Below are 114,099 nucleotides of genomic sequence, written 5' to 3'. Positions count from 1 at the left end.
CGGCTCACCGCGATGGTCGCGCTCGCCATGGCCGTCGCGGTGGTCGCGACGTTCTCGGCCGCGTGGTTCCTGACCCGGGCCAACCTCTACCAGCAGTTCGACGCCCAGCTGCAGACCTACGCGCAGGTCGCCGCGAAGGCCGCGGACCCGGCGGAAGCGCTGGCCACCCTGCGCGCGGTGCAGCAGGACAAGCCGGGCCCGAGCTCCGGCCGGGCCGAGGCGATGGCGGTCGAGTTCGTGGACGCGGACGGGGCGAGCGTCGGCGTGGCGGGCGCGCCGCCGTTTCCGACCGGCCCGCAGGCCCGGTTCGTCGCGGCCGGGGACGCGGCGCTCGGCTTCGACGTCGAACGCATCGGCGGCGACCGCTACCGGGTGCGCAGCGTGCCGCGGCCCGGCGGGGGAGCAGTGCTGGTCGCGCGCAATTCCGAAGACCTGGAAGGAACTCTCGCCGAACTCGGCGGGTGGCTGACCCTGGCCGGGCTGGTCGGCGTCGCCGGTGCGGCGCTGGCCGGGCGCGCGATCGCCAAGACCGCGCTGCGTCCGGTCGCCGCGCTGACGGTCGCCGCCGAAGACGTCGCCAGGACTCAGGAACTCGCCGCCGGCATCACCGTGGCGGGCAAGGACGAACTGGCCCGGCTGGCCGACGCGTTCAACGAGATGCTCGGCGCGCTCCGCCTCTCGCGCGACGAGCAGCGGCGGCTCGTCCAGGACGCCGGGCACGAGCTGCGGACCCCGTTGACCAGCCTGCGCAACAACATCGAGCTGCTGATCCACGCCGAGGGCCAGGACCGGGCACTGCCGCCGGAGGACCGGACCCGGCTGCTCGCGGACCTCGACGTCCAGTCGGTCGAACTCACCACTCTGGTCGGCGAGCTGGTGGACCTGTCCACCGGCGAGCGGGAGCCGGAACCGGTGGACCGGGTCGACCTCGCGGACGTGCTCGCCGCCGCCGCGGACCGGGTCCGGGCCCGGTCGCCGCAGGTGGAGTTCGCCGTGACGCTGGCAAGCGCCGAGGTGAAGGGCCGGGCCGGGGCGCTGGAACGGGCGGTGCTGAACGTGCTCGACAACGCCGCGAAGTGGAGCCCGCCGGGCGGGACGGTCCGGGCGGCGGTGCTGCCGGAGATCCCGGCGATCGTCGTGTCGGACCAGGGGCCGGGCATCGCCGAGGTCGACCTGCCGCACGTGTTCGAGCGGTTTTACCGGGCCGAGGCGGCGCGGTCGAAGCCGGGGTCCGGGCTGGGGTTGGCGATCGTGGAGCAGGTGGTCGGCCAGCACGGCGGGACGGTCCGCGCCGGATCCGCCGACGGCGGGGGAGCGCGGTTCGAGCTGGCGTTCCCGGCCGCGGGCGCGTGATCGGGCCAGTCGGGCGGACCCGGTCGCGGGGCGACGGCTGAGCGGAATGCGACATCCCGTCCGAACCGGCCGGATCCGCCCGGCCAGGCGTCGCTGAAGAACTCGCCGCGCCGGGCGAATCCGTCGCGGATTCTCCCGTCCGATACCGATATCGGCGGGTTCCGCCCCCGCGTCCGAACCCCGCCGAGCGCTTCTTAACCGAACCCCGGGGAATTCTCATCAGCTTCTCATCCGGCCCGCCCACCGTGGGGCAGGTGACCGGAAGCCTTGTCAGCGCCACTCCCGCGAAGCGGCTCGCCTGGTGGGCGATCGGCCTCACCACGGCCGCGCTTTCGCTGATCGGCACGCTGTCGTTCGCCTTCGACCCGACCGTCGACCCGTTCCGCGACCCGGTCAGCGACTACGCCCTGCACCGGGTCGCCCGGGTCTGGTTCGCCCTGGCCGTGCTCCTGGTGCTGGCCGCCGGGGTACTGCTTGTCGCGGCCGCCCGGGCCACGTCCCTGCCCGCCGGGCGCACCACCATCGTCCTTTTCGGACTGTGGGGCGTCGCGCTGGTGATCGAGCTGGTGTTCCAGGGAAACGCGGCGGTGGGCGAATCGACCTTTCACGGCACTGTCCACCGGATCGGCGGCGCTGTCCTTTTCGGCGCGTTGCCGCTGGCTTGCGCGTCGCTGGGGCAGCGGCTGAGCGCCAAGCCGCACTGGGCGAGGACCGCGCGCCGCCTCACCGGTTGCGCGATCGCGGGCCTGGTCACCGCCGCCGGTTTCGGCGCCGCCCAGTTCGTCACGGCATTGCCTGCCGGATTGCTGGAACGCGTCGCGCTCACCGCGGAACTGGTCATCCTGATCACCGGCGCCCGCGCGATCGGAAGGGCGGGCCGATGACCCTCGTCGCGATCGCGCTGGCGGTGCTCGCCGCGTGTTTCTTCGCCGCCGCCGTCCGCTTTCAGCACCGATCGGTCGAAACCGCCGACGGGACCGGTTTGCGCGTCGTCGGCGCCGTCCTGCGCAACCCGATCTGGCTCGGCGGCACCAGTCTCGCCGTTCTGGGCAGCACGCTGCACCTGATCGCGCTTTCGCTGGCGCCACTGGCGGTTGTCCAGCCGATCGGCGTGCTCAGCCTGGTGTTGACCGTCGGCTTCCGAAACCCGGACCGTTCCAGCCGGGCAGTCGCCGCGACCGTCGCGGTATGCGCGGGAGTCGGCGGATTCGTCCTGCTCTCCGCCACGTCCGTCGGAGTCGCCGCTATCCCCAGCGTCGCCAGCGTCCAACCGGCGCTGCTGGCCGGAGCGTGCGCGGCCGTCGGGGCATGGTTTGTCCGCGGCCGTGCGAAATGCCTGGCCCAAGCCGCCGCCGCGGCAGTCCTTTTCGGACTCGGCTCCGCCACGATGCGCGTCGCTGCCCTGCATTTTGTCCACGGGACTCCCGGGACGGGCGCGGTAGTGGCCGCCGAAGCCGGACTGCTCCTGCTGACCGGCGGCTGGCTGATGCACCGCGCTTACGCCAGCGGTCCCGCCGCGGTCGCTGTCGCGGCGACAACTGTCGTGGACCCGTTCACCGCAATCCTCGCCAGCGCACTGCTGTTCGGCGAGCGACCAGTCGCCTCGCCCGTCGCCGCCACTGTCCAAATCGGACTGGCCGCCGTCGCCATCGCCGGCGTCGTCATGCTGGCCTACGCGAAACCGTCACCTCGAACTGTTCAGGAGCGTCCCATGCCGCATTCCCGGTTGCGTATCGTCATCGGCGCCGACACCTTCCCTCCCGATGTGAACGGTGCCGCGCACTTCGCCGAACGCCTGGCCCGCGGGTTGAGCGCCCGCGGCCACGAGGTCCACATCCTCACCCCGCAGCGCGCCGAGGTCCCCGATCCGGACGCGGGCTACCCGCTCCATTACGTGCCGTCCCACCGCACGCCCTTCCATCCGACGTTCCGCTTCAGCACCCCGCGCCGCGCCCGTCGCACCGCCGCCGAACTGCTGGACGACCTCCGCCCCGACGTCGTCCACGTTCAGTCGCACTTCTCGGTCGGCCGCGGTCTGCTGGCCGCTGCCGAAGAACGCGGCGTCCCCGCCGTCGCGACAAACCACTTCATGCCGGAAAACCTGCTCGGCTTCGTATCGCTGCCCGAACCGGTGACGTCGGCGCTGACCCGCTGGGCCTGGCGAGACTTCGTCCGGGTCTTCCGCCGCGCCGGGGTCGTCACCACGCCGACCCCGCGCGCCGCGCAACTGCTGGAGGAAAAGGGTTTCCCCGGCCCGGTCGCAGTGGTCTCGTGCGGAATCGACCTGGGCCACTACGCCCCGGTCGACCCCGCGCCCGCCGATCCCGTCCGCGTCCTGTTCGTCGGCCGCCTGGACGCGGAGAAGAACGTGGACGACCTCCTCCGGGCCCTGCCGAAAGTCCCGACCCTGCACGCGACCCTCGTCGGCGACGGTTCGTGCCGGACGGAACTGGAACACCTCGCCGCGCGCCTGGACGTCGCGGACCGGGTGACGTTCCGCGGTTTCGTGCCGGACGCCGAACTGGTGCGCGCGTACCGGACCAGCCACCTCTTCTGCATGCCGGGCACCGCCGAACTGCAAAGCCTGGCGACGATGGAAGCGATGGCCGCCGGTCTCCCGGTGCTCGCCGCCGACGCGATGGCCCTGCCCCACCTGGTGACCCCGGGCCGGACCGGGTGGCTCTACCCGCCCGGCGAGACGGAGGTGCTGGGGGAGCGCCTGCTGGAACTGACCGCCGATCCCGCCCTGCGCGCGAGAATGGGCCGAGCCGGTCAGGAAGCCGTGGCCAGGCACGGAATAGCGCGGACCTTGGACGCCTACGAGGATCTCTACCGGGCCGCGACTGGGGCGCTTCCGCACACCCCGGTGACCGGCCAGGCAGCGTAGCCCAGCCCGGCGGCGACCTCTCCGCCTACGTTCCCTTGATCTGTTTCAGCAGGCGCTTGCGGTGGTGTAACACGGGTTGTGCCCGGTGCGAGCAGCCCTCAACCGGCCAGGGGAGCTGCGCGCTGAACTACTTGACCGAGACCGAGGTGCTGTGCGGCGTCGCGGAAATCGGTGTCGGCGAGTATGCGGAATCGTTTACGCATTGGTGCTCACCGCCCGTCAGCGGGAACCGAACGGGGAAGGCCGACATGGCTGACCGCGTCGCCGTCACCGGCGCGGCCGACTGAACGGCAGCTGGAGTCGGAAAGAGGAAAATTAAGGTGTGGCGGCCTGGAAACCGCCCCCCGGACCTTTAAGTCCGGGGGGCGGTTTTGGCCATGGCGGAGCTAAGGGATGCCAGTCTTGGCACCAGCGTCGTCGGCGCGCACCTTCACCGCCCGGCCCCGCTCCACCGCGCCATTTCGCGGATCCTCAGCCGCGAAAGGTCAGGAGCACAGGACGAACTCGGCGACGTCGAGGCCGAGCTGGCGGCCGGCGTCGTGGTCGAGCCGGGTGTGCACGCCCGCGGGGATGCGGCTCAACCCCGCTTCGTCGGCCGCGTCCTGGAACGTGTCGAATCGCCGGACCACGTTCGGCAGCGCCTCGGACGTGACCTCCAGCGCCCAGCTCGGCCCGTACTCCTCGCTCAGGACCCGCGCGCCCGCCTGCGCGACGACGCTGTGCGCGCCGGGGTACGCCGGATCCGCCGGGGTGGTGGCGAGGCTCGACCAGTCCGGGATCCCGTCCGTCGCCGGGTTTCCGTCGTCGGCGGCGAGGCGGACCGCGGTGATCGGCCGCCAGATCCGGTAGTGGTATTTCGCTTCGTAGAACGCGATCACGGCGTCGGCGAAGGTCAGGTTCAGCTGTGCGAACACCCGGGCCGCGTCGATCAGGCCGCTGCGCGAACCGGCGACGACCGACTGCGTGATCTCGTTCCAGTAGTTCCAGATCGGCGCCGCCCAGAACCGCGCCTGCACGGTCTGGTCCGCGGTGCGGGTGGTGCTCGTGTCCCGGCCCGTCGCGGCGACCTCGTTCAGTGCTCTCGCGTACCGGGCGCTCTCCAGCGCGGGGTACGGACCGGGCCGGAACTGCCCGGCCTGGTCGAGCACGAACGGCGTCACCGCGGGCCAGTGGGTGAACACCGCGGGCGCGAACGCGGGCGGCGTCGGCCGGTACTCCCCGGGGGCCGTGCCCGGCGCCAGCACCGGCGGGACCGCCGCGGAGCCGTCATTCGCGCGGAGGCCGAGCAGCAACCGGGCCACCAGCCGCCCGGCTCGCACTCCGCGGTCGCGCGCGTCCGGCGGAATGCCGGCCAGCTGCCCGGTCAGCAGGGTCGCCAGTTCCGCGGACCGGGAGGGGTAGAGCGCGGCCAGGACGTCGTGCGCGGCCTGCGCTGCCGCCGCTTCCGGGGCCGCGTGGCCCCGGACCTCGAGCGTGAACAGGTACGGATGCCCGCTGTCGGCCGTCGCGACGACGGCGTCGTGCATCGCCGCGTGCAGCAGCGCGAAGCTGCGCGTCGGGTGAACGGTCGCAGGCTGAAGGCCGGGCGTGCGCACGATCGCCAGCAGCTCGCGGTTCCAGGCGAGGACGACGTCCGCGCCGCCCGGCCGGATCGGCGTCGCCGCGGCGGCGGGCCTCGGCAGGCCGGTGGTGGCGAGGACGGCGGCGGCGGCCCCGCCGGTGACGAGCAGTTGCCGGCGTGACATCGATGCGGTCATTTCGCTCCTCGGGTCGTCGGAAACTCCGCTTACGGATACGGTCTCCGGTTACGGCGTAACCCCGGTTCGTATCCCTCTGGTGGTGGGAGAAAACCGGTGGGGAGAAGGCGGGCGGTGCCGGTGGCACAGCGGTTCCGGCGCAGACGCGCCGAACAGGACGAAGCGGGCGCGGCGCCCCGCGCGCGGCTGCACGCGGTCGGCGCGGACGTCTACCCGGACTGGGAGGCGGTCTACCGCGACAACGTCGACCGCGTGTTCCGGCTGATGTTCTCGAAGGTCGGCAACCGGCCCGACGCGGAGGACCTCACCACGGAGGTCTTCCTGACGGCGTTGCGGCCGCTGCGGGTCTCGGCGAGCGTGGGCGAGGTCCGGGCGTACCTGCTGGCCACCGCGCGGACGGTGCTGGCTGGGCATTGGCGGCGCACGCTCGGCCGGGAGATCACCGCACTGGACGAGGAACGCGACATCGCCGCGTTCGAAGCGGACACCGTGGACCCGGGCGTGCTCGCCCGCGCCGAGGCGATCCTCGCGCAGCTGCCCGAGCGCTACGGCCGGATCCTGCGCCTGCGGTTCCTGCAGGCCTGCTCGTTGAAGGAGGCGGCGGCCGAGCTGGGCACCACTGTCGGCAACGCGAAAGTCCTGCAGCACCGCGCGTTGCGCCAGGCGGCCCAGCTGGCGGAAGGGATGGAGACGTGAGCACGCGAGGCGTCCGCCGGTTCGTCAAGGACCTCCTGCGCCGGCGCCGGCCGCGCCCGTTCGAGGCCGGCCCCGGCGACGAGGCCGAGCTGCGGACCGCGGTGCTGCTGCGCGCCGCGCGGCCCGGCGGTGCGGCGGCGAGCGAGGAGTTCGTCGCCGCGCTGCACCGCCGGCTCGCCCAGGAGCTGCGCGAACCCGCGCCTGTGCGGGGCGGCAACCGCCGCCGGTTCATCCAGGTGTCCTCGGCCGCTGCGGCGGCGGCCGCCGCGGGCGCGGGCGTCGAGTACCTGGTGACCTCAGGGGCCGAACCGGCCGCCGCGCCCCCGGAAGAGAAGACCCTGCGGCCCGAGAACGGCCAGTGGCGAGCTGTTGTCGCGGCCCAGGACCTGCCCGAAGGCGGCGTGCTGCCGTTCGACTTCGGGGCCGTCGCCGGGTTTGTGCAGCGCTCCGGCGGGCAGGTGCGCGCGGTTTCGGCGACGTGCACGCACCTCGGCTGCCGGCTGAACCTGGACGCGCCGGCTCGGCGGCTGAACTGCCCGTGCCACCGGACGTCGTTCGCCGTCGACGGCGCGGTCCTCACGCACCAGCTGCCGGTGACCCCGCCGCCGTTGCCGCACCTGGTGGTGCGCGAGTCCGGCGGCGTCGTCGAGGTCCTGGTGCCGGGGGAGGGAGCGTAACCCCCGCACGTATCCCTGGTATGAGGAAATCCGTTGGGGTGAAACACTTCCTGCTCATCACCGCGGCCGCGCTGGCGTTGACGGCCTGCGCCGCGTCGCCTCCAGCCGCGTCGCCTCCCGCCGCGCCGATGGCGTCGATGCCCGGGATGCCGGGGATGCCCGGGATGACGCCGCCGCCGTCGCCGACCGCGACCGCCAGTTCGACGGCGAATGCCGTGGGCATCAAGGACTTCGCGTTCGCGCCCGCCGCGACGACGGTGAAGAAGGGCACCACCGTCACTTGGACCAATCAGGACCAGGACGCGCACACGGTCACCAGCACGGGATCCGGTGGCCCGCTGCGGTCGCCGACCCTCCAAACTGGACAGTCCTATCAGTACACTTTCAGCAAGCCGGGCACGTTCGAGTACCTGTGCACCATCCACCCGTTCATGACGGCGACCGTGACGGTGACGCCGTGACCGAAGACGAGCACAGCCCGGAAGGGATGACCCGGCGCCAGCTCCTGCGGCACACGGCGTGGTTCGGCGCGGCCGTGGCGCTGACGGTCACCGGCGGCGAGGTGATCAGCCGGATCGCCGCGCCGGGAGACGCCGCCGCGGTCGACGACCCGAACGCGTTGCGGTTCGTCCAGGTCAGCGACAGCCACCTCGGCTTCACCGGACCCGCCAACACGGCCGTCGAGTCGTCGTTTTCCGAGGCCATCACGCAGATCAACGCGCTCGGGTACCGCCCGGACTTCGTCATGCACACCGGCGACCTGACCCACCTGTCGACGGCCGCCCAGTTCGACCAGGTCAAGCAGATGATGAGCACTCTCGACACCGGGCACGTGTCCACGGTGCCCGGCGAGCACGACTCGATCGACGACGCCGGCCAGAAGTACCGCAAGGCGTTCGGCGCGGGCACGGCGGGCGACGGCTGGTACAGCTTCGACGTCAAGGGCGTCCACTTCATCGCGCTGGTCAACACGCTGAGCCTGGAAAAGCTCGGCCATCTGGGGCCGGATCAGCTGGAATTCGTGCGCAAGGACGTCGCGAAGCTCGGTTCGGACACACCGATCGTGGTGTTCAGCCACATCCCGCTGTTCGCGATGTACCCGACGTGGGGCTGGGGGACCGACGACGCGACCCAGGCGCTCTCGTACCTGCGGCGGTTCTCGTCGGTGACCTGCCTCAACGGGCACGTGCACCAGTTGTTCACGAAGACCGAAGGCAACATCACCTTCCACAGCGCGACAACCACCGCGTATCCGTTGCCTCAGCCGGGAACGCGGCCAGCGCCGACACCGGTGACACTGCCCGCGGGCAAGCTCAAGGACGCGCTCGGCATCCGCGAGGTGTCCTACCGCCCGGGCGGGCCGGGCCTGGCGGTGAAGGACGTGAAGCTGGCATGAATGTCGTCCTGCGCCTCGCGACGGCGGTGTGTCTCGCGGTGAGCGGCTATCTCCACGCGCGGCTGTACGTCGGCGGCTATCGCGTGATCCCGGTGATCGGGCCGTCGTTCCTCCTTCAGGCTTCCGCGGCGTTCGCGGTGGCCGTACTGGTGGCTCTGGGCGGCCCCTTCCTGCTGCGCCTGGCGGCGGCCGCGCTGGCGGCGGGTGCCTTGGCGGGCTTCGTGCTTTCGCGGACGACCGGGTTGTTCGGCTTTTCCGAACGGGGTTTCCAGCCCGCGCCGGAGGCTTTGCTGAGCGTCCTGACGGAAACCGCTGTGCTCGTCCTGGTCGCGGTCACGCTTTACCGGACGCGCCGATCCACGCGGACGGCCCACGCCTGAACTCCGGCGGCGCACCGCGAGCGGAAGGCCCGCGGTGCGCTTCGGACACCGTGCCGACCATGCCCCACACCCCGCGCGCGGCACCCGAACCCGAACCGCCGGACGACCTGTCGCCGGGCGAGGGCTGCCAGCGCTGCCGCTATGGGCTGTCCGCCTCCAGTACCAGCACCGTCATGTCCAGGAGTCTTTGGTAGTACTCGCGACCGTAGGCGTCCAGTTCGGGGATGACCCGGATGAGCTGCTGTTCGCATTCGGCGAGGATGTTCCATCTCCTGTCGTCCAGGAGACCTTGTCGCTGCAGCCAAGTGGAGATACAGCCGGATGAGTTCTCGTCAAGCATCACCGTGTCGACGGCTGCCACGTCGGTGCCTCGCCACCGGCGCGGGAACGGCGCCTTTCTGTGAGCCTCGAAAAGCGTCGTGACTGTCGCCAGCCGATCCGCGAGATCCAACGGCTTCCTCCTCCTGGGTCAACGACGCGAAATCAGCGAGCTGGTGGCTACCGCGTACGCGACAGCCGAATGCGGCTGCAAGTCAACAATAATGAGCACCTCGAATAGCGCGTGTCCGGCAGTCGAGGACGGACTATTCATCGGAGCCAGGTGGCGCAGTCGCGGTTGCAGCCATCGGCGTAGGGACCGGTGATCTCACCACGGTCGCACGCCCGCCTCGGCGGTCGACGTTCGTGCGGCCGAAAGGATGATCGCTGCCGGAACGCCCGGAAACGCCGTTAGGGTGGGCCAGATCATCGAACGGCAGTGCACTGGGGGGCGCAGATGACGGTGAACAGGCGTGGTTTCCTGGCCGGAGTAGCGGGAACGGCCGGCTCTGTGGGGCTCGGCGCGACCGGTCCGGTATCCGGCGCGCGGGCGGAATCCCTTGCCCGGCAACCCCTTGTGGTCCGGCAGGGGACGAACGTGGCGGCCCAGCTGTCGCCGGACGGCCGGACCGTCGCGATCGACCTGCTCGGCGTGCTGTGGCTGCTGCCGGCGCGGGGCGGAACGGCGAAACGGCTCACCGAGGACGTTTTCGACATCGGATTGCCGTCCTGGTCCCCGGACGGCACGGCGCTGGTGTTCCAGTCCTATCGCGAAGGCTCCTTCGACCTGTGGACGATCCGGGCCGACGGCAGCGGCCTCCGGCGGCTGACGAGCGGGCCGTTCGATCACCGCGAACCGGTCTTTTCCCCGGACGGCCGCGCCGTCGCCTACTCCTCCGACGAAGGCGGCAGTTACGGCATCCGGGTGCTGGACGTCGCCTCCGGGACCAGCCGGGTGATCACCGACAGCCCGGAGGAGGAGTACGAACCGGCCTGGTCGCCGGACGGGGCGAAACTCGCGTTCGTCGCGGGCGGGAAACGCGTCGACGTCGTCTCTGTCGCCGACGGCTCCCGTTCCACGCTGGTCAGCGAACCCGACGCGGTGCTGCACAGTCCGATGTGGACTCCGGACGGAAAGGACGTCGTCTACACCCGGGTCGTCGGCGGCCCGAGGCCGCAGCCGCCCGCCGCGGTGGAGCTGGCACGCGCCGGGAAACCGTTGTTCACCGGGGAGGACGTGTTCCCGTTCCGGGTTTCCTGGCTCAGCGACGACGAATACCTCTACACCGCCGACGGTGCGCTGCGGCGGCGGAAACTCAGCGGAGGCGCGGCGACGGACATCCCGTTCCGCGCGCCGGTCACCGTCGCCGAGGGGCCGCTGCACGCGCGTCCGCGGGATTTCACTTCCACCACCCCGAAACCCGTGGTCGGGATCGGCAGCCCGGTGCTGTCGCCGGACGGCAGCCAGGTCGTGTTCCGCGCGCTGAACGACCTGTACGTGATGGAGCTGGGCCGGTTGCCGCGCCCGCTGACCCGGGACGCGTGGTGGAAAAGCGACCCGGCGTTCTCGCCCGACGGAAGCAAGGTGGTCTACTCCACCGACCGCAGCGGCACGCTCGACCTGTGGATCCGTGATCTGAAAACCGGGCAGGACCGGCAGCTGACGAACCTGCCCGATCTGGCCGCGACGTCGAGCGCCTGGTCTCCGGACGGCTCGCGGATCGCGTTCCTCGACCAGAACGGCGCGCTGCACACCGTCGAAGTCGCGACCGGCGCCGTGCGGCAGATATTCACCGCGATCTTCGAGCCAGGCCGTCCGACCTGGTCTGCGGACGGCAAGGTCGTCGCACTCGCCGCGGTGAAGCCGTACTCGACGCGCTTCCGCGAGGGGCTGAACAAGATCCTGCTGGTGGACACCGAAACCGGCGCCGGCCGTTACGTGGACCCGATGCCGCAGCGGTCCATCCAGACCCGCGGCGACGACGGTCCGGTGTGGTCGCCGGACGGGCGGCGGATGGCGTTCGTGGCGGCCAGCGTGCTGTGGGTGGTCGACGTGCACCCGGACGGCACGCCCGCCGGCCCGTCGCGAGCGGTCACCGACGAGGTCACCGACGCGCCGAGCTGGAGCGGCGACTCGAAGACCCTGCTGTACCTGAACAACGGCCGGTTGCGGCTGATCGCGGCGGCCGGTGGCGAGCCGCGTACCGTGCCGACGCGCCTGACCTGGACCAACGCCCGCAACCGCGGCCGGGTGATCGTGCGCGCCGGGCGGATGTGGGACGGCACTTCGCACGCTTCGCGCACGGACGCTGACATCGTGGTGGACGGCGGCCGGATCGCCTCGGTGGAGCCGGCGGGCAGCGGACTGGACGGCGAGATCGTCGACGCGCGCGACGGCGTGGTGATCCCCGGGCTCGTCGACATGCACAACCACCGCCAGATGCAGGGGTACGGCTACGGCGACCGGCAGGGCAGGCTGTGGCTGTCGCTCGGGTTCACCACGACCCGATCGCCGGGCAGCCCGGCGTATCACATGGTGGAGGAGCGGGAGTCGATCCAGTCCGGCGCGCGGCTCGGGCCGCGGTACTTCGCCACCGGCGAGGCCATCGACGGCTCGCGCGTCTTCTACAACTTCATGCGGCCCACCTTCGACGAGCGGCAGCTGGAACTCGAGCTGGAGCGGGCCGGGAAACTGGATTACGACCTGCTCAAGGCCTACGTGCGGATCAGCCCGGACATGCAGCGCCGGGTGATCGAATGGGGTCACCAGCGGCGGCTGCCGGCGACCTCGCACTACCACTACCCGGCGCTCGCCTTCGGCAGCGACGGCATGGAGCACATGGGCGCCACCAGCCGGTTCGGCTATTCCCGCACGTACTCCCTGCTCGGCGCCGGATACGACGACGTCGTGGCCCTGTTCCTGCGCCGCGGCGCGGCGCGCACACCCACGCTGTTCGCCGCCACCGCGCTGTTCCGCGACGACGAAAGCCTGGTCACCGACCGGCGGGTGCGGACGCTGTATCCGGCGTGGGAGTACAAGTCGCTGCAGAAGACCGCCGAGACCTCGAAGACCGCCGACCAGACCGCGGCGCTGAACAGCCTGGCCCGCCAAGTCAAGGAGGCGGCGGCGATCCTGCGCGGCGGCGGCCGGATCGTCACCGGCACCGACTCGCCGATCGACCACACCGCGGTCAGCACCCACATGAACCTGCGCGCGATGGTCGCCTACGGCTTCACCCCGTACGAAGCGCTGATCACCGCGACGAGCATCCCGGGCGACGTCCTCGGCGAACCGCTGGGCCGCATCGCCCGGGGTTGCCACGCCGACCTGGTGGTCCTCGGCAGCGACCCGCTCGCCGATATCAAGGCCGCCGCCGACGTCCGCCAGGTCCTCGCGAGCGGGCGCGTGCACACCGTGGACGAGCTGCTCGCCCCGTTCGCGTCGGCCGGCTCAGCCGCGCCGGCCAGCGCGCGGCTGACACCGGTTCCGGATCATCCGGACAACGCGGCGTTCTGGTGGCACGACCCGCACTACGTAGCGAGCGCCCGCACGTCCTGCTGCACCGGCGATTAACCGGTTTTCGGCTTGGCCCCGGCGTTCGCGGTGCCGAGGCCAAGCCGCCGCCCGGCTCGCTAGGAGCGATCGAAGAGCGTGACCACGCTCTGCGGCGCCTCCCGGCCGAAGAAGTTCTCCAGGTTCTGTGCCGAGAGGCCGGCGACCTCGCCGCTGCGCGGAAACAGCCGGTCCTCGTAGGCGGCGAGCGCGCTCTCGACGTCGGGTTGCCCGGCCAGTTCGGCCGCCAGGTCCGCGCCGTCGTACATGGCGAGGTTCGCGCCCTCACCGGCAAAGGGGGACATCAGATGCGCGGCGTCGCCGATGAGCGTCACACCGGGTACCCGGTCCCACTTGACCCCGACGGGAAGGGCGTGGATGGGCCGGAGCCGCGGCTCCACGTCGCTTCCGGTGACGAACGCCGTGAGCAGCGGCGACCAGCCGGCGAACTCGGCGCCGACTTGACGCAGGCCCTCGGCCGGGTCGCCGAAGTCGATCGACTCCGCCCACTCCTCGGGCTTGTTCAGCGCCACGTAGCCGGCGACGCGCCCGTCGGCGTGGCGATGGGCGATGATGCCTTTGCCCGGCTCGACCGCCATCAGCGTGCCGCTGCCGATCGCCGCCACGCTCGCCCGGTGGTCCGGCCCGCCGGCGGCGAGGCCGATCTCGATGAAGCAGGTTCCGCTGTAGAGCGGCTTGGCGGGGGTGAGCAGCGGGCGCACCTTCGACCAGGCCCCGTCGGCGCCGACGACCAGTTCGGCGTGCGCGGCCGCCCCGGTCGCGAAGGCGAGGTCGTAGCCGCCCCCCGGACGGTGCCGAATCGACTCGAGTTTGTGCCCCCACTTGACGGTGCCGGGCGCGAGCGACTCGATGACCAGGTCCCGGAGTTCGCCGCGATCGACCTCCGGGCGCGCCGACCCGGGGTCCCCGGGCAGGTCGAACAGGACCGTGCCGGCGTGGTCGACCACGCGCTTGGCGTCCTCGCCCGGACGGACCAGGCCGAGGAACTCGTCGTACAGACCGGCCGCGCGGAGAGCGACTTGCCCGGTCTCCTCGTGAATGTCGAGCAAGCCGCCCTGCGCGCGGGCGGTCGCCGACGCCTCGGCCTCGTAGATCGTCGCGGCGACGCCGGTGACCTGAAGCACGCGGGCGAGCGTCAGGCCGCCCAGCCCCGCTCCGATGACGGCGACGGACTTCTGCATGGTGCGCTCCTCTGTCGAGCCGGCACGCGCCGGCAAGGGTGGTGTCCGAGAAGGGGCGGGAAGAACCCGATCTCGGCAAGGAGCCGCTGACCGAGCAGAAACGTCTGCGTCGATGTGTGCGCGATGTCCGACGGCTTGAACCGCGGAGCATCGTTTTTCGCGACACCGTCACCATAGCTCAGCATCCGGTGCCCGGCGACCGGACGGTCTGTCTCGTCGATTGCGTCCTGGGCGACCCGCGGGTCGAGCGAGGCGACGGGGCGGGGGTGGCGTCCGGTTAGCGTTGGCGACGGAGGAACAGGTTGAGCGCGGCGGATACGTTGGCGCGCACGAACTCTTCGGGTTCCGCGGCCAGCACTGCCCGGATCGGGTCGACGCTGTTTTCGGCTCCGGGCAGGTCGAACACGACGCAGCCCGCGGCGTTGCGGACGTCCCAGTCGTCGTCCTCGCGGGCGAGCCGGTGCAGCGCTTCCCGGCACCGGTCGACGAGGGCGGGTTCGGCGAAGTCCAGCAGCGGAATCGCCCGGACGGCCTCGACCCGGACCAGGTCGTCCTCGGCGGTGTCGTTCGCGGTCGACAGCAGGAACGGTTCGAGCACCGGCGAATCCCCTTTGCCGGGGACGAGCAGCCGCAGTGTCTGGAAACGGCCGTCGGCGGTCATCCGGCCGAAGCGGTCGACCAGTTCGCGGGCAGTCGGCTCGGCAGTCACGGTTCTGATGGTATCGAACGGCCGGACAGCGTCGCCGACTGTCTACTGTGTACCGACAGGAGCCGAGGCCGACGTCCGTCGCATCCCCCCCCATCGGGGTGTGACGACGGGCTGGAACGGCCTTCGACCGGTAGCTTCCTTGCACGGACTGTCCGTACGGGGAAAGCGGGGATCGGATGACGGGGTCGGAGTCAGCAGTGGTGGTCGGTGTCGACGGTTCCGCGGCCGCTCTGACAGCGGTGCGCTGGGCGGCACGGGTCGCGCGGGAACGTCATCGGAGTCTTCGCCTGGTCCATGCGTTGCCTGAGCTGCCGGTGTCCTTTCCCGCGGCCGAGCTGTCGTTCGAGCAGATGCAGGAAGCTGCCGGCGCGCGCGGCGCGCGAGTGCTGGCCGAAGCGGGCGACGCGGCTGCCCAGGCCGCGCCGGGCGTCGAGGCGGCGACCGCGGTGCGGGCCGAGGGGCCGGCGGAGGCGTTGCTGGCCGAGGCGGCCGGCGCGAGCATGATCGTGCTCGGCAGTCCGGGCCGGAGCACGGCGGGCCGCGTCTTGCTCGGGTCGGTGTCGGTCGCGCTGGCCGCGCACGCGCCGTGTCCGGTCGCGGTGATCCGGCCGCACGTCGGTGAGGACGAGGCCCCGGCCGAGGGGCCGGTCGTGCTGGGCGTCGACGGCACCCCCAAGGGCGAAGCGGCGATCGCGGCCGCGTTCGAAGAGGCGACCTGGCGGAACGCGCGGTTGGTGGCGGTGCACAGCTGGAGCGAGAAGTTCCTGGCCGAGGTCTTCGAAGAGGGCCGGCGGGGAATGGACCGCGCGGCAGTCGAGGAGCACGAGCACGAGCTGCTCGCGCAACGGCTGGCCGGCTGGCAGGAGAAGTACCCGGACGTCGTCGTCGAGCGGGTCGTGCGGGCGGGGCGCCCGGCCGAGGTGCTGCTCGATCTCGCCGACCGGGCGCAGTTGCTGGTCGTCGGCAGCCGAGGCCGGGGCGGGTTCAGCGGCCTGGCGCTGGGATCCACGAGCCAGGCGCTGATCTCGTACGCGCTGTGCCCGGTGCTGGTCGCCCGCGGCGGGACTCGCCCGGGGGAGTAGCGGGGCAGCGCACCGGCCGTAGTGGGCGAGGGCGGCGACGGGCTGGTTTCCCAGCCGAGAAGTTCGACTCCGGCAGGGCTGGGATCACCGCGCGTCCACCGTTGGTCCTTTGTGGACTATCAGTTCACGAATGCCGCCTTTGCTCGGGCGACGCCGCGGACCGCGTTCTCGCATCGCTGCCCGCTGATGGGGGCTCCGCCACGTCAGCGGGCAGGTTCGCGCGGCCGAGACGGTCCACCGGCACGTCGTAGGTCTCCGGTCCTGTCCAGACAGCAATGGCCGCGATGCCGATGCACACTCCGGTGAACGCCGCGACCGGGAGCCACCCGTACGGTCCCGGACGCTGGAGGAGCGCCCCGATGACCGGGGCGAACCCGACGAGGACAAGGCCGATCTGCTGCCCGATAGCCATCCCGGAATAGCGCACCGGGGTGGCGAACAGCTCCGCGAAGTAGACCGGATAGACGGCGCTCCAGAACGAATACAGCACCGACATGAACAGGAACGCGCCCAGCGAGATCAACACGAGGCTGCCGGTCGTGATGAACCAGAAGAACAAGAAGAGCGACAGGAGACTGCCGACGGCGCCGATCAGGAGCGTCGGTTTCCGGCCGATCCGGTCGGACAGCGACGCGGCGAGCGGCAGGACAGCGATCGACAACCCGAGCGTGACGGCGTTGACGATCAGCATCGGCGATTTGCCCACGCCGGCCGTCTCGCTGGCGTAGGACAGGCTGAAGAAGCTGAAGATCGTTTGCGAGGAGGCCATCAGGGTCATCAGGACAACCCGTAACACCGCCGTCGGCTGGGTGCGCAGGACTGCGAGGCCCGGAACGCGCACGACGGCGTCGGTCTCCTGCTGTTTCTCGAACTCCGGCGGTTCGTCGAGGCGGGTGCGGACCCAGTACGCGATCGCGAAGACCACGACCGAGGACAGGAACGGGATCCGCCAGCCCCAGGCGAGCATCTGAGCGTCGGGAAGCGCTGCGACAGGGATGAACACGAGCGTCGCGAGGAGCAAACCCGCCGAGCAGCCCGTCGAGGCCCAGCTGGTGAAGAAGGACCGATGGCGGTCCGGCGCGTGCTCCAGGGTCAGGGTCGTCGCGCCGGCCAGCTCGGCGCCGGCGGAGAAACCCTGTGCCAGCCGGGCCGTGACCAGCAAGATCGGCGCCAGAATCCCTACCGAGCCATACGTCGGCAGGAGTCCCACGGCGAACGACGAGGTGCCCATGATCGCGAGGGTGATCATCAGCACCCGCCGGCGTCCGATCCGATCGCCGAAGTGCGACATCACAATTCCGCCGACGGGCCGCGCGACGTAGGCGACCCCGAAGGTGGCGAAGGACAGGGCGAGACCGACGGCCGCATTGCCGGAGGGGAAGAACAGCCGGTCGAAGATGAGCGCTGCCGCGACGGCGTACAGGTAGAAGTCGTAGTACTCCAGCGTGCTCCCGAGAAACGCCGCTATCGCGGCTCGTCGGGCGGACGTTGTCGTGCGCGTTTCGTGGGCGGTGCGGGGCATCGTTGCTCCCTTGGTCCGACGGAATTCCTCGGGTGGCTGCGCTCAGCCTCGGTCGATCCGCTCGATCAGCGCGTACGTCAGCCGCCAGTGCGTGTTCCGGTCCCGCCAGGACGGCGGGCCGTCCGTCACCCGAGGTACGGGCAGGTTCGTCACGGCGGGGCTGTCCAGCTCGTACACCGCCGCGTACCGCGGCGCTGCGGACGAGGAGAACGCTTGGCACAGCTCGTAACGTGTCACGAAGCGGGACCGGAGAGCGCCCCGTGCCTCGCGAAGATGTGTCCGGTCGTAGAACGCGTTGAACGCCGTCAGCTCTTCCGCCCGGGTGCCCGGCGCCGGGTCCATCCCGATGAGCCGTACGCCCCGGCTGGTTCCGGCGTCGTCTCCGTAGGAAGCGAGCGATCGCCAGAGGAAGCGCCAGCGAACGTCGAAATCCCGCTCGCTCAACGGCATCGGGGTGAACGGCATGACGAATCCGGGGTCCGAGTTGACGGTGCGGTAACGGGCGGCCGCTTGCTCGTCCATCGTGTACCGCGCCAGCCACATCGGACCGCGATCGCCGCGCTCGTCTTGTTCGGTCAACCGGTACCGCGCGCACGAGAGCATTCCCGGGTAATAGGCCAGCACTTCGGGTACATGGACGGTCGAATAGAAGCGATCGAACTCGCGCAACGCGGAGCCCCCGACCGCTGGGGTGTCCACTCCGGCCCAGTACTCGAAACGACCGGCATCCGCTGGCGGCACTACAGGCTCTCGACCGTGAGGCGCTCCCGGGTCGGCGGTGCGGTCGGGTACCGCTCCAGGAGGTGCTGGATCGCGTGGTCTTCCTCTGGGAGCAGTGGCGTGTCGATAGCGTTCACCGCGGGTGCGAAGCCGTCGACGACGCGGGGACCGATGTTGAGTGCCGTCACCGCGGGCTGGGCCAGCGTCCATGCGTAGGCCAGAGAGCTGGGAGTACGGCCGAAGGCCCCGGCGATCGAGACGAACTCTTCGATCAGGTCGAAATTCTCTTCGGTCCAATACATGTCGGCGTAGCGGCGGCGGAAGCCCATCGTGTCCCGCAGCGAGTCGTCGTCGCGCGCATGGGTGCCCGCCAGCAGTTCTCCCGCCAGCGCGTTGAAGGCGAGCACGCTGACCCCGGCCGCGTCGGCGGCCGCCAGCTGCTCGCGCCGCGCGTCGCGCTCGAAGATGTTGTAGTGGATCTGTTGTGACTGGTAGGAAACGAGATTGTTGATCTCGCTGGCCCACAGCGCCCGGTAGAGTTGCCAGGCCGCGGTCTGCGAGCAGCCGACGTAGAGGATCTTGCCCTGGTGGACGAGGTCGTCCATCGCGTGCAGAGTTTCCTCCACCGGAGTCGACGGATCGAAGAAATGCGCGACGTAGACATCGATGTAGTCGGTTCCCAGCCGCTTCAGCGACGCCTCGACCGCGGAGACGAGGTGCTTGCGGGTGAGACCGCGCGACGTCGGCCCGATCCCGCGTTTCATGTAGAAGGCGTGGTCGACCTCGACCCGGCGAGGCGTCGCGTTCCAGTCCTGGATCGTGGTGGGCGTGTCCGCCGTGCCGACCCGATTGCCGGCCTTGATGAGCAGGTTCACCTCGTCGCGGCGCGGCCGGATCGCCTGCCCGAGCAGTTCTTCCGCCCGCCCGTTGTGGTAGGCGTCCGCCGAGTAGAACGTGTTGATCCCGGCGTCCCAGGCCGCGTCGACGAGACGCCGCGTCGACGTTTCGTCCTCGAACTCGCCGATGAACGTGCCGCCGAAGAATGCTTGCGAGACAAGGAGTCCCGTGTGGCCGAGCGTGCGGTACTGCATTGATCGCTCCTTATATCGGTGAGGGTGGTACTACGGTTGGCCGACGGGCCGGTCCGGAGGGGCCGGGTGGTAAACGTGTCCGCCGGACCCCGTCGTCGTCACCGTCCCCAGAGTGAGGATCGGCATGTGCACCGCCGTGACGACGGCGCCGAGCCGGGCCGCTCGATCGAAGAGCTCGAGCCGTGTGGCGAACGACGATTCCGGTTCCACGTCGTAGCTCTGCAGCCAGCGTGGATGCGTGAAGTGCGCGGTGTGGTGCACGATGTCGCCGAGCAGCATGGCGTGCGCGCCGGCGGAGCTCAGCAGCATCGCCGTGTGACCGGGGGTGTGGCCCGGTGACGGGATCAGCCGGACCCCGGGCGAGAGTTCGAACTCGTCGGCGTAGGTGCGCAGGACGCCTGCTGACTGGAGCGCGTCAAGATAGCGCCTGATCCGCGCGGGCTCGATGTTTCCCGCTGCCGACGCGGATCGCCAGTACTCCGCCTCCCGGTGGTGCAGCCAGACCTCGGCGGACTCGAAGGTCAGGCTTCCGTCCGGCTTGAGCAGGTGTCCGCAGTGGTCGAGGTGCAGATGGCTGATGACCACCCGGTCGACTTCGCCCGGAGCCACGCCGGCCTCTTCGAGCCGGTGCAGCAGGTTCCCGCCTTCGCGGATGCCGGGGAACATCGATCGGGCCAGCGGCCCTATCCCGCAGTCGAACATCGCCGTGGCGTCCGGTGTCTGGACCAAGAACCCGCCGAAGGTCACCGGAAAAGGCGTGTCGGGGGAGCCGGCCCCGACGACGGGCATCCAGCAGGCGGGATCGACGCCGTGGAACCAATTCGCCCGCGGCTCCACGACGACGCCGTCGCTGAGATGCGTGACGAGCGTGCGGCCGATGCGGAAGGACCCGCTCAGGAGCAGATCGTGAAGTGCTGTCTCGGACATGGTGACTCCGATGCTCGTCGAGGTCCGACCGGTCGAAACGGGAACGCCGCGGAATCAGCCGGGACGGTCGCCCGGCTTGAGAACGCTCAATCGCGGCGGATGCGGAGGGTGACGGGAAATCCCGGGTGGCAGGTGTGGTGAAGACTAGGCGCGCGACCGCAAAAGTGTCAACCAGCGAACTCTTGTTCGTATGGCGATACAAAGCGGAGGCGTCGGCCTCCGGTAGGATCCGCTGCCGTGACGGCTACGAGGAGCACGGGCGACGGTCAGGGTCCCAGTGATCAGTACGTTCAGTCGCTGGTGCGCGGGCTGAACGTGATCCGGGCGTTCGACGAGGACCACCCGGAGATGACGCTGAGCGAGATCGCCGCGGCGACGTCGCTGACGCGGGCGACCGCGCGTCGCTTCCTCTCGACCCTCGTCGAGGTCGGCTACATGAAGTCGCACGGTCGCTGGTACTCGCTCACGCCGCGTGTTCTCGAGCTGGGCTTCAGCTACCTCTCGTCGTTGAGCCTGCCCGAAGTCGCGCAGCCTTATCTCGAGCGGCTGTCCCAGGAAATCGACGAATCGAGCTCGGTCTCCGTGCTCGACGGGTCCGACATCGTGTACGTCGCGCGCGCCACGATTCGTCGTCGCATCATGAGCGTGACCATCAACATCGGCACCCGCCTTCCCGCGCACCTGACGGCGATGGGACGTGTCCTGTTGGCGGCGCAAGCCCCCGAAGACCTCAGCGACTACCTCAGGACACTTCCGTCCGACGCCCCGACCGAGCGGGCGATCACCGACCCGGCAGCGCTCCGTACTGAGCTGGATCTGGTGCGAGAGCAGGGATTCTCTCTCATCGACCAAGAGGTCCAGGAGGGATTGCGATCGATCGCGGTGCCGGTTTTCGGCCGCCGCCAGCATTCGGTGAGCCGCAACTCGGACACCCCGCCCCGGACCGTGATCGCAGCGGTCAACGTGTCCACGTCGGCGAGCTCATTGTCCAGGGCGGACATCGTGGACCGCTTCCTCGATCCGCTCCGGCGTACCTCGGCGGCGATAGCGGACGATCTTGAGGAGACGCGCCGCGGGCGGGGGTGAGAGAGATTCCCTGCCGGGTGTCCGGAACGGGCAATGTCATGTCCGGTAGGGGAAATCGCTTCTTGCCCGCCACGCTTGGCATTACGGGCACAGAACGCTCCTTCGCGATGTCCAGGACAAATGCGGGACGACGTCGCAGCTGGGCATGCGACGCGGTTCCGGCGCGTTTCGGCTGACCGGGTTGTCTGTGCCGCCCGGACGTCTATCTGCCCGAAGCGGCGTTGCTGGGCGTTGAACAGCTACATCCACGACGCGTTCTCGGAAGGCCAACGTGACGCGGCGACGCCGCTCATCTGTCAACGGGACAGCCACGTGGGGGGCGAAGAAATAGGAAGCCTGAACTTGTCAACTCACACTGCGAAGGTTAGACTTCTTATTATGGAAGCTCGTGACGCCGTGAACCGCTCGACCGCTGTCGCGCTGCGGCTGGCCCTGGGGTCGTTCAAGCGGCGCACGCGCGAGGCCGCCGCGCAGGGGGAGTTGACGACGCCGGAGCTGTCCGTGCTGGCACAGATCGATCGGGCCGCTCCGGTCGCGATCGCCGATCTCGCCCGGGCGCAGCAGATCACCCCGCAGTCGATGGGGGCGACCGTCGCGTCGCTGGAGAACCACGGGCTGGTGGCACGGGCCCCGGACCCCGAAGACCGGCGGCGGTCGCTGCTGACTGTCACCGCGGAGGGCGGCGACGTCCTGCATTCCAGTCGCGATGCGATATCCGATCGCATGGCGGCCGCGCTCGGCGAGTCGTTCACCGATGCCGAGGTCGCCGTCCTGGCGGCCGCTGCTCCGTTGCTGGAAAGGCTTTCCCAGCGCTTCTGACCTGAACCCGCGGTCGCTCCCGTGCCCGGCACGCGGGGCTGCTCGTCGCGCCCAATCGCACGTGAAGAAGGTTGCCGTGTCCTCGACCGAAGTGTCCCCGGTCCGGCCGGGTCGGAACGAGAATCCGTTCTCCTGGCGGTTCACCGCGCCGCTGTTCCTCGGTTCGGCCCTCAATCCGGTCAACAGTTCCCTGATCGCGACCGCGCTGCTGCCGATCGCCCGCGACGTGGGCATCCCGATCGGGCAGACCGCGGCGCTGGTCGCGGCCCTCTACCTGGCGAGCGCGATCGGCCAGCCCGCCGCGGGCAAGGCCGCCGAGGTGTTCGGGCCCCGGCGGGTGTTCGTGTCGGGCATCGTGCTGGTGATCGCCGGCGGCTTGTTCGGCGGGTTCGCGCAGAACCTGTGGATGCTGGTCCTGAGCCGGGTGGTGCTGGGACTGGGCACCTCCTGCGCCTACCCGACCGCGATGCTGCTGATCCAGCGCCGCGCGCGGGACGCCGGGATGGACAAGCCTCCGGGCGGGGTCCTCGGCGGGCTGATGATCGCGGGGATCGCGACCGCGTCGCTGGGGCTTCCCCTCGGCGGCGTCCTGGTGAACGCGCTTACCTGGCGGGCTGTCTTCTTCGTCAACGTGCCGGTCGCCGTGCTCGCGCTCGTCGCCGCGGCCGGGTGGATCGCGCCTGATCCCCGGCGCGAGCATCGGCTGACCGCGCGGGAGATCGCCTCGAAGCTGGACCTGTGCGGCATCGTCCTGTTCGTCGGGGCCATGTTGTCGCTGCTGGTATTCCTGTTCGGCCTGCCTTCCGCGCGCTGGTGGCTGCTCGCGTTGTCGGCCGCGCTGTGGGCGGTGCTGGCGTGGTGGGAACTGCGGGCGCGGACTCCGTTCGTGGACGTGCGGCTCCTGGCCGCCAAGCCCGGGCTCGCCAACACCTATCTGCGCTTCGGCTTGACCCAGTTGTGCGTGTACGTCGTGCTGTACGGCATCACCGAGTGGGTCGAAAGCGTCCGCGGCGTCAGCGAATCCGCGGCCGGGCTGCTCCTGCTGCCGATGACCCTGGTCTCGGGTCTGCTCATCGCGCCGCTGTCCCGGCGCGGCCTCGTCCGCGGACCGGTGCTCGCCGCCGCGGCCGCCTGCCTGCTCGGCTCGGCCGGTGTCCTACTGCTCACCGCCACCGCGTGGATCGGCCTGGTGGTCGCCCTGACCCTGGTCTTCGGGCTCGCCATCGGCTTTTCCACCGCGGGCAACCAGATCGCGCTCGCCGAGCACGCGCCCGCGGAGCAGCTCGGCACCGCGTCCGGTTTGCTGCGCACCTTCGGCTACGTCGGTTCCATCGGCGCCAGCGCCGTCACCGGCCTGGTCTTCCAGCACGACGTCACCGACGGCGGCGTCCATTTGATCGCCTGGATCATGACGGCCGCCAGCCTCGTCCTCGCCGCCCTCACACTCGGCGACCGCACCCTGCGGCGCTGACTTTCCCGTCAACCAAGGAGAAAACCATGCCCGTCACCACCATCGACCCCGTCACCGCGCTCGTGGTCGTCGATCTCCAGTCCGCGGCCACCGCCATGCCGACCGTGCACCCGTTCGACGGCGTCCTGGCCAACGCCGTCAAGCTGGCCGACGCGTTCCGCGCCAAACAGCTCCCCGTCGTGCTCGTCAACGTCGCCGGCGGCGCCCCGGGCCGCACCGAACACGGCTCCGGGGTCGCAGACCTTCCCGCCGGCTGGCAGGAACTGCTGCCGGACCTCGGCCGGCAGCCCGGCGACAAGACCGTCACCAAACACACCTGGGGCGCGTTCCACGGCACCGGCCTGGCCGAGCACCTCCGCGAACTCGGCGTCACCCAGGTCGTCGTGTGCGGGATCTCCACCGCGATCGGCGTCGAGTCGACCGCGCGGCAGGCCCACGAGCACGGATTCCACGTGACCCTGCCGGTCGACGCCATGACCGACCTGGACGTCTCGATGCACGACAACTCGGTCGCGAAGATCTTCCCCCGGCTCGGCGAAACCGGGACCACTGCGGAGATTCTCGCCCTCCTCGCTGCCTGAGGGCTCCGCCCCGTGCGCGCGGAGGTTCAGCGAGCATCGGTTTCCAGAGTCGCTTCGCGGATCGCTTCGGCCACGCGGGCGACGGGTTCCGGCATCGGCTGCGGGAGCCGGGCGAGCACGACCCGCCGGTTCTCCGACGGTCCGCCCCGGACGGGGAGGACGCGGACGCCGGGCGGGACGGTCGGGGCGAGCATGCGCGGCACTGTGGTGATGCCGCAGCCGGCCGCGACGAGCTGGAGTTTCGCCAGCCAGTCGCGGGCGGTGTGCGCGATCACCGGTCGTTCGGCGAGTCCCGGCCAGGCGCCCATCTGGAGTTCTTGCGCGGCACCGGCGATCCAGCGCTGGCCGTGCAGGTCCGCGACGTCGAGGTAGTCGCCGTGCGCGAGCGGATGGTTCTCCGGCACCGCGACGCACAGACTGCGTTCGGTGAGCACTTGCACTCGCAGCGGCGGAGTTTCGGTGTCCAGCGAACGGTACGGGGGAACGGACGCGAGCACGGCGAGGTCGATCGTGCCCGCCCGCAAGGCGCGCACCAGCGCCGGGCTGCTGCCTTCGCGGGAGGTCACGGTGATCGCCGGGTGCGTTTCGCGCAGCAGCGCCAGCGCGCGGGGGACGATGACGGCGCCGGCGGTGGCGAACCAGCCCAGCCGGACGTGGCCGGATTCCTCGGGCAGGCCGGCGAGTTCCCGGGCGGTGGCGTCGATCTGGTCGACGACGTCGGCGGCGCGGCGCAGCACGATCCGGCCCGCCGGGGTAAGCCGGACGCCGTCGTGGCGTCGTTCGAGCAGCGGCGCGCCCGCGGCCCGTTCGAGCGCGGCGATCTGCCGGGAAACCGCGGACTGGGTGTAGCCGAGAGCGGACGCCGCCGCGGTGAGCGTGCCCCGTTCGGCGACCTCGCGGAACACCCGGAGAGCGACCAGCGAAGCATCGGTGAAGGCCATGACAGTCACGCATACCATGGTTGAGGATATTTCGCTGCCTACATGACCAATAGCGGCTTAGCGTGGTGGGCATGACGTTGATGCACACACCGTTCGACTTCTCCAGCACAGCTGCCGAAGTCGTTGCGGGCATTGATCTTTCCGGCCGCCGCGCGATCGTGACCGGCGGTTCGTCCGGGCTCGGCGTCGAGACGGCGCGCGCCTTGGTTTCGGCCGGTGCGGAGGTTGTTCTGGCCGTCCGTGACACCGCTGCGGGCGAGCAGGCCGCGAAGGACGTCATCGAGACGACCGGCCGTGCCGCGGTGAGCGTCGCGCCGCTGGATCTGGCCGACCAGGCCTCGGTGGCGGCGTTCGTCGCGGCTTGGGAAGGACCGCTGCACCGCTCGCTCGTGGCCGAGGGCGCGCGCGTTGTGGCGGTCAGCTCCAGCGGGCATCAGCTCTCGCCGGTCGGCTTCGACGACGTGCACTTCGCGTTCCGCGCCTACGATCCATGGCTGGCCTATGGGCAGTCGAAGACCGCAAATCTCCAGCGACACACCGGCGGACGCGGCAGCGGGACGGTCGGGCCGGAGCTGATGAAGAAGCCTCAGCAGGGCGCTGCCACGTCGGTGCTGCTCGCGACGTCGCCGTTGCTCGACGGCATCGGCGGCCGGTATTTCGTGGACTGCAACGAAACCCCGACGATCGACCGGCGCGGCGAGGCCCCGCAGCTGCACGGCGTGGCGCGCTACGCCCTGGACCCGGACAGCGCGGAACGGCTGTGGACGTACTCTGAGAAGCTGGTGGCGGGAGCATGAAGATCGCAGTGGTGACCGGTGCGACGCAAGGACTCGGCCTGGCGCTGGTAGAAAGCCTCGCGCAGCGGATGAACCCCGAAGACACCGTCTACCTCACCGGCCGTGACTCCACCCGCGTCCAGCAGGCAGTCGAAACACTGCCCGCCGGCGGCGCGCGAGTGCGTGGCGAAGTCTTCGACGTCGCGGTCCCCGACGCGGCGGCACGGTTCGCCGAATTGCTCCGGGAGCGGCACGGCGGCGTCGACATCGTGTTCAACAACGCCGTGATGCGAGTCGGCCCTGACGACGATCCGCGCGCGATCGTCGACGAGTACACCCAGGTGAACAACTTCGGCACGACCCGGGTCCTGCGCGCGTTCGCCCCGCTGCTGCGCGACGACGCGCGGCTGATCGTGGTGGCCAGCAGTCTCGGCACCCTGCACCACCTGGCCCCGGTCCTGCACAGCCGGTTCGCTGAACTGTCCTCTTTGGACGCTGTGGACGAGCAGGTGGCAGCGTGGCGAGACGCGGTCCGGGACGGCAGCGCCCGCGCCGGTGCGTGGCCCGGGTTCGTCAACATCCCGTCGAAGATCGCCCAGGTCGCCGCGGTCCGCGCGCTGGCGTCCGCGCGCCGGGCCGAGGACCGGCGGCGCGGCATCCTGCTGGCCGCGGTCTGCCCGGGGATGATCAACACGCCGACGTCGGGGCTGTGGTGGGACGTGAGCACCGCGCCGAGCCCGGCGCAGGCGGCGGTCCCGCTGGCGGACCTGGCGCTGGGTCCGGTCGATCCGGCGCACTACGGGGAGCTGGTCCGGTTCGGCAAGGTGCTGCCGTGGTCTGTCGGCGGGGCCGTGCGGTAGCGAGCAGCTCGGACATCCGGCTGAACTGGGCAGGGAAATCCGCAGCGCACGACCGTCGTCGCCGGGCATGCGGACCCGATCGGTTCGGTGCTCGCTGCGGGCAAGGTCGACGGAAGCAGGCGACCGGGAACGAGACTGCCAAACGATCTCTTCCCGGTCGCCGTCGATCTGCCTACTGCTGCAGGGAATTCGCGGCGTCGCGGATCACGTCGAGGACGAAGTCCGGGCGCGAGAGCATCGGGACGTGGCTGCTGTCCACTTCGTGGGTCTTGGCGCCCATGCGCTTGGCGGCGGATCGTTCGAGTTCGGGGTTCACGGTGCGGTCGTTGGCGGCGACGATGAACCAGGAGGGCTTGGTGCGCCAGGCGGTGCCGGGAGCCTGCTGGGTGAACAGGTCGGAGACGGGCACGGCTCCGGTCGCGAGGACGAGCTTCTGTTCGGCTTCGGGGAGGTCGCCCGCGAAGTCCGCGATGCCGGAGGAGCGGAGCCATACGCGGTTGTCGGCGATCTCGACGTGGTCGAAGACGGGCGTGCGGCTGAACTGGTCCTGGTGTTGCTGCGAGGTTTCGTTTTCGTCGGGGGCGAGCGCGGCGATGTACACCAGTGCGCCGACGCGCTCGTGTGTGCCTGCCTTGGTGATCAGGGTTCCGCCGTAGGAATGGCCGACGAGAACGATCGGGCCGGGGACGCGGTTGAGCGTGAAGGTCACGCACGCGACGTCGCTTTCCAGCGAGTCGAGGCCGTGTTGCGAGGCGAGGACCTGGTGGCCTTCGGCTTGCAGCGCGGGGATGAGCTTGGCGAAGCAGGAGCCGTCGGCCCACAGTCCGTGGGCGAAGACGATGCTGGGCTTGGCTGCCATGATCTTTCCTTCCTGGCGAAGGTTCGAGAACGGCATTGGCCGGTCCTCAGCCGAGGTCGGCTCGGGCGGGTGATCGGCGGCTGAATGAGGAAACGGGGATTCCGGCGCCGCAGCGGTTTGCGGCCAAGTCCTGGACAGCGCGTTCTTCTGTCATCGCTCGTGGTCCTCTCCGGCACGGCTTGGCAGGATCGGTCGCAACAGGGGAGCGGAACCAAACCATGCTCGCGGAGCCGGACTGGCTTGTCCAGATCCGGTCGCCGCGATCGCGGACAAGACGGACCCGGTTCGCTGACCGGCTCAACCGGCGGGCAGGTACGGCATTCGGCGCACGCGGAGCGGATATCCGGCAGCGGTCGGCGGTGAATTGTCCGGAACGGGGTGCATCGTGCGATCGGCCACTCCGCCGGACGGCCGAAATCGATCCGCTGCCCCGGCAGCGGTGCTGTTCACTGATGCCGCCGTCCGCAATGTTCCACTTGATCGGGGCTTGGTGGTGCCGGGATGTACGAGATTCCGCCGACCGCGGCTATGCGGGAATGGGCGGTCGCGATCGACGGCGATCTCGCCGCGTTCCGATGCGCGTCGCGGAGCGAGCCGCTGGTTCTGCCGCGGATGTGGCCGGGGCGGGGGCTCGGGGTCCGCGACGCCGATGTCCGGGGCCTCGCGGCGGCGGTGTCCGAGGCGATGAAGACGCCTGGCTACTGGCTCGCACGCCGCCGAGCGGGTTGTCCGTGGGAGGAGCAGCCGTGGGGTGCGGCGCACCGGGACGCTGAGGAAGGGTTCGTCTATGTGCCCGGGCCGTGCGGCATTCCGGGCGACGCGGTCGGATATCGTCCCGCCTGCCGGTTTCCGGTGGCATTGCGGGATCTGCGAGGCCTCCGGATCCGGCTCGCGGCCTGCCTTCACGCGTGCGTGCCCGGTGGCGCCCGGTCGTGAACCGGGTCGACGGCAACCGTGGATCCGGCGGTCTTTCGCGGGGCGGCAACAGGTTGAGCAGACGGTTCACTCGTTGGGCTGAGCGCGCAGTCCACCATCGGCCATACTGCGGGACATGAGCCAGCCATGGCCGGTGCGAAGTGCTTGCTGTGTCCGGAATCTGGACGTCGACCGCCAACTGCCGTGCTGTTCGCGACACCCGGACGTGTCAGAGCCGGTGCCTGGCCGCCCGGAACACACTCAGCTCTGATGCCCCGGATCCGATCCGACGATTCGTTGCCGCAGCGCGTCTTCCTGTTGCGGGGAGCGCTCCCTCCTGCTCCGCCTTCGATTTCGCCAGCGGGTCGGGGCCGTAGAAGCCGATGGCTCCGCCGGTGCGCGTGGCGTCGATGACCTGGTTGATGGCGTAGGCGGGGTTCATCTCCTGCGCTTGGCACCGATCCCGTGGGCCTCGGATTCGACCATGGGCTCGCCGAGGATGACCTTGGTCTGGTCGGTCAGCGGCGCGGTCCTGGTAGTAGTCGCCGACGATGCTGCAGGACGCGCCCAGCAGGCGGGCCGCCGCCGCGCCGCAGCGGCCGACCGGGCCCGCGCCGGCGAGGTACACGGTCGAGCCGGGCTTGGCACCAGCCTCCATCGGGCCCGGCAGCTGCGGCAGCGCCCGCAGGCGACGTTGAACGGGACCGACACCAGGTCGCCCTCGGCGAGGAACTCGACGTCGGGACCGGCCTCGATCACCTCGCCGGTCATCTCGTGCCCCGTCACCATGCCCTTCGGCACCGGGAAGGACCCGCGGTAGACGTGCAGGTCGCTGTCGCAGATGGTGGTGGCGGCGATCCTGAGGACGACCCCGTGCGGGGCCTTCCGGCCGCTCGCCATGACGATCTCCTCTGCGGGTGGACGGAACGACGGGGACACGGACCGAATCGCGCACTCCGGTCCGTGTCCCGCGGCCATTCGCCTGCCCTGCTGGATGTTCCTCGACGGAAACCGGCGGGCAGGGTTCTCATCGGGCCGGGAACAGGACTGCCGCCGCGCGGGAGCAGCGGAGGAGAGTTCGGATGCGCGGGGCAGCGGTGAACCGGTAGGTGATCGCGACGTCCGGATACGAGGCCATCCACCCTGCCAGCTCGGCCACCACGGAACCGGCGAGGTCGGCCGCGCGGGGGAGATGCCACGTGCCGGCAGTGTGCAGGATCTTCAGATCTCCTCCGGCAGCGCGGGCGAGGTCGAAGGCAAGGGTCCACGCGTCGGTGCACACGCGCCGGGCACGCACCTCCACCGCCACCGGCCCGGCGGCGGGTCCCACGAAAGCGAGCGGCCGGTCGGCACCCCGCACAAGGGCTCGCCACGGAGCCTGGCTCCCTGCGGCCAGCACGATCAGCGAGGCGTCGAGTCCGGCCGCGCAAGCGAGCAGTTCGCCGACGCAGCCGGGCTCGACGCTGGACACGGTGTTCCCGGGCAGGCAAGCGATCGCCCGGTCGAGGCAACCGGGCGGGACCAAGGACGTGCTCGGCTGCATGGGTTCGAGCGTGACGGGCCACCAGGTCGTCGCGGCGACCACGAGGCGTGCGCCACGGCGGGCGGCCGCCGCGGCTGCCCACGACAGCGCGTGCTCCGCTGCCGGGGCACCGTCGAACGCGACGAGGACCGGTCCGTTCATTCCCGGGCCGGCCCCCGGTCGAGCAGCAGCGCGCGCCGGGCGGAACCGACGTGGTGGCGCATCGCCGCGGCCGCCGCCTCCGGGTTTCGGGTGACGATCGCCAGCAGGATCGCGCGGTGCTCGGTGAGGGAACCTGCTCGAGGGTGCTGCGCCGAGATGTTGCGATACTGGCGCATCACTAAGGGATAGAGCAGCGTGTCGTACGTCCGTGCCAGCGTCGCTTGGTGCGCGGCAGCTTTGACCTGCTGGTGGAACGCCCGGTTGCCCCTCGAATAGGCGGCCTGGTCGCTCTTTCCCTGCGCCGCTTCCATTCCCTCCAGCGTCGCGCGCAGTTCGGCGATTTCCAGGTCGGTCGCCCGTTCCGCGGCTTTGCCCGCCAGCGCCGCCTCCAGGGTTTCGCGGGCTTCGAGGATGTCCGCGGCCTCCGACAGGGTGAAGCTGCGCGTGCGGACCCCTCGGTTGGCCTCGCTGGTGACGTATCCCTCCTGCGCCAGCCGCACCAGCACCGAACGGATCGTGCCGCGGGAGACCTCGAACCTGGTGGTCAGATCCGCTTCCGTCAGCCGGGTGTTCGGCTCGTAGGCACCGGAGAGCAGCACGGTCCGCAGCTCCTCGTAGACCTGGCTGTAGCGCGTGGTGCGGCTGTCGCTGTCGACCATGCGGCGCCTAGCCCGGCAGTCCTGGATACAGCCGCCGCGCCGTGCCGCCGAAGATCTCCCGCTGTTCGGCCTCCGGGACTTCCCCGAGAACCTCGCGGGCGAGCGTGACGAGTTCGGGCAGGGATTGCTCCGCCGCGGGGAGATTCGAGCCCCACGCGATCCGCTGCGCGCCGAACGACGTCAGGACGGGGTCGAGAAACGCCGCCGCTTCCTTTCCGGCCGCGTGCAGGGGTTCGAGGTTGCGGTGGGTCAGCTTGAGGTGCAGGCCCGGGTGCACGGCCAGCTTCGCGACCGCCGAACCGGCGTCTCCCGGCGAGGCCGCGATGTCCGGGTAGCCGAGGTGGTCCAGCAAGACCTGGACCGAAGGGAATCGGTCCAGCAGTGCGTCCAGGTGCGCGGTCGCCGGGCCGAGCCGCATCTGCAGGCACACGGTCACGCCGAGTTCGGCGGCTTTTTCCCAGAACGGGAAGGTTTCCGGGGCGGCGAACCACTCGCCCTGAGTGGGAACAGTGCTGCCGCTGGTGAACAATCGCACGCCGGACAAGCCGCCGCTGGTGACCTTCTCAAGATGTTCGGCCGCGTCCGGTCGCAGCGGGTCCACGGTGCCGACCGCGAGGAACCGGTCCGGGCGCTGGGTGCGGCTGTCGAGGACGTAGGAGTTGTCGTAGCCGTACGCGGTCGTGGCTTGGACCAGCACTGCGTGCGCGATGCCCGCCTCGTCCATCCGCTGCGCCATCCCGTCGGCGGTGACCGGTCGGGTGGTGGCCCAGCCCGACTGCTTGCCGCCTAGCGGAGCGCGCGGATAGCGGGCGAGGTCGGCGGAGACGACGTGGCAATGGGTGTCGATGATGTCCATGAACAGCACCTTTCAGGCGTCCGGGTAGTCACCGTCGGCGAACAGATGCCGCGGTTCGGCGGGGAAGTCGGCGTCGAGCAGGCCCTGTGCCCGCGAGAACTCCACGAGCGCCCGCAGGCTCGCGTCGTTGGCGCCCAGGCCGTACGGGATCGGATCGGCGCCGAGCTGCCGGGCTTGCTTGCCCAGCCGGGGCAGTGCCGACCATTCCGGATCCGCTTCGACCTGGCGGCGCTTGCTCTCGGCGAAGGCGGCGTACAGCGCGGTCGGCAGGTCCGGGTCGCGTTCGACCAGCTCGCTGCGTACCGCGATCACCGAGTGCAGGGGGTAGATCCCGGTGCGCAGATGCCAATCCAGTGCGAGCACCTCGTGATCGGGGAACAGCGGATAAGGACCGTCCTCTGTGGACTCTGACGGTGCCGACCACCCGGCTCGCGGCGCACCGGCCCGGCCCGTGCCCGCGTTTCCGCTCAGCGCGGCGTCGATGTCCCCAGCGCGCAGCAGTTCGCTGAGCGACCGGCCGTCGGTGAGGTGCTCGACGTTCGACGGCGCGCGGCGCTCGATGTGGTCCTCGTCGTCGACGACCCAGGTCACCGAGCCGAGGTCGAGGCCGTATTCGTCGTGGAGGATCCCGCGCACCCAGACGCCGGTGGTGACGGTGTAGGCGCGCACGCCGATCCGGGTGCCCGCCAGATCGGCGGGGAAACGGATTCCGGACGCCGCGCCGCACTGCACGTCGGCGTGGTGGAAGCGGCGGTTGAGGAAGACCGGGATCGCGGTCAGCGCGACGCCTGCCTGCCGGGCCATCAGGTAGGAGGTGGGCGCGAGTTCGCACACGTCGAACTCGAGGTCGCGGATCATCCGGCGGTACGCGCCGATCACCGGCGTCACCTCGACCGGTTCCACCGCGTGACCGGGAATCTCGACGTCGCCGTTCAGCAGCGCGCGTCCGTGCGCGTAGTCCCCGAGGACCACCGAAAGCTTTTCCATGTCGTGCCTTTCCTTCCTGGGTTCAGCCGAGCCGCGACGCGGACACGCCCAGCGCTTCGCACGTCCGGTCCACGAGTTCGTCGAACGAGACGGCGCGGGGGAGCACCTGTTGCTCGAAGGCGTATCGGGCGACCTCGGTGACCGGTCCGCGCAGCCCCTCGAACCCGACGGGATTGAGTCCGGCCGGGCCGGTGCGCACTTGCGCGGCCAGCGCGTCGTAGATCGCGAGGACAGCCTTGGCGTCGGCCGCCGGATCGAATGCGACGACGTGGTTGATCGGGGCGAAACCCTTGCGCTCGGCCCACTTCTCGGCCACCGCCAGCGCGTCCGGGATCGCGGTGCGGATGCGGTCGTCAGACGGCAGTTCGTTGCCCATGATCCCGTAGTCGAGCTTGCCGTCGAGGAAGTCGGCGGGCAGTTTCGAGCCTTCGGGAGCCCGCTTCGTCCACGCCGGATCGGAGTACTCGGGCACGTGGCCGTCCTCGTAGGCGATCCAGTCCGCTTCGGACAGCTCGAGGCCGTAGTCGTCGGCGAGGAACCCGCGCAGCCACACGCCGGTGGTCTGGCTCCACGACCGCACGCCGACGGTTTTCCCGCGCACGGCGGCCAATCCGGGCTCGCCGAGCGTCACCAGGGTCTGGTGCTGGTGGCGGCCGAGCGCGGTGATCGGCAGCAGCGCCACCGGCTTGCCGTACGCGACCGCCTGCAGAAGCGTCACGATGGCCAGCTCGCACACGTCGGCCGCACCGTCGTTGACGAATGCTCGCGAGGCTTTGTGCACGGGACGGATGTCGAGCCGTTCGGAAGACACTCCGGAGACCTCGGCGGCTTCCAGCGCGGCGGCCGCGAGGTCGTCGCGGCCGAGCACGATCTTCATGTCGGGCTTCCTTTCCTGGTGAGGCACGCTCACACGTCCTCGCCGTACTGGATCCGGCGGTATGGCACGCTCAGCACGTCACGGGTGATCCGGACGTCGATCACGGTCGGCCGCGGTTCGCGGACGTATTCGCCCAGCGCGGCGCGAAGTTCCTCGACGTTGCGGACGGTCGCGCCGCCACCGCCCAGTGCCCGGGCTACCGCGCCCAGTTCGGGCGTCGGGATGACGGCGAGTGCGGGATCGAGTCCCTTGGCGCTCGCCTTGTGGTACTCGGCGCCGAGTCCTTCGTCGTTCATCACCACGACGAGCACCGGCAGCTCGTAGCGGCAGGCGGTCTCGAATTCGGGCAGGTGCATGAGGAAACTCGCGTCGCCCTCGACGACGAACACCGGTTCGCGCTTGGCGACCGCGGCGCCGATGGTCAGCAGCGGGGCTTGTCCGATTGCGCCGAACATCCCGTAGTTGGACGTGACCTCGCGCGAACGCTGGAACAGCATGGTGCCGAAGTCCGTCTGGTGCCCGCTGCCGAGCACGAGGCCGATCTCGCCGGGCAGTTCGGCGTCGATGACCGCGATCGCCTCGCGCGGGTCGAGGAGGCCGGGTTCGCGGCGGTATTCGGCCGGGTCCACGAGCGGGGCGGTGAGCCGGGCGTGCACCTCGGCGGTGTGGAAGCCTTCGAGTTCGACGCCGCGTCGTTCCAGCGCGGTGGTCAGTGCGTCCAGCCCGGTCACCGCGTCGGCCTGGACGTAGCTGTCCGCGACGCGGCCGTTGCCCATCACGACGTGCGGCGCGGTGTCGATCTGCACGAACTTCGCGTCCGGGAAGAGATAGCCGCTCTCGATCGTGTAGTGGTTCAGGCTCGCGCCGACCGCGACCACGCAATCGGCTTCCTGCAGCAGTTCCATCGCGACCTTGCTGCCGAACAGCCCGGCGATCCCGACGTGGTACTCGGTCTGCCCGTACAGCCAGTTCTTCGCCTGCAGCGTAGTCGCCAAGAGCGCACCGGTTTGCCGTTGCAGCGCAAGGACCTGCGCCGCTGCGTCTGCGCTCCGGGCGCCGCGGCCGGCGATGAGCACCGGCCGTTTGCTCGCCGCGAGCAGTTCCGCTGCCTGCTCGATGCTCGCCGGATTCGGCAGCAGCGCCGGGGTTCGCAGCAGTTCAGTGGACGGCGAATACGGCAGGACGTCCTCGAATTCCTGCAGTTGCACGTCGATCGGCGCGCTGATCATGACCGGCCGTGACTCGGTGCGGGCGAGGTAGAACGCGCGCCGCACGATCTCTTCGGCCGAGTCCGGCTTCGCGACCTGCAGGAACTCGCATTCGATCGCGGCGGCGAACCGGCGCTGGTCCAGATACTGCACCGCGCTTTCGTCCCCGAGCGGGGTTTCGCCGCAGAACGCGACCAGCGGAATGCGGGCGCGGCTCGCCACCAGCATCGAGGTGGCCAGCTGCGCGGTGCCCGGCCCGCTCGTCGTGGTGACGACGCCGGGACGGCCCGACGCGCGGGCGAACCCGTGCGCCATGCTGAGCCCCGAGCCCTCGTGACGCACCTCGTAGAGCCGGGTTCCGTGCCCGGCCAACGCGTTCATCCAGTGCATGTTGGCGTCGCCCATCATGCCGAACACGTCCGTGACGCCTTCGGCGGCGAACGCCGCGGCCAGTGCTTCGTAGACCTTCACCGCGCGGCCTCCTGCTTCGCGAAGCGGCGGGCGAGGCGCGGGAATACCCGCAGCGCGTTGCCGCCGTAGATGGCTTCCCGTTCGGCGGGGCCGAGGGAATCGAGGGAATTCAGCAGTGCCAGGGTGTCGTCGAACCGGTGCCCGGTCTCGGGATCGACCGAACGGACGGCGCCGATCATCTCCGAGGCGAACAGGACGTTCGCGGAGGGCACGATGTCGGTGAGCAGTTCCAGTCCGCGCCGGTGGTACACGCAGGTGTCGAAGAAAACGTTGCCCAGCAAGGCTTCTTCGAGCGGCGGGCGGCCGCGGTCGAGCATCATGCCCCGGTAGCGGCCCCAGTGGTACGGGACCGCGCCGCCGCCGTGCGGCAGGATCAGCCGCAGCGTCGGGAAATCGGTGAACAGATCGGATTCGCACAGCTGCATGAACGCCGCGGTGTCGCCATTGAGGTAGTGCGCGCAGGTGCCTTGCACAGCGGGGTTGCGCGACATCGCGACGTGCACCATCGCGGGCACGTCCAGCTCCGCCATCTTCTCGTACAGCGGGTAATAGACGCGGTCGGTCAGCGGCGGCGCCTGCCAGTACCCGTCGGACGGGTCGGGGTTGAGCAGGCAGCCGACGAATCCGAGTTCCGTCACGCAGCGCTCCAGCTCGGCGGCCGACGCGCGGACGGACTCGGCGAGCGCGTCCCCGGACGACTGCGGCAGCTGGCACACGCCGACGAAGTTGTCCGGGAACAGGCCGCAGACACGGGCGATGAGGTCGTTGCTCACCCGCGACCACACCCGGCTGGTCTCGGCGTCGCCGTAATGGTGCGCCATCTTCCCGGCACCGGGCGAGAACAGCGCGACGTCGGTGCCGCGCTCGCGTTGCAGCTTGAGCTGGCCGTTCTCGATGGCGGCGCGGATCTCCTCGTCTTCGATGCGCAACTCGTCGGGGGAGTGGCGCGCACCGGTGGCTTCGAACTTTGCGATCTGCCGATCGCGCCATCGGCCGAGCGCGGCCGGAGCGGTCGTGAAGTGACCGTGGCAGTCGATGATCACGGGATTCCTCCTGGGTAGGGTCAGCGACCGGCCAGCTCGCGGGCCCGGTCGAGGCCGGGATAGCTGCGGACCGGTGCGGTCATGAGGAAGCGGTAGCCCTCGTCGAGGACCTGTTCGGCGTTGCGGGCGGTGACGTGCGGATGCCCGACGACGACGTCGTGCTCCCGGCAGATCGCGACGATCCGCTGCCGGGCCTCGACCATCAGCGGGTGCTCCAGCTGCCGCGGCACGCCGAGTTCCTGGCTGAGGTCGCCCTCGCCGATGAGCACGAGCCCGATGCCCGGCACCTCGCCGAGAATCGCGGGCAGGTTCTCGATGCCGAGCTGGTCCTCGATCTGGATCACGACGAGGATCTCGCCGTCCGGGTCGAGCGGCCAGACGCCGGCCTTCGCGTAGTAGTCCTGCGTGGACAGTCCCCAGTAGCGCGCGGCGGCGGCCGGCGCGTCGCCGCGCAGACCCGCCGGTTCGAAGCGTTCGGTTCCGGGCAGGCTCGGGTAGCGGCAGGCCGCCACCGCGTTGCGGGCTTCCTCGACGCGGGAGACATGCGGCCAGACGATGCCGTACGCGCCCAGGTCGAGCGCCTGTTTCGCGTGCCACTGGCCCTGTTCCGCGCCGTTGACCGGCACCCGGACGAACGGGGTCGGAGACGGCGCGAGGGTCCCGGACTCGAAGATGCGCCGCCGGTCCAGCAGGTACTGCAGGCTGTCGCGCAGGTTCGCCGCGTCCCACGGTTTGTGCTCGGCCTCGAAGACCAGCCCGTCGTAGGCCGAGCCGGCGAAGTCGAGCGCCGCCGACGGCTCGGGCGGGGCGAACGCCGCGAAGGCGGGTTTCCCCGACTCCAGGGCTCCGATCACGCTATTCAGCCTGGCCACTGCGCACCTCGCTCCGCTCGTTCTGTCGCTTGTGGACAATCCGCTGCCACCAATCCCGGAGCCGGGCCCACAGCGAGGGACGGGCGGGCGGTTCGGTCGCGGTCCCGCCTGTGCACTTGCGCACCAGTTCGGCGGAAAAGTCTTTGGTCATCCGGGAAACCACCGCGCCGGCCCCCGCCTCGATGAGCGACGCGAGCTTCCCCGCGAGGCTCACCTGGCCGGTCACGCGGACGCGCGAACCGCCCGCCGCCGGATCCGGGACGACCCGGAAGGTCGCGTTCGCGGAGAAGCGGGTGGCCCCCTGCCCGTCGCGGCCCTTCGCCGACAGCCGTCCTTCGCGCTCGGGCTCGTCCAGGTCCAGCGCGACGCGGGCACCGAACCGCACGCGCACCGCGCCGAACTTGACGACCAGCGTCCCGTCGAACGATCCGTCCTCGTGCGAGGCGCCGAGTTCGGCTCCGTTGATGCACGACACCACCGCTTCGGGGTCGGACACGACCGCCCACACCCGCTCCGGCGGTGCGGGAACGGGGATCTCCTCGTCGATCTCGATCACAGCTCTGCCCTCGCTCGGCGGCTCCGTCCCGCAGGGGAGGCGGCCACCAAATTGTTTAACAACTTTGCGGCGGACCGTAGCAGGCGGTCGTGACAGACCGCAAGAAGTCATTGTTGTACAAGGATCTTTCTCAGTCACCCGGAAAGCTCTGAATAATCTTGTAGGACAAGAGTCGAAACCGAGCCTTCCGCAGGTGGAAGGCATGATCGCGGCGAGCCGAGTGGAGTCAGTGCATCACGAGGTGGGCCGGATTGTTAGACGATTTGAGTCCGGAGAGGTTGAAACACCGAAGTTCGGCGCGTACGGTCGCTGACACTGTTCGACATTTCGGGTGTCCGCCCGGTCGCTGCGCCCGCCGCCGACACCCTCCGCTCCAGCGCGCCAAAGGAGTCGTCCCCCATGTCCAGGACCTTGTCCGTCGCGGTGAAGGCCTACCCGCACACGGAGTTCCTCGCCTCCGGATTCGCCGCCGGCGGCCGTCCCGTCGAGGTCTCGCACGTCAATCCGATCTACCGGGCGTTCGCGCCGATGGTGCGGGAACTCCGTTACGACGTCAGCGAACTCGCCCTCGCCACGTTCCTGCAGGCGCGCGAAGCGGGCGTGCCGATCGCTCTGCTTCCCGTCGTGCTCAGCGGCGACTTCCACCACCACTCGCTGACCCGCTGGCCCGGCTCGGCCGAATTCGCCCCCGCCGACCTGGCCGGGAAGCGGGTCGGGGTCCGCGCCTACAGCCAGACCACCGGCCTGTGGGTGCGCGGCATCCTGCACGAGGAGTACGGCCTCGACGCCAAGGACGTCACCTGGGTGACCACCGAGGGCCCGCACGTCGCCGAGTACGCCGAGCCGGCGAACGTCGAGCGGACCGAAGGAAAGGTGCTCGACGTCCTGCGTCGCGGCGAGGTCTCCGCCGCCGTCCTGGGCCCGCCCGCGCTCGACGGCGCGGAAGGCCCGCTGGTGCCGGTCATCCCGGACTGGCGTGCGGCCGAAGAAGCCTGGGGCGCCCGGCACGGGACGGTGCCGATCAACCACCTGCTCACAGTCCGCCGAGATCTGCTTGAAGCCGAGCCCGGCACCGTCGCCGAACTCTACGAGGCGTTCGGCGCCCGGATCGCGGAGCGCAAGGTCGCGGACCCCGATCCCGGCCCGCGCGTGCGCGCGTTGCGTTTCGGCGTCACCGACGAACTCGTCGCCGGACTGCAGGTCGCGATCGACTACGCGCTGCAGCAGAACGTCATCCGCACCCCGGTGACGGTCGCCGAACTCCTCGACGACTTTTCCCGCCTCGCCTGAGCCGACCGAAAGCAGAGCCATGTTCCGCGTCGACACGCACACGCACATCATTTCCCCGGACCCCGCCGCGTATCCCGCCGCGCCGCTCGGCGGACACCGCTCCGACTGGTCCCGCGAACGCCCGACTGACATCGACGGCTTGCTGCGCGAGGCGGACGCCGCCGGGGTGGAGCACCTCGTGGTCGTGCAGGCCTCGACGGTCTACGGCTTCGACAACAGCTACGTCGCCGACCAGCTTGCCCAGCACCCCGACCGGCTCAGCGGCGTCTGCTCGGTCGACTTCCTCTCGCCCAAGGCTGTCGACGACCTCTCGCACTGGGTCGACGAACGCGGTTTCTCCGGCGTCCGCATCCGAGCCGCCGACGGGACGACCGCCGTGCCGACGCCCGGCCGCGGCCTCGACGACGAGCGGATGGCGCCGGTGTGGCAGTTCCTCTCCGACCGCCGCGTCCCGGTCTGCGTCCAGATGCACGCCAAGCACACCCCGATCCTGGCCGGACTGCTCGACCAGCACCCGGGCCTGACCGTCGTGCTCGACCACGCGGCCCGCCCCGACCTCGGCGACGGGACACCGCCGTATCCGGCGCTCGCGAGGCTGCGCGACAGCGGACGGGTCTTCGTGAAGCTCACCCCGCCCGCCGTCCTGCGAGCTCAGCGCGAAGCCGGGTCCGCCGCGCCGGTCATCCGCACGCTGGTCGAGGAATTCGGCGCCGACCACGTCCTGTGGGGGTCGAACTTCCCTGCCTCGGCGGGCTCGCTCGGCGAGTTGGCGAACCTCGTGCTGGCGCAGCTTCCAGCACTCGACGACGCACAGCAAGCCCTGGTCACGGGCGGTACCGCCGCCCGGTTGTACGGCGTGACGGCCGCGGCGGGGGGAGAGTGAGGACCGTGCGTACCCGTCGGAAACCCGTGCTGGCCGCCTTGGCGGCCGTGCTCACGCTGCTCGGCGCGGCGTGCAGCAAACCGCCGCCCGCGCCGGACGCGCACAACCTCGCCGACCTTTACCAGGCGGCGAAGAAAGAGGGCCAGGTCATCTGGTTCGCGCCGAAACCGGAAGCCCAGATGCGGCCCGCGATCAAGGCGTTCGAGAAAAAGTATCCCGGCATCACGGTCAAATACACCAACAAGAAAGCCCCGGACCTCGTCACCCAGCTCAACGTCGAACAGGCCGCGCGACGCGTCAGCTTCGACGTGTCCAACGCGGGCGGGCTCACTGTGCTGCCCTCGGTGGACATGGCCGCGAAGGTCGACTGGGCGCAGTACCACGTGCCAGGGAACCAGATCTTCGACGGCAACTTCGTCTATGTGTGGGCCGTGCCGAAGGTCTGGGCGTACAACACGACCGCTGTGCCCGCCGCCGCGGCACCGCACAGCTGGAATGACGTGCTTGACCCGAGGTGGGGCGGCGGCAAGCTGACGATCGAGTCGCGCGGTTCGTTCATGACGGTGTGGGCGCAGGACAAGACGCTCGGCACCGGTCCCGGGCTGGCGTTCTCCGCGAAGCTGGCCAAGCAGAGCCCGCACTACACCGACAACACCACGCAGGCGCACACCAACATCGTCTCCGGGCAGACCCCGCTCGGCACCGATCTGATCAACCTCGTGCTGGCCGACAAGGCCAAGGGCGCACCGGTCGCGGTCGCCCCGATCGGGCCGACCAACGCCAACAAGGCCTACCTGTTCGTGCCCGAGGGTTCGCCGCACCCGGCGGCCGGGCGGCTGCTCACGGCTTTCCTCGCCTCCGCCGAAGGGCAGAAGGCGCTCGCCGGCAGCTACAACTCGATCATCCCGACCGAAACCGACTGCTCGAAGACGGCCACCGCCAACCGCGTCGTCCGCGCGCTCTGCGCCGCCGGGGTCCAGTGGCGCAGCGAGACCGATGTCCGGCAGTACCAGCGGTTCGCCGATTTCTTCCCCCAGGTCGAGAAGGCCCTGGGCACCGACGTGCACTGAAATCCCCTTGGAGACTCCGACGATGCAGTCCGCCACCAGGGCCGCCCCCGCCGCACCCCCGCGCCCGCCAGCCGATCCCGTCCGCCCGCGCCGCCGCGGCCGCGTCCGCACCGGCGTCAACATCGCCGTCGGCGTGTTCCTCGCCTACCTCGTGGTGTTCCCGCTCGGCATGCTGGTCTACAGCAGCCTCAAGAGCAGCGAACTGAAGCTGCCCTTCGACATCCCCGGGTTCACGTTCGACAACTTCGTCAAGATCTTCTCCTCGCCGCGCGTGCTCGAAGTCGCCCTCAACTCGGCGATCTTCGTGGTCGGCACCGTCGCGGTGGCGCTCGCGATCAGCGTCAGCCTGGCCTATCTCTTCGAACGCACCGACATGCCGGGCCGCCGCGTGCTGGCACCGAGCGCGCTGGCGCCGATGGGCGTGCCCGCCACCGTGATGGCGGTGGCGTGGGTGCTCGCGGCCAACCCCGCCAACGGTCCGCTCGCGCTGCTCGTCGAGCGCGTGTTCGGGCTCTCAGTCGACATCTACTCGCTGCCCGGCATGATCCTGGTGGCCGGGATCTTCGGCGTCCCCAGCATGTACCTGATGCTCGCGCCGACCTTCGCCCGCCTCAACCTCGAATTCGAGGAGGCCGCGGCGACTTCGGGAGCCGGCTGGCTGACCCGCACCCGCAAGATCGTTCTCCCGCTCACGCTGCCGGGGATGAGCGCGGCCGCGATGCTCCTGTCGGTCATCGCGCTCGAAGAGTTCGCGATCCCGTCGATCCTCGGCACCCCGCACCAGATCTTCGTGTTCAGCAGTCTCGTGCAGGCGGCGCTGCAACCGCCGTCGGGCATGTCGGACTACGGGCTGGCGAGCGCCTACGGCGTCCTGCTGGTGCTGCTGTCCCTGGTGATGATCGCGCTCTACCGGCGTCAGACGCGGGAATCGCACCGCTTCAAGGTGGTCACCGGCAAGGGATACCGGTCAGCTCCGGTGCGGCTGGGCCGCTGGCGCTACCCGGCGGCCGCGATCGTGGCGCTCTACGTGCTCGTCGCGATCGTCGTCCCGATCCTCACTCTCGTGTGGACGAGCCTCACGCCGTTCCTGCAGCCGATCAGCCTGCACAGCATCGGCAGTCTCGGCCTCGCGAACTACGGGACGATCTTCACCGACCCGAACCTGACCCATGCGGTGGTCAACACTCTGGTCATCAGCCTCGTCACGGCGACGCTCACCGCCGCGTTCGGCCTGTGGCTCGCGCTGGCGTCGTCGCGGGGCGGCCGCGCCGGAAGGGCGTTGTTCGACCTGTCGTTCCTCGTGTTCGCCGTGCCGAGCGTCGTGCTCGGCGTCGCGGTGCTGTTCCTCTACCTGTTCCTGCCGATCCCGGTCTACGGCACGATCTGGATCATCGTCATCGCGCTCACCACGCGCTACATCCCGCGCGCGTCGCGGATGCTGCAGACCTCCCTGCTGCAGCTCGACGGCGGGCTCGAAGAGGTGGGCCGGGTTTCCGGCGCACGCCACGGAACCGTGCTGCGCCGGGTGGTGCTCCCGCTCGTCGCGCCGTCGGTGACGCGCACCTGGCTCTGGGTTTTCGCGAACGCGCTGGGAGAACTGCCGATCGCGCTGCTGCTGTCCAATTCGGACAACCGCACTGTCGTCGTGCTGCTGTGGGACATGATCGGCGAAAGCGCGAACTACCCCGAGGCCAGCGCGCTGGCCGTGCTCCTGCTCGCCGTTTCCGCCGGTTCCGTGTGGTGGGTCAACCGCCGCGGCTTCCAACAACACATCTGAGGTGTCGTGACCATGCAGAACACCGAGCACGCCGTGGCGATCTCCGGCCTCGAAAAGCGGTTCGCCCGGAAGCAGTCCGACGAGGTGAGCCTCGCCGTCGACAACGTCGGTTTCACCGTGCCCCGCGGCGGTTTCTTCACGATGCTCGGCCCGAGCGGCTGCGGCAAGACCACCACCCTGCGCTGCCTCGCCGGCCTCGAAAGCGCCGACCGCGGCGAAATCTCCATGAACGGCAAGGCCGTCTTCTCCTCGGCGGCCCGCCGCGACGTCGCGCCCGAGGACCGTCCGATCGCGATGGTGCCGCAGTCCTACGGGATCTGGCCGCACATGAAGGTATTCGACAACGCGGCTTTCCCGCTCCGCTACGGCCGCAAGACCTGCTCGCGCGGCGAGGCGCGGACCCGAGTGCTGGCGATGCTCGAGCAGGTGGGCCTGTCCGAATACGCGGACCGCTGGTCGACCCAGTTGAGCGGCGGGCAACAACAGCGCCTGGCACTGGCGCGCGCCCTGCTGTGCGAACCGGAAGTCCTGCTGCTGGACGAGCCACTGTCCAATCTGGACGCCAAACTCCGTGCCCAGCTGCGCGCCGAGCTGCGGTCGTTCCAGCAGAAGTTCGGCGTCACGACCATCTACGTCACGCACGACCAGGGCGAAGCACTCGCCATGTCGGACACGATCGTGGTGATGAACCGCGGCCGCGTCGAGCAGATCGGCACGCCCGACGAAATCTACGACTCGCCCGCCTCGCGGTTCGTGGCCGATTTCGTCGGCAGCGCGAACCTCGTCCCCGGAGTCGTCGCCAGCACGCCGCGTGCCGGAGACCGGGTGGTCGAAGTGAAAACCGCCCTCGGAGTCCTGCGCTGTGCGCGCTTCGCGACGCCGCCCGCGCGGACCGGGGACGTGCACGTGTGCATCCGCCCCGAGCACGTCCGGATCGTCCCCGCGACCCCGGACACCAACGAGGCCAACCGGTTCCCAGCACGCGTCATCTCAACCGAATACCTCGGCGACCGGCGCGAAGTGGTCGCCGCCGTAGGAGACGTCGAATTCCGCGCCCACGCCGACGCGCACCTGCGGATCCACCCCGGCGACGACGTCGGCGTGGTGCTGGATCCCGAGTGGACAGTGGCGCTCTGGTCCTGACCTACTCGCCGGAGAACGTCAACTGGAGAGCGCGGCGGACCGCGGACAGGTGATGACGCATCGCCGCGGCCGCCGCCTCCGGATTATGCGTGACCACGGCGGCGAGGATCGCTTCGTGCTCGTGGACGACTGTCGCCCGCGGCCGCGAGCGGTCCATGTCGCGGTACTGCCGCAGCACCAGCGGATACAGCAGGCTGTCGACGAACCGGGTGAGCGTCGACTGCCGTGCCGCCTCGCGCACCTGCTCGTGGAAGGAACGGTTGAGCGCGGAGTACTCGTCCCGGCCGTCGGATTCCCGGCCCGCCCACATCCGCTCGCAGGTCGCGGTCATCGCGGCGATGTCCTCGTCCGTGGCCCGCTCGGCCGCCTTCGCCGCGAGCGCCGCCTCCAGGATCTCGCGCGTCTCGAGGATCTCGATCGCCTCGTCCTCGGAAAACGACCGCGTCCGCGCACTGCGGTTCGCCTCGGCCGTGACGTACCCCTCCTGCGCGAGCCGGGCCAGCACCGACCGGATAGTGCCCCGCGAAACCTCGAGCCGGCTGGTCAGCTCGGACTCGGTCAACCGCGCGTCGGGCGCGTACTGCCCGGAAAGAATCAGCTCGCGAAGATCACGGTAGGCCCGCGCGGTCCGGGTGGCACCCGGATCCGCGCCGTCCGCGCGCGGGTCCTGTGCGCTGTCCGCCGTCATGGCAGGCATCCCTCCGTCGCCGTCCGTCCGATCGCAAGATCCTACGACGTGCGGTCTCTGTTCGGTTACGTCGTCCGGTTCCGGCGGTCGGATCCGGGCACCGTGGTCTGGTCGGGGCGGCAGTCTGATCCGGAGATCGTGTCGGTGGAGACGTTCGCTCAGACGCGGTTGCTGCGGCGGTCGCGCGGTGCTGGCGGGATGCGCGGGATTGCGAAGCTGGAGCGGGACCGTCCCGCGGTGAAGAACGTCTACCTGCTGGAGGGGCTGATTCGCTGCGAGATCTGCGGTCGGAAGATGCAGGGTGCGCCGATCCGGAAGACGGTGTACTACCGGTGCATGGCCCGGACGTTGACACCTGGATCGCCTGCGTTGGAGAGCCATCCGAAGACGGTCAATCTGCGGGAAGACGTCGTGAACGGCTGGCTGTGTCAGGTGTTCGACCCAGCGAACCGGGACGATACGGTCGCCGCGCAGGTGGCTTCGCAGGGCGGGACACGCTCGACCGGTAGGGAGTCTGCGGAGAAGCGGTTGGCTGATGCGGAGTCGCGGTTGCGCCGACATCAGGCGGCGATCGAGGCAAGCATGGATCCGGCCGCGGTGGTCGAGGCGATCAACACGGCGCAGGCGGCTCGCGCCGAGTTGCAGCACTTGCCTAAGTCGACCGTGATCGAGGCGGCGGAGGTGTACGCGCGGCCGGATTCGATGGACGATGTGGCCCGGGCGTTGAACTCGCGGACCCCGGAGCGGATCACGCGGGTCTACCAGGACCTTGGCGTGCAACTCCGCTATGACAATGAAAAAGAGGCGGTCGTTGTGACCGCCTCTCCCCGTGTGTCTAACGTGTGTGTCCGAGGGGCGAGTTGCACACTATCCACACGCTTGGATTGCCGAGTTGATCACGGGTCAGGCTGTTAGCGTCGTGTCCTGGCTGCCGGTCCAGGAACGAGGTCTTCGGGATTTCCCGTTGTGTGCGTCGAAAGCTTCTTGAGCCCAGGGGCGCAGTGGTTGGGACTCCCTTCGATCTCGCTAGTTAAGGGCCTTCGGGGAGATGCCACCGAGCCCGGAAGGCAGGGCGGTGTGGTTGCGATGCGGCTCAGGTTGGCTTGATCAAGGCGGTCAGTTGGCCATCCTGTGCACCGACGTTGGCTGGCGGTATGCGGCGTGGTGTACTCCTCGTACCCCGTTCGGTGCGAACGCAGGGAGGGCATTAAACTGTCAGTGCTGGTCAGGGATCTGTTAACGATCGCGCTGTGAGTGCCTCTCGGTAATGGCGGTCGGTTGGTGTCTTGGTCGATCGTGTAAATGGAAGTGCCGGGCCCGGCAAGCCTGGCTGTCGCGCTCGTCCGAAGTAGCGCGACAGCTTCAGCGAGGTGTGCACTTGACGCCTGGGCGGCGTCATCGCTGTCATCGGTGTCCTGAACGGGCTCGCTTAGGCCGATTGCCGTACGAACTCGCTGTACATCCGCCAGCCGTACCTCTCGGCTGCCGCTTCGGTACCGGCGTGGCCCACCGAGCGGTAGGACCGGTGGTGGGCAATCTCGTGATAGATGGTCACCACCGCGGTCTCAAGGTCGGCGAGTGCCAAATCGGACAGCAGAATGAGCGGGCGGCCTCGATTGCCGGGGAGCGGACGACCGCATCCGTCGTGCGGGCTGGCACCGTAGGCGGGCTGGCCATCGGCACCGTGCAGTGCGGCAACGTATTCGATGTCGTAGTCGCTCACGCTCATGCCGCATCGTCCGAGCAACGCTCGTAATTCCCGGATATTGAGTTTTCGTGCCGAGCGGATCGAAGTTTCCCGGATTTCCTTCTGATTTCGCATCGTGAGTCCCTCCTCGCCGTGTGATTCGGTGGTGTCGGGACTCAGCTCATCAAGATCGCGAATATCCAGTCGATGGATCCGGTCGCTCGCGGATGAAGCCGGATGAGGCGAACGAGTGATCGGCCCAGCGAACGTAGCGCTCATCGCCCGATTCTTCGTAGGCTGTCCGGGAAAGTCCGGTGGCTCCTCCGGAAGGTGATCACACTGACGTCCGGCGGCCCTTCCAAACTGTCAGCGGTTCAGGCGTGGTCCGACTTCGCGCTGTACCTCAAGAGCGTCCACCAGCGGAGCGGCATGTCCTTGGGGGACCTCCAGAAGGTCGGCAAGAGGCTCCCCTCGGCCGACGGTCGGCTGCGGGATCTGCCGACCAGTACTGTCAGCGACGCGTTGAGCGGCAAGCGGCCGGTGAAGAAGGACTTGCTGGAGAGCCTGCTCACCGCGTGGCGGGTACCCGCGAGGGAACGCGGCGAGGTCATCGACGCTTGGCAGAGGATCAACGCGTTGGTGGGTCAAGGACCCGTCAACGCGCGCCGCGTCGATGAGGCGTCGCTGCGTGATCTGGGGGTCCATCCGGCGATTTCCCCTGACGGCGTGCGCGACGATCTACCCGCGTACGTACCGCGGGACTTCGACGACCAACTTCGCGATTTGCTGTCAGCGGGGGTCGACAACGGTTGTTTCGTAGTGTTGGTCGGAGGATCTGCTCAGGGCAAGACCCGTTCGCTCGCCGAGGCGGTACGTATCGTGGTACCCGGCTGGTGGCTGGTGCAGCCGGCGAAAACTCAGGAGATCCACGACCTGCTCGAGGCGCAGACGGAGCGTACGGTGCTGTGGCTGGACGACCTCCAGCGCTATTTGGGCGCCGATCCGCCTTTGTTGAGGGAACACGTGGTGACGTTGGTCCGCGCGACCGGGATGATCGTTGTCGGAACCCTGTGGACGAATTCTTACTTCAGATTCAAACGGTTTTCGGCAGACGACGGCGACGTGGGCGCGGAGGGGCGTTTGATCGATTTTGCCGATTTGATTCCCGTGCCGGATACCTTCTCGGGAAACGAACGGCGGCGCGCTGTCAAGGTGGCGAATGCCGACAGCAGGATCAAAGCCGCCCTCGCGGTGTCCGACGCCGGGGTCACCCAAGTGCTCGCCGCGGCACCCGACCTGGTGATTTCGTGGGAACAGGCACCCGATCCGTACGGCAAAGCCGTCGTCTCGGCTGCGGCGGACGCGCGCCGTCTCGGCGTCCTGTGCCCGCTCTCATCGGAGCTGCTAGCCGACGCGCTGGCGGACTACCTCACGCCTGCGCAGCGGGCGGCCCCGGTTGACATGTGGCTGGACCGTGCGCTGGCCTATGCCACCACCCCGCTGCACGGTTTGGTTTCGGCGCTCAGTTTGGTTGCTCATGAGCAAGCGGGCAGAGCGACAGGCTACGTGGTCGCCGACTACCTCACTCAGCATATCGGCAAAGTCCGCCGCGCCGTGTGCCCGCCGGAGAGCTTGTGGGCGGCGGTCGTCGCGCACGCGCGGGATGCGGATGACCTGCGCCGGCTGGCCGGAACCGCCCTCGCCCGAATGCGCTACCAGCACGCGGAGCAGGCGCTCCGCCGACTGCACCAGCTTGGCGACCGGGCCGCGACGGCGCAGCTGATCGCATTGTTGCGTCGCCAAGACCGGTGGGGAGAGGCGATCGCGACGGCGGACGGATGGCTGGCGGCTGACCCGGTTGACCAGCAGCGGCGGATTCTCCGCGCCGACCTCGTCCGGATTCAAGCGCGTGCCGAGCAGTTTCGGCGGGAGGCGGCGGTAGATCCCGGCGCGGAAGAGCTGCTGGTGGAGCTGCTCGCGGACGGCGGCCGGGCGGACGCTCTGCGGCGGCGCGTCGCGGACGGCGACGCGGTCGCGGCCGAAGATTTGGCTGTGTTGCTGGCCGATCGTGGTTGCTTGGGGGAGCTGCGCGAACTGGCGGACCGCACTGCGTTCGCCACGGACCGGTTCGCCGAACTGTTGGCGAGTCTAGGCCGCGAGGAGGAGCTCGATCGTCGCGCGAGGGCCGGTGACCGGGTTGCCGGCCTGTACCTGGAGCGGCTTCGCGAAGTCGATCCAGGGCAGAGGAAACACGATGCGGAAGGGCTCCGGGTGCGGGTCGCGGCGGGCGATCAGGGCGCTGCCGCGGAGCTGAGCGTGATGCTGTTCGACGCCGGTGACCGGAAGGCCCTGTTGGCAGAGGTGAACGCGGGTACTCAAGACGCTGCGGAGCGCTACCTAGCGTTGCTCACCGCCAAGCAGTCGGCTGACCGCGGCGAGATCCGCCGTATTCGACAGTTCGGCTTCCTTGCGGACGGAACCCCTGGCGGGCATGGAGCGGATCGATGACCGCAACGTCAATCGGCGAAAGGCACAGCGTGGCCGAAGACAATCTGACCCCGTCCGACAGCGCGATACTGATTGTTCTGATGGCGGAGGCTCGCCCGATGCTCAATACCGAACTCAAGTCGCGGTATCGAATCGATGTTGTTAAGCAGCGCCGGGAGAAGCTCAACCGACTCCAGCTTGTTCACAGTGAGCGATCGGGCCCGACGTACGTGCACGAGTTGGATGACAAGGGCTGGATGCGGGTTCACGAAGACTTAGACGTCAGCAGCCCGAAGGCCCGAGCGATCGGCGGCGCACTGGCGGCGGTTCACCTCAATCTGCGGGACCGTGTATTGCCCCGTACCGAGTATCACAACCTTGCCGAGATGTTTTCACGCACGGATATCGCCCCTCCCGAGCCGCGCTCCAGCTTGGAACTGCGCCTCCGCAATGCCTATGCGGCGCTCGCGACCGGCCCGCGAGCTTGGGTCGCGCTGGCCCGGTTGCGACCGTTCTTCGAGGACGTGCCGAGGGCGGAGGCGGACGGGGCGCTGCGTCGGTTGGCCCGGGCACCGGATGTCAATCTCGCCCCCGAGGACAACCAGAAGGCGCTTACCGATGCCGATCGTGCGGCGGCGATTCACTTGGGTGGTCAGGACAAGCACCTGCTGGCGATCGGGGTGTGATGGACGACGCGGAGCGAGCCGCTCTGGCAGCCCTCAGGTTCAACTGGGCGGCGGGGCCGGACGATGTGTGGCAGCCCCTGCCGTTCCATGTGGACGGACTGCACGAAGGGGTTGTCCAAGTGGTGCTCGGCGGCCTCGGCGAAGCGGTTGCCAGCGACGGCGCCAGCCCGATCGGCTTGGTACTCGAAGGATCGCGCGGCTCGGGCAAAACCCATCTGCTCGGCTGGCTGCGCCAGCAAGTGCACGCCCGCGGCGGGTACTTTTTCTTGGTCAGCCTGCTCAGCGCGCGGGACTTCTGGTTCAGCGTGCTGGCTTCGATGCTGGACGGCCTGGCCCGCCCTGTACCCGGCAGCGAATCCCAGCTCGCACTCCTGATGCGGCGGCTGTCGGCGCGGGTGGGCGCTCCCCGCGCTGTCCGCCGCGCCTTCACGGGCGAGAGCGTGCTGACGAAGGAAGCGCTGGACACGTTTGTCGAAGGGCTTGCCGCGGTCGACGGGTACGTCGTTCGCACCAGCCAGGAGACGCTACGTGCCCTGGCGCTCAGCGCGTCGGTCGATGCGGCCAATCGGGGGATCGCTGACAGTTACTTCGCGTGCGACGACGAGGGGGTACCCGGTGAACGCGCGGCGTGGGGAATGCGCCGGGCCGCGCGTAGCGCCGAGGAGATCGTCCAGGAGCTTTCCCGGCTCCTCGCTCTGACTGGCCCGACGGTTGTGGCAGTCGACCAGATCGACATTCTGCTGGCGCGGTCGGAACTGGGGGCCGACGAAGCGCACCAAGCCGAAGCGGACGCGCCTGTCTGGCATCATGCGATGATCGTCGAAGGGGTAGCGGGCGGATTGATGTCGCTCCGCGAGCGCACTCGTCGGACGTTGACCGTGGTGGCTTGCATTCCTGCCACCTGGGCTCTGGTCAAAGCGAAGGCGACGGCTACCGTGAGCGACCGGTTCCGGGAGGCGCCGCAGCTGAAGACCATCAAAAGCCGGGCAGTCGCGCGGGAGATCATCGCCCGGCGCTTCGGCGTCTATTTCGACCAGTTGGGCTTCGAACCGCCGTACCCCACGTGGCCGGTTCAGCCCGGAGCATTCGCAGACGCGGGCGAGTTCACGCCTCGGCAACTGCTCGTCGCCATCGACGCGCACATTCGCGGCTGCCTGCTGTCGGATTCCGCAGCGGAGCTCACCAAGCTCGGTAATCCGTCGAGCGGCGTGGTTCTGCCGTCCGGCGAGGCGCCGGTATCCACTGTGGACTCTGAAACGCTGGCGACATACGACGCAAGGTTCGAAGCGTTGAAGGATGCCGCCGACGTCGCGACACCGCTGGAAGCCGACACCGAGGACACGGCGGTACCGAAGCTGCTGGCAGCCGGCCTCACCGCTTGGATTCTGGAGCAGGGAGAGCGAGGGACGGCGTTCAGCGTTGACCCGCTGCCCAGCGCGAAGCCGGGCCTCCATGCCCGGTTGCGCTTGAATATCGACGAAAACACCGAAGACGAGGTGCACTGGTGCTTCCGCGCGATCAGCGCCCGGCACCACGGGAATGCGGCGCTCCACCGACTGCGCCGTGCCGACAGCGCTGCCGGTCTGGACCGCTTGGTGACCAAGCGGAAGCTCTTCCTGCTCCGGAACGATCCCTGGTCGGGTGCCAAGACCGAGCAAGAGCTCAGGGCAGTCGCGAAGCGGGGCGGGCGAACGCTGCCACTGGATCACGAGGATCTGCGGATCCTCACGGCGCTGCGCAGATTGCTGGACGAGGACCCGATCGGGACGCAGCAGTGGCTGGTCGCGCGGCACCCCACAAAGGACATCACAGTGTTGCAAGAGGCACTGGCGGACGTCGAGTCGTGGCTTCCGGCCGGTCCGGGACCCGAACCGCCGCACGCGGGAACGGGCGATTCGGTGCCTGCTGCGTCGTCCCGGAACGGATCGGATGTACTAGAGCCTCTGCGAGACGGAGACAAACCAGCCTTGGTCGTGGGACACGACTACGAAACCGAGCAGCCGGCCCAGCTTGAACTCGAAGCACTGCGTAAACACCTCACGATCTTCGCCGGATCCGGTTCGGGCAAGACGGTGCTGATCCGCCGGCTGGTCGAAGAGTGCGCGCTGAGAGGCGTCTCCTCGATCGTGCTGGATCCGAACAACGATCTGGCGCGGCTCGGGGACGCTTGGCCGGAGCCGCCGGCGCAATGGGGTGAGGGCGACGCGGACAAGGCCGCCGAATACCTGGAACACACCGACGTCGTGGTGTGGACACCCCGCCGGGAAGCCGGTCGTCCGCTGAGCTTCCAGCCTTTGCCCGACTTCGGATCCGTTCTTGAGGACCCGGACGAGTTTTCCGAAGCCGTGGAGGCAGCTGTCGCCGCGCTCGCCCCGCGTGCGATGCTGACCGGGCGGGCCGTCAAGACGCACTTGGGACAGGCTGTCCTGCGTCGCGCTGTCGAACACTATGGTCGGCGCGGCGGCATTCGGTTGCAGGGACTTGTCGACACGCTTGCCAACCTGCCGGACGGGATCATCGACTTGGCCGACGCGGACAAGATCGGCGCGGGATTGGCGCAAGCGCTCACCGCCACGATGGTCAACGACCCGCTGTTCGGCGGTTCCGGCGCCCCGGTTGACCCCGGCCTGTTGCTGACCCCGGTTCCGGGCAAGCGCGCCAGGGTCTCCGTCATCAGCTTGATCGGGCTGCCCTCCGAGCAAGCACGCCAGAGCTTTGCCAACCAGTTGCAGATGGCACTGTTCGCGTGGATCAAGAAGCACCCGGCCAGCGAGAGCCCATTGCTGGGCTTGCTGGTCATGGACGAAGCGCAAACGTTGGTGCCCTCAGGGCAGGTTACCGCCTGCACGCAGAGCACCTTGGCTCTTGCCTCGCAAGCCCGCAAGTACGGACTGGGCCTGGTCTTCGCCACCCAGGCGCCCAAAGGCCTGCACAACCGCATCCCCGGCAACGCGGCGACCCAACTCTACGGCTTGCTCAACAGCCCGACCCAGGTCGAGGCGGCCCGGGCTATGGCGAAGTCCAAGGGCGGTGACGTGCCGGACGTCTCCCGGCTGAGCAGCGGGGAATTTTATCTGGCTGCTGAAGGCGCTGCGCCACGCAAACTGCGTGTTCCCCTCTCCCTTAGCCATCATCCCCGCAGCCCGCTGACCGTCGAAGAGGTCATCATGCGCGCCGGAAGCGGACAGCATTGACCCGGCGACGGGCTTCACGCTGCTGGCGTTCTTGCCAAGGCTGCAGCCTGTCGCAGCGTGTGCGTCACGGACCGCCTTCTCTGCTGTAGATGAAGTCGCTCAGATTTGCGGTGCCAGGACGGCTGCTCGCCCTGTTCCAGGTTTTCGTCCCGGACGACAGTTCTCGCTATTGTGGACTGGTGACGGTGATCTTGATTTGGCAGCAGGGCGCCGAGACCGAAACCACACGCATCTCCATACGTTAGATTCACAAGATGTCATCCACTTGCGCGAGCTTGCTAGTTCAGACGCCGCCAAGGACACACCGCGCGTGGCCAGGTCCTGCAGCCCTCGTCTGAAGGCGGCGTTACCCGCGCACGGAGCTTCTGGCGAACAGGTGTGTATGATCACACTCCAGGTTGAGATTTACCGGGAGTGCGAGCGTGGATCCTCAGGTATACGGCCTTAACTGGCGCACGCGGTTTGCGCAACTTGATGAGATGCAGTGGCAGCGCGAGGATATAGACCCGCAACAGCGTGGGCGCGTGTTCGAACAGGTCATACACGACATGTTCGCTGAAGCTGAAATGAGTCCTCGAACTAGCTTCCGTCCAAAAGGGGAAGAGATCGACGGATCTTTCCTGTTTCGTGGACGCCCGGTGCTATTTGAGGCTAAGTGGCTTAGCAAGTCTGTAGCCGCTTCATCTGTATATCAATTCAAGGGAAAACTGGATGGAAAACTTATTGGAACAATAGGAATATTCATCAGTATGAGCGGATACTCGCCGGACGTAATGAGTTCCCTTGCTTCTGGAAAGTCATTGAATGTCATCCTGCTTGACGGTGACGATATAAAACTTCTTGCCCGGTCAAAGGCGCCTAGTATCGAGGAAGCGCTTGCCTATAAGATTCGAGCTGCGGCAGAGGAGGGAATTGCATTTGCTCCACTGAGGCGGCTTGCTAAAATGCATCCATCGCGTCCCGGTCGCTCACTTGACTTGCATCCGTCGTTTTTGTCCAGGATTCTTCTCAACCCCTCACGTCTCGTAACCCGGCAAGCTATGCAGAATCCTCACATAATGCGCAGCATGCTGCTTCCTGGAGTTGCTGCGAGTCCAAGGAGTGAGCGTGTGCTTTGGCGTTTAGATAGCACTAGGCTGCATCAACCTGCATTGCTTGTACTAACTCGAACCAGGCCCGACTGGGATCATTTCGTTCAACAGGTTGGGTGGCCCCTTGGTGAAGAAAATCAGCTTGTCGTTCGAGACTATAGTTCAATGCTTTCTCGTGTGAGCAACGATCGTGAATTCCGGTTTCGTGTCACTGTAAATCCAGTGCAGGCAAAGGTTAGGCCAGATGTACTCTCTGAGACTCAGCGGAAAAAATTGGAAGAGGGGTGGACGCGTAGTTTTCGGGTCGCTCGCCGTGATGCGCCAGATCAGCTAAATTGGTTTTTAGAACGCGCTAGTTCCTGGGGGTTTGAGGTGCCTGAGATTCGCTCAAAGCCAGAGGTGCTCGGCCTGGAGGAAGGCGAGGGGTCGAATAAAGATGTCCGTATTATTGGCCGGGAAGTGCGGAAGTTTCGATCTTTCGACAGTAATTCGAAAGTAGTAATATCTACCGCAACTTTCGAGGGTAGACTGCGTGTTAGTGATTCTGAAGTTATTCGCCAAAAGCTGATCAGCGGCCTGGGTCCCGCAAAAGCGTTTGGATGCGGCTTGCTCATTCTTGCAGGGTCATAAATTCCACTGGGTCAACAAAGTTCGGCGATGTTGGCTGACCATCCCAAGGCGGTAAATCTGCGTGAGAGCACCGTGGTCTAGGCACTCAACACTTGGATTGGGCGGCTGTTCGATCCTGGGCTCACAGGTGGCGGTGCCAGCGAGAGATTGACCATTGGCTGGCGTGGACGGCGTGGTTGTTCGGTTCACGCTGCCTGTTGCGCGCCGGATCCGGATGTCCTGTCATGTCGATGCGCGGACGTTCGGCTCGACGTCAGTCGAGCCGAACAGGAGCACGGCGCGAACGCGGCGTTGAGGATTACTAGAGGCATCGGTCTGATACGCCCGGAACCGTCGTGCGCCCCGGCTCCTCGCGTCGTCGCCTTGGTCTTGCCCGCGAGTTTTGTCGGACCGGTCCGCTAGCGTTGACGTCCGTGAGCACCTCAGCAGCGCGAGCAGCCCGACACCGCACCAAGCAACGCACCTTGGATTCTGCACCGGGTCACTTGTACGTGATCCAGTTCGACAACGGCGTGATCAAAGTAGGCCGCACCTCCGATGCCGCTGCCCGCCACGCGGACCACGCGCGCGATGCATCTCGGTTCGGTCTGACCATCACTAACCAGTGGTCCACGCCCGTACAGAACGCCGTCGCCGCCGAAGATCGCCTGCTCCGACAGCTCGAAACGCTCGGCCATCATACGTCCGGCAGGGAATACTTTCGCGGAATCCCGTTCACCGTGGCACGCCACGTCGCCGAAGGCACCGGGATCCGAATCGAAGAGGTATCATGCTGCTGCGGTCGGTGCGTCGGCACGATCGACTTCACGCTCGCCGCAGTCGCCCTCACTCCCGCAACCCTCACCGAAGACGGCAAGGAGCTGAGAGCTGAATTCCGCCTCGCTGACGGTGACCAGATCACCGGGGTTCTTGCTGATCCCGACTTCGGCGAGTCAGGGCGCTATCCACTACGCCCCGGCCGACGGGTCGAGATCGAATTCCAACGATGGGGCCTCGACGATGACACCTGGAAAGTCTGGGATCTCACCGAGCAGCCAGCGGACAGATGAAAGGCGGCCCGCACGAACCTGCGGGCCGCGCACCTCGGCAGCAGTACCCGCTGCGGCAGCATCGCCTCGCCTTCTACCTCCAGACGCTCGGCATCCACATCAAAGTCGTGGTGGCCTGACAACACGCCGCCTCTCAAACGTGACAATTCTGGGCGTTTCTGGCTAAGGCGGCGGATTGCGTTTATGCGCCACTCGTTTGACTGCTGCAACTGCTTGAACCGTGACACGGTCGCCCTGGGTTCACCGAGGGCCGGTGGCGAGCCGTCAAGAACCCCTGGGGCTGCTCCTCCCGGGGGCCTCGGCCGTCGGAGCCGAACATCTCGGCGACCCCCGAATTCGCCGAGCAGAAGCTAGTGGTTAGCGGGGTGGGCTGCGATGGCAGAGAGCGCATGCCACGTGCCGGTTGGGTCTGGCTCTCGAACGGGTGGGGTTGCGAGGCGTTAAGTCCAGACCGGAGGCGTCTCCTGCGGCCGCCATCGGTGGCGGAAGTAGGCTTCGTCGGCGGCTTCGAGCTGTGCTCGACGCTGAGCCCATTGCGCTTGTTCGTGCTGAAGTCGAGCAGCCTCGGCTGCTGCCGCTGAGATGGCGTCGGCGACCCGCTTGGTCCCGTCGTCAATGGTGACTACGGGGATCCCCAGTTCGTGAGCCTTGAGGAGCTGGGGCGTGGCCGCGGAAGGGTCGTGTGCCGCGATGAAACGGACTGTCTTGGTGAGACGTTTGGCGATCGAGCCGCTATTGCTCTCTACGAGGGTGCGTAGATCCGAGGTCGTGCCGTCCGGGCCGTCGAGACCGACCCGCCAGCTCCGCAGGTGGCGCGGCACGTCGTCTTCAGGTGGAATCTCGAGACATTCCGCGAGTTCCGGATGGCCGATGTCGTGTGCGAGGCTGCGGAGCTTTCGACGTTGGGCGACGGTCAGCAGTGCGGGGTCGTCGAGCGGCAGTTCACGGACGGCGCGGTCCCAGGCAGCGCGGTGCGCGATGGTAAGCGCCTGCTGAGACAGACCCGCATGCCGGGCTAGATGTTCAAGCCGCCAGGCTTCGTCCCCGGTGATTTGGTGATCGCGCAGGACATCGTCGAGCGCGTCGGCGTAGTTTGCGGCTGCTTCTTCGCCGACCGGGTGATCCTCGGCGGTGCGGGGAAATCGCTGGGCGAGTGCGCCGAGGTAGCCGAACTCGGTGCGGTGGAGCCGTTCCGCACGCGGAAAGATCCGGGCCGGCCGGTCCGAACGCGGCGGTGCGGGCACAGGATCCGGGCCGCGGTAGCGCAGGCCGCCGGGGCAGTTGCCTGCCAGCCACGGAACCAGAGCGGCCAGCGCGCGGGCGTCGCCGAGCGCTGTGTGTGCGCCATCGATCCATCTGCCTGCGACAGTCCGGTACAGCGACTGGAGCTTGTAGCTAGGGCCGTCGAGTTGTGCTCTGCAAGCGACCATGCTGCACACGCCTGTCAACTGAGGCGGGGCCGCGCCGAGCCGGCCGATCTCGGCGGCCAAGAACTTGTCCTCGAACACGAGGTTGTGCGCCACGACAACAGTGCCCTGCAGCATCCGCAGCAAGTCCGGATAGACCTCGCCGAAGACGGGGGCTCCGTCGAGCTCGGCGAGCGTGAGGTTGTTGCATTCGGCCGCATCGTGGGTGATGCCGCGTCGAGGATGGACGAGCGTTGAGTACTCGTCGAGCACGGTGCCGTCAGCACGGAACCGAACGACGCCGATCTCGCAGATCCGTTGGCGGAGCGGATCGAGACCGGTGGTTTCCAGGTCGAGCGCGGCGAAGGTCAGGTGTTCCGGCGAGGCACCGTGCGGGTGCCGCGAGAGATATCCGGGCGTGAACAGCTTGAGTGGAGACCGCGGCACAGCCGGGCTCGACCGGTGGCGCGGTGCCTGAGGGCTGAACGGGGTCGCGTGCGCCGTCGGAACGGGACGGCTTGTACTCCGCCGGCTGAACAGCCGCCTGAACAAGCCCACTAGGCCCTCCTGCTCGTGAAGTTTTGATCAGTCACGAGCAGATCGGACTATTCCCTCGGAACGTTACGAACTGCCACGCTCTTGCCCGGACTCAGCCAGCCGGACGCGGGTCGAGCCGCCTTCGTGCGCCGAGCGCCGTCGTTGCGGTCCGCAGGTTCCGCGGGCCGCCGTTGCCGCGTATCGAGCCGATCAACCGGTGGACCGGCCTGGCTGACCCTGACCGCGTAGGCCTTCTCAGAGCGGCCTGGCGCGGCCGTCGCACTCAACCTTCGGTTCTGGTGTGTGGGATGGCCGTTGCTGGAACCGTCGGATGGAGCGGCGGGGCTCTGAAGCGAAGTCAGTGCTGACTGATCGCGGGGACGCGGTCTTTATACTTGCGGCGTGCAGAGGTGTGCTGGCGGTTCAACTGCGGCCGAGACGATCGAGCGAGCGGACGATGGCCGACCTCCGTGCGGTTGGCCAATGAAGTCGCTGATCGTCGCCCCTGAGACTGCGATCGCTGTGTCGTTCGTTATCAGCGCGAACGGCTAGCCGATCAGCCATGGTCGAGCCACCTGCCGAGTCCCGCGGGCCGTTGTACTTCGACGTCCGCGGCAACAAGGGCGTGCTTATCGGCGACCACAACACGGTCAACTTCGTGGACAAGCAGATCTTGGCCGTCGTATCCGGTCCGGTGGCCGAAAACGAGGCTTGGTTGGCGGCGTTGGAGGCGCTGATCGGTGCCGAGGCGGACGTCAATGCGGCGAAAGCTGCCTTTGATGCGACTCGAGGCGATTTCAGGGTTCGCTTCTCTGCCGCGGTCGAAGCGCTGATCAAGCCGTTGGTCAAACCTGAGGTGTTCATCGACATTCCGCAGGAGCCTGAACGGCTGACCAGAAGCGAGCTGGAGGAGCTGGTGCGGCCGGCGGAGGTCGTGTTTTCCCGATCTCGGCCGTCGAAGAGCGAGTTGTTGTCGCATCTGGACGGGGTCAAGCGACGGCAGGAGAACCGGCCGGCGTGGGTGCCCAGGGTCCATCCGGACGGGTCGGCAGCGGTGCCGGCACCGGCCGCCAGTTCGACGGAGGAGGACGACTGGGCTCTGCGAACTGACGTGGTGACGAGCTTCCCGGAACTCGATGAGGTCGCTGTCGAGGTGCTCGACTGTTACGAGGGACGCCCTGAGTGCGAGAGGATGCCGGGCGGCGTGGGCGAATTGGAACTCGTTCTGCACTCCTTGCTTGGCGTGGGCGGCGGCGAAGCGCCAAGCGGCGACGTGCTGATCGACGACTTGGCGAACGAGGCGTTGGTTCCGGAAGACTTGTGCTGGTGGCCCCGCGACCCTCAGCACCGTCGGCGCGCGTCGGAAGATCCCGGTGTGGCGGCCGAGCTGCTCGCGACGGTAGCGACGATCGGGGGCGTCGCGATAGAGGACAACTCGCCAGACGGGATGGAACTTGCCGCAGAGGCCTTGGCTGCCGCGGGCGATTGGCGGTACAGCAGGAGATGGCGGCTGGATGGATGGGATTCCGGCGACATGGGTCCGTTCTTGGCGACTGCTCAGGCGGCCGTGGCCGGGTGGGCGACACTGGGGGAGAGCGGTCTGCTGGTGTACGTCTACGGCGGTGGCTTCAACGGCGTTGAGGGCCTGAGCGGGGCACCGCTGCCCCTGCACAGTTACTTGCTGTGCATCACGCGGTCGTCCGCCTCCGACGACGCAATCGGCATTGTGCATCGGCTCGGCTTCGCGTGTCCCGGCGAGTACTGGTGTCACCGAGGGGGCTGTGGAGAACCAGCGTCGATGGAACTGGACGGTGACTTGCTCCCCGTCGTCACGGCCGGCCAAACCGCCGATCTCGCGATCGGCGATTCCGGTCGGGTGTGGGACGACTACCGGCGGCTCTACGGCACCGGCAGCGTGTTCGTCGACGAGGCCGAGACTGTTCTCGACTGTGCGCGGAACTTTCTATCTCGCATGGGTTGGGAGGATCTGGGGCGGTCGGAGTGGGAAGGCGGAATGGAGGAGATTCTAGTGCGCCACAAGCGGACTTGCCTGCTTGTGGATTATGATCCGGTCACCCGCCAAGTACGGCTGCGCGATGGCAAGCAGGAATTCGAGTTGCTCGTCGAGATGGCCGAAGAGTATGAGGAGATTCCGGTTCCGGAGGACGTAGACGTCGATTCCTGGCCTGGAGAGCCGCGCCAGATTAGCCTGGTCGGCTTGCACCCGCACGCCGACGGCCGCCTGCACGGGCCGCAGTCGCATGACCTTGTCGAGAGACAGCTTTTGATGTTCTTGTGCGGGGCAGGTGTTTCAGTGGCGCAAGCCTGACTCGCCGGGCCGAGGGCGGCGCTTGCTGACGATCCTGTCAGTCGCGAAAGGTGATTGTCATGGTGTTGCCGTCGCCGATCTGAACGCCCTTGTTGTCGTGCACATTGACAACGTACTTGCCCGTCCCCGCGGTGGGCGGGCCGACCAGTCGCAGCAGCTCTCGCGCCGCACGGGCCAACTCGAGACCATGTCCGGCATCCGCGGCGCTCAGCGCCGCCACCAACTCCGCACGGTGGTCTTCCGGTGCGTCAAGCGCCGCAGCTGACGTCTCCACGTTCCGTGAGCCGCGTAGTGCCTTGACAGTTAGTGCCTTCAAGCCTGCGTAAGCGTCCTTGATCGCGACGCTCGCGGTGTCTTTTGCGCCGACTGCGGCACCTGCGGTCAGCGCGGTCACGACCAGTTCGGCGACTTCGATCATCGCTTTATCCTCCTCGCGGCGGCAAGGGTGCCAATATATCCGACTGTATTTTCCGGTGGGGCTTGCCAGCGGTGTTTCGCTGAGGGAGATGTATGCGGATTCGCACGCAGCTCTCCCTGTCAGTGAGCTGGCAGGCTCTCGGTGGTGTCATCTCTGATTCGGTAAAGCAAGGAGTTCGCTTGTTCATTCCTGTGCATGGAGGACAGGCTACGTACTAGCTGGTGGTGGATTTCGTACCGCTCGCGTTGGTCGAGATCCGGTGCCAGAGCGTCGAGAGCGGTGATCAGCAAGTCCGCCGGCCCTGGATCGTCTCCGCCAGTGACGATTTTTACCGTGTCGTTCAGATTCTGGACTACCGTGCTCAGCTTGGCGACGTCGTAGTCGTTGCGATGCAGCCACCAAAGCGCTGCCGATGCTGTGTCCTTGAAGACGGTTTCCTTCAGGTACTCAAGTTCTGCGCGTTCGACCTCGTGCTTCGCAGCAGCGACTTCTCGCTCCCGAAGGTGTAGCGCGCGTTGCTGCGCCAGTTCGAGTTGATCCGGGTCGACGGTGACGACGACATTCCGCGCGCACACGCGGGCTGGGGGATTGTCGAAAAGCGGGATGCCTGCGGCGAGGTCTGCCGCCAGCCGGGTTCCGGCAAGGTCAGCGTGGACAGGGGAGTAGCCGCGCAACAGGCTGGTGGCACGGCTCGCGACTTTGTCGCAGGCTTCGCCGCTCCAGGCGGGCGATCCGTTCCAGGCCACCGTGCAGCACACCTCGAAGTCGAAGCCGGTCAGCTTGCTGGGAATCGTGCCCGTGAACGCGGCGTGCCGGTCGGGGTCGTCAGGTGCGGACCCGACCGGCGCTGTACGGCGCTGCCTTCGCATTCTCAGGAATCCCCGTCCCGCATGGGCTGTGAGGTGAACGGGTGCCTGGGCAACAGCTCCTCTGCCAATGCCTGGTGTACCGCGAGACGGGCGTCCGTGCGGTCGTGGTTCTCCCAGTAGCGAGGGACGAACCCGAGCCACGCGTCGGCAGCCATGCGCACGGTGCCGATCCGCAGGACCGGCGCGTCGGAGGTCGCCGAGGCTTCGCCCAGGACGCCGAGCAGGCAGGCTTGCTGGTCCGAACCGGTCGCCAAGTCCAGCCAGGACCCGATCGCCTCTTGGACGAGGGCGGAGTCCTCCAAGGCCAGCAAAGCGCGCCAAACCCGGACCAGTGCGGGCTGATGCGCCCCGACGAACTCGTTGGCATCGGTGGCGAGCAGCTCGCACAGGATCCGTACCGCGACGGCTCGCTGTCGTTCCTTTCCGCTGCGCAACCACTCGTCGAGTTTGGCCAACGCCTGTGGGAACGCGCCGTTACGGCGGACGAGATCGAGCACGGCCGCGAGAACGTCGTCGCTGATCCGCCGGCTCTGGTGCATGGCGAGATTGCCCAGCCGGGTCAGTGCCTTGTCCGTATACCTGCGCCCGAACTCGGACCGGCACACTGCCAACACAAGGCCGGCAAGCGCGGGAGGAAGATCGGTTTTGCCGGCCCACCGATTCAGCTGGCGTTGCACTGCCGCGGCACTGCGCTTGTCAAGCGCACCCGCCGTGGCCAGGGTGGCGGCCATGCGGGCGTGCGCTGGCTTTCCGGAATTGGCCCAGCTTTCCGCCACCTGGGTGATGTAATTGGCAGCATCCTGCGACGCACACAGCTCGAGGAAGCGGTTCACCATGCCAGCCGCGGCGTCGTCGTCCAGCCGCGGCCGTTGCCCAAGGCCGAGCTTGGTCACCCAGCTCACCAGCTTTTCGCGGAGTTCGGGATATCCGCGCCATACGTGCCGGAGGACTGAACGGTCGTAGTCGAGGCGTTCGAATCGCGCGCGGTCGTCGTCGGCTCGGATGCCTTTGAGTTCAGTCAGCCGCCCGGCGAAGCCTCGGCCCTCCAAGAGATTCCCGGTGGGAGGCGCGTAGCCGGCGGTGGTGATCAGTTCGCGTTCCGCCCAGTATTGGGTTTCAGTCGAGCAGCCGCCGAGCATGGCGACGGTGAGCATCAAGCTGCGCCGGTTCCGGTCCTCCTCTTTGTCGTAGAGGGAGATCAGCTCGACCGACCAATTGCCGTAGGCGAGCACCGCCTGGCCGACCACGGCGTCGACCGTGGGTCCTTTTTCCGCGACGCGGTGCTCGTACGTGATGAGGTCGGCCAGCCGGGCAGCATCGGCGGGATGGGCTGATGCCAGCGTCTCGGTGACTTCCTGTTTGGACAGCACCTCCTCTGTCGGGACATCGGTAGTGCGCAAGTGGGCGCGCAGCACGTCTTGGGCGGTCGGCTCTGCCAGCAATTCGGTCCGCCCCTGATAGACCGGCTGCAGTCCGAGCGGCAATGGTTCGGGCAGAAGGACGACGAGATGGGCTTTCTCGGTCGCGATGGTGCCGAGGAAGCTCCTGATCTCGTCTTCAGCGTTGTCGAGCACTTCGTTGTCGACCTTGGTCAGGTCTAGCAGGACGTGCGCTTCCGGCGCGACGCGGCGCAACTCGAGCTGAGTTCCTTCGTCGAAGTCGATGACGTTGATCGTCGGCGTTTCAGCGCCGGCCACGGCTTTGAGAGCACAGATGCCAGTCGTCCACCGGCCGCTGTGCGGACGGCCGTGGAGGAAGAGAACCTTGTTGTCTCGCAACGAGCCCACGATCTCATCGAACCTGTCTGGCTCGGCGAAGCGGTCTTTGAGCCAGGCGACGTGGTGAGGATCGATCTCGTCGCGAATGATCAGGTCTCGGTACCCGGTGCCGTCGCCGAGGAGATGAATCGTTTGTTTCTGAACGTTGACTGAAGCGTCGCCGCCGATGCTGCCGCGTACGACTAGGTTGCCGTCTCCCTCGACTGCCAGGCTGTCCGTCGTGGTCATGAGTCCGCCTCTCCGTTTTTGCGGACGTTCTGCCGGACACCGCCGCGTACGCTGCCGCCGGTGATGACGTTTCCGTCGCCGACGGCGTTCTGGTGCGAGTGCCGGGACTTGTCGGTCCATTGGTACCGATCCCGCATTTGGATCGCATTTCCGCGTACGGTGCGGGTGATCATGTTGGCAACGGAGCCTTCGGCTTCGGGGGCTTCTTCCGGCGGAGCCGGGTTGTCGTGAACCGGATCGTCAGGTGTGGTGATTCCTCGGGACAGCAATTCGCCTGACGGTTTCGGCACGTGGAGGTAAGCGTCGCCCACATAGCTCTTGACGGAGACCGGCACACGGACGAACTCGCCCGGCGCTTTCGCGGCGTAGCCGGAGAGCACGACGTCCTCGTAGACGCGAGCGGAGAGTACTGCGGCGACGAAAGTTACTTCGGGGTCGGAACTCTCGAGCAGGTCGCGAACCGGTCCGCAGTCCAGGAGCCGGTGCGTTTCGACCATGGCCGCGCCCGAGCCGTCCCCGAGGCGAGCATCCCCGGAATCGGAGAGGGGACCGACCGCGATGCTCGCTCGCAGGCGCGTCGGCTCGCTGTTCCGTCCGAGGCGCATGCGGTGGTGATAGGCCAGTTCGTCTTGCAGCGCGTCGAGAAACGGCCCCACGACGATCGGCAGGCTCTCCGGGGGGAAGCCGACGACGAATCCGTCGCCACGACCGGCTGGGAACCGGCGGTCTTCCCAGACCGTGGTCTGGCCCGCGCGTTCAAACGCACGCTCGAGGATGGTCGGAATCAGTTCGGTCAGCGCCCGGTGGTCGGCGGGGGTGACGCCGCTGAAGTTCTTGACATCCACCGAGAGCACCGCGTGGTAGGGAGGCAGTTCATGGGCTGGCGAGTCAGTGTTTGCGGTCATGGAGAGCACTGTGGCCTGAGGGCTCGCTCGGCGATGTCCACTAGAAGACGATGAAAAGTGAGCTGAGTCACACCCGAGTGGGATATGCGTGTCGACGGAGCCTGTCGAACCGCGCGACAGTCAGCGTGCGATCCACGCTGAGAACGCCCTCCTCGCGAAGCTGGCCAACTAGGTCGGCCACGAGGCTGCGGGACATCCCGAGGACTTGTCCGAGCCTCGTCTGCGACAGCGGAATCCGACGGGGGTCGTGGTCCGGGTCGGCCAGTTCGGCCAGCTGGACCATCAGCTTCGCGATTCGTCGCAACGGAGGCAGGCTCAACATGTCCACCGAGTCATGACCCGCCCGCTGCAGCTTGGCTGCGACGTACCTCCCAACTTCCCGGTGGACGCCGTCGCCCACGAGCACTCGCTCAAAGGTTCCGGACGGAACCGAGAAAGCCGCACAAGGTTCCAATGCGAAGACGTCCGCCGTGCGGATCCCTCCGATCTCGGAGGCCACTTCTCCGATTACATCACCGGCACCGCGCAGGGCGATGAGGCGATAGTCGCCCTCCTCGGTGTGGCACCCTACTTCGACCCGCCCGGACGTGAGCATGAGAACCGAGGTCGCGGGTGCACCGCGTACGAAGATGGGCTCGCCCTTGCTGAACGTCCTGGGAAGCCCGAGGTCGCGCAGCGTTGACCAGGTGCGGTCGGGGACAAGAGCACGAAACCCGCGGTGTGTGTCATTTTCTGGCACGAAAGATCACGATAACCGGTCACGCCCTGAACGCAGACAGAATCACCCGTTTAGCCTGGCCTTCGTCTCCTGCGTGCCAGCGCCGGGATGACGTGACCACAGGCGTGTGGCCGAAGGATTACGTCACCTGAACCGGCAGCTCGTACTTTTCGGCAGTGGGTTCCGGTATGCGAAGCCAGATTTCGGAGCTGGCCGATTCTTGAGCCTGGTGAGCGGGTATGTACGCCGGTCAAGGAAGAACTCCCGCTCCGTGCAGGCGGAGTGCAAGGGCCACGAGGCCGCCGCTGCCCATCGGAACCCAGAGGAGCTTGAGAACCTTGAACGCGTCCGCTCGTCGTTGTTTGTTGTGACATGAGATGGCGACATGTGCCGAATACGCGATGAGCACTGCGATGAGCACCGCGTAGCCGCCGACGAACCAAGCCCACATGGGCTTCCTTATGGCTGCGCATGCCGGGTTGGTGGCTGCCGATGACCTGCGCGTGTCGGGTTCGCGAGGGTCATCGGAGACTCAGGCGTGGACCAACTCGCGGAACTTGGCCTGGGTTTCGGGGTCAGCGGAGTACCGGATGGTGCCGCGCATGCCGTGGGTGAGCAGGACCTTGTAGGTGTGCTTGATCAGCTGGTCGAACTCGCCGGGTTCGGCGCGGGCGACGACGGTGTCTTTGCTGGCTGCGGGGTCGGCGATCCAGTGGTCGGTGCGCGAGACGAGGTCGGGGCCGAAGATGACGCCGTTCCAGTCGTATTCGAAGCCTTGGGCGGTGTAGATGCAGCCGACCTGGCCGAATCCGGCGGGGTCGGTGGCCCAGAGCTGGGAGGGGGGTGCGCCGTTGATTCCGCGGTCGCCCTTGACGTTCCAGGGGCGTTGCCAGTCGCCGATGACGACGTCGTCGGCCAGGCCGTCGTGGGGGTCGGCGTCGCTCCATTTCCAGCAGAAACCGGCGGGCATGCGTGCGCCGTATCCGTCGGCCAGTTTCGCGGCGAGCCGCGTTTCGAGGTCGGCGGGGCTGTCGGCGACCTCGACGTCGAAGCGGTCGTTGCCTTGCCAGGAGGCTGCGGCACTGTCGCTCAGGCCCAGCAGGTTCAGGACCCATTGTTCGTAGGCGCGGCTGCCGCCGCAGCGCAATTGGCCGTTGAGGTCGATCAGACGGACGGTAAAGCCTTTTTCGTTCGCTTTGGCGGCGATTTCGGCGTAGGAGCCGAGTTCTCCGGGGCGGACGACTTGGTGTTCGTCGTGGAGGAAGACGAGCATGCGGGCGGCGTCGATGAGTTCTTCGACCTGTGGCTTGGCGCTGCGTTTCGCGGCTGGGGTGTAGCGGTTGTTGGAGGTTTCGCGGATGCGGTGGGCCTCGTCGCAGATGAGGACGTCGAGCCCGTTGCGGCTGGCTTGGGCGAAACTGTTGAAGTACTGGAACAGTTTCTGGACCCGTGTGGTGCCCTTGCCCGCAGTTTTGCGCAGGGTGGTGGTGAAGGACTTGGACCCGGTTGCGTCGATCGCACTGTGCCCGTTGCGGTAAAGCTCTCCCAGCAGTTCGAGCGCGATGACGCTTTTGCCGGAGCCGGGCCGGTGCCGGTCAGCTCGGCGAAGCGGGCGCGCTCGGCGTTACCGACTTGTTCGTATGCGCGGTCGAGCACCTGTTGCATCTCCGACCGTGGGCGCAGGTCCGGCTTCTGGTGCCACGACGCGACCGTGCGGACGCCGATGCCGAGGTGCGCGGCGAAACCCTCGTTGCTCATTCGGAGAGCGGCTTGCAGTGCTGATGCGGTGCGGCCAGTCCATTCGTCGGCCGGATTCATCGGCGCGCGCATTCCGAATTCGAAGCTGCATTAGTCGTGCACTGCTTATGCACTGCTGGTGCATGGGAACGGTCGCCGTTTCGGCCTTAAATTCGGGGTATGGAAATCACCTAGTTCATCAGCCCAGCGCGCAAGCCGTCAGCGCTTCTTCTGCACGTGGTCGACGACGGTCGCCAGACTGGTCTGAACGTCGTCCAGCCGGTCGAAGATCTCGTCCAGGCGCTGTTCGAGCGCGTCGAGACGAGTCGAGAGTTCGCCCCCATCGTCGGCTGGCTCGTCGGGGTGCGGCGGCGTGCGGTTCTGCAGCACGGCCTGCAGATGCTGCGGGTGCCAGCCGAGCGTGATGGACAGTGCTTCGAGCGTGCGCGCGCTCCGTCGGCGCTCGACTGTGTGGTGCTGCAGCTCGCGCACGATCGCTTGAGACACGTGCGACCTCTCGGCAAGCTCTCGCTGCCGCCAGCCGAGTTCGTGCACGCGCATGTCGATCGCCTTCGCGACCGCCGCCCAATCCTCCGACACCTATTCCTCCGCGCTCCGCCTCAGCGCCGAGATTAGCGCGTCATTGCACTTTTCTCGGCGCGTATGGCGGGTGTGCCGCGGCGCGTCGGATACCTACGTCCTTCAGGCCTGGTCAGGCGGTCTGGGCTCCCGATGCGATGCCTTGCTGGTCGCGCCGGGTGGGGAGAGACTTCACGCCCGTACGCCTCCGGGACGTGCCGGGAGCAGCTCGCTTGGAAGCTGAGTTTTCGAAGGTGCTGTGCATGCTCGCAGTGGGCAGCCAACGTCTGGAATGTTGCTCGGTCGAGCGGGGCGGGAGGCGTCAGCAACGAAGGTTCCTCCGAATGATCTGCTGGCCAGAAGATGCCCGGTAAGGCAGGAGTTCTCGTGGTCTTCTGGAGGGGCTTGGCAGAGTTTGGCTGCGTACCAGATCTCGAGGACCTGCGGATATGCAGAGTTGAATCCAAATGTCGATAACATATGAGAATATCATGCGAGGTCTTGCTGATGTTTCGGACCCCCCTGAAAATGGGGGTCCGACCGTCGTATACTCTCTTCATCAGCAAGTCCGAGTGGCGGAATGGCAGACGCGCTAGCTTGAGGTGCTAGTGTCCTTAACGGACGTGGGGGTTCAAGTCCCCCCTCGGACACCACAACTGGTGAGATTTACCCAAGTCTCGCAGCAGCCGATCACCCAGTATGAGGGTGGTCGGCTTTCCTCATTGAACACCCTGCTCAGGACGTCCGGGCGGTGGTCAGCATGGCCTCCGTCGCCCCGCCGCTCACCCCCCGAACCTGGCCTGTCGGGCCTCTCTCCTCCTTGGCACCGGATGCCGGACGGCTCCCCTGCCCACTCTCCCGTCTCCCGCTCGGCAGACGGAGTTGGCGTACGCGCTGTCCCGCCTCGACGCCTCCGGATGGCTGTCCGTGACCACGGTCCTTGCCCGGCTCCGGTGGCGGACCTCGGTCCGGCTCGCCGCCACCGTCGTCGAAACCTCCGTCGTGCTCCGCCCCGACCGGCACGGCCTGTTCGTCCTCGATCTGAAACGCAAAGTCGTCCTCCCGCTGCTGCTGCGACGCCCCTGCCGCCTGCGCACCGGCGACCAAGCCCTCCTCGTTGCCGACAGCCGCGAGAACCCCTGGTCATCCACCCCATGGCCGCCCTGGACAAGATCGTCCTCGCGCGGCACGCCTCCTTGATCGGAGGTACCGGCGATGACCACTAGCCAAGCCGAAATCGACGCCGCCCAGCTCCTGATCTCGAAAATGGGCCTCACTCCGGCCGACCTGCTCGACCAACCGGCACCGGCGGCCGAGGTGCCGACGTTCTCCGCCTACATCCCGGTCGTCGCCCGCTCGGCCACTCCCTCCGCCGCACGCGCGCACGGAAGCTATTGGGCCAAGGTCGAGGCAGCGTGGGGCGTTCGGCGGATCGACGAACCTACGCCGTCGGAGATCAAGGCGCTCGCCGAACAATCCCGCGCCAATGCGCTGGTGCGCCGCAACTCCCGCAGCGGGCGTTACGCGGTGGAAAACCTCATCGCCGCGCTCCGCTGTCTCTACGTGCACGCCGTCGGCGACGGGCTCATCACTGAACTCCAGAACCCCGCGCTCCAGGTCACGAAACCCCGGCGCTTGCCCTCGCCGCGACGTGCACTGACCTCCGAAGATCTGACCGAGATCAACACTGCGGCCGCCGAGACTGGCGACGATCCCGATCTCAAGACTCTCCTGCTCCGGCTGCATACCGAGACCGCGTGCCGCCGCGCCGGCACGCTCAGTCTCCGCCGCCGAGACCTCGACCCGGCGGAGTGTCTCGTCTATCTGCGCGAGAAAGAAGGCACCAGCCGGTCTCCCCGACGCTGATCCGGCTGCTTCTCGACCACGCCGCCGACCGTGGCTCCACTCATCCTTACGGACAGCTCCTGCGCTGCCGCAGCGGCGAGCCCATCACCAAACGCCGCTACGACCACCTCTGGAAACGCCTGTCGTTCGTGCGCAACCAGAACATCTCCACTCACTGGCTCCGCCACACCACCCTCACCTGGGTCGAACGACGCTTCGGCTGCGGCACCGCGCACGCCTACGCCGGACACTTCGACTCCGGGGACAACGCCACCGTCACCTACATCAGAGCCTCGATCCACGGCGTCGCCACCGCATTGGCCGCTCTGACGAGCGAACCACACTCGCTGGCCCGAGCCCAGCAACCCCTGATGCGTGCTTACCCGGGCGCGCGTGTTCAAGCTGGTGTCGCACGCCGCGTTGACGCGGTGACGGTGAAGGTTCACCTGCTGTGGGCCGCCAGAAGCGTAGGTGGCGAGGACCTCGAACGCCAAACCGCGATCGTCCGGCAGCGGTACGTCGGGCAGTCGTGGATGCCGATCCGATCATGAGCACGCCTCGCACGGGGTCCCCGACGACTGGGAAAGAGCCACGCTGGTGGCGCAATGTCTTCGCAGTGCTGTCGTAAACGCGTCGGACACCGCAAGTAATTGCGAAATCAGCTTTCGGAGGCATGTGGCACTGCTCAGCCTGCCGAGCTGCCTGTTGAACGCGTTCGCGGCCGAGCTGGGCCTTCTGGCTCTGATCTCGTTGCCTGCACGCAGGATCAGGGTAGTGTGACGACCCGGATGTGCGACATGGCTGAGGGGGCCGAATGTCGGAGACACCAGAGCCGGACGTGAACAATTGGTCCAATCGGTCGGAATCAGCCCGAGATTTCGTCCAGGCGCGAGACGTCTGCGGCGGGGTGCATCTACATCAGGCCAGTCACCGGGCCGCCCAGGTGCCGCGGCAGCTGCCGATAGACGTGCGGGGTTTCGTCAACCGGAACAACGAACTGGAGAGGCTGGACCGCTGGCTGTCCAGCGACGAAGAAGTGGACACAGCCGCCGTCGCGGTGATCGCGGGCACGGCGGGGGTGGGCAAGACAGCTTTGGCGATCCGCTGCGCGCATCGTGCCAGTCATCGCTTTCCCGACGGCCAGCTCTACGTGAACCTGCGCGGCTACGATCCAGGCGCTCCGCTGACCGCAGACGACGCACTCGGCCATTTCCTGCGGGCGTTGGATGTGCCGGCGAGCCGGATTTCAGCCGACGTCGACGCCAAGGCCGGGCTGTACCGCTCGCTGGTCGCCGACAAGCGAATGCTGATCGTTCTGGACAACGCCGCGACCGTCGGCCAGGTCCGGCCCCTGTTGCCAGGTACGTCCGGCTGCCGTGCCTTGATCACCAGCCGCAGCCGCCTTCCAGGCCTAGTGGCACGCGAGGGTGCGCGCCGGGTTGCCCTGGAGTTGCTCTCCGACACAGAGTCCGTCGCCTTGTTGCGTGCGGTCACTGTTGGCTATCGGACTACGGACAACCCCGGAGACCTGGCGGAGCTGGCCCGGCTCTGCGCTCGGTTGCCGTTGGCGCTGCGCGTCGCCGCGGAGCGGGCCGCCGGTCGACCGGCGATGCCGCTGGCCGATCTGATCCAGGATCTGCGCGACGAGTCCTCACTGTGGGAGGCCTTGTCCACTGAGGACGACGACGACGCCGACGCGGTTCGCGCCGTGTTCGCGTGGTCGTACCGGGCTCTCCCACCGGCTGCCGCTCGGTCATTCCGCCTGCTGGGGTTGCATCCTGGTGCTGATTTCGGCCTCGACGCTGCGACAGCGCTGATCGGGACCACCCGACGTCACGCCCGCCGCCTCCTGGACACGCTGGTCGGGGCGCACCTCTTGGAAGACATGGGGTCGAGCCGATATCAGTTCCACGACTTGATGCGTGCCTACGCGGCCGACCAGGCCCGCCACGAGGAGCCGGCGGCCGAGCAAGACGCAGCCCTGCGCCGCGTCCTTGAGTGGTATCTGCGTGCGTCGATCGCCTCGGTGGATGCCACCGGATCCCGAGGAGGAGCTTTCCGTGTCTCCTTGGATCCGTTCGACGGTGAAATTCCGCGGACGGAGTTCATCGACGATCGCGATGCGGCACGGTGGTATGAGCGTGAGCGCGCGAACCTCATGGCAGCGACTCGGACTGCCGCGGCTGTCGGACTGGACCGGCTCGCGTGGCGAATTCCCGCGGTCCTGATGGAAATCAACGGCAGTCGAGATCCGCTAGGTGGGTGGCTGGAGGTCGACTCGATCGCCCTTGACGCTGCCCGACGCTGTGGTGACCGCAGAGGCGAGGCCGTCATCCATTGGGGCCTCGGTGTGCGTAACAGACTGGGACAGCATCTGCATGAAGCCGAGGACCATTACAGGAACGCGCAGGAGCTCTTCGATGAGTTAGGCGATCAGCGGGGTGTTGCGGAGTCACTGAACGGTCTTGGCCTCACATATTTGCGATCTTATCGGTTTGATGCGGCACGGACCGAGTTCGAGCGTGGCCTGGCCATTACGCGTCAGCTGGACGCTCCCTTGCTCGTCGCCTTCCTGACCGGCAATATTGGCGGCCTCCACCTTCGCCGCGGTGACCTTCCCGAGGCTGAACGCGAGACCCGGAAGGCCGTTGCCACCTACCGACAGCTTGGTAATGACAGCGAGGAGGCGTTCTGCTTGGCACGCTTGGCCGAGGTGCTGATAGAGCAGCGCCAGTTCGTGGAAGCACGGGAGTCGCTGCAGCACGCTATGGCGTATGCCGAAGCGAATGACAACAAGCTGCTGGAGGGGCTTCTGCTGCTGCACCAAGGCCATCTGGAACTCGAGGAGAACTCCCTGGATACTGCTCTGATCTCGAGCCAGCATGCTGTGGTTCTGTTGCGTCAGTTCGGCTATGAAGTCGCCGCGGCTGAGGCTTTGCAGGTCGTGGGGAAGGCTTACCGGCAGCTGGATCGTTTGGCCGACGCAGCCAACTTCTTCCGGCAGTCCGCGGAGGCCCAGCGTCAGTACGGTGATCGCTTGCACCATGCGACCGCGCTCGACAGCCTTGCGGAAGTGCTCAGCCTGCTCGGCAAACCTGATCAGGCACGGCAGGCTTGGAACGAGGCCCAGCCGCTGCTCACCGGTATCGACGGCTCGCGAGCAGCCCGGCTGCGCGTCCAACTGGAGCAGCGGCTATCGCAAGGGTGATGAATTAGGTACGGCACGGCGTGCGGAATTCTCCCGCGGGCGAGCCTTGACCGTCGTGCATCGGATCGCGATCTGCTTCGACGTGTCTGCAGGGTCTGCTCGAGAAGGGAAGCCCTGTGCTGATCTTTGCCGTTGGATCCTGCCTTGGCCTGGCGGTTGGCCGTTCGCTCGCGTTCATCGCCAGATCAGGGAAATCCGCTGGTCAGCGGCGATGGGAGAGGCTTGCGCCTAACGCCGACGTGTTCTCCCGTAAGCATGGCCGTCAGGCCGTGCAGGAGAACGGCGCGCCGCAGGCGCTCGACACGGACCACCTGCTCACGAGCGCCGGGTTGTGGTGGGTGACCGCAGCGGTGGTCGCGATCTTTATCGAGGTCTTTGCCTCCATCGACACATCCGTTCCCGCCGCCTCCGCTCTCGTGTTCGCTACGACCTGCTGCCGACGACCGCCTTCGACCCGTCGCTGCCCGCGGTTCTGGCGTTCGCGCACCAGTTGGGCCGCGCGCGTCCGGTGCACGGCTGGGTGCCCCGCTCGGTCGTCGGCGTCCGGGTTCGTTTCGGCACCGACCCGGACTTCGGGAAGATGGTCATGAGCATCGAAGGACGGGAGTCCATTGCCGGTGTTCTGAACAAGCCCGACTACCCGCAGGTGGAAATCCGCCGCGCGACGCCGCCCGGTCGCGGAGAAACCACCCCTGCCAACGGAGGAGAGACCACCCCGGGCGACGCGGCGGAGTAATGACCTCGGCGGCCGCCGCCCGGGGGGCGTTGAGGGGCTATTTCGCCGCGGATTTTTTTGCCGTGCGCGCCCGGTGGGGTTTCACGTCCTGCTTCAGGCTTTCTTCGTAGATCCAGACCAAATCCTGGTGCTACTCCGGGAAAAGACTATCGCGACGGGAAGCCGATCACCCGCCGTTGCTACGGCGGCCTCTGGAACCGCATCGGCCACACGCACCTCTGGGTCGCGCGCCACGGCATCACCACCCACTGGCTCCGCCGCACCACCCTCACCTGGGTCGAACGCAACTACGGCTGCGCCACTGCCCAGGCCTACGCCGGACACTCCGCTCAGTCCAGCCCGGCCCACGCCACCAGCACCGCCACCTATGTCAAAGCCACTATCCGCGACGTCGCCACAGCCCTCGCCGCATTATCCGGCGAACCGCACCCGCTTGCGCATCGCGGCAATGCATTCCCATTCGAACCGAAAGAATCTGATAGGCTCGCAGCATGACGAATTCCCTTTCGCAGGGAATTCTCGCCCGTGACCGTGTTCGAGTCCCGCCTCGGACACGCGTTAGCCCTACGGGGCAGGCGGATGGTCGTAGAGACCATCCGCTTTTTGCGTTATAGAGCAGTTCCAGGCTGGTCTCCTCGTGCAATCCCTGCGACTGGGCCGGGCTCGCGCTCGTCGCCGGTGGCTCGGGATCTGCCAGTGAGCCGCTGGCATGCTCGGCGAACATCGATCGCACTTAGTGCTGAGTACCCGGCTCAAGTACAGGCGAACGCTGACCGCCGCGCACGGGCCAGTCGGGGTGTGGCGTTAAGCAGCCCAAAGCAGAGGGGTGCAGCCTGGGTCAGGCGCTGATTATCGTCACCACGCCGGACGCCACGATCAGGCCGACGATCGCTCGGTCGAACACTGTGCGCGGGACGCGGCCGATGAGACGGCCGCCGAGGATGTTTCCGGCTAGGGCGGCTGCGACCAGGATCGGCAGCTGGGTGCCTAGGGCGGTGGTGTCGAATTGGCCTGCGGTGACCAGGAGCAGCAGGGACAGGCAGTTGGTCACCACGAAATAGCCTGCGAGGTCGCCGACGAAGGTTCTTGGGGGGACTTTGGCGGAGGCCAGCAGGACGGCTGGTGGTGCGCCGTTCAAGGAAGTGGTGGTGGAGAGGTAGCCGCCTAGTAGACCGGCGAGGGCTTGCTTCGTGGTGGTCGCGGGGTGCGGTTCGGCAGTCGGGCGGAGCAGCAGGCGCAGGCCGGAGAGTACGACCACGGTGCCTGCCAGGATGCGGAGGGCTTGGGGCGGCAGCAGGTGCAGCGTGAGTGCGCCGGCGGCGGCGCCGGGGAGGCTTGCGGCGCCTAGAACTGCTACGCGGCGCCAGGCGATGTGGGCTCGTTCGCGGTGGAGCACTGCGAGCCTGGTGATCATGGTGGCGATCAGGTTGATCACGACCACTTGCGGCAGCGGGAATCCGATGAGCAGCAGCAGGGGAGTGCCGACCAGGGACGCGCCGAATCCCGTCAGGCCGCCGATGAAGCCTGCGAAGGCGATGGCCAGTGCGCCGAGGATCATGGGGCCGCCTGGCGGGTGGAGGGGAGAGGTGCACGGGGGTCGGCAGATGGTGACGTTGCTTGGTAAGTGGAGGAGGGAATCCCGCGCTGTCGGGGAGGGGGCGTCGTGGCGAGGCGCGGGACGGTGCCTGGTGGGGGAAGGAGACGCGCAGGCGGGGTTGTGGCGGCGCGGTGAGGATCGGGAGATGCGGTCTGGTTGGTGAGGGTCACGTGACCACCGCTTGTCCGACCAAAGCCAGGGACAGTACGGCGAGGATGCCGAGCACGATCCGGCGGGCGTCGCCGCGGGCGTGGCGGTACAGCCAGGTTCCGGCGGCGACTCCGGCCAGGGCGATGGGGAGGAAGAGGGCGGTTTGCCGGAGGACGTCGCCCGTGAGCAGGCCGCCGGTGGCGGCGGTGGCGACGGTCATCGAGTCGGCGGCCAGGAAGAAGACGACCAGGCTCGCGCGGTTCACTGCCATCGGGAGCGGGGACGCCAGGTACATCAGCACGACTGGCGGGCCGCCCATTCCGCAGGCGCCGTTCAGGACTCCGAAGGCGGTTCCCATGCCTGCGCAGGCGGCGCGGCCGGGCATGCGCCGGGTTTGGTGGCTGAAGGCCAGGGCCAGCGCGGAGAGTCCGACTACCAGTCCGACGGTCAGTCTTGTCGCGCGTTCGGGCAGCGCTGCCAGGAACCAGATGCCGGTCGGCAGTCCGAGGAGCGCACCGGTCAGGAGCCAGCGGACGGACGGGCGGTGGGCGTCGGGCCAGGACTTCGGCAGCAGGGTCACGCTGGAGGCTACTTCCAGCAGGAGCGTGCTCGGGACCACCGCGGGCGGCGGGAGCACCAGGCAGAGGCAGCTCACCCAGACCAAGGACGCGCCGAAACCGGAGTAGCCGCGGATCAGGCCGCCGGCCAGCAGGGCGGCGACGGCAAAGGCCATCGCCGCCGGGGACAGCTGCCAGAAGGTCATCGGTGCGCTGGGGGAGCGGGGACCCTGGGCGGGTGCGGCATCTGACCTCCACGACGCGGGCGGATCGGTTTACCTTGCGGGACGTCTGGTCGCGGCGGTAGGTCCAGAATCGTGGCATCGCTAGGTGCCAGCTGGACGGGCTGGGCTGACCTCGGCGAGGCGTGACCGGCTCGTCGGCGGTCTGGGGAACCTGGGTGCGGGCCAGTCGCGTGCCGAGCACGGGGTGACGAGTGGCCGCGAACGACTCGTGCGCGGGCCGGACCCGCGTGGTCGCGGGAACCCGGGTGCGGTCCAGCCGGGCGAAGGATCTGCTCGGGAACCGGCAGACCGGACGCCCGGCTGGACAGACCGGATCAGGGCGAAGCGATCCCGGCCTCGCCTCGTGAAGCGTCCTTCTCCGTGGTGGCCGCGGGACCGGCCGGACGGCGTTTCCGGACCTGGTACGCGATCAGGATCAGCACCAGGGTCACCGCGCTCAGCCAGAACTGCGAGCGGGTCGACGGGAGGAACGCCATGGCCAGAATGACCGCCGCCATCAGGGCGATTGTCGCGTAGCTCAGCCACGGGAAGAGCCACATTTTCAGCGAGAGTGCGCCCGGATCGGTGTTCTGCAGGCGTTTCCGCAGCCGGACTTGGGCCAGGGCGATGGCCAGGTACACGAACAGCGCGACCGCGCCGTAGGAGTTCACCAGGAACTGGAAGATCAGGTTCGGCGAGGTGTAGGCCGCGATGACCGAGACGTACCCGACAACCGTCCCGGCGATGATGGCTCGGCGGGGGACGCCGCTGCGGGACAGTTTCGTGAACATCTTCGGGGCGTCGCCGTTGCGGGTCAGGGCGAACAGCATCCGCGAGGACGTGTACAGGGCCGAGTTCAGGCAGGAGAGCACCGCTGTCAGGACGATGGCGTTCATGATCGTCGCGACGGCGGGGATGCCCAGGACGTCCAGGACCGCGGCATAGGGGCTGACGGCGGTGTCGGGGGCGTTCCAGGCCTTCACCGCGACCACCACGAAGACCGAGCCGACGTAGAACAGTACGACGCGGAACACGATGGAGCGCATGGCTTTCGCGATCGCGCGGCGCGGTTCGGCGGATTCGGCGGCGGCGATGGTGACGATTTCCGCGCCGGTGTAGAAGCCGACGCAGGGGACTACCGCGGCTAGCACCGCGCCGATGCCCATGGGGGCGAAACCGCCATGGGAGACCAGGTTGCCCAAGCCGCCGTGGGCTCCGGGCCAGACGCCGAACAGGTACAGGGCGCCGACCACCAGGAACACCAGGATCGCGATGACCTTGATGGAGGAGAACCAGTACTCGAACTCGCCGTAGGACCGCGCGGAGACCAGGTTCGTGAGAGTCAGCAGCAGGAGCAATCCCAGACTGAGCACCCACAGGGGCACGCTCGGCAGCCACAGCTGCAGGATCCGGCCGCCGGCCACCGCTTCCACGGCTACGACGATCACGAAGAAGTACCAGTACATCCAGCCGACGGTGAAGCCCGCCCGGTTGCCCATCGCCTCCCTGGCGTACACGTAGAACGAGCCGAGCGCGGGCCGCGCGACGGTCATTTCGGCCAGCATCCGCATGATGAGCACGGTGATCAGGCCGGCGATGAAGAACGAGACCACCGCCGCGGGCCCGGCCGACTGGATGACCACGCCGCTTCCGACGAACAGGCCGGCGCCGATCACGCCGCCCAGTGCGATCAGATTCATGTGGCGTTGCTTGAGGCCCGGTTTGAGACCGCTCTGGGCGGCTGTTTCCGGTGCAGAACCCACGTCTCCTCCTTCCGGCGGCGCCGGGGGACCTCGGTGTCCCCGCGCCGACTGCCGCCGCGATGTCGCTGAGAGCTGCTGTGTGGTTCCCGTCACCGTAGGAAGGAACAGGTCCCTCCGCGAGAGCCAGATGCTAGCGATGCTCCGGTACCAGAACGACCCGATTCCGGACAGCAGGACGGGCGCCGGGCACCTTTGGAACAAAGAGGTACCCAGCGCCCGTCCCGGCTATCCGTCAGGGCTGGATCGCCTTCTCCACGTCGGTGAGCATGCCGTCGACGCCGTGCAGGAGCTCGTCCAGCACGTCCGTGTCGGCCACCAGCGGCGGCGAGATCATGAGCATGGTCGCTCCCCGGTCGTCGCCGCGGAGGATGACTCCGGTGCGGCGGAACGACTCCGGCAGGACCTCCCGCAGGACCGTCAACGACTCCTCGTTGGTCAGCTCGCGGCCGCCGTCGCGGTCGGCCATCAGCTCGATCGCGTAGAAGAAACCGGTGCCGCGGACGTCCTTGACGCACCGGTGCGCGTCCTTCAGCGACTCCAACGCCGCGTGCAGCTTCGGGCCCTCCTCCAGGACGTGCTCGGGCACCTTCTCGTCGCGCATCGCGCTGATGTTGGCGACCGCGATGGCCGTCGACACCGGGTGGCCGCCCCAGGTCGCGCCGTGGGTGAAGACGCCGCCCTTCGGGGAGTCGTACAGCTCGGTGACCAGCTGCTCGCGCACGATCACGCCGCCGAGCGGGGCGTAGCCCGAGGTGGAGCCCTTGGCGAAGGTGATCAGGTCCGGTACGACCCCGGTCAGGCCGTGGCCGAAGAAGTGGCCGAGGCGGCCGAACGAGCAGATGACCTCGTCGGACACCAGCAGGATGCCGTACTTGTCGCACAGCGCCCGCAGCGCCGGCCAGTAGCCCTCCGGCGGGACCAGCGCGCCCCGGCCGTTCTGGACCGGCTCGGCGAAGACCGCGGCGACCGTCTCGGGGCCTTCCTCGAGGATGACCGCCTCGATGGCGCGGACGCAGTCGAGCTGGTCGGCCGGGCCGCAGTCGCCGGTGAGGCCGAGGGTGTTCGGGACGTGCCGGATGCCCGGCAGCAGCGGGCCGAACGGCTCCTTGATCTTGGGCAGGCCGGTGACCGACAGCGCGCCCATTGTCGTTCCGTGGTAAGCCATTTCGCGGCTGATGATCTTCGTCCGCTCCGGGGCGCCCTGGCTGCGGTGGTACTGCCGGACGAACTTCAGCGCGGTCTCGACCGCCTCCGAACCGGAGTTCACGAAGAACGTGGTGCCGAGGTCGCCGGGGGCGAGGTCGGCGATGATCCGGGCGGCCTCGATCGACGGCGGGTGCGCCGAGCCCCAGTTGCTGGCGTAGGCGAGGGTGCCGACCTGCTCGGCCGCGGCCTTGGCGATGTCCGCGCGGCCGTGGCCCATGTTGACGCAGAACAGCCCGGCGAGACCGTCGAGGTGGCGGCGGCCCTCGGTGTCGATGAGATAGCTGCCCTCGCCGCGGACGAACACCGGGAATTCGCTTTGCCAGGTGTCCTTGCGCGTGAAGTGCGGCCCGAGGTGTCGGCGGGCAGTGGCCCGCAGCTCCGTGACGTTCACCTGGCGACCTCCTGTGTGTGCGAGAACGGGAATGTGTCGACGATCGCAATCTTTCTGGTCCACGCCCAGAGCCAGAAAGAGGCCGATCACTGGGGCCAGATCCGGTGTCCGGACGCGAAAAACCGGCCGGGCGCGAAGGCCCGGCCGGTTCAGTTGTTCGCGAAGCGGGGGATCAGACGTAGTCCTGGTACTTCTCCAGGAACCGCACCGGCTTCGACAGGGCGTCGCGGCGGAACGGGTCGCCCAGCTCGCGGGTGCACATGATCTCGATGACCGTCGTGCGGCCCTCGTTCATCTGCGCGTCCACGGCCTTCTGCAGCGCCGGGCCGACGTCCTCGAGCTTGTCCACGACGATGCCGTCCGCGCCCATCGCCTGCGCGATTCCGGCGAAGCTCTCGCTTTCCAGTTCGCCTGCCACGAAACGGCGGTCGTAGAAGTCGACCTGGTTCTTCTTCTCCGCGCCCCACTGGCGGTTGTGGAACACGACGGCGGTGACCGGGATGTCGTGCCGCACCGCGGTCATGACCTCGCCCATGCTCATGCCCCACGCGCCGTCACCGGCGTACGCGATCGCCGGGCGGTCCATCGCGGCGGCCTTGGCGCCGATGATGGTCGGCAGGGCGTAACCGCAGTTGCCGAAGGACATCGGCGCGAAGAACGACCGCGGCTCCTCGAAGCGCAGATAGCTGTGCGCGACCGAGTTGATGTTGCCGATGTCGGTGGACACCATCACCCGCGCGGGCATGGCCTTCTCCAGTTCGCGCAGGACCTGGCGCGGGTGCAGCCAGTTGCCCTCCTCGCCCTCCTGCTCGGCGATCATGTCGAGGGAGTACGGGTCCTTCTCGTGGGTCCACTCGGTGAGTTCTTCCTCCCACGCGTCCTTCTCGGCCTTGATGCGCCCGGCGCGTTCGTCGCGGGTGGCGTCGCTGGCGAGGGTGCGGTCGACGAGGCGCTCGGTCAGCGCGGCGGCGGCGGCCTTCGCGTCGCCGCAGATGCCGACGGTGATCTTCTTGACCAGGCCGAGCATCTTGTGGTCGGCGTCGATCTGGATGATCTTCGCGTCCCTGGGCCAGTAGTCCATGCCGTGCTGCGGCAGGGTGCCGAACGGGCCGAGCCGGGTGCCGAGCGCGATCACCACGTCCGCCTGCGAGATCAGCTTCATCGCGGCCTTGGAGCCCTGGTAGCCGAGCGGGCCGCACCACTGCGGGTGGCTGGCCGGGAAGCTGTCGTTGTGCTGGTAGCTGTTGACGACCGGCGCGCCGAGGCGTTCGGCGAGCGCCTTGCACTCCTCGACGCCGTCGGACATGACGACGCCGCCGCCGGAGATGATGACCGGGAATTCCGCGGTGGCCAGCAGTTCGGCGGCCTGGGCGAGGGTCCTCTCGCCGCCGGGGCCGCGGTCGAGCCGCTGCGGTTCCGGGATCTCGGTCTCGATCTCGCCGTAGAAGTAGTCGCGCGGGATGTTCAGCTGGGTCGGGCCGAGTTCCGCGTGCGCCCGGTCGAAGGCCCGCGCGGTGTACTCGGCCATCCGCTTCGGGTTGTTGACGTGCGCCTGGTACTTGGTGAACTCCTGGAACATGGGCAGCTGGTTGGCTTCCTGGAAGCCGCCGAGGCCGGAGCCCATCGTGCCCGCCTCGGGCGTGATCATCACGACCGGGCTGTGCGCCCAGAACGCCGCCGCGATCGCGGTGACGCAGTTGCTGATGCCGGGGCCGTTCTGCCCGATGACCACGCCGTGCCGTCCGCTCACCCGGGCGTAGCCGTCGGCCATGTGCGCGGCGCCCTGCTCGTGCACGACCGGGACGAGCCGGATGCCGGCCGGCGCGAAGATGTCCATCGCGTCCATGAACGCCGAGCCCATGATGCCGAAGATGTCGGTGACGCCGTTGGCCACCATCGTCTCGACGAAGGCCTCCGACGGGGTCATCTTCGCCGGCCCGCTGACGACGGTGCGGCCGTCGCCCGTCTTCCTCTCCGCCATGGTTGAACTCCTTCGACGCTGAAAGTCTTGGTTTTCGGTACGTGAGGTTCGTGAAAGCTGAACGCGATGGACGATAAGACGCCACGCGCGGGAGGTCAACCGGCAGTTGATGGAAAACGAGACAGGATGTGCTAGTTTTCGGAACGTGAGTGAGTTGCGGAAGACCAGCGCCGTGGAACTCGTGCGCGAGCCGGACGGCGCGGGCCTCGACGGAGACACCCCGACCATGCGGCTGTTCGCGCTGCTCGAGCTGATCGCGGCGAAGGATCAGCTGGTGACGCTGCAGGGCCTGGTCGAGGAGACCGGCCTGCCGAAGCCGACGCTGCACCGGATGCTGCAACAGCTGGAAGGCGCGGGACTGCTCGTGCGCCAGGCCGACGGGCGGCATTACGGCACCGGCGACCGGCTGCGCCGCCTCGCGGAGAACCTGCTGCTCAACGCCACGCATCACGGCGCGCGCCGCGCGGTGCTCAACCACCTGGTCGACGAACTGGGGGAGAGCTGCAACATCACCGCGCTGTCCGGCAGCGAGATCGTCTACCTCGACCGCGTCGAAACGCCCGAGCCGCTGCGGTTCTACCTGCGGCCCGGTTCGCGCGTGCCGATCCACTGCTCGGCCAGCGGCAAGATCATCCTGTCCCAGATGAGCCCGGCGCAGCGGCGCAAGCTTCTCGCACACGCTCCGCTCAAGCAGTACACCGCCAAGACCGTCACCGATCTCGACGCGCTGGAGGAGGAGTTCGCCCGCATCCGGCGCGACGGTTTCGCGCTGGACGACGAGGAATTCCTGCCCGGGCTCGTGTGCGTGGCGGTGCTGGTGCCCAGCCGCACCGGCCGGTCCAACCTGGCGGTGGCGGTGCAGGCCCCGGTCATGCGGCTCACCGCCGACAAGGCCTTGCAGGCGCTTCCCGCGTTGCAGCGGGCCGCCGAAGCGATCAAGGAGGTCGAGGCCGAGGGGTCGGCCGACGACGCCGACAGCATCCCGTCCTGACGGAGGTCCCCCGATGAACCCGTTGAGCGGCAACGGTCCCGACGCCCGGATCGCCGTGCGCGACGCGTTCGGTCTTGATTCGTCCATGACAGTCCCGTGCTTTTCCGAACCCGACGAGCACGTGCCCGAGATCGATCCGGCGTACCGCTTCAACCCGGACGTGACGCTCGCGTTGCTGGCCGGGTTCGCGCACAACCGGCGGGTGCTCGTGCAGGGATTGCACGGCACCGGCAAGTCCACGCACGTCGAACAGGTCGCCGCGCGGCTGAATTGGCCTTGTCTGCGGGTGAATCTCGACGGCCATATCAGCCGTCTCGACCTCGTCGGCAAGGACGCGGTGGTGCTGCGCGAAGGCAAGCAGGTCACCGAATTCCGCGAGGGAATCCTGCCGTGGTCGCTGCGGCGGCCGACCGCGCTGATCCTCGACGAGTACGACGCGGGACGGCCGGACGTCATGTTCGTCATCCAGCGGCTGCTCGAACGGGACGGCAAATTCACGCTGATCGACAGCAACACCGTGCTGCGTCCGCATCCGGGTTTCCGGCTTTTCGCCACGGCCAACACGGTGGGGCTGGGCAATCTCAACGGGCTTTACCACGGCGTGCAGCGGCTGAACCACGCGCAGATTGACCGGTGGAACATCGTCGCGGCGCTGGATTATCTTGCCCCTGAAGAGGAAACCGCGATCGTGCGGGCGCGCGTGCCGGGGTTGTCCGCGCAGCTGATCGAGGCGATGGTGGCCGTCGCCGGGCTGACCCGCGAAGGGTTCCGGGCCGGTGACCTGTCCGCGCTGATGTCGCCGCGCACGGTCATCACGTGGGCGGAGAACTGCGAGATCTTCACCGACCCGGCGCTGGCGTTTCGGTTGACGTTCCTGAACAAATGCGACGAGGCCGAACGCCCGGTCGTCGCCGAGTACTTCCAGCGGTGCTTCGACCAGGAGCTGGCCGCGGCGTGAGCACGCCCGAGACGCGGCGGCGCCAGCAGGTCGAGGAGCTGTCCGCGGCGGTGATCCGGGCGGTCAGCGGGTCGCCGGACGCGCATTTCCGGGGCGGGCGCCTGCATCGCGGGATCCGTCCGGTGCCGATGCCCGCGCCGCATCTGCTGGCCGACGACGAGGATCTGCGGTCCTTCCGCGGCGCGGCGGACGGGATGGCGTTGCACCTGAGCCGGTCCGATCGGGCGCTGCACAAGCGGTTGCGGCCCGACGGCGGCGTCGAGCGGCTGCTGTTCGAGCTGCTGGAGCAGTTCCGGGTTGAGTCCTTGGTTCCGGCCGGTTTTCCCGGTGTCACGGCGAATGTGCGGCGGCGGCACGAACGCTGGTCGCTGTCGGCGCACCACAGTGGACTGACCGAGACGGCGCGCGGCGTGCTGATCTACACCGTCGCGCAGGTCGCGCGGGCTCGGATCACTGGCGAGCCGGTCGTGGAAGAGACTGAGGATCTGATCGAGGCGACTCGGGCGGCCATCGCGCCGATGCTTGGTGTGCAGTTGGCTGGGCTTCGGCGGCATCGCGCTGATCAGGCTGCGTTCGCCGAACACGCGCGGGCGCTGGCTGAAGCGGTCGCCGCGTTGCTGGAGCCGGAGAAGTCCGAAGAGGACGAGGACGAAGCGGAAGCCGCGGCATACGCGTTGCTGCTGGATTTCGACGACGAAACCGGTAGCGAGGAAGGCGGTATCGCGGGCCTCGGCGACCACAAAGGACCGGTGGCGGCCGGGCAGTATCGGGTTTTCACCACCGCATACGACCGCGAGGATCGGGCGGGACCGTTGGTGCGGCCGGAATTGCTGCGGGAGCTGCGCGAACGGCTCGACGCTCGGGTTGCGAAGCAGGGCGTCAACGTGGCTCGGCTCGCGCGGGAGCTCACCGCGGTGCTCGCTGAGCCGGAGCGGTCCGGATGGGACGGCGCGCAGGAGGAAGGCCAGATCGACGGCCGTGCCCTCGCGCGGTTGATCGCGACGCCTGCGGACCATCGCGTGTTCCGGGTCGAGCGGACGGAACCGGTCGCGGACGTGCTGGTGACGTTCCTGATCGACTGCTCGGGTTCGATGAAGGCGCACCGGGAAACCGTTGCGGTGCTGGTTGATCTCTTCGCTCGCGCGCTCGATCTCGCGGGTGCCAGTTGCGAGATTCTCGGCTTCACCACGGGTGCCTGGCACGGCGGACGGGCGCGGCGGGACTGGATGCGCGCCGGACGGCCGAAACAGCCGGGGCGGCTCAACGAGCGTCGGCATCTGGTGTTCAAGGACGCTGCGACGCCGTGGCGGCGCGCTCGGCGGGACGTCGCGGCGTTGCTCAAAGCCGACCTGTTCCGCGAGGGCATCGACGGCGAGGCGTTGACGTGGGCGGCCGAACGGGCGCGGGCGTGCGAGGCGCGGCGGCGGCTGGTTTTCGTGCTGTCGGACGGAAGCCCGATGGACGGCGCGACCGTGCTGGCCAACGAGGAGCGTTACCTCGATCGCCATCTCGTGCGGGTGGCCGATGGGCTGGAGCGGAGCGAGACGGAGGTGTACGGCATCGGCGTCGGGCTGGATCTCAGTGCGTATTACCGCCGCAGCGTGGCGCTGGACGCCGCGGAAGGCACGGGGTTCCGTGCCTTCCGCGAGATCCTCGATCTGATGGCGCGCCGCTAGCCCGCCGGCTGTGCGACCGGCGAGACCGCGGCCGGTTCGTTGCGCTCCAAGGCGATCGGAGCGCGGCGCTTGCCCGGGGCGAGCAGGCTCCAGCCGAAGACGATCACCATGTTGACGCCCATCGACACCAATCCGGTGTTGAGACCGCCGAGCGTGACGCCGGTCGCGTAGAGGACGACCGCGGTCACCACGCCGACCACCATGCCGGTCGCGATGGCGGCGGTGCGGACCCGACGGGCGAACAGGATCGCCAGCCAGCCCGGCACGACCTGGGCGAGCAGGTTGTAGGTCAGGTTCAGCACGGTGAGCATGAGCGTCGAGGCGGTCAGCGTGAGCACGGCGGCGAGCACCAGGAACACCGCCACCGCCACGACCGTCCAGCGCCGTTGTGCGGCGGGGCGGACGTTCGGGGCCAGGTTGCGGCTGACCATGCCGCCGATCGCCAATGCTGTCGCGGACAGCACCAGCACGCCGGACAAGGCGGCACCGGCGGCCACGAGGCCCAGAACCGGTTCCGGCAGAAGACCTTTTGCCGTCACCATGAAGACGGTGTTCGGATTCTTCAGGCCCGGGTGCTGTTTCAGCCCGTAGTAGGCGGCGAAGACGAGGAACGGGTAGATCAGCATGTACAGCGGCATCCACACCGTCGAACTCTTCACCGCCCGCTCCGAACGCGCCGGGAACACGTACGCGCCGCCGAAACCGAGGTAGAAGACCACGCTCTGGAACAGGATCGTGGTCATCGCGAACCACAGGTCCTGGCCGCCCATCGTGGTTTGCGCCCTGGCCAGCGCCTCCGGCCCGGTCACCCCGGACGTCCCGCCGGCGGCCAGCACCGCGGCGAGCCCGACGAGCACGACGCCGAGCAGCATGAACGCGTCCTTGAGGATCGACACGAACGCGGGGGAGCGGATGCCGGACACGGCGATGTAGGCGAACGCGATGATCCCGGCCAGCAGGACGCACTGCACGGGCGTGAGTTTCAGCCCGAGGTTGCTCAGCACCACTTGCAGGCCGATGAACTGGTACTGGCCCCACGGCACGAGCGCGATCAGCATCGTGACGCAGGTGATCAGCTCCAGGGTCCGGCTGCCGTAGTGGCGGCCGAAGACGTCCGGGACGGTCATCGCGTCGTGCTTGCGCGCCGCGCGCCAGACCAGCGGGGCGAGGAAATAGCCGAGCGAATAGGCGAGCAGGATGTAGCCGAGGAACCAGATTCCGTAGCTCGCGCCGTGGGCGTAGATCCCGCTCGGGAAGCCGATCATCGTGCCGATGCTGTACACCTCGCCGACGGCCAGGAAGTACAGCAGCCACGGCGGGAACGAGCGTCCGCCGACCAGGAATTCGGAGATCCCGCCGCCGCGCGACGAGCGGCCCGCCCAGAGCGCGAGCAGGATCGACAGGCCCATGACGACGGCGACAATGAGAATCAGCATTACTGGTCCTCCTTCGCCGCGGGCTTGTCTGCCGGGTAGTGCTGACGGTCGAAGAACCGCCAGCTGATCCACAGGCACAGGGTGGTCAGCGGGAAGCAGAGGAACATCCAGAAGAACACCAGCGGGAACCCGGCGACGGTCGCGGGAGACCCCGCCACCAGCGGGATTCCGCCGAGGATCGCGACCGCGGGGATGCCGAGCCCGATGCACAGGCTCGGCCAGCTGCGGATCATCGGGCATCTCCCGTCGGGATCGGATCGCGTTGCCAGACCAGCTGGCCGCCGATCACCGTGGCGTCGACGGTCAGGTCCCGGATCCGGCTCGGGTCCACTGTGGTCGGATCCTCGGACAGCATGATGAGATCCGCGAGCTTGCCGATTTCGAGGCTGCCCTTGAGCTCTTCCTCGCCGGCCAGATAGGCCGCGTCGATCGTGTACCCGCGCAGGGCGGCTTCGACGTCGATCGCCTGTTCCGGGCCTAGCAGCTGGCCGCTGCTGGTCTGCCGGGCGACGGCACACCAGATGCCCTCGAGCGGCGGCACCGGCGTGACCGGGGTGTCGGAGTGGAGTCCGAAGTGGATTCCGCGCGAGCGGGCCGACGCGAGCGGGCTGATCCGGCGGGCGCGTTCCGGGCCGAGGAAAACGTCCCGGTGCCGGTCGCCCCAGTAGTAGACGTGCTTGATGAAGAAGGACGCGGCGATGCCGTTTTCGGCCATCCGGTCGAGCTGGTCCTCGCGGGCGGTCTGGCAGTGTTCGATCCGATGCCGACGGCCGGTGCCTTCAGGCGCGCCGAGGCGGGCGTAACCGTCGATGATGGCGTCGATCGCGGCGTCGCCGTTGCCGTGCACGGCGACCTGCCAGCCCGCGGCGTCGAGCGCGGCGATGCGGCGGGACAGGTCGTCCGGTTCGAGCAGCATCATGCCGTGCTCGTCGGGGGCGCAGGTGTAGCCCTCGGCCAGGCAGCCGGTGCGGCCCTGGATCGAGCCGTCCGCGACGATCTTGACGCCGTTCATGGTGAATCCGTCCGGCTGGGACTTGTCCGGCGGTTCGGGCGTGCCTTCGGCGAGGCCGGGCAGGATGGTGTGGAAGAGGTAGCCGTGGATGCGGGTGTGCAGCTTTCCGGCGCGGGTCAGCATCCGGTACGCGGCGAATTCCTGCCCGCCGCCAATCAGGCCGACCCCGGTGTCGTGCACCGAAGTGACGCCGTTCCGCAGGTACTCGGCGTCGGCCAGCTGGAGTGCTTCGGCCAGTTCGTCGAGGCCCTGCGAGGGCATCGCGGAGTTGACGAGAAACGCCGCGGTCTCGACGAGGAGTCCGGTCGGTTCGCCGCGTTCGTCGCGGGCGATGACGCCGCCGGGCGGGTCGGGAGTGGCCGCGGTGATGCCGACGGCGTTCAGGGCGGCGGAATTCGCCACGCTGAAGTGACCGGTCACGTGGGTGAGCAGGACCGGGTTGCGCGGCGAAGCCGGGTCCAGGTCGTGCCGGGTGGGGTGCCGGTTGTCGGCGAGAAGCGTGTCGTCGTAACGGAAACCCTTGATCCATTCGCCGGGTCCGAAGTCGCGCGCCGCCTGCCGGACGCGGCCGGCGATGTCGCTGATCCGGTCGTTGGGCGGGCTTCCGGCGTCGACCGGGGCGGCCAGTGTCATGCCGAAGAACGACGGGTGGTTGTGCGACTCCACGAAACCCGGGACGACGGTGCGCCCGGCCAGGTCGAGCACTGTCGTTCCGGGACCGGCGAGGGCGGCGATCGAGCGGTCGTCGCCGATTTCGGTGATCCGGCCGTCGCGGGCGGCGAGCGCGGACGCCCGCGTCCCGCCCCGGTCCAGGGTCAGCACCGTGCCCCCGAGCACCACCAGGTCGGGAGCCGGACGAGCGGATACAGCGGGTTCGCCCACGATGGGACCTCCTTGTCCACGTGTCCTGCCCCCACGACAGTGCCGGGGGAGCCGGCCCGCGAACAGGTCCAGAAAGCGACGCGCGCGTGGGTCCAGTCAGCTGTCCAGCAGCTCCCGGCAGAGGTCGCCGAGCAGCCGGATCCCGGGGTCGATCGCCGACGGCGGGGTGGCGGAGAAGCCGATGCGGAAGTGGTTGCGCGGCGGGTCGTCGCCGAGGAAGAAGATGTCGCCGGGTTCGATGAGGATGCCCAGTTCTTCCGCGCGCTCCACGAGGAGGCGGCAGTCCAGTTCGGACGGTCCGGTCATCCAGAGGCTGACGCCGCCGGGCGGGTACGGGCCTTGCGTCCACGGCAGGTACTCGGTGACCGCGGCGCAGGTGGCGGTCCATTTGCGCATCAGTTTCGTGCGGTAGCGGCGCAGGGACCGGTGGTACTCGCCGCTTTCTATCAGCAGCGCCAGCGCGCGTTGCAGCTGGCCGGGCGGGTGGCGCAGGACGTACCGGCGGGCTTCGCGCAGCGCGCGCACCAGCTCGCGGGGGCCGACCAGGTAACCGAGGCGGAGCCCGGGGGAGAGGAATTTGGAGAAGGTGCCGAGGTAGACGGCGTCGCCGGTGTTGTCGAGCGCCTTCAACGCCGGGGTGGGGCTGCCCTGGTAGCGGAATTCGCTGTCGTAGTCGTCTTCGACGACGACCGTGCCGGACGCGGCGGCCTGGGCGAGGAGCTGGCGGCGGCGGCCGATGCTGAGGGTCGCGTTGGTCGGGTGCTGGTGGCTGGGGGTGAGGTAGAGAAGGTCGACGCCGTCGAGGGACTCCGGCGGTTGGAGGCCGCGGGCGTCGACGTCGATCCCGGTCACGCGGGCGCCGGTGCGGAGGAAGATGTGCCGGGCGTCGAGGTAGCCGGGGTTTTCGATGGCTACGACCTGATCCGGTCCCAGCAGGACCCGGCCGAGGAGGTCGAGGCCCTGCTGCGAGCCGACGGTGATCAGGACTTCGTCTGGGTCGGCCTCGATGCCTCGGGTGGTCAGCAGCTGGCGGCACACCATCTCGACGAGCATCGGGTCGTCGGAGCCGACGCTGTCCTGCAGGCTGTGGAAGACGTGCGGCCGGTAGAGGGCGTCGCGCAGGCAGCGTGTCCAGGAGCGGGCCGGGAACGCGGTGATGTCGACCTGCCCGGCGAGGAACGGGTACGGATAACTCGCCCAGTCGGTGCGCTTCTCGATGTGCGGGATGTCAGCGTCCGGGAACCGGCGCACCCGCGCCGCCCAGTCGATGCGCGATTCGGTGTCCCGTTCCTCCACCGCGCAGTGCGGGCGCATCTCGCCGTTGACGAACAGTCCGCTGCGCTCGCGGCTTTCCACGTACCCCTCGGCGACCAGCTCCTGGTAGGCGAGGTTGATCGTGTTGCGGGAAACGCCCAGTTCGACGGCCAGTTCCCGCGAGCTCGGCAGCCGGCGGGCCGGGTCGAACGTGCCGATGGCGATCCCGTGCTCGATCGCCCGCCGGACCTGGCGGTACAGCGGTTCGTCCGACGAGCGGTCGATCTCGATCAACGTGCGTGGCAAGTGCGCTCTCCCAAGTGGCCGGCGTGGAGCGGGGCGGGCTGAAACGTAACTCGCAGTGGCCGGTTTTCCCACCCCGCGCCACGCCGGCCGGGCTCAGGCCAGCGCGTCGGCGACGTCGGTGACGGGCAGGCCGTGCGCGAGCGCGACCGGCTCGTAGGTCAGCGCCCCGGCCACCGTGTTCACGCCGCCGCGGAGTTCCGGCGTGTCCCGCACCGCGGTACGGAGGCCCTTGTTCGCGATCTCCAGCGCGTAGGGGAGCGTGACGTTGGTGAGCGCGTGCGTGGAGGTGTGCGGGACCGCGCCCGGCATGTTGGCCACGCAGTAGAAGACGGACTCGTGGACCCGGAAGGTCGGGTCGGCGTGGGTCGTCGGGCGCGAGTCCTCGAAGCAGCCGCCCTGGTCGATCGAGATGTCCACCAGCACGCTGCCCGGCTTCATCCGGGAGACCGTCTCGTTGGACACCAGGCTCGGGGCCTTCGCGCCCGGGACGAGCACCGCGCCGATCACCAGGTCGGCCTCGAGCACCGCCTGCTCGATCGCGTACGAGTTCGCGGCGGCGGTGCGGATGCGGCCCTGGTACATCCGGTCGGCGGCGCGGAGCTTGTCGACGTTCTTGTCGAACAGCACGACGTCGCCCCAGGTCCCGGCCGCGACGGCGACCGCGTTCATCCCGGCGACGCCCGCGCCGAGCACGACCACGCGGGCCGGCGGCACTCCGGAGACGCCGCCGATCAGCACGCCGCGCCCGCCGTTGACGCGCATCAGCGTCTGCGCGCCGACCTGCGGGGCCAGCCGTCCGGCTACCTCGCTCATCGGGAAGAGCAGCGGGAGGGAGCCGTTGGGCAGCTGGACCGTCTCGTAGGCCACCGAGGTCGTGCCCGCGTCGAGCAGGGCCTTCGTGCAGGGCTCGCTCGCGGCGAGGTGCAGGTAGGTGAAGAGCAGCTGGTCGGAACGCAGCCGGTGGTACTCCTCGGCGACCGGCTCCTTGACCTTCAGCACCATGTCCGCGGTGCCCCACACGTCGTCCGCGTGGTCGAGCAGCTTCGCGCCGGCGGCCGTGTAGTCCTCGTCGCGGATGGACGAGCCCTCGCCCGCGCCGCGCTCCACGAAGACCTCGTGGCCCGCCGAGGTGAACTCGTGCACTCCGGCAGGCGTCGCCGCCACCCGGTATTCGTGGTTCTTGACCTCGCGAGGCACACCGATCTTCATCGCCTGCTCCCATCTGCCGTGTGTGGTCCGACCGAGACTGCGGGACGGCTGGCCACCACGAAAGTGCCAGAAACCGCTCGGTCGACGGGTCCAGTCACGGGGCCTTCTGGACCTGTCAACGGGCACTGTTCTGGCTCTGTCGCTTGGGGCCAGGGACCGCGATCCTGCTCGGGGAGCACTGCCGTCCGCGAGGGAGTTTGCGAGATGACCATGGCCCCTCTGGCCGAAACCTGGCGGGAGCGCGTCGGCGACGCCCGCCCGCGGATCGCGCTTGCCGACGGCGCCGATCCGCGTGCCGTCACGGCGGCTGCGCGTCTGGTTGAGCGCGGCGAGATCGAGCCGGTGCTGGTGGGGCCTGCGGCGGAGATCGCTAGTGTCGCGGCGGAGCTTCGGGTGGTTCTTCCGCCTTTGCTGGACACCGCCGAGCTGGCTGCCGACGAGGCTGTCCTCGCGCGGCTGGCTACTGCGTTTCCTAACCGGGTGGAAACGGTTCGCAATGATTCCGTTGCTCTCGCTGCCGCGCTTCTTGCGCTTGGGCGGGTGGATGCGTGCCTCGCCGGTGCGACGCGGCCGACGTCTGATGTCCTTCGAGCTGGGTTGCGGATTGTCGGCCTCTCGCCGGGTGTGCGGACCTTGAGCAGTTGCTTCCTGATGTTGTTGCAGGACGGCCGATCACTCACTTTCGCCGACTGTGCCGTGGTTCCGGAGCCGGATGCGGATGCTTTGGCGGATATCGCCGTCGGCGCGGCGTCGACGCACCGCGCTTTGACCGGAACTGAGCCGGTTGTGGCGATGCTGTCGTTCAGCACCCAAGGCAGCGCTAAGCATTCGGCGGTGGACAAGGTCCGCCGGGCGACTTCGCTGGTGCGGGAACGGCTGCCCGGTGTGGACGTGGACGGCGAATTGCAATTCGACGCCGCTGTCGTGGATGCGGTCGGGGTGGCCAAGGCGCCGCGGTCGACGGTGGCGGGGCGGGCGAATGTGTTGGTGTTCCCCAATCTTGACGCGGGGAACATCGCTTACAAGATCGCTGAACGGCTCGGCGGAGCGACCGCGCTGGGGCCGATTCTGCAAGGCGTGGCAGCGCCGCTGCACGACCTTTCGCGCGGCTGCAGCGCGGCCGACATCGAGACGATGGCCCTGATCAGCGCGGTGCACGCGGTGACCGGGCGGGAAGTGGAGGGGGTCCGATGACGCGAGGCGTGGAGCTGGTCGTGCTGGACATGGCCGGCACGACGGTCCGGGACGACGGTGCTGTCGAGGCGGCTTTTTCCGCCGCGCTGGAGGCGGTGGGGGTGCCTTCCGATTCTCCGGAGCGGGAGGATGTGGATGCCTACGTTCGCGACACTATGGGGCAGTCGAAGATCGAGGTGTTTCGGGCGCTGTTCCCTGCTGCGGGGGTTGCGGAGAAGGCTAATCGAGTTTTCGAGAGCACGTTCGCTTCGCAGGCGGTTGAGGTTGCCGCGCCGCTTCCTGGTGCGGAGGAAGCGATCGACAAGTTGCGTGCGCAGGGGCGTCGGGTGTGCCTGAGCACGGGGTTCTCGGCTCGGACGCGCGATGCCTTGCTGCGGCGGCTCGGGTGGACGGAACTGGCGGATCTGGTGGTGTGCCCGGCTGATGCGGGCGGTCGGGGTCGTCCGTTCCCGGACATGGTGCTGACTGCGGTGCTGCGGTTGGGGATCACGGACGTGCGCGCTGTCGCGGTGGCGGGGGACACCGGGTTCGACATGCTGACCGGGCGGCGGGCCGGCGCGTCGGTGGCGGCTGGGGTGTTGACGGGGGCGCATGACGAGGCGACGTTGCGGGCGCATGGGGCTACGCACGTGCTGGGGTCGGTGGCTGAGTTGCCTGCGGTGCTTGAAGGCTAGGAAATTGAGGGGTGGCGGCGTTCAGGCGGGCGGCGCCACCGCGGTAGCGATCAGCGCCCGGGCCGCGATCTCGATTCGCTCCTCGTCCCCCGTCACGATCCGGTCCAGGCACAGACCCCTCAGCCCCGAGATCAGCAGACTCGCCCGCGCCGATGCATCGGGCTCGGCGTAGCCCAGGCTGCGGTACACCGGCACCAAAGGATCCACCATCGCGGTGATCGTTTCCCTGGCGACTTCCAGATATCGCTCCGGTTGCGTCGGGGCCAGGGCCAGCACCTGGAACAGGATGTGGATCGGCCGTTGCTGGCGGCCCCGGGTGATCGCTTGCCACAGGGCGAGGGCCGCGGCGGCGAGGGACTCTTCGTCGTGCACGGAGCGGAACAGTTCGGTGACGTCCGGGCGGCTCGCGGCGATCGCTTCGGTGATCAGGTTTTCCCGGCTGCCGAAGTAGTACAGCAGCATCCGCTTGCTCGTCCCCAGCGCTTCGCCCATCGGCGCGAGCGACAGGTCCGCGATGCCGTGCGTCGCGAGGTAGCCCACGGCTTGCTGCAGCAGTTCGGCGCGGCGGCCGGTTCCGGAATCCACCCCTTGACTGTACCGATCGGTACGCCGTACCGTCCATCCATGTACCGATCGGTACATGGCGGAGGAGGGTCGATGGCGGGCAAAGCACTCTCGGTGGCGATCGTCGGCGGCGGGATCGGCGGGCTGACGCTCGCGCTCGCGTTGCGGCAACGCGGGATCGGGGCGGAAGTGTACGAGCGCTCGGCCGAATTGCGGGAGGTCGGGGCCGCGGTGGCGTTGGCTGCCAACGGGTCCCGGGTGATGCGGCGGCTGGGGTTGCGGGACCAGTTGGCGGCGTGTTCGGCGGTGCCGACGGAGCTGGTTTACCGGCATTGGCGGGACGGGCGGCGGGTGGTCGCGTTTCCGATCGGGAGAGCCTATGAAGAACGGTTCCACGGGCCGTATTTCGGGGTGCATCGGGCGGATTTGCAGCGGATTCTGGCTGACGCGTGGGGCAAGGTCCGTCTTGGCCGGCAGGTGACCGCAGTGGTCGCGGACGGGGCCGGGTATCGACTCGAATTTGCCGACGGGACAAGCGAAACCGCTGATGTCGTGGTGGGGGCGGACGGGGTCCATTCGGCCGTGCGCGCGTGGGTGGATGACGCGCCGCTTGCCCGGTACTCGGGTTCGAGCGGGTTTCGCGGGCTGGTGCCGGTGTCGCAGTTGCCGTCGCTGCCGGACGCGGGGGCGATGCAGTTCTGGCTGGGGCCGGGCGGGCATTTGCTGCATTACGCGATCGGCGACGGGTCGGTGGTGAATTTCCTTGCGGTGCTGGACGAACCGGCCCAGTGGGCGGGCGCGTCGTGGACCGACGACATTCCCCGGGAGCGGATCGAGACGGCCTTCGAGGGCTGGCATCCGGCAGTGCGCGAGATGGTCGGCGCGACGACGTTGTATCAGCGGTGGGGGCTGTTCAGCCAGAATCCGCTCAACCGCTGGCATCGCGGCGGCGTGGTGCTGCTCGGCGACGCGGCGCACGCGATGCTGCCGCACCACGGGCAGGGCGCGAACCAGACGATCGAGGACGCCGTGACGCTCGCCGAGTGTCTGGCGCGGGATTCACGCGAGACGGCGCTCGCCCGGTACGAGAAGCTGCGGCGGCCGCGGACTCGGGCGGTGCAGCGGAGTTCGTGGGTGGCGAACGCGCTGCTGCATCTGCCGGACGGTCCGGCGGCCGACGCTAGGGACGTCGCGCTGAGGCGGATTGACGAGACGGTGGAGTGGATTCACTCGCACGACGCTGTGGCTGTGGCTTTGGCGTCGGCTTCGCCGCCGCGTGCGGAGTCGCCGTGAGGTCGGCGTCTGGAGGGCAACGCGACCGCCTGGGGGCGGTCCCGTTGCCCTCCAGACGCCGACGCGACTCCGCGGGGTGGGGGGTCAGGGTTTCGTGGTGAGGGTGGTGAATTCGGCGCTGGTCAGGACGTCCGCGGTGGACTGGGCCAGTACGACCAGCGTGGCGGCGTGCACCTCGGCGGCGGACATCGCGCCGTGGCCCAGGTCGGGGTGGTCGTAGGTGGCGCAGGCGTCGGACAGCACCCCGGTGCGGAAGTCGCGGAACATCGCGTCGCGGATGGTGGCGTGGACGCAGTCCTCGGTGGTCACTCCGGCGGCGATCAGCGTGTCCACGCCGCGTCCGCGGAGCTGCATTGCGAAATCGGTGCCGTAGAAGGCGCTGTAGCGGTGCTTGGGGATCAGCGGTTCGTCGGGGCGGCGGTCCACTTCGGCATACAAGGCGGCGCCGGGGGTTCCCTCGATGAGTGCTTGGCCTTGAGCGATCGGCGGGTACAGGTCGGCGAACCGGCCCATGTCGGAGCCGTCGGGACGGTGGACGTGGGCGGTGAAGAACACGGCGATGCCCGCGTCGCGGCAGAAGCGGACGGTGTCGTTGAGGACGGGGATCATGGCGCGTCCGGCCGGGGATTCCAGCGGGGTGCCCGGAGCCAGGAAGTCGTGCTGCATGTCGATGACGACCAGCGCGGTGCGGGCCGGATCGACGGTGGACAAGCGGTAACCCATGGAACGCTCCCTCCGCGGCGGACCAATGAGGTATCACGGTTTGACGTCGGTCGTCAAGAAAGCGACAGAAAGCGTCAGGCGTCTTCGATCTGCGCGGCGACGGTGTGCAGGGACGTGATCAGCGCCTGGGTGGCCGGGTTCAGCCTGCGTCCGGCGGCGAGCGTCAGGCCGACGCTGTGGCCGATGTTCTCCAGCGGCGTCGGCAGGGTGACCAGCCGCGGGTCGTCCATGCCGAGCAGGCCGGGGAGCGCGGCGACCATGGCGGTCTCGGTGAGCAGCTGCCGGACGGTGAGGAACGACGTGGCCTCGACGCGGTTGGCGGGCAGATCGAGGCCGTGCTGCGCGAAGAGGCTTTCCAGTTCCTGGCGCAGCATCGTTTCGGTGCCGGGCACGATCCACGGGAAGTCGGCGAGATCCTCCAGCGAAACACTCTCGCGGGTGGCGAGCGGATGGTGTGCACCGGCGACGACGCGGATCGATTCCTGGTACAGCGCTTGCCGCCGGGTGCCTTCGGTGCCGGGGCCGCTCAGCCGGCCGACGATCACGTCCACTCGGCCCGCGGTCAGCTCTACGAGCAGCGACTCCGGCGTTCCCTCGCGGACGACGACAGTGACCAGCGGGTGGTCTTCCTTCAGGTGCGCGATGGCGCGCGGCAGCAGCAGGTTTGAGCCCGCGAGGTGGATGCCCGCGACGACCCGTCCTCGTGTCGCGTCGGCGATCTCGACGACGTGTCGCGCCGCGTGCGTGAGCTGGGCGAGGACAGCGCGCGCGTGTTCGGTGAAGGCGGTGCCGAACTCGGTGGGCGTGATGCCGCGCGGGCCGCGTTCGTAGAGCGGCACGCCGAGGATGGCTTCGAGGTCGTGCAGGCCGCGCGTGACGACCGGCTGGGTGACGTGCAGGGCGGCCGCCGCGCCGACGACGCTGCCCTGTTCGGTGAGGGTGTCCACCAGCACGAGGTGCCTGAGCTTGAGGCGGCCGTCGAGCAGGCGGGGCATCTCCATTCCGGCGACAGTACTGGCCGGGGCGGGCTCCACCGTCATGGGCGGACCAGCTCGATGAGGGCGCGGCTGAGTGCGGAGCCGGGGTCGGCCAGGTCGAGGAAGACGTCGAAGTGGTTCCTGGCGGGCACGACGGTCCAAGGCGAGGCGACGGGCCAGTGTGCGTGGAAGGCCTTGCTTTGGCGGTGGAATCCGGCGGCTTCGTGTTCGGCGACCGCGACGTGCAGGGGCGCGGTGCCCGGGGGCAGCAAGATCGGGCTGAGGGCTTCCGCGCGGGCCGGGTCGAGGGTCAGCCAGGCGTTGGCGAAGGACTCGACCAGCGGGCGGAGGTCGAAGAGGCCGCTGATCGCCATCGCGCCTTTGACGACGTCCTCGGGCAGCCGGGCGGCGCGGTGCCAGCCGCCGACGGCGGTCATCGCGGTCAGGTGGCCTCCGGCTGAGCTGCCGACGACGTGGATGCGGTCCGGGTCGAGGCCGTGTGCCGCGCCGTGGCGGTAGACCCAGGCGACTGCGGCGCGGACCTGGCGCACGATCTCTTCCAGGGTCGCAGTCGGAGCGAGCGTGTAGTCGGGCACGACGGTGGCGATTCCGGCGTCGGCCAGCACCCTTGCCATGAACGCGGTGTCCTGTCGCGAGAGCATGCGCCAGTAGCCGCCGTGGACGGCGATCACGACAGGGCGCGACTGGCCTGGCGAGGTGCCCCAGACGTCCAGCCGTTCATCGCTGAGCGGGTCGAAAGCCAGACCGGCGCGGCCGTCCAGACCGGCGACGGCCGATTCGGAGGCGGACCGGTAGCGGGCCATCACGGCATCGAACTCGGTCTCGGTCACCGTGGCCTGCGCGCTGTAGTCGCGATCGACGTTCGGATAGCTCACGGGACCCATCCTTCGCCGCCGCTGTCATGCCTGGCCAATGCTCATTCCGGCGAAAGCCATGCCGGGAGAGGCATGGCCGAGGCATGTCCGGACGGCTATGGCAGCGGCGGCAAAGAGCATTGGCCAGGCATTCCTGGCGTCCCTACGGTCAGTCCCATGGTTGCGGAACTCCACAACGTCGTCGGCGGGACCCGGGTCGCCGGGCGGCGGACCTTCGAGAAGCTCGACCCGGTCGACGGGTCGCTCGTCGCGCACGTCCACGAGGCTGGGCCGGAGGTGGTCGACGCCGCCGTCGCTGCGGCGCGCGCCGCGCTGGACGGGCCGTGGGGACGCGCTTCGGTGGCTGAGCGCACCGCCTTGCTGCGCCGGATCGCGGACCGGATCGAGGAGCGGTTCGAGGATTTCGTCGCCGCCGAGGTCCGCGACACCGGAAAGCCGGAGCACCTGGCTCGCGAGCTGGACGTCGCGCGGGCGGCGACGAACTTCCGGTCTTTCGCCGACACGGTCGCAGCGGCCGGTCTCGACTCCTTCCTGACCGACCTGCCGAACGGCCGGAAGGCGCTGAACTACGCGGTGCCCAAGCCGCTAGGCGTGGTCGCGGTGATCGTGCCGTGGAACCTGCCGCTGTTGCTGCTGACCTGGAAGGTCGCGCCCGCGCTCGCGTGCGGGAACGCGGTGGTGGTCAAGCCCTCGGAGGAGACGCCGTCGACCGCGACCCTGCTCGCCGAGGTGATCGCGGAGGCGGGCGCGCCGACCGGGGTGTATAACGTCGTTCACGGCTTCGGGCCGGATTCCGCCGGGGAGTACCTCACCGCGCACCGCGGCATCGACGGCGTGACCTTCACCGGCGAATCCCGGACTGGCTCGGCGATCATGCGGGCGGTCGCTCCGTCAGTACGGCCGGTTTCCTTTGAGCTGGGCGGGAAGAACGCGGCGGTGGTGTTCGCGGACTGCGACCTCGAGAAGACTCTCGACGGCCTCGCCCGGTCGGTTTTCCTGAACACCGGGCAAGTGTGTCTGTGCACGGAGCGGGTCTACGTCGAGCGCTCCGTCTTCGACGCGGTCGCGAACGGGCTCACCGAACGGGCAAAGGCGTTGCGGCTCGGCCGTCCGGATGCACCGGACACCACGACGGGGCCGCTGATCTCCCAGCAGCACCGGAAGAAGGTCCAGTCCTATTTGGACCTCGCGGTGGCCGAGGGGGCGACGGTGCTGACCGGCGGCTCGGTCCCCGAACTCGGGCCGGACCTGGCGGGCGGGTCGTGGATCGAGCCGACGTTGTGGACCGGGCTGGACAACTCCGCGCGGGTCGTGCGCGAGGAGGTCTTCGGGCCGGTCGCGGCGCTGATCCCGTTCGACACCGAGGACGAGGCGGTCCGGCTGGCGAACGACACCGACTACGGGCTCGCCGCCGCTGTCTGGACCACTGACCTGGAGCGAGGGCACCGCGTCGCGCAGCAAATGCGGGTCGGGATGGCCTGGGTCAACACCTGGTACCTGCGGGACCTGCGCTCGCCGTTCGGCGGTGTCGGGCTTTCCGGCATCGGCCGGGAGGGCGGCCTGCACTCGATGCACTTCTACACCCAGCCGACGAATGTGTGCGTGCAGCTGTGACCATCGAAGAACGTGCGGCGCTGCTTGACCAGGCGACCGCCACCGGAGAGGCGATTCCGCAGCTCACCAGCAGCGGACCGATGAGCCTGGAGACGGCGTACGCCGTGCAGCACAAAGGAATCGAGCTGCGTGAAGGGCGCGGGGAGACGCTGGCGGGCGTCAAACTGGGCTTCACGAGCAAGGCGAAGGCCGAGCAGATGGGCGTCTCGGACGTCATCATCGGCTCGCTGACCGACCGCATGCGGGTCGAGGACGGCGGAACGTTCGACGTCGGCCGCGGCGTGCATCCGCGGGTCGAACCCGAGGTCGCGTTCCGGCTCGGGCCGGACGCCGAGCTGGTCGCCGTCGCACCCGCGCTGGAGATCATCGACAGCCGGTACCGCGAGTTCCGGTTCAGCCTGGCCGACGTCGTCGCCGACAACACCTCGGCGTCGGCCTTCGTGCTCGGGCCGTGGACGAAGATCGGCCAGGTGGACGCGCTGGCCGTCGACCTGCTCTTCGACGGCGAGGTCGTCGCGACCGGCTCGACCGCCGACATCCTCGGCGACCCGCTGCGCGCACTTCCCGCGGCGCAGCGGATGGCCGCCGCGTACGGGCATCGCCTGCTCGGCGGATCGGTGCTCCTGGCTGGTGCGGCGACTGCGGCGGTGGCGCTGAAAGCGGGAACGCACGTCGAGGCGCGGGTCGCCGGGCTCGGTTCGGTTTCCGTGCGGACGAAGGAGGGATGAGCGTGGCGCAAGCCCATGTCGTCGCCGGGAAAGCGACGCCGCGCGGGCGGTTCCCGCACGTCAAGGTGGTCGGGGACCTCGTGTTCGTCTCCGGCACCAGCAGCAGGCGGCCGGACAACACGTTCGCGGGCGCGGAGGCCGACGAGTTCGGCGTGACCGCTTTGGACATCCGGGCGCAGACGCGCGCGGTGATCGAGAACATCCGCGACATCCTGGCCGCGGCCGGCGCGGGTCTCGAAGACCTCGCGCAAGTGACCGTGTTCCTGGTCAACATGAACGATTTCGGCGGCTACAACGAGGTCTACGGCGAGTTCTTCGACGAGACCGGCCCGGCCCGCACGACCGTCGCGGTGCACCAGCTGCCGCATCCGCACCTGCTCATCGAGATCCAGGCGATCGCCCGGATCCCCGGCAAGGAGGAACGATGACCGCCATCCCGCCCGTGTTCGATTTCGCCGCGTGGATCAAAGAGCACGAGGACGAGCTGAAGCCGCCGGTCAACAACAAGCAGATGTGGGCCCCGATGGGCGACTTCATCGTGCAGGTCGTCGGCGGGCCGAACCAGCGGACCGACTACCACCTCGACCCGTACGAGGAATGGTTCTACCAGTACAAGGGCGACATGCACGTCAACCTCATGACCGACGACGGCCCGCGGCGGGTCGACATCCGCGAGGGCGAGATGTGGATGCTGCCGCGCAACGTGCACCATTCGCCGCAGCGTCCGCAGGAGGGGTCGATCGGGATCGTGATCGAGCGGATCCGGGAGGAGGGGACGCTCGAGAAGTTCGTGTGGTTCTGCCTGGAGTGCGACGCGCAGGTGCACGAGGTCGAGCTGCAGGTGCGCGACATCGTTGACGACCTGCCGCCGGTGTTCGAGCAGTTCTACTCGTCCGAGGAAGCCCGGACCTGCGGGGCGTGCGGGACGCTGCACCCCGGGAAGGGCTGAGCGTGCGCGCGATCGACGTCCACAGCCATTTCGTTCCGCACGGCTGGCCCGACCTCGGCGAGGGAATGCCGTGGCTGCGCGCGGAAACCGAACGCGAGGCCATGATCATGGTCGGCTCGGAGGAGTTCCGCCGGATCCGGTCCGACTGCTGGGACGCCTCCGTGCGCCTGAGCGACATGACCGCCGACGGGGTCGAGGCGCAGGTCGTCTCGCCGACGCCGGTGTTCTTCGGCTACGACACGAGCCCCGGGCAGGGCGAGAAGATCGCGCGGGTCTTCAACGACCTCGCGCTGGAGATCTGCGCGCCCGCGCCGGACCGGCTGATCCCGTTCTGCCAGGTTCCGTTGCAGGACACCGACGCCGCCTGCCGCGAACTGGACCGCGCGGTCGCGGCCGGGCACCGGGGCGTGGAGATCGGCAACCACGTCGGCGACCGCGACCTCGACGACGCGGGAGTGGTGACGTTCCTGCAGCACGCGGCGTCGCTCGGCGTGCCGGTGTTCGTGCACCCGTGGGACATGCCGCTCGCGCCGCGCCTCGACCGCTGGATGGCGCGCTGGCTGACCGGGATGCCCGCGGAGACGCATCTGTCGATCATCGCGATGATCCTCGGCGGAGTGTTCGATCGGGTGCCGACGAGCTTGCGGATCTGCTTCGCGCATGGCGGCGGGTCGTTCGCGTTTTGGCTGGGGCGGTTGGAGAACGCTTGGCATCAGCGGGCGGACATCATTGCTACGTCGGAGAAGCCGCCGTCGGAGTATGTGGGGCGGTTCAGCGTTGATTCGGTCGTGTTCACCGAGGCGGCGCTGCGGAATCTGGTGGACACGCTGGGGGTGGGACAGGTGATGGTGGGGAGCGATTACCCGTATCCGCTGGGGGAGCGACCGGCTGGCGGGGTGGTGCGGCGGGCGGAGTTCCTTGACGAGGCCTCGCGGGAGTTGTTGTTGCGAGGGAACGCAAAGCGCTTCTTGGGCTAATTCAGGCCGAGGTGGTCCCGCAGAGTAGGCCCGCTGTAGTCCTCCCGGAACACCCCACGCTCCTGCAGCCTCGGCACCACCTCGTCGGCGAACCGGTCCAGTCCGCCCGGCGTCACATGCGGGACCAGGATGAACCCGTCCGACGCGTCCGCCTGCACGAGTTCGTTCATCGTCGACGCGACAGTCTCGGCAGAACCGATGAAGTTCTGCCGTCCGGTGACCTCGATGATCAGCTCCCGGCTCGACAGGTGCTTCGCCTCTGCCAGCTGGCGCCACTCATGAGCGGTCGCGATCGGGTCGCGGTGCATGCGGACGCTCGCGCGGCCCTTCGAGATCAGGTCGCCGACCGTCGGGTCGAAGGACGGGAGCGGGCCGTTCGGGTCGTGGTCGCTGAGGTCGGTGTTCCAGAGCTGTTCGAGGAACTTGATCGCGGTCTGCTCGCTGACCTGCTGCAGCCGCACCTCGTGGGCGAGTTCGTGTGCTTCGGCGTCGGTGTCGCCCAGCACGAACGTGGCGGCGGGCAGGATGACCAGCTCGTGCGGGGCGCGGCCGTATTTCGCCAGGCGGCCCTTGACGTCCTGGTAGAACGCTTGGCCCGCTTCGAGGGTGCCGTGGCGGGTGAAGATGGCGTCGGCGGTCGCGGCGGCGAATTCTCGGCCTTCTTCAGAATCGCCGGCTTGGATGGTGACTGGACGGCCTTGCGGGCTGCGCGGGACCGGGAAGCGGCCGGAGATGGCGAAGTGGTCGTCGTGGTGGGCGAAGTCGCCGCCGTCGGCCAGGAAGCGGCCGGATTCCTTGTCCGCGAGGAGTTCGTCGCCGCGCCAGGAGTCGAAGAGTTCCCACGCCGTGCGCAGGAAGGTTTCGGCGCGCGAGTAGCGCTGGTCTTGCGGCAGGAAGCCGCCGCGGCGGAAGTTTTCGCCGGTGAAGGCGTCCCAGGACGTGACGACGTTCCAGGCGGCCCGGCCGGCGGAAAGGTGGTCCAGGGAGGCGAATTGCCGGGCCACCTCGAACGGTTCGTTGAAGGTGGAGTTGATGGTTCCGGCCAGGCCCAGGCGGTCGGTGACGGCCGCCAAGGCCGACAGGACGGCGAAGGTGTCGGGGCGGCCGACGACGTCGAGGTCGTAGATTTCGCCGCCCTGTTCCCGCAGCCGCAGGCCTTCGGCGAGGAAGAAGAAGTCGAACTTCGCGCGCTCGGCGGTCTGGGCCAGCTTGACGAACGAGCTGAACTCGATGTGGCTGCCCGCTTCGGGATCGCTCCACACGGTCGTGTTGTTGACCCCGGGGAAGTGCGCGGCGAGGTGGATTTGCTTGGCAGTCATGGAGAATCTCCCGGGAATCAGGCGGCGTAGCGGTTGGCCGGGCGCGGCAGGCCGAGCAGTTCGCGCAGGGTCGAGGCCTCGTATCCGGAGCGGAACGCGCCCCGCTCGCGCAGTTCGGGGACCAGCGCGCGGGTGATGGCGGTGAGGTCGTGCGGCAGGGTGCCGGGGCGGAGCCGGAAACCGGTCAGCCCGGCGGCGTGCCAGTCGAGCAGGAGGTCGGCGAGCTGCGCCGGGGTGCCGGTGAAGACGTGCGCGTCGGAGGCGAACTCGGCGCGGTCGTCCAGCCGGGCCTTGCGGTCGGCGGCGGCCTGCGGGGTCTCGTCGAGGAAGACCACCAGGTCGGCGAAAACCTGAACGGGCGCACCGATTTCGTCGATGATCGACGCGGCGTGCGCGCGGTCGTTCGGGGTCACGTAGACGACGTCGGCCTGGCGGGCGGCGAGGCGGTAGGCGTCGGGACCGTGCGCGAGTGCGGCGACGATCGGCTGGCCTTGTGGCGGACGCGGCGTGATGGACGGGCCTTTGACGGAGAACCAGCGGCCCTCGAAGTCGATGTAGTGCAGTTTGTCCCGGTCGATGAAGCGGCCGGTGGCGACGTCGCGGATCTCGGCGTCGTCCTCCCAGCTGTCCCACAGCCGCCGCAGCACCTCGACGTAATCGGCGGCTTCCTCGAACAGGTCCGCGACCTCGGGCGGGGTGCGGCGGCCGAAGTGCTGGAATTCCTCCGGAGTTCCGGAAACCTGCACGCGGACGCCTGCGCGGCCGGTGCTCACGTAGTCGAGCGTCGCGATCGCCTTCGACAGGTGGAACGGCTCCGTGTGGGTGACCACGGCGGTCGGGATCAGGCCGATGTTCGACGTCAGCGGCGCGATCCGCGAGGCGAGCAGCACCGCGTCCAGCCGGGTTTGCGCACGGTCGGCGCGGGCGGCCGGTTCGGCGGGATCGCGCAGGGAGAGGAAGTCCTCGAAGGTGACGAAGTCCAGGTGCGCGGCTTCGGCTTCTTGGACCAGCTCAGCCCAGTATCCGGCGGTGAGCAGGTCGGCCGGGCGGGCGTCCGGTTCGCGCCACGCGGCCGGATGCCAGCCGGCGCCTTCCAGCGCGACGGCGAGCCGTGGTCCGGTGAGCCCTGTCATGCTGCGTCCTTTCCCCGTGGATGCCAGCAGTGTGGCGCGGGAGCCGGGACCGGGGCGACGGTAACCAGCGTCTGGGACAGTCGGCGGGAACGGGAATAAACCGGTTGCCTGCCGTCGCGCTGACGCGGTTTGCTCGATGCCGATGAATCGGATGCACAAGGACGAAGCGGAAATCGACGACGACCTCGTTCGTCGCCTCGTCGCGGCCCAGTTTCCCCAGTGGGCCGGGCTGGCGGTCTCGAGGGTCGCCTCGTCGGGGACGGAAAACGCGATGTTCCGGCTCGGCGCCGAGCTGGTGGTCCGGTTGCCCCGGCTGGAACGCGGGGCCGCCGAGATCGGCCACGAACAGCTCTGGCTGCGGTGGCTCGCGCCTCGGCTGCCGGTCGCGGTGCCGGAAGTGCTCGGCGAGGGACGGCCTGGCGAGGGCTTCGAGTGGGACTGGTCGGTGCTGCGCTGGCTGCCCGGCGTCAACCCGGATTTCGGCGACGCTCAGGTGGCGCGGGATCTGGGCGGGTTCGTGAAAGCGTTGCGCGGCCTGGATATTTCCGGTGCGCCGGAGGTCAGCCGGGGGCGTCCGCTGCGTACGCGCGACGCGCCGACCCGGGACGCGATCGCACAGCTCGGTGGTGACCCGGCGTATGTCGCGGCGTGGGAGAAGGCTCTTGCGGCACCGGAGTGGGCCGGGGGACCGGTGTGGCTGCACGCGGATCTGTCGCCGGGGAATGTGCTGGTCAACGACGGCGGGCTGACCGCGGTGCTGGACTTCGCGGGGGTCGGGACCGGCGATCCGGCGGTGGACGTGATCCCGGCGTGGAACACGTTCGCGGCGGCTGAGCGGGAGGTCTTCCGGGAGGCGGTGGAGGTGGATGACGCGACCTGGGAGCGAGGCCGGGGCTGGGCGTTGTCGATCGCGCTCATCCAGCTGCCGTACTACCGCGAGACTAATCCGGCGCTGGTGGCGAATTCGCGGCGCACCATCGAGGCCGTGTTGTCCGACGGCTAGCCGAGGTCGATCCGGATCGTCAGCAGGTCGGTGCCGAACGCCTGCACCGCGGTGCTGTTGAAGCGCGGCAACGACTTCAGCCGCGCCCGGGGGTCGTCCTCCGGAAGCAGGTGCGCGACCCCGCGCAGCCAGCGGCCGTGCAGGCGCAGCCGGACGTTCGGGTCGGCCTGGATGTTGCGCACGTACTGCGACCGCTCGCCGAATTCGGACACCAGCCAGAATTCCTGGCCGACCCGCCGGCCGCCGATCGGGGTCTGGCGGGGGAGACCCGAGGTGCGGCCGGTGGTTTCGAGCAGGGTCTGGCCGGGGAGCCGCGAGAGGACGGGGTTGCCGAGCCGTCGCTGGAAGGTCGTGACGAGCTGGTGCTGGAGGTCGCCGGGCCGCGAGGCACCGGCGGCGTGTCGTAACCGGGCCGGGATGACGAGTTCGTGGATCGGCACCGCCAACGCCCACAGGTGGCGGGCCGGGAACCGGTCGTAGCTGACTTCGGTGGTCCAGTACACCCGGTCCGCGTCGAGGTGCACGATGTTGCGCGTCGTCATCAGCGGCGACGGCGCTTCGAGCACGACCCGGTCCGGCGTGGCCGAAGCGACCGTCCAGCCCAGCACCCGTTCGGGAGCCAGGCGAGTGGTCAGGCCGAGGCCGAGCCATCCGGCGCGCAGGAACGTCCGCATCGGCGGCGGAGCTTCTTCCCAGACCGCGCGGGCCCACTGCAGTGCGTCGCGCTGGTCCCCGGCGGGACGGGCAATGTCCACTGTGGACGTGAAATCCGGCACCCTGCCACGCTAGCACTCGCCGCCGGTCAGGACGCCGGTTTCCAGCCCAGCTCCGGGCCCAGCCGGGTGGCCAGGTCGGTGAGGATCTGCACGTAGTCCTCGTGCTCGAAGGTGAACGGGAGCGCGAAGGCGACCTCGTCGATCTCCCGGAAGGCGGCGTGCTGGTACAGCTGCGAGGCGATTTCGGCAGAAGTGCCGACGTAATCGCGCGAGAACAGCAAACCGCCCGGTCCCTGCGGGGTTTTCGTGCGCGGCAGGCGTTTTGCCGCATAATCCTCGTACTTCGCGCGCTGCTCAGCCGTCGCGCTGTCGGTCGGAATCACCACCAGGCCTTGCGAAACCCGGGCTTGCGCCCCGGCCGGATGATGCGCCCGGAACGCCTGGACATGCGAGAGCTGGATCCTCTCGAAGTCCGTCGAGCCCTCCTCGGCGCGGACGACGCTGCTGGTCAGGTAGTTCATCCCGGCTTGCCCGGTCCAGACCGCCGACCGGGTGCTCGCGCCGCCGTACCAGAGGCGGCTGGCGAGGCCGGGCGAATGCGGCTGCACGCGGTCGGAGAACGTCTCGATGCCTTCGACCCCGCTGAACGTCGACGCGCGCTCGCCGCGGACCAGCGACAACAGCCGCGAGACCCGGTCGTAGCCGAAGTCTTCCTGGTCGCCGGTGTCCGGGTAGAGCGCGCCCCGCACGTCGTCGTAGTGCATCGGCGGGCTGACGCTGACGCCCGGGTTGAGCCGTCCGCCGGACAGCACGTCGACGGTCGCCAGGTCTTCGGCGAGGCGCAGCGGGTTTTCCCAGCCGAGCGGGATCACCGCGGTGCCGAGTTCGATCCGGCTGGTGCGCTGGGTGGCCGCGGCGAGCACCGCGACCGGCGACGAGATGCCGTACTGCAGGTGCCGGTGGCGTACCCAGGCGCTGTCGAACCCGAGCTGCTCGCCGAGTTCGAGCACCCGCAGCGTGGATTCGTGTCCCGGGCGCGGGTCGTCGCCGTCGAACAGGCCGATCGTCAGGAAACCCAGTTTTCGCAGCGATTGCGTTTCGGTCGGCACGGCGAGTCCTTCCTCGGGTGAACTAAGCCGGAATAACCGCCGCGTGGCGTAGGTTGTTCCGGCTCGCTGAAACAAACGCAGAACACTGGGGAGTACGCACGATGCGCGCTTTGTCCATCACTCGCTACGGCGGTCCCGAGGTCCTCGAGGAGATCGAGGTGCCCGAGCCCGTTCCGGGGCCGGGCGAAGTGACCATCACGGTCTCGCACGCATCCGTCGGGCTGATCGACGCGCTGATCCGCCGCGGCACGCTCGCCGAGTACGACTACGCGCCGAAGCCGCCGCTCGTGCCCGGGCTCGAGGTAGCGGGCACGATCCGCGCGGCCGGTCCGGACAGCGGCTTCTCGGTCGGGGACGAGGTCGTCACGCTCACGCTGCCCGGAATGGGCGGGTACGCCGACGTCAAGCTCGCGCCCGCCGCTCTCGTCGTGCCGCTGGCCGGCACCGGAGTGGAGCGCGCGCAGGCGGTCGCCGGACTGGCGAACACGGTGACGGCCTACCTTTCGCTCACCGAGGCGGTGCGGCTGCCGAAGGACGCGCGCGTGCTCGTGCACGGTGCGCTCGGCGGTCTCGCCTCGGTGTATCCCGAGGTGGCGCGACTGCTCGGCGCGCGCGAGGTCGTCGGCACGGTCCGGCGGCCCGAGCAGGTCGAGGCGGCGAAGCAACTCGGCTTCGACCGCGTCCTGCTGTCCGGGGAGCTCAGTGGCCTGGGCGAGGAGCGGTTCGAGGTCATCGTCGACCCGGTGGGCGGAGACCTGCGCATCGAGTCGCTGGACCTGCTCGCGCCGATGGGCCGGATGCTGGTCGTCGGCAGCGCGGGCAGCGAGACCGCGCCGCTGGTGGACTCGAACGCCGTGTGGGGCAAGAACATCGGCGTGATCGGCTTCAACGTGGGCGGTTTCCTGGCCGCCGGCCCCGCGCCCGCCCGTCCCGCCGCGGACGCCGTGCTCCCGCTGTACACCGAAGGCCGGATCCGGCTGCCGGTCACCGTCCTGCCGATGGCGCAGGCGCGCGAGGCGCACCGCCGGATGGACGCGGGCGAGGCCGTCGGACGGCTGGTGCTCGCCAACTAGCGTCACGCGCACACCTGCTCGCCGCCGGGGATCGCGGCCAGCAGGTCGCGGGTGTACTGCTCGCGCGGACGCAGCAGGACGTCGTCGGCCGGGCCGAGTTCGAGCAGCTTGCCCTGGCGCATCACCCCGACCTGGTCGGCGATCTCCCGCACCACGGCCAGGTCGTGGGTGATGAACAGGTACGTCAGGCCGAGTTCGTCCTGCAGTCGTACGAGCAGGTTCAGGATCTGCGCCTGCACCGAAACGTCCAGAGCGGACACCGGTTCGTCCAGCACGACGAGATCCGGGCGGAGCGCCAGTGCGCGAGCGATCGCCGCGCGCTGGCGCTGGCCGCCGGACAGTTCGGCCGGTTTCCGGTGCAGCACTGACGACGGCAGCGCGACCTGGTCCGCGAGTTCGGCCACGCGTTCGGCCCGGCCGCCGGCGCGGAACGCGCGCAGCGGTTCGCCGATCACGTCGGCGATGGAAAAGCGCGGGTTCAGCGAGGCGTACGGGTTCTGGTAGACGAGCTGGAACCGGCGGCGGAGCCTGCGCAGTTCGGCGGCCGGGAGCCGGGTGACGTCCTGGCCGTCGAAGCTGACCGTGCCCGCGGTCGGGGTTTCGAGGCCGACCGCCATCCGTGCGGTGGTCGTCTTGCCGGAACCGGATTCGCCGACCAGCGCCAGGGTTCGGCCGCGAGTGAGCTGGAACGACACGTCGTCCACGGCTCGCACCGAACCGGCCCGGGACGAGGCGAAGGTCTTCGAGACCGAGTCGACGGACAGCAGGACTTCCGGGCCTTCCGCGCGGCGAGGCCGGAGCGGTTCGCGGCTGAGGCTCGGTGCGGCGGCGAGAAGCCGTCGCGTGTAGTCCTGCGCCGGGGCGGCGAGGAGTTCGCGGGCCGGTCCTTCTTCGACCAGGCGTCCTTCGGACATGACGGCGATCCGCGCGGCCCGGTCGGCGGCCACGCCCAAATCGTGCGTGATGAGCAGGATCGCGGTGCCGTCGTCGGCGGCCAGTTCCGCCAGATGGTCGAGGATTTCCTTCTGCACGGTCACATCGAGCGCGCTGGTGGGCTCGTCGGCGATGATCAGCCGCGGTTCGCCCGCGAGCGCGATGGCGATCAGCACTCGTTGCCGGAGGCCGCCGGACAGCTCGTGCGGATACTGCCGCGCGCGCAGCTCCGGCCGGTCGACGCCGGCCCTTCGCAGCAGCTCCGCCGCGCGGGCGGCGACCTCGCTCCGGGCCGCGAGCCGGTGGATCAGCAGCACCTCGGCCACCTGCTCGCCGATCCGCCGGACCGGGTTGAGCGACACCGTCGGATCCTGCGGCACGAGGGCGATCCCGGTGCCGCGCACCCGCCGCCAGTCCTTTTCGGACAGTGCGGTCAGGTCGCGTCCGTCGAAGGCGATCCGCCCGCGCCGGACCAGCCCGCCGCGCGGCAGCAGCCCGATCGCGGCGTGCGCGGTGGTGCTCTTCCCAGAGCCGGATTCGCCGACCACCGCGACGATCTCGCCCGCCCCGACCCGCAGGCTCACGTCCCGGACGGCCGGCACCACGCCGCCCGAGGTGCGGTACGAGACCGCCAGTTCGCTGATCTCCAGCACTTGTCAGCTCCGTTCGCCGTCGAGAGCCCGGGACACGCGGTTCGCGGCCAGCACGACGGCCGCGACGGTCAAGCCCGGGAACGTGGTCATCCACCAAGCGGTGGCCAGGAAATTGCGTCCGCCCGCCACGAGCGCGCCCCATTCCGGCGTCGGCGGGCTCGCGCCGAACCCGAGGAAACTGAGCGCGGACACTTCGAGCACCGCGATCCCGACCGTCACCGTGGCCAGCACCAGCACCGGTCCGAGCGCGTTGGGCAGCACGTGCCGCCCGAGCACTCCGGCCCACCGCACGCCGGACGCCCGGGCCGCCTCGACGAACACGCCGGAGCGCACTCGCAGCACCTCCGCGCGCATCAGCCGGGCGAACGAGGCGAGGTGCGCGACCCCGACGGCGATCGCGACGTTCGTGGTGCCGAAGCCGAGCGCGGTCACCAGCGCCAGCGACAGCAGGATCGGCGGGACTGCCTGGAGGACGTCGACGATCCGCATCACGACCGAGTCGAGCCAGCCGCCGCGGAACCCGGCGAGCAGCCCCAACGCGGACCCGGCGACGAAGGCGACGAGCACCGCGAGCACTGTTGCGCGCAGGGACAACCCGGCTCCGTGCACGACGCGGGCGTAGACGTCGCGGCCGGTCTCGTCGGTGCCGAAGAGGTGTGCGAGCGAGGGGCCTTGGAGCCGTTCGGACGGGACGCCGGTGATGGGGTCTTGGCCGGTGAACAGGGTGGGTGCGAAGGCGGCGATCAGTACCGCGGTGAGTACGAGCACGGAGAGGAGCAGGCCCGGTCGGCGGATGAGGAACCGTTGGGGCAGAACAGCTTCAGACATGCGCGGGCACCTCCTTGCGCACGGAAACCCGCGGGTCGAGCAGCGGGTACACGAGGTCGACGGCCAGGTTGAGCACCACGAAGAAGAACGCGGCGAGCACGATCACCGCCTGCACCACCGGCACGTCCTGCGCGGTCACTGCCGACGCGGTGACCCGGCCGAGACCGTCGCGCGAGAACACGGTTTCGGTCACCACCGAGCCGGCCAGCAGGTTGCCCGCGACTACGCCTACCAGCGTGAGGGCGGGCAGTCCGGCGTTGCGCAGCGCGTGTCCGAAGTGGACTCGACGGCGGCTCGCGCCCTTCGCCCGCACCACCTCGATGTACGGCTCGGCGAGCTGCGTTTGCAGGCTCTTCGCCAGCACCTGCCCGATGATCGCGCCGGTCGGCAGGGCGAGCGTGACCGCCGGAAGGACCAGCGACGCGAAGCCGGTCGACCCGAGCGCGGGGAACAGTCGCAGCTGGAACGAGAACAACTGGATGAGCAGCAGTCCGACCCAGAACGTCGGCAGCGAAGTGCCCAGCGGCGGCAGGGAAAGCAGCAGTTGGCTCACCCAGCGGGTGCGGGTGAAGGTGCCCAGTACGGCGATCCCGCCGCCGAAGACGAGCGCGAGCACCAAGGCCAGTCCGGAGACGGCGAGCGTCGGCGGCAACGCGGTGAGGACCTGGTGCGTCGCGTCGTCGCCGGTGGCCACCGAGGTGCCGAAGTCGCCGTGCAGCGCGGCGAGGAGGTGCTTGCCGTACTGCACGATGACCGGATCGTTCAGCCCGTACTCGGCGCGCAGGGCGGCGATCTGCTCCGGCGAAGCGCTGGGACCGCCCTCGGCCGAGCCGAGTTTGGTCAGCACGGCGTCGCCGGGCAGCAGGTACAGGATGACGAACGACAGCGTGAACGCCGCCCACAGCACCACTACCGCCTGCAGGATGCGGCGAAGCAGCGGAAACCCTTTCACGAGCCCGAAACCCAGGCGTCGAACAGCTGCAGCCGCGAGGAAGCCTCGAAGCCGACGTCATGCGCGTTCGGGCCGACGCCGAGCACCTGCGTCAGCTCGAACACCGGGATCGAGTACGCCTGTTCCACGATGGTCCGCTGTGCTTTCTCCGCTGCGGGCTTGCGTTTCGCGGCATCGACGGTGGCCGACTGTTCGGTCAGCGACGCGTCGAGCGGGTTGTCCGCGGGCAGCTTGCTCCGGTTGTTCGTCTTCGTCGAGAACTGCTGGCGGAGGATGTCCGGGTCGGCGCGGGTGACGTTGTACCAGAGGAAGTCGTAGTCGCCGGCCTGCTGCAGGCGGGTGACCTCGGCGTTGGTGTGCAGCTCGATCTTCAGGTCGAACCCGATCTTGCGCAGCTGCTGCTGGAGCAGCTCCAGCACGCTCTGGTTCTGGTTGAACACCGCGGAGAACAGCACGGACGCCGACAGCCGCTGCCCGTTCTTCGTCCGGATGCCGTCCGGGCCGGGGACCCAGCCGTCGGACTGCAGCAGCGCCTGCGCGCCCGCCGGGTCGTAGGCGAGTTCCTTGGACAGATCGGTGTACAGCGGGGTCGCGGAGCCGAGGATGCTCGTGGCGGGCTTGTAGTTCGGGGTGAGCACGGTGCTGGTGACCTCGGGCCGGTTCACGCCCTTCGACACCGCCTGGCGCACCTTCTGGTCAGTGAGCACGCCGCGGGTCACGTTCGCGTGCAGGTTGAACACGATGCCGGGGTTCGGCCGCACCGGTTCGGCGAACCCGTTGCCGGAGAACTGCGGCTCGTCGACCGGCTGCACGTCGGTGATCGCGTCGAGCTGCCCGGACGTCAGGCTGCCGGACCGCACGCCCGGTTCCGGCACCACGCGGAAGTCGATCTTGTCGACGTACGCCTCGCCCTGGTGCCGCCACAACGGCGAACCCCAGCGGTAGCCGGTGCGCTTGCCGAGCACGATGTTCTGGTTCGGCTTCAGGCTGGCGAACACGAACGGACCGGAGCCGATGAGGCCGGTGCCCTGGCAGCGCTGCTCGGCGGTGTGCTTGAACGCGGCCGGCGCGAGCACGCCGAGCGACATCGTGGAGCTGGCCTGCAGGAACTGTGCGCTGGGCTGGCTGAAGTCGAGCCGGACGGTCGCCGGGTCGACGATCGTCGCGCCGCGGTAGGCGGCCAGGTAGCTGGACCCGAGCAGGGCCTTCGCGCCGAGCGCCTTGATGCCGTCGAAGCTGGTCTTCACCGCGGCGGCGTCCACGGGGGAGCCGTCGGAGAAGGTCGCGCCGGACCGGAGGTGGAAGGTGAAGCTCGTCGAATCGGGGCTGACCGTCCAGCGGTCGGCGAGCCACGGCGTGATCGCGCCGGTTTTCGGGTCCTGGTCGGTGAGCGAATCGACCAGCTGACGGCCGACGTTCACCGAGGCGTTCGTGCTGACCTGCTGCGGGTCGATGCAGTCCGGGTTGGACGAGATGCCGAGGCGCAGCGTGCCGCCCGGGCGCGGGGGACCGGCGTCCTGCGGGCTCGCGCCGCCCGCCGTGCCGCAGGCGGCGAGCAGCAGCGGAAGGGCCAGCGCGAAGGCGAAACGGGACCGCGCGCGGGCAGGACGGCCGAGTCGGGGCGGGGTGTGGCGGGGCACGGAGTTCCTCCAGCGGGGACGGATCGGATGCGTTCAGCTCAACCGTTCGGAGCGGTTCGCTGAAGCCCGTCCCAGCAGGTGAGCGGCTGTCCCGCGATCCGGCCGGGAGGATGGATTCCGGTTGACGCGCAAGGGAAAGCGTGGCCCGCGCCCGCGTGATAACCGGCGCGGTTTTGTTCGGCGAGAATGTCCGGAGAGCGGGAGCGCACGGCGGTGTGCTGGGGAAAACCGGTTGCGCGGCGCGGGACACTGGCGGACATGGCGGGGTGGGGTGGGAGCGGGCCGGCTTGGGTCCGCCTGCAGGCGGTGGCTGTGTCCGGTTCAACCTGTGAAGGGCTTTTGCTTGCCGCGCTGCCCTTGTTGGCCGTCTCGATCACCACCGATCCGCGGGCGGTGTCCCTGGTGAACGTCGCCGGGCAAGCGCCGTGGCTGCTGCTTTCGCTGTTCGCCGGAGTGGTGATCGACCGGGTCCGGCGGACGGCCGTGCTGGCTTACGCGTACGCGGTGCAGATCGTCGCCGCGCTTTCCTTGGCGCTGCTGGGTTCCACCGGTTCGCTGAGCCTTCCCGCGCTGCTGGTGGTGGCGTTCGTGCTCACCACGGCGCAGGTCTTCGGCGACGGCGCGGCCGGCTCGGTGGTCCCCGAGGTCGTCGCGCCGGATCAGCTCAATATGGCCAATTCCCGGTTGCAGGTGATCGACCGCGGCATGGTCCAGTTCGTAGTGCCGCCCGCGACAGGGTTGCTGATCGGGATCAGCGCGGGACTGCCCGCGTGGCTGGCGGCCGTCGCCGCGCTCGTCGCGTTGCTGCTCGCGCGCGGGATCCCGTCCGCGAAGCCGGTGCGCACGCCCGCGCATCCGCTGAAGGACGTCACGGCCGGACTGCGCTACCTGGTCGGGACGCCGTTGCTGCGGTCGATCACCTTCACCGTCGCGCTGGGATCGTTCGCGGCGGCCGCGGGAAACTCGATGCTCGTCCTTTACGCCACGAAGGAACTGCGTCTCGCGCCGTTCGGCTACGGCGTGCTGCTGGCCTGTCTGGCCGTCGGGTGGGTGGCGTCGTCGTTCTTCGTGGACCGGTTCGTACGGCGGTTCGGCTACTCGACGGCCATGCGGATCGCGCAGGTGTGCGGGGTGGTGAGCCAGCTGCTGATCGCGATCGTCCCGCCGTGGCCGGTGCTCGTCGGTGCGGTGCTGATCTTCCTGACCGGGACGACGTTGATCTGGAACGTGTGCTCGCAGTCGAGCCGCCAGCGGTTCACGCCGTCGGAGCTGCTGGGGCGGGTGCTGACCAGTCACCGCGCGCTGGCTTGGGGATTGACTCCGCTGGGCGCCCTCGCCGGCGGGTTTGTGGCGGTGCACTGGAGCTTGCGCGGCGTCTGGGTGATGGCGGCGGCGGTGCAGTTGCTGGGGACGGCGCTTGTGTGGCGTCAGTTGTCCCCGGCGGCGTTCCGCGACGCCGAGGCCGCGATGGCGCGCTGAGCGCGTCAGGCGCGCTTCGGGAGTTTCCAGCCGGGACGCGGGAAGTGGCAGGTGTACCCGTTGGGGTAGTGCTGGAGGTAGTCCTGGTGCTCCGGTTCGGCTTCCCAGAAGTCGCCGGCAGGGGTGACCTCGGTGACGACTTTGCCGGGCCAGAGGCCGGAGGCGTCGACGTCGGCGATGGTGTCTTCGGCGATCTGTTTTTGCTCGTCGGTGGTGTAGTAGATGGCGGAGCGGTAGCTGGCGCCGATGTCGTTGCCTTGGCGGTTCTTCGTGCTGGGGTCGTGGACCTGGAAGAAGAATTCGAGCAGGGCGCGGAAGTC

At 68.7% G+C, this 114,099-nt stretch carries 103 protein-coding genes, 1 tRNA gene and 1 pseudogene (1 of these 105 only partly in view); 51 read left to right on the top strand and 54 right to left on the bottom strand.

The window, feature by feature from the left end:
* From ABZX37_RS22040 to ABZX37_RS22025, 4 genes are all read left to right on the top strand, one after another.
* Positions 1–1,353: the 3' portion of a HAMP domain-containing sensor histidine kinase gene (locus ABZX37_RS22040; protein WP_354742231.1), read on the top strand. Its footprint begins 39 nt before the window's first position; the window shows 1,353 of its 1,392 coding nt (coding positions 40–1,392); the start codon falls outside the window, past its left edge; its stop codon occupies positions 1,351–1,353.
* Between the two features lie 254 nt (positions 1,354–1,607).
* Positions 1,608–2,237: a DUF998 domain-containing protein gene (locus ABZX37_RS22035; RefSeq protein ID WP_354742229.1), complete on the top strand. Its 630-nt coding sequence runs from the start codon at positions 1,608–1,610 to the stop codon at positions 2,235–2,237.
* Complete coding sequence (locus tag ABZX37_RS22030; protein ID WP_354742227.1) at positions 2,234–4,240, top strand: glycosyltransferase; 2,007 nt, start codon at positions 2,234–2,236, stop codon at positions 4,238–4,240. The genes ABZX37_RS22035 and ABZX37_RS22030 overlap by 4 nt, the downstream gene beginning before the upstream one ends.
* A 131-nt stretch (positions 4,241–4,371) precedes the next feature.
* Positions 4,372–4,527 (top strand): hypothetical protein, encoded by a 156-nt coding sequence (locus ABZX37_RS22025; protein ID WP_354742225.1) that lies wholly within the window; start codon positions 4,372–4,374, stop codon positions 4,525–4,527.
* Between the two features lie 198 nt (positions 4,528–4,725).
* Here the strand turns inward: ABZX37_RS22025 and ABZX37_RS22020 are convergent, their stop codons facing one another.
* Entirely contained in the window at positions 4,726–5,997 is a 1,272-nt protein-coding gene (locus tag ABZX37_RS22020) for a vanadium-dependent haloperoxidase (RefSeq protein WP_354742223.1), read from the bottom strand.
* Positions 5,998–6,111: 114 nt separating this feature from the next.
* Between ABZX37_RS22020 and ABZX37_RS22015 the strand changes: the two genes are divergently transcribed.
* From ABZX37_RS22015 to ABZX37_RS21995, 5 genes are read left to right on the top strand one after another with little or no spacing between them, the layout of a single operon-like run.
* Positions 6,112–6,693 (top strand): RNA polymerase sigma factor, encoded by a 582-nt coding sequence (locus ABZX37_RS22015; protein WP_354742221.1) that lies wholly within the window; start codon positions 6,112–6,114, stop codon positions 6,691–6,693.
* A complete protein-coding gene (locus ABZX37_RS22010; RefSeq protein ID WP_354742219.1) occupies positions 6,690–7,370 on the top strand; it encodes a Rieske (2Fe-2S) protein in 681 nt (226 codons plus the stop codon). The genes ABZX37_RS22015 and ABZX37_RS22010 overlap by 4 nt, the downstream gene beginning before the upstream one ends.
* Positions 7,371–7,408: 38 nt before the next feature.
* Positions 7,409–7,831: a plastocyanin/azurin family copper-binding protein gene (locus tag ABZX37_RS22005; protein ID WP_354742217.1), complete on the top strand. Its 423-nt coding sequence runs from the start codon at positions 7,409–7,411 to the stop codon at positions 7,829–7,831.
* Positions 7,828–8,766, top strand: a complete 939-nt coding sequence (locus ABZX37_RS22000) for a metallophosphoesterase (protein ID WP_354742215.1) — start codon at positions 7,828–7,830, stop codon at positions 8,764–8,766. The genes ABZX37_RS22005 and ABZX37_RS22000 overlap by 4 nt, the downstream gene beginning before the upstream one ends.
* On the top strand, positions 8,763–9,146 hold the full coding sequence (locus ABZX37_RS21995; RefSeq protein WP_354742213.1) for a hypothetical protein: 384 nt from the start codon (positions 8,763–8,765) through the stop codon (positions 9,144–9,146). Before ABZX37_RS22000 ends, ABZX37_RS21995 begins: the two co-directional genes overlap by 4 nt.
* A 139-nt stretch (positions 9,147–9,285) precedes the next feature.
* Here ABZX37_RS21995 and ABZX37_RS21990 read toward each other — a convergent pair whose 3' ends face one another.
* A complete protein-coding gene (locus ABZX37_RS21990; protein WP_354742211.1) occupies positions 9,286–9,597 on the bottom strand; it encodes a hypothetical protein in 312 nt (103 codons plus the stop codon).
* Positions 9,598–9,921: 324 nt separating this feature from the next.
* On the opposite strand from ABZX37_RS21990, the gene ABZX37_RS21985 reads away from it, so the two are divergent.
* Complete coding sequence (locus ABZX37_RS21985; RefSeq protein ID WP_354742209.1) at positions 9,922–13,038, top strand: amidohydrolase family protein; 3,117 nt, start codon at positions 9,922–9,924, stop codon at positions 13,036–13,038.
* Positions 13,039–13,097: 59 nt separating this feature from the next.
* Here ABZX37_RS21985 and ABZX37_RS21980 read toward each other — a convergent pair whose 3' ends face one another.
* Positions 13,098–14,219 carry an NAD(P)/FAD-dependent oxidoreductase gene (locus ABZX37_RS21980; protein WP_354742207.1) on the bottom strand — a complete coding sequence of 374 codons (1,122 nt, stop codon included), beginning with the start codon at positions 14,217–14,219 and terminating at the stop codon, positions 13,098–13,100.
* 277 nt (positions 14,220–14,496) lie between these two features.
* Complete coding sequence (locus ABZX37_RS21975; RefSeq protein ID WP_354742205.1) at positions 14,497–14,928, bottom strand: hypothetical protein; 432 nt, start codon at positions 14,926–14,928, stop codon at positions 14,497–14,499.
* A gap of 176 nt (positions 14,929–15,104) precedes the next feature.
* Between ABZX37_RS21975 and ABZX37_RS21970 the strand changes: the two genes are divergently transcribed.
* On the top strand, positions 15,105–16,010 hold the full coding sequence (locus ABZX37_RS21970; protein WP_354742203.1) for a universal stress protein: 906 nt from the start codon (positions 15,105–15,107) through the stop codon (positions 16,008–16,010).
* Positions 16,011–16,134: 124 nt separating this feature from the next.
* Here ABZX37_RS21970 and ABZX37_RS21965 read toward each other — a convergent pair whose 3' ends face one another.
* Genes ABZX37_RS21965 through ABZX37_RS21950 form a run of 4 tightly spaced genes read right to left on the bottom strand, consistent with a single transcriptional unit; the run spans position 16,135 to position 20,270 of the window.
* The gene (locus ABZX37_RS21965) at positions 16,135–17,532 is read right to left on the bottom strand and encodes an MFS transporter (protein ID WP_354742201.1); all 1,398 of its coding nucleotides are present in this window, start codon (positions 17,530–17,532) and stop codon (positions 16,135–16,137) included.
* A 42-nt stretch (positions 17,533–17,574) separates the two neighbouring features.
* Complete coding sequence (locus tag ABZX37_RS21960) at positions 17,575–18,231, bottom strand: hypothetical protein (protein ID WP_354742199.1); 657 nt, start codon at positions 18,229–18,231, stop codon at positions 17,575–17,577.
* A 41-nt stretch (positions 18,232–18,272) separates the two neighbouring features.
* The gene (locus ABZX37_RS21955; RefSeq protein WP_354742197.1) at positions 18,273–19,343 is read right to left on the bottom strand and encodes an aldo/keto reductase; all 1,071 of its coding nucleotides are present in this window, start codon (positions 19,341–19,343) and stop codon (positions 18,273–18,275) included.
* A gap of 30 nt (positions 19,344–19,373) precedes the next feature.
* On the bottom strand, positions 19,374–20,270 hold the full coding sequence (locus tag ABZX37_RS21950; protein WP_354742195.1) for an MBL fold metallo-hydrolase: 897 nt from the start codon (positions 20,268–20,270) through the stop codon (positions 19,374–19,376).
* 237 nt (positions 20,271–20,507) lie between these two features.
* On the opposite strand from ABZX37_RS21950, the gene ABZX37_RS21945 reads away from it, so the two are divergent.
* The 4 genes from ABZX37_RS21945 to ABZX37_RS21930 all read left to right on the top strand — a co-directional run bounded on the left by ABZX37_RS21945 (position 20,508) and on the right by ABZX37_RS21930 (position 24,227).
* The gene (locus ABZX37_RS21945; protein ID WP_354742193.1) at positions 20,508–21,356 is read left to right on the top strand and encodes an IclR family transcriptional regulator C-terminal domain-containing protein; all 849 of its coding nucleotides are present in this window, start codon (positions 20,508–20,510) and stop codon (positions 21,354–21,356) included.
* A 378-nt stretch (positions 21,357–21,734) separates the two neighbouring features.
* The gene (locus ABZX37_RS21940) at positions 21,735–22,175 is read left to right on the top strand and encodes a MarR family transcriptional regulator (protein ID WP_354742191.1); all 441 of its coding nucleotides are present in this window, start codon (positions 21,735–21,737) and stop codon (positions 22,173–22,175) included.
* 76 nt (positions 22,176–22,251) lie between these two features.
* Positions 22,252–23,646, top strand: a complete 1,395-nt coding sequence (locus ABZX37_RS21935; RefSeq protein ID WP_354742189.1) for an MFS transporter — start codon at positions 22,252–22,254, stop codon at positions 23,644–23,646.
* 26 nt (positions 23,647–23,672) lie between these two features.
* Positions 23,673–24,227, top strand: coding sequence for an isochorismatase family protein (locus ABZX37_RS21930; protein ID WP_354742187.1), 555 nt, complete (start codon positions 23,673–23,675; stop codon positions 24,225–24,227).
* A 26-nt stretch (positions 24,228–24,253) separates the two neighbouring features.
* On the opposite strand, the gene ABZX37_RS21925 is transcribed toward ABZX37_RS21930, so the two are convergent.
* Positions 24,254–25,168: a LysR family transcriptional regulator gene (locus ABZX37_RS21925; RefSeq protein ID WP_354742277.1), complete on the bottom strand. Its 915-nt coding sequence runs from the start codon at positions 25,166–25,168 to the stop codon at positions 24,254–24,256.
* Between the two features lie 71 nt (positions 25,169–25,239).
* On the opposite strand from ABZX37_RS21925, the gene ABZX37_RS21920 reads away from it, so the two are divergent.
* Complete coding sequence (locus ABZX37_RS21920) at positions 25,240–25,965, top strand: SDR family NAD(P)-dependent oxidoreductase (RefSeq protein ID WP_354742185.1); 726 nt, start codon at positions 25,240–25,242, stop codon at positions 25,963–25,965.
* Positions 25,962–26,804 (top strand): SDR family NAD(P)-dependent oxidoreductase, encoded by an 843-nt coding sequence (locus ABZX37_RS21915; RefSeq protein WP_354742183.1) that lies wholly within the window; start codon positions 25,962–25,964, stop codon positions 26,802–26,804. Before ABZX37_RS21920 ends, ABZX37_RS21915 begins: the two co-directional genes overlap by 4 nt.
* A gap of 172 nt (positions 26,805–26,976) precedes the next feature.
* Here ABZX37_RS21915 and ABZX37_RS21910 read toward each other — a convergent pair whose 3' ends face one another.
* Positions 26,977–27,663 (bottom strand): alpha/beta hydrolase, encoded by a 687-nt coding sequence (locus ABZX37_RS21910; RefSeq protein WP_354742181.1) that lies wholly within the window; start codon positions 27,661–27,663, stop codon positions 26,977–26,979.
* 501 nt (positions 27,664–28,164) lie between these two features.
* Here ABZX37_RS21910 and ABZX37_RS21905 point away from each other — a divergent pair.
* Positions 28,165–28,599, top strand: coding sequence for a hypothetical protein (locus ABZX37_RS21905; RefSeq protein ID WP_354742179.1), 435 nt, complete (start codon positions 28,165–28,167; stop codon positions 28,597–28,599).
* 417 nt (positions 28,600–29,016) lie between these two features.
* Here the strand turns inward: ABZX37_RS21905 and ABZX37_RS21900 are convergent, their stop codons facing one another.
* The 10 genes from ABZX37_RS21900 to ABZX37_RS21855 form a co-directional block, all read right to left on the bottom strand.
* On the bottom strand, positions 29,017–29,478 hold the full coding sequence (locus tag ABZX37_RS21900; RefSeq protein ID WP_354742177.1) for an alcohol dehydrogenase catalytic domain-containing protein: 462 nt from the start codon (positions 29,476–29,478) through the stop codon (positions 29,017–29,019).
* A 127-nt stretch (positions 29,479–29,605) separates the two neighbouring features.
* The gene (locus tag ABZX37_RS21895) at positions 29,606–30,262 is read right to left on the bottom strand and encodes a universal stress protein (protein WP_354742175.1); all 657 of its coding nucleotides are present in this window, start codon (positions 30,260–30,262) and stop codon (positions 29,606–29,608) included.
* Entirely contained in the window at positions 30,259–30,921 is a 663-nt protein-coding gene (locus ABZX37_RS21890; protein ID WP_354742173.1) for a GntR family transcriptional regulator, read from the bottom strand. The genes ABZX37_RS21895 and ABZX37_RS21890 overlap by 4 nt, the downstream gene beginning before the upstream one ends.
* A 7-nt stretch (positions 30,922–30,928) precedes the next feature.
* On the bottom strand, positions 30,929–31,777 hold the full coding sequence (locus ABZX37_RS21885) for an amidohydrolase family protein (RefSeq protein ID WP_354742171.1): 849 nt from the start codon (positions 31,775–31,777) through the stop codon (positions 30,929–30,931).
* 12 nt (positions 31,778–31,789) lie between these two features.
* Complete coding sequence (locus tag ABZX37_RS21880) at positions 31,790–32,764, bottom strand: hypothetical protein (RefSeq protein WP_354742169.1); 975 nt, start codon at positions 32,762–32,764, stop codon at positions 31,790–31,792.
* A gap of 22 nt (positions 32,765–32,786) precedes the next feature.
* A complete protein-coding gene (locus tag ABZX37_RS21875; RefSeq protein ID WP_354742167.1) occupies positions 32,787–33,641 on the bottom strand; it encodes a hypothetical protein in 855 nt (284 codons plus the stop codon).
* A 29-nt stretch (positions 33,642–33,670) separates the two neighbouring features.
* Positions 33,671–35,320 (bottom strand): thiamine pyrophosphate-binding protein, encoded by a 1,650-nt coding sequence (locus ABZX37_RS21870; protein ID WP_354742165.1) that lies wholly within the window; start codon positions 35,318–35,320, stop codon positions 33,671–33,673.
* A complete protein-coding gene (locus ABZX37_RS21865; RefSeq protein ID WP_354742163.1) occupies positions 35,317–36,363 on the bottom strand; it encodes an amidohydrolase family protein in 1,047 nt (348 codons plus the stop codon). The genes ABZX37_RS21870 and ABZX37_RS21865 overlap by 4 nt, the downstream gene beginning before the upstream one ends.
* Before the next feature lie 20 nt (positions 36,364–36,383).
* Entirely contained in the window at positions 36,384–37,217 is an 834-nt protein-coding gene (locus ABZX37_RS21860) for an aldolase/citrate lyase family protein (protein ID WP_354742161.1), read from the bottom strand.
* A 1-nt stretch (position 37,218) separates the two neighbouring features.
* Complete coding sequence (locus ABZX37_RS21855) at positions 37,219–37,791, bottom strand: SRPBCC family protein (protein WP_344284250.1); 573 nt, start codon at positions 37,789–37,791, stop codon at positions 37,219–37,221.
* A 399-nt stretch (positions 37,792–38,190) separates the two neighbouring features.
* Between ABZX37_RS21855 and ABZX37_RS21850 the strand changes: the two genes are divergently transcribed.
* The 5 genes from ABZX37_RS21850 to ABZX37_RS21830 are packed head-to-tail and all read left to right on the top strand — an operon-like array spanning position 38,191 to position 43,954.
* A complete protein-coding gene (locus tag ABZX37_RS21850) occupies positions 38,191–39,081 on the top strand; it encodes a hypothetical protein (RefSeq protein WP_354742159.1) in 891 nt (296 codons plus the stop codon).
* A gap of 19 nt (positions 39,082–39,100) precedes the next feature.
* Complete coding sequence (locus ABZX37_RS21845) at positions 39,101–39,964, top strand: amidohydrolase family protein (protein ID WP_354742157.1); 864 nt, start codon at positions 39,101–39,103, stop codon at positions 39,962–39,964.
* Between the two features lie 5 nt (positions 39,965–39,969).
* Entirely contained in the window at positions 39,970–41,034 is a 1,065-nt protein-coding gene (locus ABZX37_RS21840) for an ABC transporter substrate-binding protein (protein WP_354742155.1), read from the top strand.
* A gap of 22 nt (positions 41,035–41,056) precedes the next feature.
* Positions 41,057–42,811: an iron ABC transporter permease gene (locus ABZX37_RS21835; protein ID WP_354742153.1), complete on the top strand. Its 1,755-nt coding sequence runs from the start codon at positions 41,057–41,059 to the stop codon at positions 42,809–42,811.
* A 12-nt stretch (positions 42,812–42,823) separates the two neighbouring features.
* Complete coding sequence (locus ABZX37_RS21830) at positions 42,824–43,954, top strand: ABC transporter ATP-binding protein (RefSeq protein WP_354742151.1); 1,131 nt, start codon at positions 42,824–42,826, stop codon at positions 43,952–43,954.
* A gap of 1 nt (position 43,955) precedes the next feature.
* On the opposite strand, the gene ABZX37_RS21825 is transcribed toward ABZX37_RS21830, so the two are convergent.
* Positions 43,956–44,642: a GntR family transcriptional regulator gene (locus ABZX37_RS21825; RefSeq protein ID WP_344284268.1), complete on the bottom strand. Its 687-nt coding sequence runs from the start codon at positions 44,640–44,642 to the stop codon at positions 43,956–43,958.
* Positions 44,643–44,690: 48 nt separating this feature from the next.
* On the opposite strand from ABZX37_RS21825, the gene ABZX37_RS21820 reads away from it, so the two are divergent.
* Positions 44,691–45,557: a zinc ribbon domain-containing protein gene (locus tag ABZX37_RS21820; RefSeq protein ID WP_354742149.1), complete on the top strand. Its 867-nt coding sequence runs from the start codon at positions 44,691–44,693 to the stop codon at positions 45,555–45,557.
* Positions 45,558–46,071: 514 nt separating this feature from the next.
* On the opposite strand, the gene ABZX37_RS21815 is transcribed toward ABZX37_RS21820, so the two are convergent.
* Entirely contained in the window at positions 46,072–46,608 is a 537-nt protein-coding gene (locus tag ABZX37_RS21815; protein ID WP_354742147.1) for a hypothetical protein, read from the bottom strand.
* 51 nt (positions 46,609–46,659) lie between these two features.
* On the opposite strand from ABZX37_RS21815, the gene ABZX37_RS21810 reads away from it, so the two are divergent.
* The 6 genes from ABZX37_RS21810 to ABZX37_RS21785 all read left to right on the top strand — a co-directional run bounded on the left by ABZX37_RS21810 (position 46,660) and on the right by ABZX37_RS21785 (position 55,585).
* Complete coding sequence (locus ABZX37_RS21810) at positions 46,660–48,837, top strand: hypothetical protein (RefSeq protein WP_354742145.1); 2,178 nt, start codon at positions 46,660–46,662, stop codon at positions 48,835–48,837.
* Positions 48,834–49,502: a hypothetical protein gene (locus ABZX37_RS21805; protein ID WP_354742143.1), complete on the top strand. Its 669-nt coding sequence runs from the start codon at positions 48,834–48,836 to the stop codon at positions 49,500–49,502. Before ABZX37_RS21810 ends, ABZX37_RS21805 begins: the two co-directional genes overlap by 4 nt.
* Positions 49,502–52,696, top strand: coding sequence for a DUF87 domain-containing protein (locus ABZX37_RS21800; RefSeq protein ID WP_354742141.1), 3,195 nt, complete (start codon positions 49,502–49,504; stop codon positions 52,694–52,696). Before ABZX37_RS21805 ends, ABZX37_RS21800 begins: the two co-directional genes overlap by 1 nt.
* A gap of 479 nt (positions 52,697–53,175) precedes the next feature.
* Positions 53,176–54,417, top strand: coding sequence for a type I-E CRISPR-associated protein Cas6/Cse3/CasE (gene cas6e / locus ABZX37_RS21795; protein ID WP_354742139.1), 1,242 nt, complete (start codon positions 53,176–53,178; stop codon positions 54,415–54,417).
* A 491-nt stretch (positions 54,418–54,908) separates the two neighbouring features.
* On the top strand, positions 54,909–55,466 hold the full coding sequence (locus ABZX37_RS21790) for a GIY-YIG nuclease family protein (RefSeq protein ID WP_354742137.1): 558 nt from the start codon (positions 54,909–54,911) through the stop codon (positions 55,464–55,466).
* Positions 55,463–55,585 (top strand): hypothetical protein, encoded by a 123-nt coding sequence (locus tag ABZX37_RS21785; RefSeq protein WP_354742135.1) that lies wholly within the window; start codon positions 55,463–55,465, stop codon positions 55,583–55,585. Before ABZX37_RS21790 ends, ABZX37_RS21785 begins: the two co-directional genes overlap by 4 nt.
* Before the next feature lie 321 nt (positions 55,586–55,906).
* Here ABZX37_RS21785 and ABZX37_RS21780 read toward each other — a convergent pair whose 3' ends face one another.
* Positions 55,907–57,319 (bottom strand): exonuclease domain-containing protein, encoded by a 1,413-nt coding sequence (locus ABZX37_RS21780; RefSeq protein ID WP_354742133.1) that lies wholly within the window; start codon positions 57,317–57,319, stop codon positions 55,907–55,909.
* Positions 57,320–57,971: 652 nt separating this feature from the next.
* On the opposite strand from ABZX37_RS21780, the gene ABZX37_RS21775 reads away from it, so the two are divergent.
* Entirely contained in the window at positions 57,972–59,738 is a 1,767-nt protein-coding gene (locus ABZX37_RS21775) for a hypothetical protein (protein WP_354742131.1), read from the top strand.
* Between the two features lie 37 nt (positions 59,739–59,775).
* Here ABZX37_RS21775 and ABZX37_RS21770 read toward each other — a convergent pair whose 3' ends face one another.
* From ABZX37_RS21770 to ABZX37_RS21735, 8 genes and pseudogenes are all read right to left on the bottom strand, one after another.
* On the bottom strand, positions 59,776–60,156 hold the full coding sequence (locus ABZX37_RS21770; RefSeq protein WP_354742129.1) for an RIP homotypic interaction motif-containing protein: 381 nt from the start codon (positions 60,154–60,156) through the stop codon (positions 59,776–59,778).
* 119 nt (positions 60,157–60,275) lie between these two features.
* Positions 60,276–61,025, bottom strand: coding sequence for a hypothetical protein (locus ABZX37_RS21765; protein ID WP_354742127.1), 750 nt, complete (start codon positions 61,023–61,025; stop codon positions 60,276–60,278).
* A gap of 2 nt (positions 61,026–61,027) precedes the next feature.
* Positions 61,028–63,031, bottom strand: a complete 2,004-nt coding sequence (locus ABZX37_RS21760) for a hypothetical protein (protein WP_354742125.1) — start codon at positions 63,029–63,031, stop codon at positions 61,028–61,030.
* Positions 63,028–63,936 carry a hypothetical protein gene (locus ABZX37_RS21755; protein ID WP_354742123.1) on the bottom strand — a complete coding sequence of 303 codons (909 nt, stop codon included), beginning with the start codon at positions 63,934–63,936 and terminating at the stop codon, positions 63,028–63,030. Before ABZX37_RS21755 ends, ABZX37_RS21760 begins: the two co-directional genes overlap by 4 nt.
* 67 nt (positions 63,937–64,003) lie before the next feature.
* Entirely contained in the window at positions 64,004–64,240 is a 237-nt protein-coding gene (locus ABZX37_RS21750; protein WP_354742275.1) for a helix-turn-helix domain-containing protein, read from the bottom strand.
* A 108-nt stretch (positions 64,241–64,348) separates the two neighbouring features.
* Positions 64,349–64,675, bottom strand: a pseudogene (locus tag ABZX37_RS21745) (cyclic nucleotide-binding domain-containing protein); the annotation flags it as partial.
* A gap of 511 nt (positions 64,676–65,186) precedes the next feature.
* A complete protein-coding gene (locus ABZX37_RS21740) occupies positions 65,187–66,203 on the bottom strand; it encodes a DNA/RNA helicase domain-containing protein (protein WP_354742273.1) in 1,017 nt (338 codons plus the stop codon).
* Positions 66,204–66,610: 407 nt separating this feature from the next.
* On the bottom strand, positions 66,611–66,991 hold the full coding sequence (locus tag ABZX37_RS21735) for an XRE family transcriptional regulator (RefSeq protein WP_354742121.1): 381 nt from the start codon (positions 66,989–66,991) through the stop codon (positions 66,611–66,613).
* A 545-nt stretch (positions 66,992–67,536) separates the two neighbouring features.
* Here ABZX37_RS21735 and ABZX37_RS21730 point away from each other — a divergent pair.
* The 6 genes from ABZX37_RS21730 to ABZX37_RS21705 all read left to right on the top strand — a co-directional run bounded on the left by ABZX37_RS21730 (position 67,537) and on the right by ABZX37_RS21705 (position 72,759).
* Positions 67,537–67,623, top strand: a tRNA-Leu gene (locus ABZX37_RS21730).
* Between the two features lie 229 nt (positions 67,624–67,852).
* Positions 67,853–68,170 carry a hypothetical protein gene (locus ABZX37_RS21725; protein WP_354742119.1) on the top strand — a complete coding sequence of 106 codons (318 nt, stop codon included), beginning with the start codon at positions 67,853–67,855 and terminating at the stop codon, positions 68,168–68,170.
* Positions 68,171–68,185: 15 nt separating this feature from the next.
* Positions 68,186–68,836, top strand: coding sequence for a hypothetical protein (locus tag ABZX37_RS21720; protein WP_354742117.1), 651 nt, complete (start codon positions 68,186–68,188; stop codon positions 68,834–68,836).
* Positions 68,782–69,366, top strand: a complete 585-nt coding sequence (locus ABZX37_RS21715) for a hypothetical protein (protein WP_354742115.1) — start codon at positions 68,782–68,784, stop codon at positions 69,364–69,366. The genes ABZX37_RS21720 and ABZX37_RS21715 overlap by 55 nt, the downstream gene beginning before the upstream one ends.
* 263 nt (positions 69,367–69,629) lie before the next feature.
* Positions 69,630–72,023 carry a tetratricopeptide repeat protein gene (locus ABZX37_RS21710; RefSeq protein ID WP_354742113.1) on the top strand — a complete coding sequence of 798 codons (2,394 nt, stop codon included), beginning with the start codon at positions 69,630–69,632 and terminating at the stop codon, positions 72,021–72,023.
* Positions 72,024–72,357: 334 nt separating this feature from the next.
* Positions 72,358–72,759, top strand: coding sequence for a hypothetical protein (locus ABZX37_RS21705; protein WP_354742111.1), 402 nt, complete (start codon positions 72,358–72,360; stop codon positions 72,757–72,759).
* Positions 72,760–73,597: 838 nt separating this feature from the next.
* Here the strand turns inward: ABZX37_RS21705 and ABZX37_RS21700 are convergent.
* From ABZX37_RS21700 to xsc, 5 genes are all read right to left on the bottom strand, one after another.
* Positions 73,598–74,317, bottom strand: a complete 720-nt coding sequence (locus ABZX37_RS21700; protein ID WP_354742109.1) for a sulfite exporter TauE/SafE family protein — start codon at positions 74,315–74,317, stop codon at positions 73,598–73,600.
* A 205-nt stretch (positions 74,318–74,522) separates the two neighbouring features.
* Entirely contained in the window at positions 74,523–75,269 is a 747-nt protein-coding gene (locus ABZX37_RS21695; RefSeq protein ID WP_354742107.1) for a sulfite exporter TauE/SafE family protein, read from the bottom strand.
* A 353-nt stretch (positions 75,270–75,622) separates the two neighbouring features.
* The gene (locus ABZX37_RS21690) at positions 75,623–76,987 is read right to left on the bottom strand and encodes an amino acid permease (protein WP_354742271.1); all 1,365 of its coding nucleotides are present in this window, start codon (positions 76,985–76,987) and stop codon (positions 75,623–75,625) included.
* A 295-nt stretch (positions 76,988–77,282) separates the two neighbouring features.
* The gene (locus ABZX37_RS21685) at positions 77,283–78,647 is read right to left on the bottom strand and encodes an aspartate aminotransferase family protein (RefSeq protein WP_354742105.1); all 1,365 of its coding nucleotides are present in this window, start codon (positions 78,645–78,647) and stop codon (positions 77,283–77,285) included.
* Positions 78,648–78,819: 172 nt separating this feature from the next.
* A complete protein-coding gene (gene xsc / locus ABZX37_RS21680) occupies positions 78,820–80,628 on the bottom strand; it encodes a sulfoacetaldehyde acetyltransferase (RefSeq protein WP_354742103.1) in 1,809 nt (602 codons plus the stop codon).
* Positions 80,629–80,773: 145 nt separating this feature from the next.
* On the opposite strand from xsc, the gene ABZX37_RS21675 reads away from it, so the two are divergent.
* The 3 genes from ABZX37_RS21675 to ABZX37_RS21665 are packed head-to-tail and all read left to right on the top strand — an operon-like array spanning position 80,774 to position 84,253.
* Positions 80,774–81,619, top strand: coding sequence for an IclR family transcriptional regulator (locus ABZX37_RS21675; protein ID WP_344273801.1), 846 nt, complete (start codon positions 80,774–80,776; stop codon positions 81,617–81,619).
* A 13-nt stretch (positions 81,620–81,632) separates the two neighbouring features.
* A complete protein-coding gene (locus ABZX37_RS21670; protein WP_354742101.1) occupies positions 81,633–82,577 on the top strand; it encodes an AAA family ATPase in 945 nt (314 codons plus the stop codon).
* Positions 82,574–84,253, top strand: a complete 1,680-nt coding sequence (locus tag ABZX37_RS21665; protein ID WP_354742099.1) for a cobalt chelatase — start codon at positions 82,574–82,576, stop codon at positions 84,251–84,253. The genes ABZX37_RS21670 and ABZX37_RS21665 overlap by 4 nt, the downstream gene beginning before the upstream one ends.
* Here the strand turns inward: ABZX37_RS21665 and ABZX37_RS21660 are convergent.
* The 5 genes from ABZX37_RS21660 to ald form a co-directional block, all read right to left on the bottom strand.
* Positions 84,250–85,689 carry a sodium:solute symporter family protein gene (locus tag ABZX37_RS21660; protein WP_354742097.1) on the bottom strand — a complete coding sequence of 480 codons (1,440 nt, stop codon included), beginning with the start codon at positions 85,687–85,689 and terminating at the stop codon, positions 84,250–84,252. The genes ABZX37_RS21665 and ABZX37_RS21660 overlap by 4 nt on opposite strands.
* Positions 85,689–85,922 carry a DUF3311 domain-containing protein gene (locus ABZX37_RS21655; protein ID WP_344273812.1) on the bottom strand — a complete coding sequence of 78 codons (234 nt, stop codon included), beginning with the start codon at positions 85,920–85,922 and terminating at the stop codon, positions 85,689–85,691. The genes ABZX37_RS21660 and ABZX37_RS21655 overlap by 1 nt, the downstream gene beginning before the upstream one ends.
* Positions 85,919–87,583 (bottom strand): amidohydrolase, encoded by a 1,665-nt coding sequence (locus ABZX37_RS21650; protein ID WP_354742090.1) that lies wholly within the window; start codon positions 87,581–87,583, stop codon positions 85,919–85,921. The genes ABZX37_RS21655 and ABZX37_RS21650 overlap by 4 nt, the downstream gene beginning before the upstream one ends.
* A gap of 96 nt (positions 87,584–87,679) precedes the next feature.
* Positions 87,680–89,143: a PLP-dependent aminotransferase family protein gene (locus ABZX37_RS21645; RefSeq protein ID WP_354742088.1), complete on the bottom strand. Its 1,464-nt coding sequence runs from the start codon at positions 89,141–89,143 to the stop codon at positions 87,680–87,682.
* Between the two features lie 93 nt (positions 89,144–89,236).
* Complete coding sequence (gene ald, locus ABZX37_RS21640; protein ID WP_354742086.1) at positions 89,237–90,352, bottom strand: alanine dehydrogenase; 1,116 nt, start codon at positions 90,350–90,352, stop codon at positions 89,237–89,239.
* 204 nt (positions 90,353–90,556) lie between these two features.
* On the opposite strand from ald, the gene ABZX37_RS21635 reads away from it, so the two are divergent.
* Together ABZX37_RS21635 and ABZX37_RS21630 are read left to right on the top strand one after the other, a co-directional pair.
* Positions 90,557–91,546, top strand: a complete 990-nt coding sequence (locus ABZX37_RS21635; RefSeq protein ID WP_354742084.1) for a phosphotransacetylase — start codon at positions 90,557–90,559, stop codon at positions 91,544–91,546.
* Positions 91,543–92,220 (top strand): phosphonatase-like hydrolase, encoded by a 678-nt coding sequence (locus ABZX37_RS21630; protein ID WP_354742082.1) that lies wholly within the window; start codon positions 91,543–91,545, stop codon positions 92,218–92,220. The genes ABZX37_RS21635 and ABZX37_RS21630 overlap by 4 nt, the downstream gene beginning before the upstream one ends.
* A 21-nt stretch (positions 92,221–92,241) precedes the next feature.
* Here the strand turns inward: ABZX37_RS21630 and ABZX37_RS21625 are convergent, their stop codons facing one another.
* Complete coding sequence (locus tag ABZX37_RS21625; RefSeq protein ID WP_354742080.1) at positions 92,242–92,805, bottom strand: TetR family transcriptional regulator; 564 nt, start codon at positions 92,803–92,805, stop codon at positions 92,242–92,244.
* Between the two features lie 72 nt (positions 92,806–92,877).
* Between ABZX37_RS21625 and ABZX37_RS21620 the strand changes: the two genes are divergently transcribed.
* The gene (locus ABZX37_RS21620; protein ID WP_354742078.1) at positions 92,878–94,077 is read left to right on the top strand and encodes an FAD-dependent monooxygenase; all 1,200 of its coding nucleotides are present in this window, start codon (positions 92,878–92,880) and stop codon (positions 94,075–94,077) included.
* 84 nt (positions 94,078–94,161) lie between these two features.
* Here ABZX37_RS21620 and ABZX37_RS21615 read toward each other — a convergent pair whose 3' ends face one another.
* The 3 genes from ABZX37_RS21615 to ABZX37_RS21605 form a co-directional block, all read right to left on the bottom strand.
* Positions 94,162–94,800: an isochorismatase family cysteine hydrolase gene (locus ABZX37_RS21615; protein ID WP_354742076.1), complete on the bottom strand. Its 639-nt coding sequence runs from the start codon at positions 94,798–94,800 to the stop codon at positions 94,162–94,164.
* A gap of 74 nt (positions 94,801–94,874) precedes the next feature.
* Entirely contained in the window at positions 94,875–95,801 is a 927-nt protein-coding gene (locus ABZX37_RS21610) for a LysR substrate-binding domain-containing protein (protein WP_354742074.1), read from the bottom strand.
* 35 nt (positions 95,802–95,836) lie between these two features.
* A complete protein-coding gene (locus ABZX37_RS21605) occupies positions 95,837–96,673 on the bottom strand; it encodes an alpha/beta hydrolase (RefSeq protein ID WP_354742072.1) in 837 nt (278 codons plus the stop codon).
* Between the two features lie 156 nt (positions 96,674–96,829).
* On the opposite strand from ABZX37_RS21605, the gene ABZX37_RS21600 reads away from it, so the two are divergent.
* The 5 genes from ABZX37_RS21600 to ABZX37_RS21580 are packed head-to-tail and all read left to right on the top strand — an operon-like array spanning position 96,830 to position 100,941.
* Positions 96,830–98,287 (top strand): 2-hydroxymuconic semialdehyde dehydrogenase, encoded by a 1,458-nt coding sequence (locus tag ABZX37_RS21600; RefSeq protein WP_354742070.1) that lies wholly within the window; start codon positions 96,830–96,832, stop codon positions 98,285–98,287.
* Positions 98,284–99,015 (top strand): fumarylacetoacetate hydrolase family protein, encoded by a 732-nt coding sequence (locus tag ABZX37_RS21595; protein WP_354742068.1) that lies wholly within the window; start codon positions 98,284–98,286, stop codon positions 99,013–99,015. Before ABZX37_RS21600 ends, ABZX37_RS21595 begins: the two co-directional genes overlap by 4 nt.
* 2 nt (positions 99,016–99,017) lie before the next feature.
* Positions 99,018–99,443 (top strand): RidA family protein, encoded by a 426-nt coding sequence (locus tag ABZX37_RS21590; RefSeq protein WP_354742066.1) that lies wholly within the window; start codon positions 99,018–99,020, stop codon positions 99,441–99,443.
* Positions 99,440–99,964 carry a 3-hydroxyanthranilate 3,4-dioxygenase gene (locus ABZX37_RS21585; RefSeq protein ID WP_354742064.1) on the top strand — a complete coding sequence of 175 codons (525 nt, stop codon included), beginning with the start codon at positions 99,440–99,442 and terminating at the stop codon, positions 99,962–99,964. The genes ABZX37_RS21590 and ABZX37_RS21585 overlap by 4 nt, the downstream gene beginning before the upstream one ends.
* Positions 99,965–99,966: 2 nt before the next feature.
* Positions 99,967–100,941: an amidohydrolase family protein gene (locus ABZX37_RS21580; protein WP_354742062.1), complete on the top strand. Its 975-nt coding sequence runs from the start codon at positions 99,967–99,969 to the stop codon at positions 100,939–100,941.
* Here the strand turns inward: ABZX37_RS21580 and ABZX37_RS21575 are convergent.
* Together ABZX37_RS21575 and ABZX37_RS21570 are read right to left on the bottom strand one after the other, a co-directional pair.
* Complete coding sequence (locus ABZX37_RS21575; RefSeq protein WP_354742060.1) at positions 100,938–102,260, bottom strand: NtaA/DmoA family FMN-dependent monooxygenase; 1,323 nt, start codon at positions 102,258–102,260, stop codon at positions 100,938–100,940. The two genes, ABZX37_RS21580 and ABZX37_RS21575, sit on opposite strands and share 4 nt — an antisense overlap.
* Before the next feature lie 17 nt (positions 102,261–102,277).
* On the bottom strand, positions 102,278–103,393 hold the full coding sequence (locus ABZX37_RS21570; RefSeq protein ID WP_354742058.1) for an LLM class flavin-dependent oxidoreductase: 1,116 nt from the start codon (positions 103,391–103,393) through the stop codon (positions 102,278–102,280).
* A 136-nt stretch (positions 103,394–103,529) separates the two neighbouring features.
* Here ABZX37_RS21570 and ABZX37_RS21565 point away from each other — a divergent pair, with 136 nt between their 5' ends.
* Positions 103,530–104,396 (top strand): aminoglycoside phosphotransferase family protein, encoded by an 867-nt coding sequence (locus tag ABZX37_RS21565; protein WP_354742056.1) that lies wholly within the window; start codon positions 103,530–103,532, stop codon positions 104,394–104,396.
* Here ABZX37_RS21565 and ABZX37_RS21560 read toward each other — a convergent pair.
* The gene (locus ABZX37_RS21560; protein ID WP_354742054.1) at positions 104,393–105,172 is read right to left on the bottom strand and encodes a nitroreductase/quinone reductase family protein; all 780 of its coding nucleotides are present in this window, start codon (positions 105,170–105,172) and stop codon (positions 104,393–104,395) included. The two genes, ABZX37_RS21565 and ABZX37_RS21560, sit on opposite strands and share 4 nt — an antisense overlap.
* Before the next feature lie 26 nt (positions 105,173–105,198).
* Complete coding sequence (locus tag ABZX37_RS21555; RefSeq protein ID WP_354742052.1) at positions 105,199–106,221, bottom strand: LLM class flavin-dependent oxidoreductase; 1,023 nt, start codon at positions 106,219–106,221, stop codon at positions 105,199–105,201.
* A gap of 101 nt (positions 106,222–106,322) precedes the next feature.
* Between ABZX37_RS21555 and ABZX37_RS21550 the strand changes: the two genes are divergently transcribed.
* Positions 106,323–107,294 (top strand): zinc-binding dehydrogenase, encoded by a 972-nt coding sequence (locus tag ABZX37_RS21550; RefSeq protein WP_354742050.1) that lies wholly within the window; start codon positions 106,323–106,325, stop codon positions 107,292–107,294.
* 2 nt (positions 107,295–107,296) lie between these two features.
* On the opposite strand, the gene ABZX37_RS21545 is transcribed toward ABZX37_RS21550, so the two are convergent.
* From ABZX37_RS21545 to ABZX37_RS21530, 4 genes are read right to left on the bottom strand one after another with little or no spacing between them, the layout of a single operon-like run.
* Entirely contained in the window at positions 107,297–108,880 is a 1,584-nt protein-coding gene (locus ABZX37_RS21545; RefSeq protein WP_354742049.1) for an ABC transporter ATP-binding protein, read from the bottom strand.
* Between the two features lie 3 nt (positions 108,881–108,883).
* Positions 108,884–109,708, bottom strand: coding sequence for an ABC transporter permease (locus ABZX37_RS21540; RefSeq protein ID WP_354742047.1), 825 nt, complete (start codon positions 109,706–109,708; stop codon positions 108,884–108,886).
* Positions 109,701–110,660 carry an ABC transporter permease gene (locus tag ABZX37_RS21535; RefSeq protein WP_354742045.1) on the bottom strand — a complete coding sequence of 320 codons (960 nt, stop codon included), beginning with the start codon at positions 110,658–110,660 and terminating at the stop codon, positions 109,701–109,703. Before ABZX37_RS21535 ends, ABZX37_RS21540 begins: the two co-directional genes overlap by 8 nt.
* Positions 110,657–112,234, bottom strand: a complete 1,578-nt coding sequence (locus tag ABZX37_RS21530; protein WP_354742269.1) for an ABC transporter substrate-binding protein — start codon at positions 112,232–112,234, stop codon at positions 110,657–110,659. The genes ABZX37_RS21535 and ABZX37_RS21530 overlap by 4 nt, the downstream gene beginning before the upstream one ends.
* A 324-nt stretch (positions 112,235–112,558) precedes the next feature.
* On the opposite strand from ABZX37_RS21530, the gene ABZX37_RS21525 reads away from it, so the two are divergent.
* Positions 112,559–113,779, top strand: coding sequence for an MFS transporter (locus ABZX37_RS21525; RefSeq protein WP_354742043.1), 1,221 nt, complete (start codon positions 112,559–112,561; stop codon positions 113,777–113,779).
* Positions 113,780–113,784: 5 nt separating this feature from the next.
* Here the strand turns inward: ABZX37_RS21525 and ABZX37_RS21520 are convergent.
* Positions 113,785–114,099, bottom strand: a 315-nt coding sequence (locus ABZX37_RS21520) for a peptide-methionine (S)-S-oxide reductase (protein ID WP_354742041.1), incomplete at its 5' end; no start/stop codon positions are given.

It is taken from the genome of Amycolatopsis sp. NPDC004079 (assembly GCF_040610415.1).
Classification (GTDB): Bacteria; Actinomycetota; Actinomycetes; order Mycobacteriales; family Pseudonocardiaceae; genus Amycolatopsis; species Amycolatopsis halotolerans.
This window is presented reverse-complemented; position numbering and strand designations above follow the sequence as displayed.

Excerpts from the sequence above, each read along its gene's own strand:
- ABZX37_RS22030 (WP_354742227.1), top strand. The coding sequence starts at position 2,234 with ATGACCCTCGTCGCGATCGCGCTGGCGGTGCTCGCCGCGTGTTTCTTC.
- ABZX37_RS22020 (WP_354742223.1), bottom strand. The coding sequence starts at position 5,997 with ATGACCGCATCGATGTCACGCCGGCAACTGCTCGTCACCGGCGGGGCC.
- ABZX37_RS21995 (WP_354742213.1), top strand. The coding sequence starts at position 8,763 with ATGAATGTCGTCCTGCGCCTCGCGACGGCGGTGTGTCTCGCGGTGAGC.
- ABZX37_RS21985 (WP_354742209.1), top strand. The coding sequence starts at position 9,922 with ATGACGGTGAACAGGCGTGGTTTCCTGGCCGGAGTAGCGGGAACGGCC.
- ABZX37_RS21980 (WP_354742207.1), bottom strand. The coding sequence starts at position 14,219 with ATGCAGAAGTCCGTCGCCGTCATCGGAGCGGGGCTGGGCGGCCTGACG.
- ABZX37_RS21970 (WP_354742203.1), top strand. The coding sequence starts at position 15,105 with ATGACGGGGTCGGAGTCAGCAGTGGTGGTCGGTGTCGACGGTTCCGCG.
- ABZX37_RS21965 (WP_354742201.1), bottom strand. The coding sequence starts at position 17,532 with ATGCCCCGCACCGCCCACGAAACGCGCACGACAACGTCCGCCCGACGA.
- ABZX37_RS21955 (WP_354742197.1), bottom strand. The coding sequence starts at position 19,343 with ATGCAGTACCGCACGCTCGGCCACACGGGACTCCTTGTCTCGCAAGCA.
- ABZX37_RS21950 (WP_354742195.1), bottom strand. The coding sequence starts at position 20,270 with ATGTCCGAGACAGCACTTCACGATCTGCTCCTGAGCGGGTCCTTCCGC.
- ABZX37_RS21940 (WP_354742191.1), top strand. The coding sequence starts at position 21,735 with ATGGAAGCTCGTGACGCCGTGAACCGCTCGACCGCTGTCGCGCTGCGG.
- ABZX37_RS21930 (WP_354742187.1), top strand. The coding sequence starts at position 23,673 with ATGCCCGTCACCACCATCGACCCCGTCACCGCGCTCGTGGTCGTCGAT.
- ABZX37_RS21925 (WP_354742277.1), bottom strand. The coding sequence starts at position 25,168 with ATGGCCTTCACCGATGCTTCGCTGGTCGCTCTCCGGGTGTTCCGCGAG.
- ABZX37_RS21920 (WP_354742185.1), top strand. The coding sequence starts at position 25,240 with ATGACGTTGATGCACACACCGTTCGACTTCTCCAGCACAGCTGCCGAA.
- ABZX37_RS21915 (WP_354742183.1), top strand. The coding sequence starts at position 25,962 with ATGAAGATCGCAGTGGTGACCGGTGCGACGCAAGGACTCGGCCTGGCG.
- ABZX37_RS21910 (WP_354742181.1), bottom strand. The coding sequence starts at position 27,663 with ATGGCAGCCAAGCCCAGCATCGTCTTCGCCCACGGACTGTGGGCCGAC.
- ABZX37_RS21905 (WP_354742179.1), top strand. The coding sequence starts at position 28,165 with ATGTACGAGATTCCGCCGACCGCGGCTATGCGGGAATGGGCGGTCGCG.
- ABZX37_RS21900 (WP_354742177.1), bottom strand. The coding sequence starts at position 29,478 with ATGGCGAGCGGCCGGAAGGCCCCGCACGGGGTCGTCCTCAGGATCGCC.
- ABZX37_RS21895 (WP_354742175.1), bottom strand. The coding sequence starts at position 30,262 with ATGAACGGACCGGTCCTCGTCGCGTTCGACGGTGCCCCGGCAGCGGAG.
- ABZX37_RS21890 (WP_354742173.1), bottom strand. The coding sequence starts at position 30,921 with ATGGTCGACAGCGACAGCCGCACCACGCGCTACAGCCAGGTCTACGAG.
- ABZX37_RS21885 (WP_354742171.1), bottom strand. The coding sequence starts at position 31,777 with ATGGACATCATCGACACCCATTGCCACGTCGTCTCCGCCGACCTCGCC.
- ABZX37_RS21880 (WP_354742169.1), bottom strand. The coding sequence starts at position 32,764 with ATGGAAAAGCTTTCGGTGGTCCTCGGGGACTACGCGCACGGACGCGCG.
- ABZX37_RS21875 (WP_354742167.1), bottom strand. The coding sequence starts at position 33,641 with ATGAAGATCGTGCTCGGCCGCGACGACCTCGCGGCCGCCGCGCTGGAA.
- ABZX37_RS21850 (WP_354742159.1), top strand. The coding sequence starts at position 38,191 with ATGTCCAGGACCTTGTCCGTCGCGGTGAAGGCCTACCCGCACACGGAG.
- ABZX37_RS21845 (WP_354742157.1), top strand. The coding sequence starts at position 39,101 with ATGTTCCGCGTCGACACGCACACGCACATCATTTCCCCGGACCCCGCC.
- ABZX37_RS21835 (WP_354742153.1), top strand. The coding sequence starts at position 41,057 with ATGCAGTCCGCCACCAGGGCCGCCCCCGCCGCACCCCCGCGCCCGCCA.
- ABZX37_RS21830 (WP_354742151.1), top strand. The coding sequence starts at position 42,824 with ATGCAGAACACCGAGCACGCCGTGGCGATCTCCGGCCTCGAAAAGCGG.
- ABZX37_RS21825 (WP_344284268.1), bottom strand. The coding sequence starts at position 44,642 with ATGACGGCGGACAGCGCACAGGACCCGCGCGCGGACGGCGCGGATCCG.
- ABZX37_RS21815 (WP_354742147.1), bottom strand. The coding sequence starts at position 46,608 with ATGAGCGCTACGTTCGCTGGGCCGATCACTCGTTCGCCTCATCCGGCT.
- ABZX37_RS21805 (WP_354742143.1), top strand. The coding sequence starts at position 48,834 with ATGACCGCAACGTCAATCGGCGAAAGGCACAGCGTGGCCGAAGACAAT.
- ABZX37_RS21800 (WP_354742141.1), top strand. The coding sequence starts at position 49,502 with ATGGACGACGCGGAGCGAGCCGCTCTGGCAGCCCTCAGGTTCAACTGG.
- cas6e (WP_354742139.1), top strand. The coding sequence starts at position 53,176 with ATGCAGTGGCAGCGCGAGGATATAGACCCGCAACAGCGTGGGCGCGTG.
- ABZX37_RS21785 (WP_354742135.1), top strand. The coding sequence starts at position 55,463 with ATGAAAGGCGGCCCGCACGAACCTGCGGGCCGCGCACCTCGGCAGCAG.
- ABZX37_RS21775 (WP_354742131.1), top strand. The coding sequence starts at position 57,972 with ATGGTCGAGCCACCTGCCGAGTCCCGCGGGCCGTTGTACTTCGACGTC.
- ABZX37_RS21770 (WP_354742129.1), bottom strand. The coding sequence starts at position 60,156 with ATGATCGAAGTCGCCGAACTGGTCGTGACCGCGCTGACCGCAGGTGCC.
- ABZX37_RS21765 (WP_354742127.1), bottom strand. The coding sequence starts at position 61,025 with ATGCGAAGGCAGCGCCGTACAGCGCCGGTCGGGTCCGCACCTGACGAC.
- ABZX37_RS21760 (WP_354742125.1), bottom strand. The coding sequence starts at position 63,031 with ATGACCACGACGGACAGCCTGGCAGTCGAGGGAGACGGCAACCTAGTC.
- ABZX37_RS21755 (WP_354742123.1), bottom strand. The coding sequence starts at position 63,936 with ATGACCGCAAACACTGACTCGCCAGCCCATGAACTGCCTCCCTACCAC.
- ABZX37_RS21720 (WP_354742117.1), top strand. The coding sequence starts at position 68,186 with ATGACCACTAGCCAAGCCGAAATCGACGCCGCCCAGCTCCTGATCTCG.
- ABZX37_RS21710 (WP_354742113.1), top strand. The coding sequence starts at position 69,630 with ATGTCGGAGACACCAGAGCCGGACGTGAACAATTGGTCCAATCGGTCG.
- ABZX37_RS21700 (WP_354742109.1), bottom strand. The coding sequence starts at position 74,317 with ATGATCCTCGGCGCACTGGCCATCGCCTTCGCAGGCTTCATCGGCGGC.
- ABZX37_RS21695 (WP_354742107.1), bottom strand. The coding sequence starts at position 75,269 with ATGACCTTCTGGCAGCTGTCCCCGGCGGCGATGGCCTTTGCCGTCGCC.
- ABZX37_RS21690 (WP_354742271.1), bottom strand. The coding sequence starts at position 76,987 with ATGAATCTGATCGCACTGGGCGGCGTGATCGGCGCCGGCCTGTTCGTC.
- xsc (WP_354742103.1), bottom strand. The coding sequence starts at position 80,628 with ATGGCGGAGAGGAAGACGGGCGACGGCCGCACCGTCGTCAGCGGGCCG.
- ABZX37_RS21670 (WP_354742101.1), top strand. The coding sequence starts at position 81,633 with ATGAACCCGTTGAGCGGCAACGGTCCCGACGCCCGGATCGCCGTGCGC.
- ABZX37_RS21660 (WP_354742097.1), bottom strand. The coding sequence starts at position 85,689 with ATGCTGATTCTCATTGTCGCCGTCGTCATGGGCCTGTCGATCCTGCTC.
- ABZX37_RS21655 (WP_344273812.1), bottom strand. The coding sequence starts at position 85,922 with ATGATCCGCAGCTGGCCGAGCCTGTGCATCGGGCTCGGCATCCCCGCG.
- ald (WP_354742086.1), bottom strand. The coding sequence starts at position 90,352 with ATGAAGATCGGTGTGCCTCGCGAGGTCAAGAACCACGAATACCGGGTG.
- ABZX37_RS21635 (WP_354742084.1), top strand. The coding sequence starts at position 90,557 with ATGACCATGGCCCCTCTGGCCGAAACCTGGCGGGAGCGCGTCGGCGAC.
- ABZX37_RS21630 (WP_354742082.1), top strand. The coding sequence starts at position 91,543 with ATGACGCGAGGCGTGGAGCTGGTCGTGCTGGACATGGCCGGCACGACG.
- ABZX37_RS21620 (WP_354742078.1), top strand. The coding sequence starts at position 92,878 with ATGGCGGGCAAAGCACTCTCGGTGGCGATCGTCGGCGGCGGGATCGGC.
- ABZX37_RS21615 (WP_354742076.1), bottom strand. The coding sequence starts at position 94,800 with ATGGGTTACCGCTTGTCCACCGTCGATCCGGCCCGCACCGCGCTGGTC.
- ABZX37_RS21610 (WP_354742074.1), bottom strand. The coding sequence starts at position 95,801 with ATGGAGATGCCCCGCCTGCTCGACGGCCGCCTCAAGCTCAGGCACCTC.
- ABZX37_RS21600 (WP_354742070.1), top strand. The coding sequence starts at position 96,830 with ATGGTTGCGGAACTCCACAACGTCGTCGGCGGGACCCGGGTCGCCGGG.
- ABZX37_RS21585 (WP_354742064.1), top strand. The coding sequence starts at position 99,440 with ATGACCGCCATCCCGCCCGTGTTCGATTTCGCCGCGTGGATCAAAGAG.
- ABZX37_RS21575 (WP_354742060.1), bottom strand. The coding sequence starts at position 102,260 with ATGACTGCCAAGCAAATCCACCTCGCCGCGCACTTCCCCGGGGTCAAC.
- ABZX37_RS21570 (WP_354742058.1), bottom strand. The coding sequence starts at position 103,393 with ATGACAGGGCTCACCGGACCACGGCTCGCCGTCGCGCTGGAAGGCGCC.
- ABZX37_RS21565 (WP_354742056.1), top strand. The coding sequence starts at position 103,530 with ATGCCGATGAATCGGATGCACAAGGACGAAGCGGAAATCGACGACGAC.
- ABZX37_RS21550 (WP_354742050.1), top strand. The coding sequence starts at position 106,323 with ATGCGCGCTTTGTCCATCACTCGCTACGGCGGTCCCGAGGTCCTCGAG.
- ABZX37_RS21540 (WP_354742047.1), bottom strand. The coding sequence starts at position 109,708 with ATGTCTGAAGCTGTTCTGCCCCAACGGTTCCTCATCCGCCGACCGGGC.
- ABZX37_RS21525 (WP_354742043.1), top strand. The coding sequence starts at position 112,559 with ATGGCGGGGTGGGGTGGGAGCGGGCCGGCTTGGGTCCGCCTGCAGGCG.